Source organism: Klenkia brasiliensis, assembly GCF_900100695.1.
In the GTDB taxonomy this organism is placed as follows: domain Bacteria; phylum Actinomycetota; class Actinomycetes; order Mycobacteriales; family Geodermatophilaceae; genus Klenkia; species Klenkia brasiliensis.
In genome coordinates, this window is record NZ_FNCF01000006.1 from 1 (window position 1) to 114,340 (window position 114,340).

The following is a 114,340-nucleotide window of genomic DNA, read 5'->3' on the forward strand; positions in this document are numbered from 1 at the left end:
GACGCCCGCAACATCTCCACCTCGATCGTGCGCGACGGCGACGACTACGTCATCAACGGCCGCAAGTGGTGGATCACCGGCTCGGCCGACGAGCGCTGCCAGGTCTTCATCGTCATGGGCAAGACCGACCCCGACGGCCCGCCGCACCGGCAGCAGTCGATGATCCTGGTCCCCCGCGACACCCCCGGCCTGGAGATCGTCCGGCACCTGCCCGTCTTCGGCTACCAGGACCAGCACGGGCACTCCGAGCTGCGGTTCACCGACGTCCGGGTGCCGGCGCGCAACATGCTGGCCGGCGAGGGCGACGGGTTCATGATCGCCCAGGCGCGGCTGGGCCCCGGCCGCATCCACCACTGCATGCGGGCGATCGGCATGGCCGAGCGGGCGCTCGCGCTGATGGTGCGGCGCACGCAGGAGCGGGTGGCCTTCGGCCGCCCGCTGGCCGAGCAGGGCACCGTGCGCGAGCAGATCGCGCTGTCGCGCATCGAGGTCGACCAGGCCCGGCTGCTGGTGCTCAAGACTGCCGACCTGATCGACAGGTACGGCGCCAAGGGCGCCCGCACCGAGATCGCCGCCATCAAGGTGGCCGCACCGAAGGTGTGCCTGGACGTCATCGACCGCGCCATCCAGGTGCACGGCGGCGCCGGGGTCAGCGACGACACCCCGCTGGCCGAGTTCTGGGCGCACGCCCGCACCCTGCGGATCGTCGACGGCCCCGACGCCGTGCACATCCGTTCGGTGGCCAAGGAGGAACTGGCGCGCGAGCGGCCCTACGCGGGCTGAGCGCTCACATCGTCATGTTGCCGCCGATGGCCCCGGCGGCGATGTGGCCCTGCAGGGTGGCCTGGTCCAGGCCCACCGCGGTCAGCGCGTCGGCGTCGCGCTGGGTGTCGATCGTGTCCGGCAGGTCGGCCGCGGCCAGGGCGTCGGCGGTGTCGTTGTCGCCCTGCCCGTGCAGCAGCTGCACCAGGTCCTGCTTCGCCAGCTCCACGCCGTGCCTCCCGTCGCCGCGGGGGCCCGTCGCCCCCGTCGGCGCAGGTGGTGCCCGTCACACCGAGGGGTAAACCGCGCTTACCCGCGGGCGCGGCGCACCAGGAACCCGCCGATGGCCGCCAGCAGCACCGCGACGACGATCTGCGCGACCGCCACCGCCGTCTGGTCCCGGGTGAACCAGGTGGGGCTGGAGAACAGCAGCACCACCGCGATGCCGAGCAGGAGCAGCCCCACCAGGCGTTCGCGGCGGGCTGGTGCAGGTCCACGGCGGGTGCGGGGCTCGGCCATGCGTGCAGCCTAGGAGCCCCGCACCCGAGCGGTCAGCGGACGCCGAGGAGGTGGTCCATGGCCAGCTGGTCCAGCCGCTCGAACGCGCAGCCCCGGGCCGCGAGCGCCTCGACGTCGAAGCTCTCCTCGCGCACGGTCGCCAGCGTCTCGCCGGCGGCCAGGGTGGGCTGGGAGAGCTCGGCGACCTTGGCGGTCTCGAGCGCCTCGGCCACCTCGGGGTCGGCCCGGAACGCCGCGGCCTTCTCCTTGAGCACCAGGTAGTTGGCCATGCACGCCCGCGCCGACTCCCAGACGCCCTCGACGTCCTCGGTGCGCGGCGGCTTGTAGTCGAAGTGCAGGTAGCCGTCGTAGCCCTGGGTCTCCAGGGTGTCCACGGTCCAGAACGCCCCGCGCAGGTTGCCGGCGCCGAAGCGCAGGTCCTGGTCGAAGCGCGGGCCGTGCTGGCCGTTGAGGTCGACGTGGAACAGCTTGCCGTGCCACAGCGCCTGGGCGATGCCGGCGGCGAAGTTCAGCCCGGCCATCTCCTCGTGCCCGACCTCGGGGTTCAGCCCGACCATCTCGGAGTGCTCCAGCTCGCTGATCAGCGCGAGGGCGTGGCCGATCGTGGGCAGCAGGATGTCCCCGCGGGGCTCGTTCGGCTTGGGCTCGATGGCGAACCGCAGGTCGTAGCCCTGCTCCTGGACGTAGGCGCAGAGGGTGTCCAGGCCCTCCTTGTAGCGCTCCAGCGCCGCACCGATGTCCTTGGCCGCGCCGGACTCGGCGCCCTCGCGACCGCCCCAGAACACGTAGGTGGTCGCGCCCAGCTCGGCAGCCAGGTCGATGTTGCGGGCGGCCTTGGCCAGGGCGTACCGGCGGACGTCGCGGTCGTTGGCGGTGAACGCGCCGTCCTTGAACACCGCGGCGCCGAACAGGTTGGTGGTGGCCATCTCCACGCCCATGCCGGTCTCGGTCAGGGCGTCCCTGAACCGGGCCAGGGTGGCGTCGCGGGTGGCGTCGTCGGGCACCAGGTCGTCGTCGTGGAAGGTCACGGCGGCGGCACCGAGCTCGGCGAGGCGGTGCACGGCCTCGACCGGGTCCATCGGCTCGCGGACGGGCCCGCCGAACACGTCGACGCCCTGCCAGCCGACGGTCCACAGGCCGAAGGAGAAGCGGTCGGCGGGGGTGGGGGTGCGGGTCATGCGGAGGCCTCCAGGGGCACGATCGTCGGGTTGTCGAACACCGGCTGCAGCGCGACGTGCGCGCCACCCCGGACGGCTGCGGTGAAGCCGAGGGTGGACAGGGCCACCCGGTCGGCGTCCTCGACCCGGGCCGCGAGTGCGGCGCGCAGCGGGTCGAGCAGGAACTCGCCGACCACGGCGAAGTACCCGCCGAGGACGACGACGGCGGGGTCGAACAGGGCCACCAGGACGGCGGCGCCCACGCCCAGGCCGGTGCCGATGCCGGCGAGGGCCTCCAGCGTGCGGGCGTCACCGGCGCGGGCCCGGGCCACCACCTCACCGAGGCGGTCCTCCAGGTCGCGGCCGGGGTCGCGCAGCGGGTCGTCGGGGTCGGCGGCGGCGCGCAGCAGCGCGCCCAGGCCCACGACGGTCTCCCAGCAGCCGCGGCGGCCGCAGCCGCAGGGGGCGTCGCCGGGGGTGAGCGCGAGGTGGCCGACCTCGCCGCCCAGGCCGGTGCTGCCGCGCAGCAGCTGCCCGCCGGTCACCACTCCCCCGCCGACGCCGACCTCACCGGTCAGGTAGACCAGGTCGGGCACGCCGGCGTGCGGTCCGGCCGACACCTCGGCCAGCGCGGACAGGTCGGCGTCGTTGCCCACGGTGACCGGCAGGCCGAGGCCGGCGAGGCCGGCCGCGACGTCCGTCCCGACCCAGCCGGGCAGGTTGGGCGCGGTGCGGACGACGGAGCCCTGCACCCCGCCCGGCACGGCGACGGTGACCCCCACGGCGGCCGCGGCCTGGTTCGCCCGCGCCTCGGACACCAGCGCCGATGCGCGCGCCAGCACCTCGACCGGACGCAGGCCCGGGACGTCGAGGGCCGTCCGGGACTCCCAGCGGACCTGCCCGGCGAGGTCGAGGGCGAGCACCGCCAGGTAGTCCACGTTGACCTCGACGCCGATGCCGCAGACGCCCCCGGCCAGCCCGACCAGCGTGCCGGGGCGGCCCACGGAGCCGGGCCGGTGCACGGCGCCCTCGGCGACCAGACCGCGCTCGACGAGCTCGGTGACCAGGCTGGAGACCGTGGCCTTGGTCAGCCCGGTGTCGGTGGCCAGCCGGGCACGGCTGCGCGGACCGCCGTCGCGCAGGCAGGCGAGCGCGGCAGCGAGGTTCGCGCTGCGCACCTGCCCCTGCGTCTGCACCGGCCACTCCCATTCGTTCGGTCCCTGCACTATTGTCTGGGTCACGTCGCCCCGTCAACTGCGCCGCTCCCGCCCCACCACCCAGGAGGACCCGTGCCGCTCGTCGCCGGTGTGGACAGCTCGACCCAGGCCTGCAAGGTCGTCGTCCGCGACGCCGACTCCGGCGAGCTGGTGCGCGAGGGCCGGGCGCGCCACCCCGAGGGCACCGAGGTGCACCCCGACGCCTGGGAGGCCGCGCTCACCGAGGCGCTGGCCGCCGCGGGCGGGCTGGACGACGTCGCGGCGCTGTCGGTGGGCGGCCAGCAGCACGGCATGGTCTGCCTGGACGACGCCGGCGAGGTGGTCCGCCCGGCGCTGCTGTGGAACGACACCCGCTCCGCCGACGCCGCCGCCGACCTGGTCGCCGAGCTGGGTGGCGGGCAGGCCTGGGCCGACGCGGTGGGCGTCGTGCCGGTCGCCTCCTTCACCGGCGCCAAGCTGCGCTGGCTGGCCGACGCCGAGCCCGGCAACGCCGACCGCACCGCCGCGGTCTGCCTGCCGCACGACTGGCTGACCTGGCGGTTGCCCGGCGCGCAGGGCCTGGACACCCTGGTGACGGACCGGTCCGACGCCAGCGGCACGGCCTACTGGTCGGCCCGCACCGGGGAGTACCGCCGCGACCTGCTGGAGCTGGCGCTGCGCGGCCGCTCCCCCGCCGTCCCGCGGGTGGCCGGGCCGGCCGAGGTGGTCGGCCGGCACGGGCAGGTCGTCCTCGGCCCCGGCGCCGGGGACAACGCGGCCGCCGCCCTCGGGCTGGGCGCGGGCCCGGGCGACGTCGTCGTCTCGATCGGCACGTCGGGGGTGGTGACGGCGGTGTCCGACGTCCCGGCCGCCGACCCCACGGGCACCGTGGCCGGGTTCGCCGACGCCACCGGGCGGCACCTGCCGCTGGTCTGCACGCTGAACGCCGCCCGGGTGCTCGACGCCGCCGCGGCGATGCTGCGGGTGTCCCTGGACGAGCTCGCCGAGCTGGCGCTCGCCGCCCCGGCCGGCGCCGACGGGCTGGTGCTGGTGCCCTACCTGGAGGGCGAGCGGACGCCGGACCTGCCGCGCGCCACCGGCTCGGTGCACGGGCTGACGCTGCGCACCTCCACCCCGGCGCACTGGGCCCGGGCCGCCGTCGAGGGCCTGCTGTGCGGGCTGGCCGACGGCATCGACGCACTGGTGGCGCAGGGGGCCTCGGTGGAGCGGGTGCTGCTGGTCGGCGGGGGAGCGCGGTCGGCGGCGGTGCAGCAGATCGCCCCCGCGGTGCTCGGCCGGCCGGTCGTCGTCCCCGCGCCCGGCGAGGCGGTGGCCGACGGCGCGGCCCGGCAGGCGGCGTGGGTGCTGACCGGCGAGCTGCCGGGCTGGGCCGGGTCGGCCACCCGCACCGTGGAGGCCGACCCGACGCCGTCGGTGCGCGAGCGCTACGCCGAGGTGCAGCCCCGCACCGACCGCTGACCCCGGCTCACCCCCGGCTCTCAGATGGCCGCGGGGTAGCGGGAGTGCTCGGGGAAGTTGCCGTACAGCAGCTCGCCCTCGGGGCCCTGGGTGACCGCCTGCACCAGCAGCTCGCCGCCCACGAAGCAGCCCAGCCAGGAGGCGCCGCGGCCGCCGAAGGGCTCGGCCCGGTCGCCGCGGGAGCGGGGCTTGTTGATGCCGACCTTGAACGCCTGCACCTCGCGGGCCAGCCGGTGCGCCTTCTCCTCGTCGTCGCAGGCCAGCGAGGCGACCAGCGCGCCGTTGGAGGCGTTCATCTGGGCCAGCAGCTCGGCCTCGCTGTCGACCACGACGATGGTGTCGACCGGCCCGAACGGCTCGGAGTGCATGAGCGCCGAGGCGCCGCCGGGGGAGAGCAGGGCGGCGGGCGCGACGTAGGCGGAGGTGTCCTGGCCGGCGATGAACCGGCCGTCGGCCAGCGACCCGCGCCAGAGCGGCACGGCGCCGCGGTGCATGGCGTCCGACACCCGCTCGCGCAGCTCGGTGGCCTTGCCCGCGCTGATCACCGGCCCGAAGTCCAGCACCGGCAGCTCGTCGTCGTCGTGCTCCACGGCCAGCGGGTGACCGAAGCGCAGCGACTGCACCACGGGCAGGTAGGTGGCCAGGAACTGGTCGACGAGCTCGCGCTGCACGACGTAGCGCGGGTAGGCGGTGCAGCGCTGCTTGCCGTACTCGAAGCCCTTCTTCAGGTGCGCGGCCAGGCCGTCCCAGTCGGAGAACTCCCAGATGCCCCAGGCGTTGAGGCCCTCCTGCTCGAGCATGTGCCGCTTGCCGGTGTCCAGCAGCCCGGCGGCGACCTTGCCGCCGTTGGAGCGCCCGCCGACGAAGGCCAGCGCGCCGACCTCGGGGGAGCGGACCAGCACGCTGGACAGCTCCGCCCCACCACCCGACAGCAGCGTCACCGGCAGGCCCTCGCGGGCCATCAGCGCGTGCGCCAGGGTCAGGCAGGTCGCCCCGCCCTGGGAGGGGGTCTTGGCGACGACGGCGTTGCCGGCCAGGAGCTGCACCAGCTCGGCGTGCACCAGCACCGACATCGGGTAGTTCCAGCTGGCGATGTTGGAGACCGGCCCGTCCAGCGGCGTCCGGTCCCCGAGCATCCCGTCGATCTCCTCGACGTACCAGCGCACGCCGTCCAGGGCGCGGTCGACGTCGGCGCAGGCCAGCCGCCACGGCTTGCCGATCTCCCAGGCCAGCAGCAGCGCCAGGTCGTCGCGGGCGTCGGCCATCGCCTCGACCGCCGCGCTCACCCGCGCCTTGCGCTCGGCGACCGGGGTGGTCGCCCACTCCCGGTGCGCGGCGGCCGCAGCCAGCACGGCGTGCTGCGCCTCCCCGGCGGACACCTTGGGCAGCCCGGTCAGCTTCGAGCCGTCGACGGGGGAGACGAGGGTCTCGGGGTCGCCGATCGGCCGCCAGGACCCGTCGACCAGGTTGTGCAGCCGATCGGTGCCGAAGGCCTCCGGTGCCCGGTCCGCGGCCCGGCCGAGGACGGCGGCCCACTCGGTGCCGGGCTTCAGGTGCAACGACGTCGCTGTCATGTCGGCACCCTGCCAGAACGCTGCCCGCCGCGTGGGTGACCGCGATCACGGTTGAGAAGAGCGTCACACCTGCCGACGACAGGGGAGAATGAGAGTTCATCCACCAGCGAGGAGCCTGAGTTCCACCATGCCCACCATCGAGGGAACCGCCGTCCGCAAGCTCGTCATCGCCTGCGATGCCGGCATGGCCAGCAGCGTGCTGATGAGCGTCCAGCTGCGCAAGCACCTCGGTGACGTCGTGGTCGAGCACAGCCCGCTGGACGCGCTGCCCGAGGACGCCGACGTCGTCCTGACCCACGGCAAGCTGGCCGACCGGGTCCGTGCCGCCGCCGGCGACCGCCCGGTCATCGCCTACACCGCCGTCGTCGGCGACCCCGCCGTGGCCGGCCTGGTCGCCGCGATCCGCGCCGGCGAGCCCATCTCCGGCTGACCGCTCGTCAGCCCCGCGACGGGGGTTCGCCGGCCTCCAGGGCCGCGCGCGCCGCGGCCGGGTCGTAGGCGCAGGCGTCGGTGACGTCGGTGACCGCCCCGGCCACCGGCGCGGGGGTCGCCGACACCTCCGAGGTCGGGGCCGCGGACGTCGTCGGCGCGGCCGAGGTGGTCGGTGCCGGGACGGGTGCGGTGCCCAGGGCCTGCTGCACCAGCGCGCGCATGCGGTCGTAGTCCGGGTAGGCCGGGTCGATCGCCGAGTTGTCGAACACGACGCTGCGGATGTCGGCGTCCTTGACCAGGAAGGCCAGGTCGACGAAGTCGTCGAGGACCGACTGGGGGACGTCGGTGGAGACGATGTCCGACGTCGTGGCGGCCAGCTGCTGGTAGCGGGTCAGCAGGGTGACCGGGTCGGCCGCGTCGACGATCGCGTCGAGCACGCAGCGCTGGCGGTCCATCCGCAGGTAGTCGGTGAGGCCGAAGCGGCCGCGGGCGAAGTCCAGCGCCGTGGTGCCGTCCATCTCCTGGTCCGGGCCGGGGGCGATGTAGCGGTCGGGCAGGGTGCCGGTGGCCTGGTCGCCGTTCACGGGGACGTAGTAGTTGACGTTGACCGTGATGCCGCCGAGGGCGTCGACCAGCTGGCTGAACCCGTCCAGGTTGACCAGCACGTAGTAGTCGATGGGCAGGCCCAGGGCGGTGCCGACCCCCAGCTTGAGCCAGTCGGCACCCGGGTTGTCGCTGGGGGTGCCGAGCGCGTCGGGGTACAGCGCGGGTCCGTTGCGGTAGACCGCGTTGAGCAGGCCCTCGCTCTCGGAGTCGGCCTCGAACCCGTCGGGGAACAGCTGCGCGAGCTCCGAGCCGGGCGGGAACGGCAGGTTCTCCAGGTTGCGCGGCAGGCTGAACAGCGTCGTGTCGCCGGTGTCGGTGTCGATGCTGGCCACGATCACGGTGTCGGTGCGCACGCCGTCGCGGCCCGCGCCGCCGTCGCCCCCGAGCAGCAGGACGTTGACCCGCTCCTGGTCCCCGAACGGGTTGACCGGGTCGGCCGGCTCCTGCACGGTCGCGCTCTGCCCGTCGGCGAAGACGGTGTCGACCAGCCCGCGCTGCGCGCCGGCCACCCGGACGGCGGTGACCGCGGGGACGGCGACCGCGGCGACCAGCAGCGCCACCAGCACGGCACCGGCGCCCTGCTGCAGGCGGGAGGTGCGGCGGGGGAGCAGCAGCCGGTACCCGGTGACCACCACCGCGATCCAGAGCACGGCCAGCACGCCCACCCCGACCATCACGCCGAGCAGCACCTGGGGGTCGACCGCGGCCCGGACGGCGGTGCGCTGACCGGCGGTGGCCAGCCAGACCGCGCCGCCGAGCAGCAGGAGGAACACCGCCAGGACCACGGCACCGGTGCGGCGCCACCCGGCGGCGAGCAGGCCGGCGCCCGGCACGACGGCGCCGAGCACGGTCAGCGCAGCGGCGCGCCCGAAGCTGCGGGCGGGGCGGACGGACCGGTCCTGCTCCTCTGGCACGCGGTCGGTCTCGCCGTCGGGGTCGGGGTGGTACCCCGGGACGGAGGAGGCCACGGCCATCGGGGGCAGGCCGGCGGCGGCCCGGGCCTGCGCGGCGAGCTCGGGGTCGGTGCCGCCCTCGGCGCGGCGCCGGCCGGCGGTCGTCGGCCCCGGGACGGGCGGTGGCCGGTCGCCGGGGGACCGGTCACCGGGGGACTGCGCGCCGGGGGGCTGCGCGCCGGAGGGGTGGGTGCCGGGCACCGGCGGCCGTGCGGCGCGCAGGTCGCGGCGGGGGATGCGGGTGGTGCGGTCGACCGGGTCGGTCGGGTCGGTCGGGTCGGTCACGCCCTCACCCGCACGCCTCTCCCCCGCTCGTCGGCCGTCCGCATCCGCCCATGATCGCACCGGTGGGACGGGCGGGTCGTCCTGGGCGAGCAGGGTCACCCGTCGGCGGGACCCCTCACCAGCGCACCGGCAGCGCGTCCAGACCGAACACGATCGACCGCTGACGGAACGTCAGGGCGGCGGGGTCGGCGTCCACCGCCAGCCCGGGGAAGCGCCGCAGCAGCGCCGGGAACGCGATCTGCAGCTCCAGCCGGGCCAGCGGGGCACCCAGGCAGTGGTGGATGCCGTGCCCGAAGGCGACGTGCTGGGTGGGGGAGCGGCGCAGGTCGAGCCGGTCGGGGTCGGCGAGCAGCCGTGGGTCGCGGTCGGCGCCGGCCAGCGAGCACAGCACGAGGTCCCCGGCGGCCACCTGCTGCCCGGCGAGCTCGACGTCGGCACGGGCGAACCGGGGGAAGGCCACCTGCACGACGCTGAGGTGGCGCAGCAGCTCCTCGACGACGCCGGGCACCGCAGCCGGCTCGTCCCGCACCAGGGCGGCGTGCGCCGGGTCGCGCAGCAGGAGCAGGGTGCCCAGCGCCAGCATGCTGGCCGTCGTCTCGTGCCCGCCGACCAGCAGGCCGTCGACCAGGCCGGCCAGCTCGACGTCGTCCACGTCGTGGCCGTGGGTGCGCACCAGCTCGCCGAGCAGGCCCGGGCCGGGCTGCGCGCGCTCGCGGGCGACCAGGTCGCGCAGGTGGGCCAGGCCGTCGGCCGCGGAGTCCAGCGGGGCCAGGACCGAGGCCAGCAGGTCGAACCGGCCGGTCGCGATGGAGGCGAAGGCCTCCTGGTCGGCGCGGGACACCCCGAGCAGCTCGCCGATCACCATCGCCGGCACCGGGGTGGCGAACTCGGCGACCAGGTCGGCGCCGGGCCCGGCCGCGGCGAGGGCGTCCAGCCGCTCGTGCACCACCCGCTCCACCGCCGGGGCCAGGGCGGCCAGCCGGCGGGCGGTGAACGCCGGGGCCAGCATGCGGCGCAGCCGGGTGTGGTCGGGCGGGTCGCGGAAGCCCAGGCCGCCGGGGTCGGCCAGCCCGAGGTCGCCGTCGTCGTCCCCGCCGGCCGCCGCGAGGTGCGCGAAGTCGTTGCTGAAGGCGGCGGTGTCGGCGAGCACGGCCCGCACGTCGGCGTGCCGCGTGACCAGCCAGACCGGGTTGCCGAACAGGTCCAGCCGGGTGACGGGCCCCTCCTCGCGCCGCTGCGCCAGCCAGCCGACGGGGTCGACGTCGTCCCGGGTGAGCGGGGCGAAGACGTCGTCGATCGCGAGCTCGGTCACGGGGGCTCAGTCGTCGGCGGGCCGCCCGGGGTTCCCGAGCAGGGCCGTGGTGTCCAGCTCGAAGTGCACCGTCTGCAGCAGCTCGCCGGGCACCCGCTCGTCGAGGACCTCCACCACGGGCAGCGACCGCCAGAACGCCTCGGCCCCGGGGACGGCGGTGTCGGTGTGCAGGCACAGCGTGCGGTAGCCGCCCTCGGTGACCGCCCACCGCGCCGCCGCGGTGACCAGGGCGCGGGCCACACCGCGGCGGCGGTGCTCGGCGAGCACCCACACCCGCACCAGCTGGGCGACCGGCCGGTCGGCGTAGCGCTCGACCAGTGCCTGCGGGCTGCGCGGGCCGCCGGTGCGCACCGCGGTGGTGCCCATCAGCACGCCGTCGTCGTCGCGGGCGAGCAGGAGCACCTGACCGGGGGTGCGCAGGTAGGCCGTGGCCGGGTCGGCCACGTCGGCGTGCCACTCGGGGCGGAACCCGTAGCCGAGGTCCTCCTCCAGGACCCGCAGCATGAGCGCCCGCGCGGGGGCGACGTCGTCGGGTCCGGCCGGCTGCACGTGCACCCTTGTTGCAAGCATCAGGCAACAGCGTGCCACAGCCCGGGGCCGAGTAGCGTCCCCCCCGTCGGCCCCACCCTGGAGGTGCACGGTGTCCCGGACCCCCGCCACGACGGCGCTGCTGACCGAGCTCGAGCCGGTCGTCGAGGAGAACCTGAACCGGCACGAGAAGATGGCGCAGGAGTGGCACCCGCACGACTACGTGCCGTGGTCGCAGGGCCGCGACTTCGCCTTCCTGGGCGGCGAGGACTGGGCGCCCGAGCAGTCCCGGCTGGACGCCACCGCCAAGGCGGCGATGATCACCAACCTGCTCACCGAGGACAACCTGCCGAGCTACCACCGGGAGATCGCCACCCGGTTCAGCCGGGACGGCGCCTGGGGCACCTGGGTGGGCCGCTGGACGGCCGAGGAGAACCGGCACGGCATCGCCATCCGCGACTACCTCGTGGTCACCCGCGGTGTCGACCCGGTCGAGCTCGAGCGCGCCCGGATGGACTACATGACCTCGGGCTACGACTCCGGGGACAAGACCCCGCTCGAGGCGGTGGCCTACGTGTCCTTCCAGGAGCTGGCCACCCGGGTGAGCCACCGCAACACCGGCAAGGCGACCAACGACCCGATCGCCGACCAGATGCTCGCCCGGATCGCCAAGGACGAGAACCTGCACATGGTCTTCTACCGGAACATCGTCGCGGCGGCGCTGGACATCGCCCCCGACGAGACGATGCGCGCCATCGCCGACGAGGTCATCGGTTTCGAGATGCCCGGCGCCACGATGGCCGGGTTCCGGAAGAACTCCACGATCATCGCCAAGGCCGGGATCTACGACCTGCGGCTGCACCACGACGACGTCGTCGCGCCGATCCTGCGGCACTGGAAGGTCTTCGAGCGCACCGGCTTCGGGCCCGAGGGGGAGAAGGCGCGCGAGGAGCTGGCCGCGTTCATGTCCGGCCTGGACGCGCAGGCGACGAAGTTCGTGGAGTCCCGGCAGCGGATGCGCGACCGACTGCAGGCCAAGCAGGACGCCGAGATCGCCCCCCTCTCCCAGGCCTGAGGCACCCGCCCGCCTGCCGGGGCGAGGGATCCCCTCCACCACGGATCGCCGCTGTGCGTGGTGCAGGGGATCCCCTGCCTCGGCGGGTCGGCTGCGTCGTCCCTAGGGTCGACCCGTGCGCCTGGCGACCTGGAACGTGAACTCCGTCCGGACCCGGGTCGACCGGGTCACCGCGTTCCTGGAGCGCAGCGGCGTCGACGTCCTGGCCATCCAGGAGACCAAGTGCCGGGACGACCAGTTCCCGCACCTGCCCTTCGAGGCCATCGGCTACGAGGTCGCCCACGTCGGGCACTCGCAGTGGAACGGCGTCGCCGTGGTGTCCCGGGTCGGGATCGAAGACGTGCAGGTCGGCTTCGACGGCATGCCGTCCTGGTCGTCGAAGGAGGGCGTGGAGCCCGCCCCCGAGGCCCGGGCCATCGGGGCGACCTGCGGCGGCGTCCGGATGTGGTCGCTCTACGTGCCCAACGGCCGGCAGCTGGGCGACCCGCACCTGACCTACAAGCTGGAGTGGCTGGCGGCGCTGCGCACGACGGCCGCGGGCTGGCTGGCCGCCGACGGCGACGCGCAGATCGCGCTGACCGGCGACTGGAACATCGCCCCGCAGGACGACGACGTCTGGGACATGGCGGTGTTCAGCCACTCCACGCACGTCAGCCCGCCCGAGCGGGCGGCGTTCGCCGCGGTGGTGGACGCCGGCTACGCCGACGTGGTGCGCCCGCACACGCCGGGGGAGTTCACCTACTGGGACTACACCCAGCTCCGCTTCCCACGCCGTGAGGGGATGCGGATCGACTTCCAGCTGTGCTCACCGGCCTTGGCCGCCCGGGTGACCGGCGCGTCGATCGACCGGCAGGAGCGCAAGGGCAAGGGCGCCTCCGACCACGCCCCGGTCCTGGTGGACCTGGCCGACTAGCGCACGATCCCCGTCGGGCCGCCGGGCCCGCCGGAGGGCCGGACGTCGCCGAGGCGGTCCAGCGCGCGCCGCCAGCGCGGGGTGCGCCGCTGCTCGAGCTGGGCGATCCGGGCCTCGAGCTCGTCGACCCGGCCGACCGGGCGCACCGGCGGCGGCGGGGGGACGGCCAGCTCCGCGAGCTGGGTGGTCAGCGCCTGCACCACCTCGGCGGCGTCGGCGGGGGACAGGTGCACGGTGCCCACGCAGACGCTCTCGCGCCACACGCTGAGGTTGATGGCGTGCAGGTCGGGGTGCCGGGTGATCCGCACACCCCGGCCCTGACCGCGCCGGTCGAGCACCCACGAACCCATCCGTGACACCGCCGGCACCGTCATGGCACGACGGTCCTGGTCGGGGCCCGGTTCGTCAACCGGGAAGCAGATGGCACCCCGCCCAGTTGCATGAAGCAACAACCAATGCAGGAAGAGGGCACGGACATGGCGCAGTTCGAAGGCAAGGTCGCGATCGTCACCGGGGGTGGCAGCGGCATCGGTGAGGCGGTGGTCAAGGAGCTGGCCGCCGAGGGCGCCCGGGTCGTGGTGACCGACGTGCAGCTGGCGGCCGCCCAGCGCGTCGTCGACGAGGTCGAGCGGGCCGGCGGCACGGCGGTGGCGGTCGAGGCCGACTCGTCGGTCGCCGGGGACAACGAGCGCGCCGTGCAGGTGGCGGTGGACACCTTCGGCGGCCTGCACCTGGCGGTGAACAACGCCGGCATCGGGGCGCCGCCGCAGCCGATCGGCGAGTACGACGTCGCCGCGTGGGACCGCGTGCGGAGCGTCGACCTGGACGGCGTCTTCTACGCCCTGCGGTACGAGATCCCCGCGATGCTCGCCTCCGGCGGCGGCGCCATCGTCAACATGGGCTCCGTGCTCGGCTCGGTCGGCATCGCGCACAACGCCGCCTACGTCGCGTCCAAGCACGCGCTGGTGGGCCTCACCAAGGTCGCCGCGCTGGAGTACACCGCCCAGGGCGTCCGCACGAACGCCGTCGGCCCCGGCTTCATCGACACGCCCCTGGTGCGCGCCTCGCTGTCGCCCGAGGCCCTGGCCGCCCTGGAGGCCGAGCACGCCGCCCAGCGGCTGGGCACCGACGCCGAGGTGTCGGCGCTCGTGCTGTTCCTGCTCAGCGACCGGGCCTCCTTCATCAGCGGCAGCTACCACCTCGTCGACGGCGGCTACAGCGCGCACTGACACCGGCACCGGCGGGGAAGCGGACCCCCGGGTCCCGGTGTTCTCCCCGGTGATGACCACTGCAGCCCCCACCCGCGTGTGGACCCCGTCCCGCGTGCTGGTGACCGCGTCCGCCGCCGCCCTCCCGTACGGGCAGGCCGTCCTCGACCGCGTGCAGGCCGCCGGCGTCCCCGACGTCCGCGTGCTGCCCGGCGACCGGCTGCCCAACCTGCGGGGGGACGGCGACCGGGCCGCCTTCATGGCCGCCAAGGACACCCTCGCCGTGGTGGTGGGCGCGCCCTCGAAACGGAAGCTGCAGCCGATCCCGCCGTCCGCGGACTGGCGGTTCGACCTGGCCGAGGGCTGCCCCGCGCACTGCCAGTACTGCTACCTCGCCGGGTCGCTGTCCGGGCCGCCGGTCACCCGGGTGTTCGCCGACCTGCCCGACGTCCTCACCTCCCTCGACGGCTACGTCGGGCGCGGCGCGGTCACCTCGGGCACCGCGGAGCGCGGCCACGAGGGGACGACGTTCGAGGCGTCCTGCTACACCGACCCGCTGGCCATCGAGCACCTGACCGGCGGGCTGGCCACCGCCATCACGCACTTCGGGACGCACGCCTGGCCCGGGCCGGTGCAGCTGCGGGCGACCACCAAGTTCGACGACGTCGAGCCGCTGCTGGACCTGCCGCACCGCGGGCGCACCCGGCTGCGCTTCTCGGTCAACGCCGCCACCGTCGGCCGGCGGTTCGAGGGCGCGACCTCGCCGGTGCCCGCCCGGGTGGCCGCGCTGGGCCGGGTGGCCGAGGCCGGCTACCCGGTCGGGCTGACGATCGCGCCGATCATGCCGGTGGAGGACTGGCGCACCGAGTACGGCGAGCTGCTGGACTCCGTGGCCGCCGTGCTGCCCGCCGGGGCCGACCTGACGGTCGAGTGCATCACGCACCGGTTCACGCCGGGCAGCAAGGCCACGCTGCTGGACTGGTACCCGCGCACCAAGCTGGAGATGGACGAGGACCTGCGGGCGCAGAAGCGCGGCAAGTTCGGCGCGGTCAAGCACGTCTACCCGAAGCCCGTGATGGCGGAGCTGCGCGGCTGGTTCACCGACGCGGTCGACCAGAGGCTGCCGGGCGCTCGCTTCCTCTACTGGACATGACCGTTCAGTAATGTGCGCCGGGTGGAGCCCGCCGAGTTCGCCCGCCAGTTCTCCCGGTTCATGAGCTGGGCCCACGAGGCCGGCGACGGGCAGGCCGACGGCCCGGTCACCAGCGCCCTGCGCGAGCACCTGGGTGCCGACGCCGCCGACCTGCCGGTGGTGGCCCGGGAGCTGGCCCCCTTCGAGCAGGTCAACCTGCAGATCGCGCTGGAGCGGTGGGTGGCCGACCGCGACGTGCAGGTGGTCGGCTACTCGGTGCCGCCGCACCACATGCACCCCGAGCTGGCCCAGCTGCTGTCCGGCGAGGGCCTGCCCCGGCTGCGCCGCACCGCCCCGCCGCTGGCCGACCTGCCCTCGGGCCCGGGCCGGACGACGGCGGTCTGGCGGACGGCGCTGCTGCTGGTCCGCGACGACCGCGGCGCCTCCGTGCTGCTGGTCCGTGGCCCCGAGCGGCACCAGCAGCCCACGCTGACCGTCGAGGTGGCCGGTCTCCCCGGCGCGCAGGCGCAGGAGGTCCTCGCCGAGCTGGACGCCCTCCGCGCCCGGCACAACGTCTACCGCGGCCAGGTGCTCGAGCTGCGGCAGAGCAACAGCGGCGTCGACGTCCTGTTCCCGGTGCTGCCGCGCACCGAGCGGGCCGACGTCGTCCTGCCCGAGGAGGTGCTCGCCCGGGTCGAGCGGCACAGCATCGGCATCGCCGAGCAGCGGGACGCGCTGCGCGCGGCCGGCCAGCACCTCAAGCGCGGCCTGCTGCTGTTCGGCCCGCCCGGCACCGGCAAGACGCACACCACCCGGTACGTGGTGCAGCACGTCCCCGGCGCCACCGTGCTGCTGCTCTCGGGCCGGTCGCTGCACCTGGTGGGCGAGGTGACCCAGTTGGCCCGCGACCTGGAGCCCGCCGTCGTCGTCCTGGAGGACGTCGACCTGGTGGCCGAGGACCGCGGCCACTCCCACGGGCCGCAGCCGGTGCTGTTCGAGCTGCTGGACGCCATGGACGGCGCGGCAAGCGACGCCGACCTGCTGTTCGTGCTGACCACCAACCGGGCCGAGGCGCTGGAGCACGCGCTGGCCGCCCGGCCGGGCCGGGTGGACGTCGCGGTGGAGATCGGCCTGCCCGACGCCGACGCCCGGCGCCGGCTGCTGGAGGTCTACGGGCGGGGGAGCGGTCTGGCCGTCGGTCCGGACGACGTCGAGCACGTCGTCGGCGCCACCGCGGGCGTCACGGCGTCGTTCATCAAGGAGCTGGTGCGCCGGGCGGTGCTGGAGTCGCTGCTGGCCGGGGCCACCGACGGCACGGTGACGGGGGAGCACCTGCGCCGCGCGCTGGACGACCTGCTCGACAGCACGCAGGAGGTCACCCGCGCCCTGCTGGGGGTGCCGGGGCAGCCGTAACCTGGCTCCCCGTGCTCGTCCTGCTGCCGCCCTCGGAGACCAAGCACGCCGGAGGGTCGGGCGCGCCGCTGGACCTCGCCGCGCTGACCGCCGCCGACGAGCTGACCGCCACGCGGTCGCAGCTGGTCGACGCGTTGGTCGCGCTGGCCGACGACGTGCCGGCGTCCCGCACGGCGCTCGGGCTCTCGCCGACGCAGGACGACGAGGTCGAGCGCAACGCCGCACTGCGGACCGCGCCCACGATGCCGGCGGTGCAGCGCTACACCGGGGTGCTCTACGACGCCCTCGACGTCGGCACGCTCACGAAGGTGCAGCGGGCGAAGGCGGACGCGCGGCTGGCGGTGGGGTCGGCGCTGTTCGGCGTCGTCCGGGCCGGGGACCCGATCCCGGCCTACCGGCTGTCGGCCCACTCCCACCTGCCTGGCCTCCCCAACCTGCGGGCGGTGTGGAAGCCGGTGCTCGCGCCCGTGCTCGCCGCGACGGGGGGGCTCGTCGTCGACCTGCGGTCGGGCAGCTACCAGGCGCTGGCCCCGGTGCCGGGCGCGGTGACGGTCGACGTGGTCAGCGAGCGCGCCGACGGGTCGCGCGCGGTCATCAGCCACTTCAACAAGGCGCACAAGGGCCGGGTCGCCCGGCTGCTGGTCACCAGCCGCGCCGAGCCCGGTGACGCCACGGCGCTGGTGGCGCTGCTGCGGCGCGGCGGGTTCCACGTGGAACGGGCCCGCGGCGGCACGGCGCTGACCCTCGTCGTCCCGGCCTGAGCTGTCGCAGATCGAGACAGCTGCCCGGGCGCGGACCGGGCGGGCTCGGGCCAGACTGGCGGCATGATCTTCATCTGCGTCCGATTCCCGGTGAAGCCCGAGCACGCCGACCAGTGGCCCGAGATCTCGCGGGAGTTCACCGAGGCCACCCGTGCCGAGCCCGGCAACCTGTTCTTCGAGTGGGCCCGCAACGTCGAGGACCCCAACGAGTACATCGTCATCGAGGGCTTCCAGGACGACGCCGCCGAGGCGCACGTGACCGCCGACCACTTCAAGAAGGCCCAGGCGGAGCTGCCGCAGTACCTCGTGCGCACGCCGAAGGTCCGCAACATGCAGATCCCGGGCGAGCACTGGGACGACCTCGGCGAGTTCACCGTCTCCTGACGCACGCGTGCCCCCGACCCGGTCGGGTCGGGGGCACGCGGGGGTCCGTCAGAGCTTGGCGATGTCGATCACGAAGCGGTAGCGGACGTCGGAGGCGACGACCCGCTCGTAGGCCTCGTCGATCTGGTCGCCGCCGATGACCTCGATCTCGGCCCCCAGGCCGTGCTCGGCGCAGAAGTCCAGCATCTCCTGGGTCTCGCGGATGCCGCCGATCTTCGACCCGGCCAGCGAGCGCCGGTTCTGGATGAGGGAGAACGCGGCCTCCTTCATCGGCTCCTCGGGGGCGCCGACCTCGACCAGCGTCCCGTTGACCCGCAGCAGGCCCAGGTAGGCGTCCAGGTCGAGGGTGGCCGAGACGGTGTTGACGATCAGGTCGAACTGGCCGGCCAGCTGCTCGAAGGTCTCCGGGTCGCTGGTGGCGTAGTAGTGCTGGGCACCCAGGCGCAGGCCGTCCTCCTGCTTCTTCAGCGACTGCGACAGCACGGTGACCTCGGCGCCCAGGGCGGCGGCGATCTTCACGCCCATGTGGCCGAGCCCGCCGAGGCCGACGATGGCGACCTTCTTGCCCGGGCCGGCACCCCAGTGCTTGAGCGGGGAGTACAGCGTGATGCCGGCGCACAGCAGCGGTGCGGCCGCGTCGAGCTCGATGCCCTCGGGGATGCCGAGCACGTAGTTCTCGTCCACGACGATCTGCTCGGAGTAGCCGCCGTCGGTGGGCTTGCCGTCCTGCATGCCGCCGTAGGTGCCGGTCTCGCCCTTGAGGCAGTACTGCTCCTCGCCGACCTTGCAGTTCTCGCACTCGCGGCAGGAGTCGACGAAGCAGCCGACGCCGACCCGGTCGCCCACCTTGTACTTGGTCACCTCGGAGCCGACCTCGGCGACGGTGCCGGCGATCTCGTGGCCGGGCACCAGCGGGTAGTTGGCGGCACCCCACTCGTCGCGGGCGGTGTGGATGTCGGAGTGGCAGATGCCGGCGTAGGCGATCTCGATGCGGACGTCGTGCGGACGGACGTCCCGGCGCTCGATGGTGGTGCGCTCGAAGCTGCCACCGGCGCTGGCGGTGGCCCGGGCGGTCACGGTCGTGGGCACAGGTGTCTCCTCGGATCGGGTTCGGGGGGGGTGCGCCGCAGAGCAGCGCCACCCACGCCTACCCATGCGCATTGCGCACAATGCATGTGGGACCGGGGTCACAGGTTCTTCTGCCACCACGCGACGTCGACCCAGCGCCCGAACTTGCGGCCCACCTCGCTGATCGTGGCCACGTGGGTGAAGCCGAAGGACCGGTGCAGCGCCTCGGACACCGGGTTGGGCTGCGCGACGACCGCGAGGACCCGGTGCACGTCCTCGCCGGCCAGCGCCTCGAGGAGCCTCGCGTAGAGGGCCCGGCCCAGGCCCTGCCCGGTGGCGTCGGGGGCGAGGTAGACGCTGGTCTCCACCGTGGCGTCGTAGGCCGGGCGGGGGCGGAACGGGCCGCTGGCGGCGAAGCCGACCACCGCGCCGTCCCGCTCGGCCACCAGCACCCGGTGCCGGCCGCCGGGGTGGGCGGCCAGCCATGCGGCGCGCTCGGCCTCGGTGGGGCGGTCCAGGTCGAAGGTGGCCACGGTGTGCTCGACGTGGTGGCCGTAGACGGCGGTGATCGCGGGGACGTCGTCCGGGGTCGCGGGGCGCACGGTCATCGGATCAGTCTGACCCCCGGAGATGCCTCACCGCTGAGGTACTTCTCGCGCTACGGTCCCCGGGTGACCGACGAGCTGTGCACCCGCCCCGCCACCGAGCTGGCCGACCTCGTCCGCCGCCGGGAGGTCAGCGCCCGCGAGCTGCTCGAGGCGCACCTGGCCCGGATCGACCGGTTCGACGGCGGTGTCAACGCGATCGTCACCCGGGACGACGACGCCGCCCGGGCCGCCGCCGACGAGGCCGACGCCCGGCTGGCCCGCGGCGAGGTGGTCGGCCCGCTGCACGGCGTCCCGGTCGCGCACAAGGACACCCACCAGACCGGCGGCATGCGGACCACCTGGGGCTCGCCGCTGCACCGCGACACCGTGCCCGCCCGCGACGAGCTCGTCGTCGCCCGGCTGCGCGAGGCCGGGGCGGTCCGGGTCGGCAAGACCAACGTCCCGGAGTTCGCCGCCGGCTCGCACACCTTCAACACCCTCTTCGGTGCCACGCACAACCCCTACCGGCACGGCCTGTCCGCCGGTGGGTCCTCGGGCGGGGCCGCCGCCGCGCTGGCCGCCGGCTTCGTGCCGCTGGCCGAGGGCAGCGACATGGGCGGCTCGCTGCGCAACCCGGCCGCGTTCTGCAACGTCGTCGGGCTGCGGCCCACCCCCGGCCGGGTGCCCTCGCACCCCACGTCGATCGGCTGGTCGCAGCTGTCGGTGCAGGGCCCGATGGCGCGCACCGTCTCCGACGTCGCCCTCGGCCTGTCCGTGCTGGCCGGACCCGACCCGCGGGTGCCCATCTCGCTGTCGGACCCGGGGTCGGCGTTCGCCGCGCCGCTGCCCACCGAGCTGACCGGGCTGCGCATCGCCTGGACGCCGGACCTCGGCGGCCGGGTTCCGGTCGACCCGGCGATCACCGAGGTGCTGACCGCACAGCTGCAGGTGTTCAGCGACCTCGGGGCCGTCGTCGAGGAGGACTGCCCCGATCTGACCGGCGCCGACGAGGCGTTCGGCACCCTGCGCGCGTGGCTGTTCGAGGCCTCCTTCGGCGACGCCGTCCGACGCTCGCCGGAGCTGGTCAAGGAGACGATCCGCTGGAACGCCGCGGTGGGTGCGTCCCTGACCGGCGCCGACGTCGGCCGGGCCGAGGTCGCGCACACGAAGCTGTACGAGCGCGTCGTCGAGTTCTTCACCCGCTACGACGTGCTGCTGGCCCCGGTCACCCAGGTGCTGCCCTTCCCCGTCGAGCAGGAGTACCCGACGTCGGTGGCGGGGGTGGAGTTCGAGGACTACCTGGGCTGGATGCGCTCCTGCACGCTGATCAGCGCCACCGGCTGCCCCGCGCTCAGCGTGCCCGGCGGGTTCACCCCCGACGGGCTGCCGGTGGGCCTGCAGATCATCGCCGCGCCGCGGGCCGACCGGCGGGTGCTCGAGGTGGGCCACGCGTTCGAGCAGGCCACCCGGTACGGGGAGCGCCGCCCGGTCCTGGGGTGATTCCGGGCCCCAGCGTTGATCGGGGGAGTTGATCCAACTCCGTCCTGGTGCACGAGATCTGGTGAACCAGGACGGACTTCGATCAACCTCCCTGATCAACGCTGACGGCGCCGGGCAGGCAGGATGGCGGCGGTGACCTCCCCGACCCCGCCGTGGTGGACCTCCGCCGTCGTCTACCAGGTCTACCCCCGCTCCTTCGCCGACTCCGACGGCGACGGGGTCGGCGACATCAACGGCATCCGCGGGAAGCTGGACCACCTGGCCGACCTCGGCGTCGACGTCGTCTGGCTGTCCCCGGTCTACCGCTCGCCGCAGGACGACAACGGCTACGACATCAGCGACTACCGCGACGTCGACCCGGTGTTCGGCACCCTGGCCGACCTGGACGCACTGGTCGCCGAGGCGCACGAGCGGGGCATCAAGGTCGTGATGGACCTGGTGGTCAACCACACCAGCGACGAGCACCCCTGGTTCGTGGAGAGCCGGTCGAGCACGACCAACCCCAAGCGCGACTGGTACTGGTGGCGCGACCCCCGCGACGGCGCGGAGCCCACCGGCTGGCGGTCCTTCTTCTCCGGCCCCGCCTGGGAGCTCGACGAGACCACCGGCCAGTACTACCTGCACCTGTTCAGCCGCAAGCAGCCCGACCTCAACTGGGAGAACCCCGAGGTCCGGGCGGCGGTGTACGAGATGATGCGCTGGTGGCTCGACCGCGGGGTCGACGGCTTCCGGATGGACGTCATCAACATGATCAGCAAGGACCCCGCCCTGCCGGAGGGCACCGACGGCTGGCTGTTCGGGCCGCGGCTGCACGAGTTCCTCGCCGAGATGCACCGCGAGGTCTTCGCCGGCCGGGACGCCGACCTGATCACCGTCGGGGAGATGCCCGGCGTCACCGTCGACCAGGCCCGCGAGGTGACCGACCCCGCCCGTGCCGAGCTGGACATGGTGTTCCAGTTCGAGCACGTCGGCCTCGACCACGGCGACTCCAAGTGGGATGCCCGCCCGCTGCGGCTGACCGACCTCAAGGAGTCCTTCGGTCGCTGGCAGGCCGGGCTGGCCGACGTCGGCTGGAACTCCCTCTACTGGGACAACCACGACCAGCCGCGCGCGGTGTCCCGCTTCGGCGACGACTCGCCCCGGTACCGCCGCGACTCCGCCACCTGCCTGGCCACCCTGCTGCACGGCCACCGCGGGACGCCCTACGTCTACCAGGGGGAGGAGATCGGCATGGCCAACTCCACCTGGGGCGGCGTCCGCGACTTCCGGGACATCGAGACGCTCAACCACGTCGCCGAGGCCGTCGCCGGCGGGCAGGACCTCGACGAGGTGCTCGACGCGGTGCGCCCGGCCAGCCGGGACAACGCCCGCACCCCGGTGCAGTGGGACGCCTCCGCGCACGCCGGCTTCACCACCGGCGAGCCGTGGATCGCGGTCAACCCCGACCACGTCGAGTGGAACGTCGCCGCCCAGCGCGACGACCCGCACTCCGTGCTGGCCCACCACCGCGCGCTGATCGCGCTGCGGCACGCCAACCGGACCGTGCAGCTGGGGGCGTTCGCGATGCTGCTGCCCGACCACCAGGACGTCTACGCCTACACCCGGACGTCGGACGACGAGACCCTGCTCGTGGTGTGCAACGTGTCGGCCACCCCGCACGAGCTGGCCGGGCTGCTGCCCGAGGCGGTCGGCGCGGAGGTGGTGCTGAGCAACCGCGACCACCTGCCCGACCACGACCCCGCCGTCCTGGGCCCCTGGGACGCCCGCATCCTCCGCCTGCCCCGCTGAGGCTCAGGCCCGGCGCAGCCCCCGCAGGGTGCGGACGGCGACCACAAGCTCGGCCAGCTCGTGCGACTCCCCGGCGGCCAGCTCGGCCAGCTGGGCGGCGGCCCGGCGCTGGCCGGTGTCCCAGCGGTCGGCCCAGCGGGTGACCAGGGCGCTCGGGTCGTCGTCGTCGCCCGAGCGCCCGCGCAGCACCTCGGTGGTCAGCGCGGCCTGCTCGGCGGTGAGGTCGTCGCGCAGCGCCGCCCGGGCCATCGCCGGCCAGCGCCGGTCGCGCGGCAGGCCGGTGATCAGCTCGCGCAGCGGCACCAGGTCCAGCCGGGCCGCGAGGGCCTCCCAGACCCGGCCGGCCAGCGGCACCGGCGCCCCGGTGACCTCGGCGACGACGGCCAGGTCGAGGGCCCCCGGCAGCAGGGGGGCGACCGCCACCGCGGCGGCGAGGTCCGCGGGGACCCCGGCCGACCGGAGCCCGGCGGCGCGCTCGGCGTAGGCCTCCGCGTCGGCGCCGAGCAGCCACTCGGGCTGGCCGGCGACCACGGTGGCCACCGGCCCGGCGAACCGGGCGGTCAGCGTGGCGATCGACGGTGCGGGCTCGGCGGACAGCTCGGGCTGGCGCAGCAGCCAGCGGGTCGCCCGCTCGGCCAGCCGGGTGGCCTCGGTCCGCAGCTGCACCTGCACCGCGGCGGGCACCCGGTTGTCCAGCGGGCGGGCGGCGTCCCACAGCCGGTCGACGTCGAACACCGCGCGGGCCACCGCGTGCGCCCGCACCACGGCCACCAGGGGCGCGCCGGTCTCCTCGCCGAGCCGGAACAGCCCGGTCACCCCGGCGACGTTGACCGCCCGGTTGACCAGGGCGGTCGCGATGATCTCCCGGCGTAGCGGGTGCCGGTCGACCGCGTCGGGGAACCGCTCCCGCAGCGCCGCCGGCACGTAGTCGGTGAGCAGCCGGCCCAGCGCGGGGTCGTCGGGCAGCGTCGAGTGCAGCACCGCGTCGTCGGCCTCGAGCTTGGCGTAGGCCAGCAGCACCGAGAGCTCCGGCGAGGTGAGCGCCTGGCCGTCGCGGCGCCGCTCGGACAGCGCCCGCCCGTCGGGGAGCGCCTCGACCGCGCGGTCCAGCCGGCCCGAGCGCTCCAGCGACCGCATGAACCGGGTGTGCGCGTCGAGCAGGCTGCGCGCGGACGTGACCTCGGCGGCCAGGGTGGCGTTCTGCGCGTAGTTGTCGGTGAGCACCTGGTCGGCGACCTCGGTGGTCATCGACGCCAGCAGCTGCGCGCGCTCGTCGGGGGACAGCTGGACCGCGTTGAGCGCGATCTTGATGTTGACCTCGTGGTCGGAGGTGTCCACGCCGGCGGAGTTGTCGATGGCGTCGGTGTTCACCCGCCCGCCGGCCAGGGCGTACTCCACCCGGCCGCGCTGGGTCAGGCCCAGGTTGCCGCCCTCGCCGACCACCCGGACCCGCAGCTGCTCGCCGTTGACCCGCACCGCGTCGTTGGCCTTGTCCCCGACGTCGAGGTGGCTCTCGGTCGTCGCCTTCACGTAGGTGCCGATGCCGCCGTTGAACAGCAGGTCCACCGGGGCGAGCAGCACCGCGCGGACCAGCTCCGCCGGGGTCAGGTGCTCGACGCCCTCCGGCAGGCCGAGCGCGACCCGCATCGGCTCGCTGACCGGCACCGACTTCGCCGTCCGCGGCCACACGCCGCCGCCGGCGCTGATCAGCCCCGGGTCGTAGTCGGCCCAGCTCGAGCGGGGGAGGGCGAACAGCCGCTGCCGCTCGGCGAAGCCGGTGGCGGCGTCGGGGGTGGGGTCGACGAACACGTGCCGGTGGTCGAAGGCGGCCACCAGCCGCAGGTGCTCCGACAGCAGCATGCCGTTGCCGAACACGTCGCCGCTCATGTCGCCGACGCCGACGACGGTGATCTCCTGGCTCTGGGTGTCGATGCCCAGCTCCCGGAAGTGCCGGGTGACCGACTCCCAGGCGCCGCGGGCGGTGATGCCCATGGCCTTGTGGTCGTAGCCGACCGACCCGCCCGAGGCGAAGGCGTCGCCCAGCCAGAACCCGCGCTCGACCGCGACCGAGTTGGCCAGGTCGGAGAAGGTCGCCGTCCCCTTGTCGGCCGCGACCACGAGGTAGGTGTCCACGGCGTCGTGCCGCACGACGCCCTCGGCGGGCACGACCTCGCCGTCGACCAGGTCGTCGGTCAGCGAGAGCAGCGCGCCGATGAACAGCTGGTAGCAGGCCCGGCCCTCGGCCAGCCACGCATCGCGGTCGGCCGGCGGGCGCAGCAGCACGAACCCGCCCTTGGCACCGGTGGGCACGATGACGGTGTTCTTCACGGTCTGGGCCTTGACCAGGCCGAGGATCTCGGTGCGCAGGTCCTCGCGCCGGTCGCTCCAGCGCAGCCCGCCGCGCGCGACCGCGCCGAAGCGCAGGTGCACCCCGAGGACCCGGGGCGAGGACACCCACACCTCCCGGGCCGGGCGCGGCTCGGGCAGGTCGGGGACGGCGTGCGGGTCGAGCTTGATGGCCAGCGGCGTGCCGTCGGTGAAGGCGGTCGCGGTGTAGGCGGTGGTCCGCTGGGTGGCCCGGACGGCGGCCAACAGCGCGGTGAGCACCCGGTCGGCGTCCAGGGAGTCGACCGCGCCGATCCGCTGGGTCAGCCGGTCGACCAGCTCGCGCTGCTGCGCCTCGCGGTCGCCGTGCTGCCGCGGGTCGAACCGGACGGTGAACAGGTCGACGACGCCGGAGACGACGTCGGGGTGCCCGGCGAGCACGGACTCCACGTAGCCGGCGGAGAAGGGCAGCCCGCCCTGCCGCAACCACTGCACGTAGGCCCGCACGACGGCGACCTGCTGCCAGGTCAGCCCGGCCACCAGCACCAGCGCGCCCAGGCCGTCGTCCTCGGCGTCGCCGCGCCAGACCGCGGTGATCGCGTCGGTGAACCGGCGGGGCAGGGAGTCCAGCGCCGGCAGGTCGGCGGTCGGGGTGGACAGGCCGAAGTCGTACACCCAGGCCAGCGGCGAGCCGATCCGGTCGATCTCGTAGGGCCGCTCGTCGACGACGTCCACGCCCAGGTGCTGCAGCACCGGCAGCACCTGGCTCAGCAGCAGCCGCTCGCCGACCCGGAAGACGGTCAGCCGGCGCTCGCCGGGGGCGGCGTCGCGGGGGGTCCACAGCCGCAGCGACAGCTCGCCGGCCTCGAGGGAGTCCAGCCGGTCGAGGTCGGCGACGGCGGTGGAGGCCGGGAAGTCGGCCTGGTAGGCCGGGGGGAACGCGTCGGCGACCTGGGCGAGCCGCCGCTCGGCGTCCGCCCCGTACTCGGCGGTGAGGACGTCGGTCAGGTCGTCGGTCCAGCTGCGGGCCGCGGCGGCCAGCTGGCGCTCGAGCTCGGGGACGTCGACGTCGGGCAGCGCCGCGACGCCGCGGCCGGTCTGCACGCGGACGACGAAGTGCAGCCGGGCGAGCACCGACTCGGTGGAGCGGGCGGTGTACTCGATGGAGGAGCCGCCCAGGCTGGACAGCAGGATCCGCTGCATCGCCAGCCGGACCTCGGTGGTGTACCGGTCGCGGGGCAGGTAGACCAGCGCGGAGAAGAACCGGCCGAAGGGGTCCCGGCGCAGGAACAGCCGGGTCTGCCGGCGCTCGCGCAGGTGCAGCACGGCCAGCGCGACGGGCAGCAGCTCGTCGACGTCGACCTGCAGCAGCTCGTCGCGGGGGTAGGTCTCCAGGACGTCGAGCAGCTCCTTGCCGGTGTGGCTGTCGGGCTCGACGCCCGAGCGCTCGAGCACCTGCGCCGCGGTCCGCCGGACGAGGGGGACGTCGGTGACGCTGGCGGTGTAGGCGCCGGTGGGGAACAGCCCGACGATGCGGTGCTGGCGGCCGCGGGTGCCCTGCGGGCCGGGCAGGGTGACCGCGACGACGTCCAGCCAGGCGGGGCGGTGCACGGTGGAGCGGACGTCGGCCTTGGTCACCACGACCCGGCGGCCCACCACGTCGCGGGCGGCGGCGCCGACCGGCACGACCGGGGTGCTCATGTCGGTGTCGCTGCGCAGCACGCCCAGCCCGGTGCCGGGGACCGCGGCGGTGGCCGGGGTGCCGTGCTCGTCGACGAGGTCGACGTCGCGGGCGCCGAGGAAGACGAAGTTGCCCTCGGTCATCCAGCGCAGCAGGGCGGCGGCCTCGTGCGGGTCGCCGAGGGCGGCGTCGGCCGGGTCGGCCGGGTCCCAGGGCTCCTCGTCGAGGAAGTGGGCCAGGTCCAGGGCGCGGTCGCGCAGCTTGCCGGCGTCCTCGTGCACGCCGCGGACGTCGGCGAGCACCGTGCGCAGGCCCCGCACCAGGTCGTCGGCGGCCTCGTCGTCGATGGTCCCGGCGAGGACGACGGCGATCCAGGACTCCGCGATGGCGTCGGGCTGGTCGGCGGCGCCGTCCGTGCCGTCGCAGAACTGCAGCAGCCTCCCGGTGACGTCGCGGCGCACGGTGACCACGGGGTGCACGACGTGGTCCAGGACCACCTTCTGCCGCACGACCTCGGCGGTGACCGAGTCGACCAGGAACGGCATGTCGTCGGTGACCACCCGCAGCACCGAGGAGCCGCCCTGCGTGCGGTCCACGGCGACCAGCGCGGAGCCCTGCGGGCGGGTGGCGGCCAGCGCGAGGTGGTCCAGGGCCAGCCGGGCCAGCGAGCCGGGGTCGTGGCCGACGACCTCGGCGGCGGGCTCGCCGCGGAAGTAGGAGTGCACGACGGCGGGGACGTCGTCGTCGGTGAGGCCGGCCGGGAGGTCGGGCACCTCGTCGTCGGTGAGCGACTCCCCGGCCCGGTCGAGCAGCTGGGCCTTCTCGGTGCGGGCGGCCTCGAGGGCGGCCATGTCGGCCGGGCGGACGGTGTCGGGCTCCGGGGTCCTCTCCGGGGTCGCGACGGGTGGGTGGACGCTCCCGGGCCGTGCCATGACCCCGACGCTAGCGGGCAGACGTCCTGGACGTCATCCGCGGTCGCCGGTGTGTCAGGCCTTGACCTTCAGCGGCAGCAGCAGCTCGGCGACCCAGCTGAACACGGCGATGAGGAAGCCGCCGACGACCGCCGTCCAGAAGCCGTCGACCTGCAGCCGGTCGCTGATCGCGGCGGTGATGCCGAGCAGCGCGGCGTTCACCACGAGCAGGAACAACCCGAGCGTGAGGACGACGAAGGGCAGCGACAGCAGCCGCACCACCGGCCCGACGATCGTGTTGACGATCGCGAACAGCAGGGCGACCCAGAGGTAGGTGCCGGCCTCCCCGAACGTGCCCTGGGTGTTGCCGACGACGGTGATGCCGCTGACCAGCTGGGTGACCACGTAGATGATCACGGCCAGGACGACGACGCGGAGCGCGAACCTCACGACGGTGGACACGGCTGCACCCTAGGTCCGCCCACCCGCATCGGCCCTTCTACACCTGTCTAGCGGCTGCCGTAGACACCCCGATGGTGCCCGATGCGCGCGGGCCACGGGCTCGGCACGCTTCCTGGGCCTTCCCGCCCGGGAATGCCCAGGGCGCACGCCAGGCCGACGGCTGGCCGGGTCAGACGGACAGGACGGCGAGCACCAGCGCGGTCGCGACCGGGCTGAGCACCAGCAGGTCCAACCACCGCTCCGGGGCCGGCGACTGCCGGTCCGCCCAAGTCGCCACCCGGCGGGGGAGGAGCAGCCCCAGCCGGGTTCCCGGCAGCACGAGCACCACGACGAGCGCGACGACGACGGGTGCGCCCGGCGGGACACCCACCGCGAGGCCGACGAGCACCGGGGTGAGCAGGGCGGCGACCCTGCCTCGACGAACCCGAGCACCGCCGCGACCGTGGCGACCCCGGGTCGACGGGGGAACGGGTCCGGCCGGAGCACCGGTTCCATCGCGCCGGGCCAGCCCGTGGGGGCGGGCCGGGCCCGGGCGGAGTCCGGGTGGGTCACGCGGCGCTCCTCGGTCGGTCCGCACCACCCTCCCCGAGCCCCGGGACCCGGAGAAGGCGCCCTCACCCGGCCGGGGGACGGCCGGTTCCACGTGGAACCGCTGATCAGTGCCAGACTAGCCTCCCGGCTGTGACGACGCACACCGACGGCCACCTCTCGACCGGGCAGCACCGGCAGACCTGGACGCCGGACGGCGACGTCGTCGGGGTCGTCGTCCTGGTGCACGGGCTGCACGAGCACGCCGGCCGGTACGCGCACGTCGCGGAGCGGCTGGCCCGGTCCGGGTACGCCACCTGGGCGCCCGACCACCCCGGCCACGGCCGGTCCCCGGGCAGCCGTGGCAACATCGGTTCCCTGGCCACCACCGTCGCCGGTGTCGACGAGACCGCGCAGCAGGCCGCGGCGGCCCACCCCGGCGTCCCGCTGTTCGTCTACGGGCACAGCATGGGCGGCCTGGTCGCCGCGCAGTACCTGACCGGGACGCCGTCGGTGCCGGTGCGGGGCGCCGTGCTGTCGGCCGCCGCCCTCGACCTGGCCTCGGCCAACCCGGTGCAGCAGAAGGTCGCCCCGCTGCTGGGCCGGCTGCTGCCCGACCTGGGCGTGCTGACCCTCGACGCCGACGCGGTCAGCCGCGACCCCGCCGTGGTGGCCGCCTACCGCGCCGACCCGCTGAACCGGATGGGCAAGGTCCGCGCCCGCACCGGCGCGGAGATGATCACCGCGGTGGCCGCGATGCCCGCCCGGCTGCGCCGGCTCACCCTGCCGCTGCTGGTCGTCCACGGCGGCGCCGACCGACTGGTGCCCCCGGCGGCCAGCGAACTGGTCGCCACCGGCACCGCGTCGTCCGACGTCACCCACACCGTCTACCCGGGGCTGTTCCACGAGCCGCACAACGAGCCCGAGCGCGAGCAGGTCCTCGACGACGTCGTGGGCTGGCTGGACGCCCACCGCTGAGACCGGTCAGGCCCCGCGGACCCGCCACACCACGTCGCCCACCGCGCTGGTCTCGACGTGGTCCACGACGAAGCCCTCGCGCTCGTAGAACGCGGCGGCCCGCTCGTTGGCCGCGAAGTGCTCCAGCAGCACCCGGCCGCCGTCCAGCCCGCGGGTGACCTCGGCCAGCAACCGCGGCCCGAGCCCGGCACCCCGCTGGTCCGGGTGGACGTAGAGCTTCCACACCACGTCGTCCGCACCCCACCGCCCGCGCTGCGCCATCCCGACCAGCGCGCCGTCGTCCTCGGCGAGCACGACCTGGCCGGCGGCCACCGCCTCGGCGAGCTGCTCGGGGCGCCACCAGTCGCGGACCTGCGCCCGCGCGGCCGCCTCGCCGATCAGCGGGGCGTAGTGGGCGGGGACGACCTGCTCCCCGAACCGCACCAGCGCGGGGACGTCGTCCGGCCCGGCCGACCGCAGCAGCACCCCGTCCATGCCGGCATCCTGCCCGGTCACGGCCCGAGCAGGGCGGCGACCACCAGCAGGACGGGGATCGACCCGGCGGTGGTCACGGTGACCGTCTGCTGCGCCAGCCGCTCGCCGGTGCCGTAGGCGACCGCGTAGGTGTAGACGTTCTGCGCCGTCGGCAGCGCCGAGAGGACGACGACGACGAACAGCTCGGCGCCGCCGATGCCCACCGCCGCGGCCAGCGCCCAGGCCAGGCCCGGCATCACGAGCAGCTTCAGCGCGCTGAGCACGAGCACGGCGCGGCGCTCGGGCCCGCGGCCGGGCACCGGGGCACCGCGCAGCGAGATGCCGTAGGCCAGCAGCACCGCCGGGACGGCGAGGGAGGCCAGCAGCTGCAGCGGGTCGAGCACCAGGTCGGGCACCCGCCACCCCGCCGCGCTCACCACCAGGCCGGCCACCGAGGCGAGCAGCACGGGGTTGCGGAACGGCGCGGTGAGCCGCACCCAGCGGGGGGTGCCGTCCGCGGATCCGGACAGGTCCAGCGCCACCACCGCGGCCGGCACCAGCACGACCAGCTGGAACAGCAGCAGCGGCGCGACCAGGGTGGCGTCGCCGAGCACGTGGACGGCGATCGGGATGCCGAGGTTGGCCGAGTTGACCATGCCGGCGGAGATGGCGGCGATCGTCGTCCGGCCGGTGCCCCAGCGGCGCACCACCCCGGCGACCACGACCACACCGGCGACGGCGAGCGCCGCGGCGGAGGTGACCCAGAGCGTGCCGGAGAAGACCTGGCCGAGGTCGGCGGCGGCGAGGGTGACGAACAGCAGCGCCGGGGTGGCGACCCGGAAGGAGGTCTGCGCCAGGACCAGCTGGGCGCCCGGGGGCAGGACGTCGCGGCGGGCGGCCAGGTAGCCGACGGCGATCACCACGCCGATGACCACGAACCCGGTCAGCACCCCCGCCACCGCTGCAGTCTGCGTGCCGCCCCCGGACCCCGCGCCACCGCCGTCGCGTTTCCCCGGGGACACCACCGCGTTTCCGCGGAAACGCTTCGCGAGGCCGCCGCGTCTCCGCGGGAACACCTCCCGGGCGCCGAGCGCGCACCGAGCGCCCCGGGGACTCCGCCGCGGGGCCGTGGCTGCACGGTCAGGGCGCGGGGACGACGATCCGCGCCTCGGTGTTGCCGCCGCACTCCGCGGTGCCGTCGACCCGCACGTACTCCGGCCGCACGGTCACCTCGGCGACCACGGCCCCGTTCTGCCGCACCCGGGCCGTCACCTCCTCGGGCCGCTCCGCGAACAGGCCCAGCTGCGCGCGGCCGTCGTCGCCCAGCTCGAGCACCGGGTCGCCCGGCGCGGGGGTGGGGGTCGTGGGCGGTGGCACGGCCGGGGTGCCCGGCGTGCCCGGGAGCGGGGCACGGGTGGGGGCGTCGAGCAGCTCGACCGGCGGCGGGCAGGCCGGGTCGCAGTCCAGCTCGACCGTGCGGCCGGACCCGGCCGGCCACTCCTGGGCGAGGTCGACCACCAGCACGCTGCCGTAGCCGATCGCGGGGCAGACGGTGTCACCGACGCCGCACCCCGCCGTGCCGAGCACACCGGCGGCCAGCAGGGCGGCGCGGACCCGACGGGCGCGGGCCCGACGGGACGCCGGAGCAGGCCGGTCGCGGACCTCCGCCACCAGCTGCCTGGCCGTCACGACCGACGCCGGCTCGGTCACCGGTACCCCGTCGACGTCTCGCACCGGTCGAGGTCGGCCCAGAACGCGTCCACGCCCTCCCCCGTCAGCAACCCGTCGAAGCCGAGGGACCCGTCGACCGACACGCTCACCCCCCAGCCGGCAGCGACCATGCACCGCTGGATCAGCGGGCCGTAGGACGGGTCGCTGGGCAACTGCGAGGACTCCACCCGGGTCCAGGCGGACGGCCCGAAGGGACGGGAGGAGTCGAAGCTGTCGACCCACCGCGCCGGGACCTCGCCCGCAGCACTCGTGGCGGTGATGCCCGGGGCGGCCGCCGCTCCGGCCGGCGGCAGCTCGACCTCCGCCTGCACGACCCCACCGGCCGACGGCAGGTCCTCGAAGCCGGACGTGTCAGCGGTGAACAGGCTGGTCACCGCCGGGCTGTAGCGGACCTGGTCCTCCGGCCGGGCGACCACCACCAGGTAGCCGACGCCTCCCGCGACGTCGAGCAGGCCGAGCGGGGCGGCGGCGGTGGTCCGGGTGGGCACCCCGGCCAGCTGCAGCGTCAGCCCGTCGGCAGGGTCGGTGTCCACGAACCATGCGTAGGCGAGCTGACCGCTGGTGCGGCCGATGACCAGCGCCCAGACCTGGCCACCTCGGACCTCGCCGACGAAGGCCACGTGCCGGTTGTCCGGGGCGGGGTCGAGGATCTGGCCCGCGCTGATGCCCGCGATGCCGGTCTCCCAGCTCGCCGAAGCAGCGACGGCCACGGCGTCGGCGTCGTCGGCCAGGGAGCCCCGGGTGGGGGCGTCGAACAGGCTGGACACCTCCGCCGACCCGCCGGCGGCGACCGCGCTGGCCTCGGTGGGCCCGGACCGGTCGACCAGCGCGGGCACGGCGGCCACCACCACGGCGATCGCCGCGGCCACCCCGGCCCAGCGCAGCCGCCGGCGGTCCTGGGCGCGGTGCAGGTCGACGACCAGGTCGGCGGTCTCCTCGCCGCGGCCGCGGGGGGCGTCGGCGGCCAGGTCGTGCAGCAGGGTGCGGACGTCGGTGCTCACGAGGTCCTCCGGGCGTAGATCGAGGTGTCGGGGTCGGCGGCGGACGTCGCGTCCAGGTGCCGCCGCAGGGTGGCCAGCCCGCGGGCCGCGTGGGTGCTGACCGTGCTGGTCGAGCAGCCGAGCACCCGGGCGGTCTCGGCCTCGGTCAGGTCCTCGAACCACCGCAGGACGACGACCGCGCGGGCCTTGGGCGACAGCTCCCGCAGCGCGGCGCGGACGAGGTCGGTGGTGGCCAGCCGCTCCTGCAGGTCGTCGCCGGGCCGGTCGGGGACGGTCTCGATGACCTGCTCGGACGTCGACATCCGGCGCCGCCAGCTGACGTGCGAGGTGACGAGGATCCGCCGCACGTAGGCCAGCCGGGAGTCCGCGCGCTGCACCTTCGCCCAGTGCCGGTGCGCCTTGACCAGCGTGGTCTGCACCAGGTCCTCGGCGTGGCCGTGGTCGCCGGTGAGCAGGTACGCCGTCCGCAGCAACGGCCCCTCCACCTCGACGACGAAGTCCGTGAACCCGTCGTCGCTCACCCGCTGCCCCCCGCCGTGGTCGTCACACCCGGAAGACGCCGCGACCGGTCCGGACACCCGACACCAGCGAGGTCACGATCCGGTCACGGAGGCACCGGGCCCGCCGTCGATCGACGCTCGCCGACCATTCCGCAGCCGGAGTGGCCGATCACCGTCGATCGACGGTCCGGCGGCACCCGGGAGACTGGGCGGCGTGGCGCGGGTCAGCACGGGCGAGGCGGTGCGTGCAGCGGTCCTCGTGGCGATCCTGGCCGCCGGCGCCGTCGTCGCGCTGACCACCGACCTGCCCACGGTCGACCAGCTGCGCAGCCGGGTCGCCGACGCCGGCCTGCTGGGGTGGGCCGCCATCGCCGGCGGCACCGCGGTCGCCGTCCTCGCGCCCATCCCGCGGACCGCGCTGGCCCTGCTCACCGGGATCCTGCTCGGCTTCTGGCCGGGCCTGCTGGTCACCGTGGTCGGCGCGCTGCTCGGCGCGCTCATGGGCTTCGGCCTCGGCCGGGCACTGGGCCGGGGCACGCTGCTGCGGCTGGCCGGGCCCCGGCTGCACAAGGCCGACCAGCTGGCCATGGAGCGGGGGTTCACCGCCGTCCTGCTGGCCCGGCTGACCCCGGTGCTGCCGTTCTTCCTGGTCAACTACGCCGGCGGGCTGTCCGGCGTCCGGCTGCCGGTGTACCTGGCCGCGACCTTCGTCGGGCTGCTGCCCGGCGCGGTGTTCAACGTCGCGGTCGGCTCGGTGGCCGGCGGGCTGGGGGAGTGGGGCCTGGCGATCACGATCGGGCCGGCGGCGGTCGTGCTGGCCGTGCTCGGCGTGCGGTGGTGGCGGCGTCGAGGTCGCTCTACCCCGGTCTCGGCTGAACGCTAGACAGCCGTAGACGACCCGATCGTCGTGGTCACCCGGACGACGGAGGGCGTCGGCGGCACCGAGCCGAACCCGAACCGCACGGGTGGGTCCACCCGCGCCAGGCCGCCGAGGTCGGCGCCGTCCCAGCCGGCGGAGGCCGAGCGCAGCAGGTGCAGGTCCTGCACGCCGTACCACTCGGTGCGCCCGTTCCCGGCGCTCCCGCGGGTGCGCATGCCGGCCAGCCGGGCGAGCGGGTCGAGCAGCCCCACCCAGGCCGGGGTACGGGCCAGCGGTGACGGAACGGTCCGCAGCAGCCAGCCCAGGGCCGGACGGCGGCCGGTGGTCACGCGCAGCGCGAGCGGCCCGGCGTGCACGACCCACTGGTCGCCGGCCCGGCCCACGTCGACCGACACGACCCGGACCTCGTCGAAGGTGTAGGTGCCGGCCACGAACTCCGCCAGCTCCTGCGTCTGGGCCAGCAGCAGCCGGTGGCCGTCGGGCCGCTCGACCATGACGTCGGAGACCGGGCCGAGCGGGGACCGGGGCCAGTGCCCGACCACCAGCCGGGTCCCCGACGTCGTCCCGGCGCCCAGGATCCAGCCGTCGTACCGCACCCGCATGCGACACGCGCTACCCCGTTCTACGTGCTTCTACGTCCCGGGCTAGAGAGCGGAATACGGTGCCCGACATGGATCCCGTGCGGAACCCCTACGCCCCCGGCGCGGGCCAGCGCCCGCCGGAGCTCGCCGGCCGGGACGCCGAGCTGGGCGCCTTCGACGTGGTGCTGGAGCGGATCGCGCACGGCCGCCCGGAGCGGTCACTGGTGCTCACCGGGCTGCGCGGGGTGGGCAAGACGGTGCTGCTCAACCACCTGCGCTCGGCGGCGATCGCCCGCGGGTGGGGCACGGGCAAGATCGAGGCCCGGCCGGACCAGTCGCTGCGCCGGCCGGTGGCCAGCGCGCTGCACATGGCGCTGCGGGAGCTGGGGCCGCGGCACGGCAACGCCGAGGCGGTGGCCGACGTCCTCGGGGTGGTCAAGGCGTTCGCCCAGTTCCAGCCGGCCGACGCCAAGCTGCGCGACCGCTGGCAGCCCGGCATCGACGCCCCCGCCGCCACCGGCCGGGCCGACACCGGCGACATGGAGATCGACCTGGTCGAGCTGCTGTCCGACGCGGCCGGGGTCGCCGCCGACACCGGCAAGGGCATCGCGCTGTTCATCGACGAGATGCAGGACGTGCAGCCCGACGACGTCAGCGCCATCTGCGCGGCCTGCCACGAGCTGTCCCAGCAGGGTGCGCCGCTGATCGTCGTGGGCGCCGGGCTGCCGCACCTGCCCGCCGTCCTGTCGGCGTCGAAGTCCTACTCCGAGCGGCTGTTCCGCTACCTGCGGATCGACCGGCTGGACCGGGCCGCGGCCGACCGGGCGCTGGTCGGCCCGGCCGAGCGGGAGGACGTCGAGTACACGGCCGAGGCGCTGGACGCCCTGTACGCCGCCGCCGACGGCTACCCCTACTTCGTGCAGGCCTACGGCAAGGTCACCTGGGACCTGGCCGCCACCACCCCCATCACCGCGGACGACGTCGCGGTGGCGGCGCCGGCCGCGGAGGCCGAGCTCGCGGTGGGCTTCTTCGGCTCCCGCTACGACCGGGCCACGCCCGCCGAGCGGGAGTACATGCACGCCATGGCCGACCTGGGCGGGCCGGCCGGCGCCGCGGTGAGCACCAGCGACGTCGCCGTCTCGCTGGGCCGCAAGCCCGCGTCGCTCTCCCCGGCGCGGGACTCGCTGATCAAGAAGGGCCTGGTCTACAGCGCCGAGCGCGGGCAGATCGCCTTCACCGTGCCGCACTTCGGCCGCTACCTGCTGCGCCAGCCCGACTGAAAGTGCGGTGCGTGTCCCGGACAGAGGGGGGCGTGGAGGAGTTCGAGGCGGTGGCGCGGGCCGTCGTGGAGCCGGTGCGCCGGTACCTGCACCGCCGCACCGACGCCGCGACCGCCGACGACGCGCTCGGCGAGGTGCTGCTGGTGCTGTGGCGGCGGGCGGCCGACGTCCCCGCCGACCCGGTGCCGTGGGCGATCGGGGTGGCCCGGCTGTGCCTGGCCAACGCCGAGCGCAGCCGCTGGCGCCAGCACCGGCTGGCCGCCCGGATCGGTCCCGCCGGCCCGGAGCCCGACCCGGCCGAGGACGTCGCCGGCGCGCTGGACGACGCCGCCCGGGTCCGCGCCGCGCTGACCCAGCTGACGGACGCCGACGCCGAGCTGCTGCGGCTGTCCGCCTGGGACGGGCTCACCACCGGCCAGCTGGCCCAGCTGCTGGGCATCACGCCCAACGCGGTGGCCATCCGGCTGCACCGGGCCCGCGGGCGGCTGCGGGAGGCAGTGCAAAGGCAGGACCCCGAGCCGGACAGGACGGGACGAGGGAAGGGGAGGGCATGACCGACGAACCGGCCGACGCGACGCTGGACGCCCGGCTGCGGGCCGCCGACCCCCTCCCCGACCTGCCCCCGCTCGCCCCCGAGCGGCTCGACCAGCTCCTGGAGGACACCGTGACCAGCACCGCCGCACCGACCCGCCGCCCCCGCGCCCTGCTGCTGGCCGCCGCGGCGGCCGCCGTCGTCGTGGTCGGCGGGGGAGCGCTGGCCCTGACCGGCCAGGACGGCGGGACGACGACGCTCGCTCTCGCCGCCCCCGACGTCTCCGCCAGCTGCGCCGCCCTGACCCCGGAGCTGCTGGCCGGCAGCGACGTCGCCTTCGCCGGCCGGGTCACCGCGATCTCGGGCGGCGTCGTGGTGCTGGAGACGGTGCAGCGCTTCGCCGGCGAGGTCGGGGACACCGTCGAGGTCACCCAGGGCGAGGGCAGCGTGGTGGACGGCGCCCCGATCACCTTCGAGCAGGGGCAGGTCTACCTGCTGTCCGCCGACGGCGGCACGATCGGCTCCTGCAGCGGCAGCGGTCCGGACTCCCCCGAGCTGCGCACCCTGTTCGAGCAGGCCTTCGGCGGCTGACCTACCGGCCGCCCGCCTCGATCCGGGGCGGGCGGCGCAGGTGCTCGTAGACCACGCTGGTGCGCACGTCGGCCACCTCGGGCCGCTGGGTGAGCCGGTCGATGACGAAGGCGTAGAGCGCCTCGTTGTCGGCGACGGCCACGTGCACCAGGAAGTCCTCGGTGCCGGTGGTGACGAACAGGCCGATGGTCTCGGGCAGGCCCTGCACCCAGTCCCGGAAGGCCTCGATGGCCCGCCGCGACGGCGGCCGCACCCGGATCGCGATGAGCGCCTGCACCGGCCGGCCGATCGCGGCCAGGTCGACGTCCAGGGTCGCCCCGCGGATCACGCCCCGGTCGCGCAGCGCCCGGGTGCGCTCCAGCGCCGTGGACGGTGCGACGCCCACGTCGGCCGCGACGTCGCGGTTGCTGCGCCGCGCATCGGACTGGAGGGAGCGCAGGATCGCCGCATCGAGTTCGTCCACCCGGCCATCCTGGCGCACGTCGCCGAACGAAGTTCGGGATTGGCCTGCTGCGTCCGTGGATGTGCCTAGCGTGGCGGCATGACGACGCACGACGTACCCGCCTTCACCGCCGACGAGGTCGTGACGGCCGAACCCACACGCAACGCCCGGCTCAAGTGGGTGGTGGTCGTCGACGCCGAGGTGCCGGCCGGGGAGATGGTCAACGCCGTCGCCTGCACCGCCGCCGCCACCGGCGCGGCCGTCGACCACCTGCTGGCCCACGGCGGGCCCGACGCCGACGGCGCCCACCACCCGGGGCTGCCGTGGGCGGGGTGCAGCGTGCTGACCGCCTCGTCGCAGGAGCTGGCCGCCGTCCGGGCCAAGGCGGTCGGCTCGCCCGGCGTGCTGGTCGTGGACATGCCGCGGGCCGCGCAGACGCACCGGGTCTACGACGAGTACCTCGCCGAGCTGGCCGGCACCGCGGCCGAGGACCTGGCCTGCCGGGCGGTCAGCATCGTCGGCCCGCGCAACCGGGTGGCCGCCCTCACCAAGCGGCTGGGCCTGCTCACCGGTTGAGCGGCGGCCCGGCCGGGCAGGAGCGGCCCGGCGTCCAGACCCCGGCGCCGTCCGACGACGACGAGCGGGGTGGGTGGCCGTGCCGACGTGGCTGGAGGCCGGGCTGTGGGGGCTGCTGGGCGGCGGGGCGCTGGTCCTGGGTGCGCTGGTGGCCTGGTTCCTCCGCGTGCCGCAGGTCGTGGTCGCCTCGGTGATGGCCTTCGGGTCCGGGGTGCTCATCTCGGCGGTCGCCTTCGACCTGATGGCCGAGGCCGCGGAGACCGGTGGGCTGGTGCCCACCGCGCTGGGCTTCCTCGGCGGGGCGGTCACCTACCTGGGTGCCAACGCGCTGCTGGCCCGCCGCGGGGCGCGGCACCGCAAGCGGTCGGGGGACCAGCAGCCCTCGGAGGACCAGCAGCAGGGCAGCGGCGCGGCGATCGCGGTCGGCGCGCTGCTGGACGGCGTCCCGGAGTCCGTCGTCCTGGGGGTGGGGCTGCTCGGCGGCGGGGCGGTGAGCCTGCCGGTGCTGGCGGCGGTGTTCATCTCCAACGTGCCCGAGGGCCTGTCCAGCGCGGCCGGGATGAAGCGCAGCGGCCGCTCCGCCGGCTACGTCTTCGGCGTGTGGGGCGGCATCGCGGTGCTCTCGGGCCTGTCCGCGCTGGTCGGCTACGTCGCCCTGGGCAGCGCGCCGCCCGAGGCCATCGCCGTCATCACCGCGGTGGCGGCCGGGGCGATCCTGACGATGATCGCCGACACGATGATCCCCGAGGCCTTCGAGCGCACCCGGACCTGGACCGGCCTGATCACCGCGCTGGGCTTCCTGCTCGCCTTCGCCATCGAGCTCGCCTGACCGGGTTCCACGTGGAACGGGGACGCACCCGGCCCCACGGGGGGAGGGCCGGGTGCGTCCGGTCGGGGAGGGTCAGCGCTGCGGGCCGATGCCCTGCGCGTTGAGCCCCTCGATGATCCGGCTGGTCTCCTCGAACCCGATCACCAGGATCGCGTCGGGGTTGAACTCGACCATCTGGGAGACCTCGCTGTCGAAGTTCGCCGCCGTCGGGTCGTAGACCAGCGAACGGATCGAGTCCTCCGACAACCCGTCGGCGACCAGGTCGGCGGCGGTGTTGTCGGCCAGCCCGGTGCCGTAGGGGTCGTTGAGCGCCAGGATGCCGACGGTGTTGTTGCCGTCGCCGCCGATCAGGTCGGCCAGCGCCCGGGCCTGCAGGGTGTCCGGGGGCACGGTGCGGAAGAACAGGCCCTGGTCGGGGTAGTCGGTCAGCCGGTCGGAGGTGCTGGCCGGGCTGATCATCGCCACGCCGGCGCCGGTGATCGCGTCGATCACGGTCAGCGTCACGCCCGAGGACGACGCCCCGATGATCACGTTCGCCCCCGACTGCAGCAGCCGGTCGGCGGTCTGGGTCGCGGTGTCGGTGCTCGCGTCGCCGGAGTCCCCGGTGTCGAGCTGCACCGGGTTGCCCAGCACCCCGCCCGCGGCGTTGACGTCGCCCACGGCCAGGTTCAGCGCCGCGATCTGCTGCGGGCCCTGGTAGGACAGGCTGCCGGTCAGCGGGGTGAGGCTGCCGATCACCAGCGGTGCCCCGGTCGTGCCCGGTGCGGCCGGCGCCGGGCCCTCGTCGGTCGCGGCGTCCGCCAGGTCACCGGCCTGCACGAACTGCCGGGCGTCCAGGTCGATCTGGTCGTCCTCGGTGAAGCTCTCGATGGCGAAGCTCGCCACCGACGGCTCCCCGGGCTCGGTGAACGCCAGCGGGCCGTTGACGCCGTCGTAGTCGGGGTTCCCGCCGGCCTGGATGATCGCGGTGCAGGACGCGTAGTCGGTGCAGGTCTCCCCGCCGAAGGTCACCCCGTTGACGTAGGGCGCCCAGACCGTGGCCTGGTTGCTCCCGGCCAGCTGCGCGGCGAGCGAGGCGATGACCACGGCGTCGTAGGTCTCGGCCGCGGTGTTGAAGTTGGTCAGCGACGGGTCGAGGGCCAGCAGCCGGTCGCGGAAGTCCTGCCCGACGTCGGTGAGCAGCACGGTGCCGCGCATGCCGGCCAGCGCGCCGGGGGAGGATGCGAAGTCCTCGCCCAGGCCGTTGTTCATGTTGCCGTCGGCGCCGTAGACGTTGACCTGCTTCGCGCCGTCGGAGGCGGCCGCGCTGCCTGCCCCGGCGTCGCCGTCGTCCGGGCCGCCGCCGCAGGCGCCCAGCGCCAGCAGGGTCGCGGCGGCGAGCGCACCGGCGCGGAGGTGGGTGGTGCGCATCTGTTCTCCTTCGTGGGGGTGGGTGGGGGAGCGGGGTCGGTCAGCGCATGGCCGAGCCGCCGGCGATGACCACGGTCTCGCCGGTGACGTAGCCCGGTTCCAGCAGCCGCTGGACCCAGACGGCGATCTCGTCGGGGTCGGCGACCCGGCCCAGCGGGATGCCGGCGGCGGCCTCGGCCATCCGGCCGGTGGCGGCGTTGCCGGGGGTGTCGACCCAGCCCGGCGCGACGGCGTTCACCACCACCTGGTCGGGCGCGAGCTCGATGGCCAACGACTTCGTCAGCGACAGCACCGCTGCCTTGGAGGCGCTGTAGAGCAGCTGGCCGGGGGAGACGGCGAAGGCGTCGACGGAGGCGAAGTTGACCACCGCGCCACCGCCGGCCGCCCGCAGGTGCGGGACCGCGGCCGCGGTGACCACCAGCGTGCCGAGCACGTTGACGTCGAACACCGCGCGGTAGGTCTCGTCGGTGAAGTCCTCGAGCCGGGTGGGCGGGTAGATGCCGGCGCAGTTGACCACGCCGGTCAGCCGCTGCCCGGCGACGAGGCGGTCCACCGCGGCGGTGACGCCGGCGCGGTCGGTGACGTCGACGGGCACCGGCACCAGCTGCTCGCCGAGCTCGTCGGCCAGCGCGGCGAGGGGGTCGGCGGCCCGGTCCAGGGCGAGCACCCGCCAGCCGGCGGCGACCAGCCGCTGCACCAGCGCCCGGCCCATGCCGCTGGCGGCGCCGGTGACCAGCACGGTGTCGCTCACCGGGCCACCTCCTGCGCCGCGCGGGCGGGGGCGGTCGGCACGACGGCGTCCAGCGCGGCGTGCGAGCGGGCCATCCACTGCGTCCACACCGGGCGCAGCACGTCGACCCGGTCGGTCGGGCCGCCGGCGGGCAGCAGCAGCTCGGCCAGCGGCCGGTCGGTGCGGCCCTCGAGGCCGAGCAGCCGGACGGCGAGGGCCGACTGCGCGCTGAACACCGGGAACTGCGCGCCCCGCGGGCTGGCCAGCCCGACGGTGTAGAGCCGCGAGGTCCCGACCGGGACGACCATGCCGCCGACCCGCAGCGGCGCCCCGGCCGACCAGGTCAGCTGGTCGGGTGCCAGGAACGGCAGGCTGACCCGGAAGCCGGTGGCCCACAGCACGGTGTCGAAGTCGGCGCTGGTGCCGTCGGCGAAGGAGACCGTGCGGCCCTCCGTGCCCACCACGCCGGTGCGGGCGGTGATCCGGCCGTGCTGCAGCCAGTACAGGAGCAGGTCGTTGACCACCGGCAGCTGCTCGTTGAGGTTGCGGGTCACCGGCGGCTGCAGGCCCGGGTAGTCCGCGTGCGTGCCCACCGACACCCGGACCAGGGCCCGCTGCACCCGCTCGGCGGCCCACGGCGGCAGCGTGGCCAGGAAGGGCAGCTGGTTGCGACCGCGGCCGAAGAAGGTCTTGGGCTGGAACACCTGGCCGTGCCGCATGGCGATGGAGACGTCCAGCCGGGCGTTGGCGGCGTCGACGGCGAGGTCGCAGCCGCTGTTCCCGGCACCCACCACGAGCACGCGGTGACCCTCGACGTCGGCCACCGACCGGTACTGCGAGGAGTGCAGCGACCGGCCGGTGAAGCCCTCGGCGACCGCCGGCAGCTTCGGGTCCCAGTGGTGGCCGTTGGCGACCACCACGGCGTCGAAGCGCTCGGTCGTGCCGCCGGCGGTGACGTCCCAGCCGGAGACGCCGTCGTCCGGGCTGGTCACGGCGGTGACCTCGGTGCCGAACCGGACGTGGTCGAGCAGGCCGTGGTCGGCGGCGAAGGCGTCGAGGTAGGCCACCACCTGCTCCCGGCTGGGGAACAGCGGGTAGGTGGCGGGCATCGGTACGCCGTCGAAGCAGGACACGTCCCGCGGCGTGATCAGGTGCAGCGCCTCGTAGTCGGTGTGCCAGTGCCCGCCGGCCCGGTCGCCGCGCTCGTACGCGACCACGTCGTGCCCGGCGTCCCGGAACACCCGGACCGCCTCCAGACCGGCCGCCCCGGCGCCGATCACGCAGACGCGCTGTGCGGTGCTGCTCGCCACGGCGTCCTCCCCCCTCGCCGGCCCGTGCGGCCGGTCCTGGAGCGAGTCTCGGGGGCCCCGAGCGCGCTGTGAACGGCCAGTTCGCGACGCCAGCTCAAGGCTCAGCCTCTGGCCGGGCCGCCGTCCGCCGCCTGCTGCAGGGCCCGGATGTGGGTGTGCGCCAGGTCCATGAACACCCGGGTGGCCGGGCTGAGCGTGCCGCCGGCCCGGGTGATGAAGGCGAACCGCTCGACGACGGGCGGGTCCAGCGGCGCCCAGTGCAGCCGGCCGGGGTAGCCCGACCAGCGGGTGACCAGGTAGCTGACCAGCGAGTCGCCGAGCCCGTGGGCGGCCAGCTCGACCGCGGCGGTCTGGAACTCGACCTCGATCTGCGGCTGCAGGACCAGCCCGGCCGCGGCCGCCCGCTCGGTGAGCACCCGGCGCAGCGGGTCCTCGGCGCCCCACCGGGCCTCGGACAGGATCAGCGGCGCGGCGGCCAGCTGCTGCACGGTCACCGGTGCCCGCGCCCGGTCGCCGTCGGTGCTGACGTAGACCACGGAGTCCACCAGCACCGGCGGGCCGACGTCGAGCCCGCGCTCGTCGATCGGCAGCTGCACCAGGCCGGCCTCGAGCTCCCCGCGCCGGACCTGGGCGGCGACCTCCGAGCTGTTCAGCCCGACCACCCGGGTGACCACCCCGGGGTAGCGGGAGCGGAAGTCGCCGATCAGCGCGGTCAGCAGGTAGAGGTGCGCGCTGGAGAAGGTGCCGAAGCTGACCGTGCCGCCGGCCAGCTCGCGCACGCCCCGGGCGCTGTCGGCCAGCGCCTGCGCGTCGGCCAGCGTGCGCCGGGCCCCGGGCAGCAGCGCCCGGCCGGCCTCGGTGAGCTGCAGCCGCCGGTTGGTGCGCACGAAGAGGGTGACGCCGAGGGTGTGCTCGAGCCGGCGCACCTGCTCGGAGAGGCTGGGCTGGGCGACGTGGGTGGCCTCGGCGGCGGCGACGAAGGAGCCGTGCTCGACCGCGGCGACGAAGTACGCCAGCTGCTGCAGGGTCGGCAGCCGGGCCACGCCCCGGGACGCTACCGGTCACCGGGCCCGCACAGCACGACGCCCGCACCTCGTCGAGGAGGTGCGGGCGTCGGCGTCCCGGGCCGGGGTCAGCGGGTGGTGGCTGCCCCGGCGAACTCGCGGCGCTGGTCGCCGGCGTCCTCGACGGCGGGGTCGGCGTGGCCGTCGTCGAGCATCGTGGTCTCGTCGAAGGGACGCTCGCCCGCCAGCACGGCCTTCATCTGCTCGCGGTCCAGCTCCTTGGTCCAGGTCGCCACCAGCATGCAGGCGATGGCGTTGCCGGAGAAGTTGGTGACCGCGCGGGCCTCGCTCATGAACCGGTCGATGCCGACGATGAGGCCGACGCCGTCCAGCAGCTCGGGGCGGTGCGAGGAGAGGCCGCCGGCCAGCGTCGCCAGACCGGCACCGGAGACGCCGGCCGCGCCCTTCGAGGCGATGATCATGAAGACCAGCAGGCCGATCTGCTCGCCCACGCTCAGCGGGTCACCGAGGGCCTCGGCGATGAACAGCGAGGCCATCGTCAGGTAGATCGCGGTGCCGTCGAGGTTGAAGGAGTACCCGGTCGGCACGACGATGCCGGCGACGGGCTTGCTGACGCCGATGTGCTCCATCTTGGCGATCAGGCGGGGCAGTGCGGTCTCCGAGGAGGACGAGGAGACGATCAGCAGGTACTCGCGGCCCAGGTACTTCAGGAACGAGAACACGTTGATGCCGACGACCGCCCGCAGGATGGCGCCGAGGAAGACGAGGACGAAGACCGCGCAGGTGACGTAGAAGCCGAGCATGAGGATGCCCAGGCTCTTCAGCGCGTCGATGCCCGTGGCGCCGACGACCGCGGCGATGGCGCCGAAGGCACCGATCGGGGCCACCCACATGATCATCGCGAGGATGCGGAAGACCAGCTTCTGGATGTGCCCGATGCCGACGAGGATCGGGGCCCCGGCGCGGCCCATGGCCTGCAGCGCGAAGCCGACCAGCAGCGCGACCAGCAGCGCCTGCAGCACCGAGCCCGCGGTCAGGGACGACAGCAGGGTGGTCGGGATGAGCGACAGGATGAACCCGGTGGTGCCCTCGGGGGCGGTCTCGGCCCCGGTCGCCACGAGCTCGGCCCCCGCGCCGCGGACCTCGTCGGTCAGCTGCAGGCCCTCACCCGGGTGCAGCACGTTGCCGACCAGCAGGCCGATGAACAGCGCCACCGTCGACATCGCGATGAAGTAGCCCAGGGCCAGGCCACCGATCCGACCGACCTGGGCGGCCTGCCGGATGGCGCCGATGCCCAGCACGATCGTGCAGAAGATGACCGGGGCGATGATCATCTTGATCAGCGCGACGAACACGGTGCCCAGCCACTTCAGCTCCGTCCCGAACTCCGGGAACACCAACCCGACCACGATGCCGGCGAGCACCGCGACGATCACCGCGATGTAGAGCCAGTGGGTCTTGTCGCGCTTCTGCTTCTGCACCGGCGCACTGCCGGCTGCGGGGGTGGTCGAGGCCATGACTGCTCCTGTGGAGTCTGGCGGAGCTCCGGGCTCCGGACTGCGGCCGCCTGGTCCGGCGACGACATCACCGTGGCCGACCGCGTGACCCGGGTCACCGTTGCGTTCATTGCGTGCACACTTCCCCCGTGCGCATCCCCGCCGTGCTGGCCCGCAGCCGCCGCGAGCGCGGCAGCCTGGCCCGCCAGCTGCTGGGCCTGCAGGCGCTGGTGCTGGTGGTCGTCGTGCTCACCCTGGGCTGGACGGCGGTCGTCGACGCCCGCCACGCGGTCGAGGACCGGGCCACCAACCAGGCCCGCAGCATCGCCGAGACGATCGCGGACTCCCCGCTGGTGCGCGAGGCCGTGGTGGAGCCCGACCCGACCGCCGTCCTGCAGCCCTACGTGGAGCAGGTCCGGGCCGACACCGCGACGTCCTTCATCACCGTGATGGCCCCCGACCGCACCCGGTTCACCCACCCCGACCCCGCCCAGATCGGCAAGCCGTTCCGGGGCAACATCGACCAGGCGCTGCGGGGCACCACCTTCACCGAGACCTACACCGGCACGCTGGGTCCCTCGGTCCGCGCGGTGGCGCCGATCTTCGCCGTCGGCAGCAGCACCGACGTCGTCGCGCTGGTCAGCGTGGGCATCACCGTCACCGCCATCGGCGCCGACGTCGCCACCGCGCTGCCCGGCGTGCTCGGGGTCGCGGCCGCCGTGCTCGCGGTCGGCGCGCTGGGCAGCTGGCTGATCAGCCGCCGGCTGCGCCGGCAGACCCACGGCCTGGGTGCGCAGCCGCTGGCCCGGATGCTCGAGTACTACGACGCGGTGCTGCACGCCGTCCGCGAGGGCCTGCTGCTGCTGGACGGCGACCGGCGGGTGCAGCTGGTCAACGACGAGGCCCGCCGGCTGCTCGGGCTGGACGCCGACGTCACCGGCCGGCACGTCACCGAGCTGGGCCTCTCGCCCGAGCTGGCCACCACCCTCTCCCAGCAGCGGCTGGCCGTGGACGAGGTGCACGTCAGCGGCGACCGGGTGCTGGTGGTCAGCCAGATGCCGGCCACCCCGCAGGGCCGCTCGGTCGGTGCCGTGGTGACCCTGCGCGACCACACCGACCTGCAGGCGCTGACCGGCGAGCTGGACAGCGTGCGCGCGTTCGCCGAGTCGCTGCGCTCCCAGGCCCACGAGGCGGCCAACCGGCTGCACACCACGGTGTCGCTGGTGGAGCTGGGCCGCACCGAGGAGGCCGTGGAGTTCGCCACCGCCGAGCTCGCGGTGGCCCAGCGGCTCACCGACCGGGTGGTCGAGGCCGTCGAGGAACCGGTGCTGGCCGCGCTGCTGCTGGGCAAGGCGGCCACCGCGCACGAGCGGGGCGTGACCCTGGAGATCGACCCCGCCACCTCGGTGGGCGCCACCGGCATCCCGGGCGGGGACCTGGTGACCATCGTGGGCAACCTGCTGGACAACGCCATCGACGCCGCCCTCGCCGGCGACCCCCCGCGGGAGGTGCAGCTGGCGCTGTGGCAGGCCGAGGGCCGCCTCGAGCTGCGGGTGGAGGACACCGGCCCCGGCGTCGACGACCCCGACCAGGTGTTCCGCCGCGGCTGGACCACCAAGGCCACCGGCCAGGGCCTGGGCCTGGCGCTCGTCGCGCAGGCGGTGAAGCGCAACGGCGGGACGGTGTCGGTGCGGCCGGGTCCGGGCGCGGAGTTCTCCGTCTCGCTGCCGGTGCGCGCGGCGGTGTCGTCGTGACCGAGCTGGCGGTGCTGGTCGTCGAGGACGAACCGGTCGCGGCGGAGGCGCACCGCGCGCACGTCGACCGGGCCCCCGGGTTCCGCTGCGTGGGGGTGGCCGGCACCGGCCGGGCGGCGTGGGACGCGCTCGGGCGCACCGCCGTGGACCTGGTGCTGCTGGACATGAACCTGCCCGACACCCACGGCACCGAGCTGCTGCGCCGGCTGCGCGCGGCCGGCCGGGACGTCGACGTGCTGGCCGTGACCTCGGCGCGGGAGCTGGCCACGGTCCGGGCGGCGGCCGCGCACGGGGTGGTCGGCTACCTGCTCAAGCCGTTCACCGGGTCGGCGCTGCGCGACCGGCTGTCCGCCTACGCCGAGCACCGCGCCGTGCTGCGCGCCGAGGGCGACGTGGCCGGCCAGGACGCCGTCGACCGCGCGCTGGACCACGTCCGCCCGGCCCGCCCGGCCGCGCTGCCCAAGGGCATGGGCCGGGAGACCCTCGACGCGGTGGTCGCCGTCGTCCGGTCGCGGGACGGGGTGAGCGCCGGGGAGGCGGCCGAGGCCATCGGCGCTTCGCGGATCACCGCCCGCCGCTACCTCGAGCACCTGGCCGACACCGGCCTGGTCACCCGCCAGCCGCGGTACGGCGGCGCCGGCCGCCCCGAGCTCGAGTACCGCTGGCAGGCCTAGCCGCGGGCCAGGGCGGGCTCGGGGTGCGGCTCCGACGGGGGTTCCGCCTTCGCCAGCGCGCTGGGCCACCAGACCCTCCGGCCGAGCAGCAGCACCGCGGCCGGGACCAGCAGCGAGCGGACGACGAAGGTGTCCAGCAGGACGCCGAAGGCGACCAGGAACGCGATCTGCAGCAGGAAGAGGATCGGCAGCACGCCCAGCGCGGCGAAGGTCGCGGCCAGCACGATGCCCGCGCTGGTGATGACGCCGCCGGTGACCGACAGGCCGGTGAGCACCCCGGCCCGGGTGCCCCGGTGCAGCGACTCCTCGCGCACCCGGGTCATCAGGAAGATCGAGTAGTCGATCCCCAGCGCGACCAGGAACACGAAGGCGTACAGCGGCACCGTCGGGTCGCCGCCGGGCAGGTCGAGCACGTGGTCGAAGACGAGCGCGGCCGCGCCCAGGGTGGCCGCGAAGGACAGCACGTTGCAGACCAGCAGCAGCAGCGGGGCGACCAGCGAGCGCAGCAGCAGGGCCAGCACCACGAAGACCACCAGCAGGATCACCGGGATGATCCGGTCGCGGTCGGCGGTGGAGATGTCCCTGACGTCCAGCGCCTGCGCCGTCGTCCCACCGACCAGGACGTCCGGCGAGACGGCGTCCAGGTCGGTGCGGAGCGCCGCGACGGCGTCCTCGGCGGCCGGGGAGTCGGCCGGGTCGTCGAGGGTGACCTGCAGCTGCACCAGGCCGCCTACCACCCGCGGCCGGCCGGTGGCCTGGTCGACGGTGGGCTGCACCGCCGAGACGCCGCCGGCGGCCTGCACCGCGCTGGTCACCGCGGCCAGGTCGGCCTGCGGCGCCACGACCAGGGTGGGCGAGCCCGACCCGGCCGGGAAGTGCCGGGCCAGCGCCTCGCCGCCGACGACGGACTCCACCCGGTCCAGGAAGGTGTCGCTCTGCGGGACGCCGTCGCTGGGCAGGGTGGGGGCGAAGGCGGCCAGCACCAGCAGGGCCAGCGCGCTGAGCACGCCGACCGCGACCGGACGGCGACCGACCAGCCGGGAGGCCCTCGCCCACGCGCCGGTCGACTCCGGGCCCCGCGAGCCCACGTGCGGCACCGCGGGCCAGAACACCCAGCGGCCGTGCTCGCCCGACGACGTCCGGCCGGGGAGCACGAGCAGGGCGGGCAGGAAGGTCAGCGCGGCCAGCACCGCGGCGACGATGCCGACCGCGGTGACCGGCCCGAGGCCGCGGGTGGGGCCGATGTCGGCCAGCAGCAGGCAGAGCAGCCCGAGGACGACGGTGGCCGCGCTGGCCAGCACCGGCTCGAGCGTCTGGCGCCAGGCCCGGCGCATGGCGTCGTAGCGGTCGTCGTGCCGGCGCAGCTCCTCGCGGTAGCGGGCGACCAGCAGCAGCGAGTAGTCGGTGGCCGCACCGACCACCAGGATCGAGAGGATGCCCTGGCCCTGGCCGTCCAGGGTGACCACGCCGGCGTCGGCGAGCAGGTAGACCACCAGGCTGGCGGTGGTGAGCGCGAACCCGGCGGTGAGCAGCACGAAGAACGGCAGCACCGGCGACCGGTAGACCACCAGCAGGATGACCAGGACGGCGATGCCGGCGACCAGCAGCAGGGTGCCGTCGATGCCGCCGAACGCGCTGACCAGGTCGGCGGTGGTGGCGGCGGGCCCGGCGACGTACACGGTGGCGCCGGCGAGGTCGGGCTCGGCGGCGCGGATCTGCTGCACGGCCACCGTGATCGGGCTCTCGCCGTCGGGCAGCTGGGCCGACAGCTCACCGGCGTCGAAGGAGACCAGCGCCAGCGCGGCCCGGCCGTCCTCGCTGGGGATGACCGGGATCGGCCCGGGCACCAGGAAGTCACCGACCGTGCGGCCGTCGGCGACCTCGACGCCGGGTACCGACTGCGCGAACGTGCCGAACGCGGCGAGCTGGTCCTGGGTGAGCGCGCTGCCGGACTCCACCAGCAGGAAGGCCGGGAAGGAGTCGGAGTCGCCGAAGCCGGCCGACAGCTCCGCCACCCGCTGGGACTCCGCGGAGCCGGGCAGGAACGCGCTCTGGTCGTTGGACTGGACCTCCGAGAGCTTGCCGCTGTACGGGCCGGCGACGCCGGACAGGGCCAGCCAGCCGACCACGAGGAGGGCGGGCAGCAGCCACCGCAGCGGGCGGCGGGGAGGGGTCTTCTCGGGCACGGCGCACTCCTGGGGGCCACAATGATCAGCCTGCTGAGCGAACGGTAGATGATGCTCAGCTTGCTGACCATTCGACGGGGGAGATAGCGCGTGCCGCAGTCGTCCGACCTGTCCGGCTGGGCCACCGGCCGGCTGCTGTCCACCGCCGCCCGGCTGGCCGAGCACGCCTGGGACTCCCACCTCGCGCAGTGGGACCTCAACCACGCCAGCTTCGCCGTGCTGCACCTGCTGTCGACGGCCCCGCGCTCGCAGCGCGAGCTGGCCCAGGCCATGCAGGTCGAGGACCAGACGATGAGCCGCGTGCTCGAGCGCCTGGAGCGGCAGGGCCACGTGGCCCGCGAGCGCTCGACCACCGACCGCCGCCGGGTCGAGGTCAGCGCCACCGGGTCCGGGCGCACCGCCCTGGCCGAGGCCGGCGCCGGCGACGCCGCCGAGCGGGTGCTGGGCGAGGCGGTCGAGGACCTGCCGCGGCTGCGCGCCGAGCTCGCCACCCTGGTCGGGCGGCTGTCCGCCCGGCGCTGGTCGCCCCCGTCCTGAGCTGGGCTGCGATGCTGCTCCGGTGCCTGCCGTCGACGCCGTCCTCGCCGACCTCCCCGCGCACCGGCGCGAGCTGTTCACCGCCCGCGTCGACCGGTGGCTGCCCGACCTGCTGGCCGGCCTGACCCCCCTCTACCCCGACCCCGCCGCGGTCGCCGACCGGCTGCTGCTGGCCGCGGCGCAGGCCTTCGCCGCCCGCGAGGACGAGCTGCACGCCCTGGACCTGCGCCGCTCGCTGGCCCCCGACTGGTTCCAGCGGCCCGACGTGCTGGGCTACGCCGCCTACGCCGACCGGTTCGCCGGCGACCTGGCCGCGGTCGCCGCCCGGGTGCCCTACCTGGAGTCCCTCGGCGTCCGGTACCTGCACCTCATGCCGCTGCTCACCCCCGGGCCGCCGCCCGACGACGGCGGCTACGCGGTGGCCGACTACGGCTCGGTCCGGCCCGACCTCGGCACGATGGAGGACCTGGCCGCCCTCACCCGCGAGCTGCGCGGCCGGGGGATGAGCCTGTGCCTGGACCTGGTGCTCAACCACGTCGCCGACACCCACGCGTGGGCGCTGGCGGCCAAGGCCGGCGACCCGGTGAAGCGGGCCTACTTCCACGTCTTCGCCGACCGCACCCAGCCCGACGCGTACGAGGCCACCCTGCCCGAGGTCTTCCCCGACCTGGCGCCGGGCAACTTCACCTGGGACGACGACCTGGACGGCTGGGTCTGGACGACGTTCAACAGCTACCAGTGGGACGTCGACTTCGCGAACCCCGACGTGCTGTGCGAGTACGCCCACGTCGTGCTGGACCTGGCCAACCGCGGCGTGGAGGTGCTGCGGCTGGACGCCATCGCCTTCACCTGGAAGCGGCTGGGCACCGACTGCCAGAACCAGCCGGAGGTGCACGCGCTGACCCAGGCGCTGCGCACGGTCGCCCGGATCGCCTGCCCCGCGCTGCTGTTCAAGGCCGAGGCCATCGTCGGCCCGCGCGACCTGATGCCCTACCTCGGCACCGGCGAGCACTGGGGCAAGGTCAGCGACCTGGCCTACCACAACGGGCTCATGGTGCAGGTCTGGTCGATGCTCGCCAGCCGGGACGCCGTGCTGGCCTCGCACGCCCTGCAGCAGCTGCCGGCGCCGCCCTCGACCACCGCGTGGGTCACCTACGTGCGCTGCCACGACGACATCGGCTGGGCCATCGACGACGGCGACGCCGCGGCGGTCGGCATCGACGGGTACGAGCACCGCCGCTTCCTGTCCGACTGGTACTCGGGGCAGTTCTGGCAGTCCTGGGCGCAGGGCCTGGTGTTCGGGGAGAACCCGGCCACCGGCGACCGGCGCATCTCCGGGACGGCGGCCTCGCTGGCCGGCGCGGGTGCCTGGGACCCGCAGGCGGCGGCCCGGGTGCTGCTGGCGCACGCCGTGGTGCTGGGCTTCGGCGGCATCCCGGTGCTGTGGTCCGGCGACGAGCTGGGCCTGCAGAACGACCCGCGGTGGGCCGAGGAACCCGGGCACGCCGACGACAACCGCTGGGCGCACCGGCCCCGGCTGACCTGGGGTCCCGACGACCGGCCGGTGCCCGACTCGCCGGCGATCGCCGAGGGCATCGCCGCACTGGTCCGGGCGCGCACCACGCTGCCCCAGCTCCACGCCTCGGTGCCGGCCACGGTGCTGGACCCGCGCGACCCCGCCGTCCTGCTGGTGGCCCGGCACCACCCGCTGGGCACGGTGCTCGGCGCCTACAACGTCGCGCCCGGCCCCCGGCACGTGCCGCTGGACCTGCTGCGGGAGCTGGGCCTGGACCCGGCGACCGTGGTCGACCACCTCACCGGCGCCGGCCCGCGGATCGCCGACGGCGCGGTGCAGCTGGCGCCCTACCAGGCCGTCTGGCTGCGCTGAGCGGTCAGCCGGGCACCGGCGACTGCACCACCCCGCTGCCCAGGTCCTTGACGTAGAGGTCGCGCAGCCGGTTGGTGTCGGCGGGCAGCAGCGCCTGCGACGTGGTGAGCACGACCAGGTCACCGGTCACCGCGACCGGGCGGCCGTACTCGGTCGGCGCCACCGCACCGGTCGGACCGCTCACCGGGCGGCCGTCGGCGTCGGCGGTCACCAGGGTGAGCGTGCCGGTGACCAGGTCCCGCCGGAACGTGTCGGTGTGGCCGTTGGTGTCGCCGGTGGGCGCCGCGGCGGTGGTGAAGAACGCGTACCGGCCGGTCGGGTCCAGCGCCAGCTGGTGCTCCCACGCGCCGGTCTGGCCGTCACCGAGGGCGGCCACCGCGCCGGTGACGGTGTCCTTGCGGTAGGCCAGCTGGGTCGACCACGAGCTGGTCGGCGCCGTCGGCTTGGCCGAGGTGGAGAACACCACGTACCGGCCGTCGTCGGAGATGTCCACGTCCCCGGTGTCCCGGGCGACCGCGACCGGGGTGCTGCCGACGGTGCTGACCACGACCGGGTCGGCGCCGCCGGTCAGGGTGGCCCGGTAGAGCACGACGGGGCCGCCGGAGCCGGTGGCCGGGAAGAGGGTGTACCGGCCGTCGGGGGTGATGGCCAGCGCCGGGCCGGCGACCTGGCGGGTCAGCTCCCCGCCCGAGGCGGTGGCCGAGACGCGGGTGACCGCGCCGGTGGACAGCCGCTTGGCGTAGAGGTCGACCACGCCGTTGCCGTCGACCGGGCCGAGGTCGTTGCGGGCGGAGTAGAAGAGCACCAGGTCGCCGTCGCCGCTGATCACCACGGCCGGGCTGGTCGCGTAGACCGCGGACGCCGTCTGCAGCACCGTGCCGGCCACGGAGGCGTTGACCCGGCCGCCGGCCGGGACGCTGACCAGCGCCCAGGTACCGGTGACCGTGTCCAGCCGGTAGACGTCGGCCCGGCCGTTGGTGTCGGCGGGGACCAGCGCCGCGGTCGTGGCCAGCGCGACGTACCGCCCGTCGTCGCTGATCGCCGGGGCCGCGGAGTTCGTGGCGTCGGCGGCGGTGGCCGAGGCCGGCAGCGGGGCGATGCGGGTGGCGGTGCCGGCGACCCGGTCGATCCGGTACAGCTCGTAGGCGGTGTTGGTGTCCGAGGCCTCCAGCCGGGCCCGGGTGCCGGTGACGACGTACCGGCCGTCGGAGCTGACCGCGAGCGCCCCGGTGTCGCCCGACCCCGCTGCGGGCACCGTGCCGACGACGGGGACGACGACGACCGTGGCCGACACCGGGGAGACGTTGCCGCTGGGGTCGACCGCCTGGACGGTGTAGGCGTAGGAGGTCCCGTTGACCAGCCCGCCGTCGGTGGCCGAGGTCCCGGTGACGGTCGCGACCTGCACGCCGTCGCGGAGGACCCGGTAGGTGAGCGGGTCGACGTCGGCGGGCGCGGTCCAGGTGAGGGTGACCGCGGTGTTGCCCGGGCGGGCGGCCAGGGCGGTCGGCGCGGCCGGGGCGGTGCTGTCGTAGGGCGTGGCGGTGACGGTGGCCGAGACCGGGGAGACGTTGCCGTGCCCGTCGACGGCGACGACCTGCAGGTCCACCGCGGTGCCCGGGGCCAGGCCGGTCACCGTGGCGGAGGCGCCGGTGGTGGCGGCCACGACCGCACCGCCGCGCAGCACGCGGTAGCCCACGACGTCGGTGTCGGCCGGCGCGGTCCAGGTGACGGTGACGGTGCGCTCGCCGGCGGTGGCCGTCGGCGCGGTCGGGGCGGCCGGCGGGGTCAGGTCGGTGGGGGTGGCGGTGACCGTGGCCTGCGCCGAGCGGTTGCCGTGCCCGTCGACGGCGACGACGGCGTACCGGTAGGCGGTGTCGTTGGTCAGCCCGGTGTCGGTGAACGACGTCCCGGTGACCGTGCCGACCTGCACGCCGTCCCGGAGCACGGCGTAGGACGCGAGGTCGGGCTCGGTGCCCGCGGCCCAGCTGAGCACCACCTGCCCGTCCCCGCGCTGCGCGGTCAGCGCGGCGGGGGCGGCCGGGGCGGTGAGGTCGGTGGGGGTGCCGTCCACGCCGGCCGAGGGCCCGGACGCGTTGCCGTGCCCGTCGACGGCCACCACGGAGTACCGGTGGACGGTGTCGTTGGTCAGGCCGGTGTCGGTGTAGGTGGTCCCGGTGACGGTGGCGACCTGCACCCCGTCGCGCAGCACCCGGTAGCCGACCACGTCGGGCTCGGGGCTCGGGGCCCAGCTGAGGGTGACCTGCCCGTCGCCGCGGTCGGTGGCGACACCGGTGGGTGCGCCGGGGGCGGTGAGGTCGGTGGGGGTGGCGCCGACCGGCGCCGAGGCGGCCGACCGGTTGCCGTGGGTGTCGACCGCGACGAGGGCGAACGACGTCGCCCGGTCGTTGGTCAGCCCGGTGGCGGTGTAGGTGGTGCCGGTGACCGTGGCGATCTCCGTGCCGTCGCGCAGCACCCGGTAGGACGCGAGGTCCGGCTCGGTGTTGGCGGTCCAGGTCAGCACCACCTGGCCGTCACCTCGTGTGGCCGCGAGCCCGGTGGGCACGGCCGGCGGGGTCAGGTCGGTCGGGGTGGCGGGCACCGCGGCGGTGGCCACCCCGACGTTGCCGTGGCCGTCGACCGCGGCCAGCCGGTAGGCGTAGGTGACGTCGTTGGTCACCGCGGTGTCGGTCCAGGAGGTGCCGCTGACGGTGGCGAGCAGGACGCCGTCGCGGAACAGCCGGTACCCGACGACGTCGGTCTCGGGGTTGGCGGTCCAGGTCAGGTCCACCCGGCCGTCGCCCCGGACGGCGGTGAACCCGGTGGGCGTACCCGGTGCGGTCAGGTCGGTCGGGGTGGCCGACACCGCGGTCGAGGGCGCGGACCGGTTGCCGTGGGTGTCCACGGCGACCAGCCGGTAGGTGTAGGCGGTGTCGTTGACCACCGCGGTGTCGGTCCAACTGGTCGCGCCGGTGACGGTCGCGACCTCGGTGCCGTCGCGCAGCACCCGGTAGGAGGCCAGGTCCGGCTCGGGGTTCGCGGTCCAGGACAGCGTGACCCGGCCGTCGCCGCGGGCCGCGGCCAGCCCGGTGGGCGCGGCGGGGGGCGTGAAGTCGGTCGGGGTGGCGGTGACGGTGGGGTCGGAGGCGGCCGACCGGTTGCCGTGGGTGTCCACGGCGACGACCCGGTAGGCGTAGCTGCGGTCGTTGACCAACCCGGTGTCGGTGTAGGACGTCCCGGTGACCGTGGCGACCTCGGTGCTATCGCGCAGCACCCGGTAGGTGGCGACGTCGGTCTCCGGGTTCGCCGTCCAGGTCAGGGCCACCTGGCCGTCGCCGCGGACGGCGACCAGCCCGGTGGGCGCGGACGGCGGGGTGAGGTCGGTGGGGGTGGCCGACACCGCCGCCGAGGGCACCGACCGGTTGCCGTGGGTGTCCACGGCGACGACCCGGTAGGCGTAGCTGCGGTCGTTGACGAGGCCGGTGTCGGTGTACGACGTCCCGGTGACCGTGGCGACCTCGGTGCCGTCGCGCAGCACCCGGTAGGTGGCCAGGTCCGCCTCGGAGTTCGCCGTCCAGGTCAGGGCCACCTGGCCGTCGCCGCGGACGGCGGCCAGACCCGTCGGCGGGGCCGGCGGGGTGAGGTCCGTCGGGGTCGCGGTCACCGCGGCGCTGGGCGCCGAGCGGTTGGCGTGGGTGTCGACGGCGGCGAGCCGGTAGGCGTAGCTGCGGTCGTTGACCAGCCCGGTGTCGGCGTAGGAGGTGGTCCCCGCGGCGATCACCGCCACCTCCTGGCCGTCGCGCAGCAGCCGGTAGCTGGCCAGGTCGGGCTCGGGGTTCGCCGTCCAGGTCAGGTCGACCCGGCCGTCGCCGCGGGTCGCGGTCAGCCCGGTCGGGGCCGAGGGCGCCGTCAGGTCGGTCGGGGTGGCGTTGACGCTGCTCGTGGGGGCGGAGCGGTTGCCGTGGGTGTCGACGGCGAGCACCGCGTACTGGTAGGTCGTGTCGTTGGTCAGCCCGGTGTCGGTCCACGCCTGCGTCCCGGCGGGCACGATGCCCACCTCGACGCCGTTGCGCAGCACGCGGTAGCCGGCCAGGTCGGGCTCGGTGTTCGCGGCCCAGGACAGCGTCACCTGGCTGTCGCCCCGCTCGGCGAGGAAGCCGGTCGGGGTGGCCGGCGGGGTCAGGTCGGTGGGGGTGGCGGCCACGGCCGGGGAGGACGACGCCGACCACTGCCGGGACACGTCGACCGCCTGCACCGTGTAGCGGTAGGTGGTGTCGTTGACCAGCCCGGTGTCGGTGTAGGTGCGGGCGGTGAGGGTGCCGCTGACCGGCGTCCCGTCCCGCAGCACCCGGTAGCCGGCCAGGTCAGACTCGGTGTTCGCCGCCCACGAGACGGTGACCCGACCGTCGCCGCGCACCGCGGTCACCCCGGTCGGCGCGGCCGGGGCCACGCCGTCCCGGGGGTAGCTGGTGGCGGTCGCCGGGACGGTGCCGGTCGCGCTCGCCAGGTTGAGGAAGCCGTAGCTGGTCCGGGTGTAGACCTCGACGGTGTAGTCGGTGCCGTTCGTCAGCCCGGTGATGGCGGCGGTCGTGGAGGTCCCGGTGACGGTGGTCTGGTAGGAGCCCAGCCTCACTACGTAGCCGCTGCGGTTGGGCTCGGTCGACGCCGTCCAGCTGACCCGGGTGAACTCCCCGTTGCCGGGGGTGATGACCACGTTGGTCGGCGGCAGCGGGTCGCTGTCGCTGGCCTCGACGAGCACCGGCCGTCCGAGGGGCGTCGACGGGCCGGGCGCCAGGGCGACGAACGCGCCGCCGAGGAGCACGAGCAGCAGGGCGCCGCGCACCCACCGGCGCAGCACCTGTGCTCGCTCCACGTGGAACATCCCCCGTCCGGGACCCGGGCGGCGGGTCCACGCACCATTTCGGCACGGCGGCGTGAAGTATTGCGTCCTATCGAGTTTCGTTCACCACGACGAGGGGGGCGGGACAATGCTTGAAGACTCAAGCACATCGGCGTACGGTCCCGGCCATGACCTCGATCTTCGATCCCCGGGTGCCGGCCGGCGCCTTCGACGAGTTCCTCGTCGACGCGCTCCCCGCGGCCCGCGAGCAGCGCACCTGGAGCGACGGCGACGGGGCCCTGCCCAGCCTCTACCTCAGCCACGGCGCGCCCCCGCTGTTCGACGACGGCCCCTGGATGCGCGAGCTGCACACCTGGGCGCTCTCGATGCCCAAGCCCAAGGACGTGCTCATCGTGAGCGCGCACTGGGAGTCCGCGCCGCTGTCGATCTCCTCGTCGGCCGCCGCGACCCCGCTGGTCTACGACTTCGGCGGGTTCGCCCGCCGGTACTACGAGATGACCTACGAGACGCCCGACGCCTCCGACCTGGCCCGCCGGGTGGCCGCGGCGATGCCCGACCGCGAGACGGTGCACGAGCACCGCAGCCGCGGCCTGGACCACGGAGCCTGGGTCCCGCTCAAGGTCATGTACCCCCTCGGCGACGTCCCGGTGCTGCAGCTGAGCCTGCCCACCCACGACCCGCACCGGCTGCTCGACCTCGGCCGGCGCATCCGCGAACTGCGCGCCGAGGGCACGCTGGTGATCGGCTCGGGCTTCATGACCCACGGGCTGCCGTTCCTGACCCGGGAGTCGATCGCCTCGGGCACCGTCCCGGGCTGGTCGCGCGACTTCGACGCCTGGGCCGCCGAGCTGCTGGCCGCCGGCGACGTCGAGGGCCTGGCCCGCTACGCCGCCGACGCCCCCGGGCTGCCCTACGCCCACCCGACGGTCGAGCACCTCAGCCCGCTGTTCGTCACCCTCGGTGCCGCCGACGACCCCGAGACCCCGGCCACCACCACGGTCGAGGGCTGGATGATGGGGCTGTCCCGCCGCTCCTTCCAGGTCTGAGGCGGCTCAGGTCCGGAAGGTCGCCACGGTCGCCCGCAGCTCCCCGGCCATCCGGGCCAGCTCGTCGACGGCGAGCTGGCTCTGGCCCAGGGCCTGCGTCGTGGAGCGCGCGGCACCGGAGACGCCGTCGATGTTGGCGGTGATCTGCGCGGTGCCGGTCGCCGCACCCGCGACCGAGCGGGTCATCTCCGCGGTCGTCGCGGTCTGCTCCTCCACCGCGCTGGCGATGGTCAGCTGGTAGTCGTTGATCTGCTCGATGACCGCGCCGATCCGGCCGATCGCCTCGACCGCGCCGCCGGTGTCGGACTGGATGGCCTCGACCCGCCGGGTGATCTCCTCGGTGGCGCGGGCCGTCTCCTGCGCCAGCTGCTTGACCTCGTCGGCGACCACCGCGAAGCCCTTGCCGGCCTCGCCGGCCCGCGCGGCCTCGATGGTGGCGTTGAGCGCGAGCAGGTTGGTCTGCCCGGCGATGGCCGAGATCAGCTTGACCACGTCGCCGATCTCCTGGGACGACGCACCCAGCCGGGCGATCGTCTCGTTGGTGGCGGCGGCCTCGCTGACCGCGCCCGCGGCGACGCGCGCGGCCTCGTTGGCGTTCTGCGCGATCTCCCGGATCGAGGCGCCCATCTGCTCGGCGCCGGCGGACACCGTGGCCACCGAGCGGGACACCTCCTCCGCGGCCGAGCTCGCCGCGCCGGACTGGCCCGAGGTCTGCTCGGCCGACGCGGAGATCTGCGCCGCCGAGGCCGCCAGCTCGGAGCTGGCGGCGGCGACCGCCGCGGCCGAGGTGACCACCGAGCCGATGACCTCCCGCAGCGAGGTCTGCGCGCGCTGCAGGGTGCGGCCCATCTGGCCGATCTCGTCGGTGCCGCGGACCCCGAGGTCGGCGGTGAGGTCGCCGTCGGCCAGCGCCTCGAGGCCCCGCTTGAGCCGGCCGACCGGGCGCACGACCGACAGGTAGGTCGCCTTGCCCACCCGGGCCACGACGGCCAGGCCGAGCAGGGCCACCAGTGGGCCCACCCAGGTGGTCACCAGCAGCGTGCGGTCCAGGGCGGCCTGCGCGGTGGCCTGGTCGGCGCTGAGTGCGTCGGCGGCCTCGGCGACCGCCTTGCCCGCGGTGTCCTCGGCGGCCTGCACCTCGGTCCACCGCGGCCGGGCGGCGTCCTGGTCGGCGACCGCGTCGTCGACGAAGGCCACCACGGTGCGCGCGTAGTCGGTGACGGTGCCGGCCAGGCCCTCGGCCAGCGGCCGGGCCGCGGAGTCGGCCGGGACGGCGGTCAGCTGCGCCACCAGGTCCTCGACCTGGCCCGCCAGCCCGGCCACCTGGTCGCGCTGGCTCTGCGGGTCGGCCCGGACCAGCGCCTCGTAGGCCTCGACCTGCAGGTCGCTGGTGCGGTTGCCGAGCTCCAGGACGGCGGTCCGGGCCGACGTCAGCGCCTCCAGCCGGCTCGACGACGCCCCGATGGCGGCGTTGCCGACGACCAGCGCGGCCAGCAGCCCGCCGACCGCGGCCAGCACCACCCCGCCCAGGAACAGCCCCTTGTACCGCAGCGACCGGTACGCGAGCCCCCGCTTGCGCCGGACCTGCCGGCCGCCCTCGACCACCGTCTCGGTCACCACGTGAACGTGCCCACCGTCGTCCGCAGCTCCCCGGCCATCCGGGCCAGCTCGTCGACGGCCACCCGGGTCTGCCCGAGCGCCTGCGTCGTCGTCCCCGCCGCGGCCGAGACGCCGGTGATGGTCGCGGCGATCTCGGTGCTGCCACCGGCGGCCTCGGCCACGCTGCGGGACATCTCGTTCGTGGTGGCCGTCTGCTCCTCCACGGCGCTGGCGATGGTCAGCTGGTAGTCGTTGATCTGCCCGATGACCTCACCGATCCGCCCGATCGCGGCCACCGCACCACCGGTGTCGGCCTGGATCGCCTCCACCCGCCGGGCGATGTCCTCCGTCGCCCGCGCCGTCTCCTGCGCCAGCTCCTTGACCTCGTTGGCCACCACGGCGAAGCCCTTGCCCGCCTCACCGGCCCGCGCCGCCTCGATGGTGGCGTTCAGCGCCAGCAGGTTGGTCTGCTCCGCGATCGACGTGATCACCTTCACCACGTCGCCGATCTCCTTGGACGACAGGCCCAGCTTCTGGATGGTCTGGTTGGTCTCCTCGGCCTCGGTGACGGCCTCCGCGGCCACCCGGGCGGCCTCGTTGGCGTTCTGCGCGATCTCCCGGATCGACGCGCTCATCTCCTCGGCACCGGCCGCGACCGTGGCGACCGAGCGGGAGACCTCGTCGGCCGAGCCGGAGACCACGCCGGACTGCACGCTGGTCTGCTCGGCCGAGGCGGCGATCTGGGCGGCCGAGGCCGACAGCTCCTCGCTCGAGGCGGCCACCGCGTCGGCCGACCCGACCACCGAGGCCATCAGCGAGCGCAGGTTGGTCTGCGCGGTCCCCAGGGCCCCGGCCATCCGGCCCAGCTCGTCGCCGGAGTACACGGTCGGGGCGACGGTGAGGTCACCGCGCTCGAGGGCCTCCAGCGAGCCCTGCACGGAGCGGACCGACCGCCGGATGCCCCGGACCACGGCCCAGGCCAGGCCCGACCCGAGGGCCACCATGAGCACCAGCCCGGCGACGAGCATCCACACCGCGCGGCCGGCTGCCGCGTCGGTCTCGACGATCTGCCCGGCGGCCTCGGTGCTGGAGCGCTCGGACTCGGCGGAGAAGTCGTCCATCACCGCGTCCACGGCCGACTGCAGCGACCCGGTCAGCACGATCGCGACACCGGCCTCGTTGCCCGAGTCGGCCGCGCCGACCAGCTGCTGGTCGGCGATCGTGTAGTAGGTCTGCAGGTCCGAGCGGAACTGCGCCCAGGCCGACGGGTCGATCGCGAGCTGCCCGTAGTCCTCGATCTTGGCGTCGATGTCGGTGCGCCGCTCGGCCAGCTCGGCCTTCATGTCCACCCGGTCGGCCTCGCTGAGCAGGGCGTAGCCGGCGTAGCGGGCGCGGTCGCCCTGGTAGGCGCGCTGCAGCTCGCCGAGGGCGACCAGCTGGACGATGTGGCCGTGGTACAGGTCGTTGGCCTCGGCCCGCAGGTAGGACAGGCGCGAGAGGGCCAGCCCGCTGAGGGCGGCCGCCATCAGGCAGACGACGGCGACGATCGCGCCGATCTTGACGGACACGGACCGGTCGGTGAACCAGCGCACGGCGGACTCCAGGGCGACGTGCCGGCCTCGTGCCGGTCACAGGCGTCACAACGGTCACACCGGTCACACCTTGAGCCGCTGCGGGGCGATGTCACCGAACCGCATCCCGACCTGCGGGTCACCGCCCCGCGGCGGTCGACACGTCGACGGCCCGGTCAGCCCTCCCGGGGCGGGCTCTTGACCCCCAGCACCGGGCACTCGACGTCGAGCAGGATGCGCTGGGCGGCCGACCCCATGAGCAGCTTGCCCACCGCGGAGCGCCGCTTCAGGCCGATGACCAGCAGTTCTGCGCCGGTCTCGGTGCAGACGGCCGACAGCTCCTCGGCGACGTCGCGGCCCCGGACGGGCTGGCGGACCTCGGTGCGCAGCCCGCTGGCGGCCAGCTCGTCGTGCAGCGCGCGCAGCTGGTCACCCCGGAGGAACTCCTCGTCCACGAGCGCGTCGCCGCGCGAGGAGTTGACCACCACGAGCAGGGCGTCGCGGCGGTGCGCCTCCGCGACGGCGTGCTCCAGTGCGGCCCGGCCACGGGGGTTGGGCACGTAGCCCACGACGACGACGCTCATGCCCCCCACCCTTCCCGGTTCGCGGCCTTCTGCACCTCGCGGTCCTCCTCCTGCTCCCGGGCGACCTCCTCCGGGGTGGCCCGCCGGCCCCGGACCGCGCGCAGCACGACGGGGACGACCAGCGCGAGCAGGGCCAGCAGCAGCACGACCCGGCTGAACCACGTGTCCACCAGCACGCCCAGGTCGCCGTCGCTGATCGCCAGCGCCCGGCGCAGGTTGGTCTCGGCGATGGGCCCCAGGATCAGCCCGATGACCGCCGGGGCCACCGGCCAGCCGAAGCGGCGCATGGCGAACCCGAGCAGGCCCAGCACCAGCAGGATGACCAGGTCCAGCGGGTCGGCGTTCACCGCGAAGGAGCCCAGCGAGGCGAACAGCAGGATCCCGGCGTAGAGGTAGGGCCGGGGGATCTTGAGCAGCTTCACCCACAGCCCCACCAGCGGCAGGTTCAGCACGATGAGCATGACGTTGCCGATGAACAGCGACGCGATCAGCGCCCAGACCAGCGGGCCCTCGGTGGTCAGCAGGGTGGGGCCGGGCTGGATGCCGTAGCCCTGGAACGCGGCCAGGATGATCGCCGCGGTCGCCGAGGTCGGGATGCCCAGCGTCAGCAGCGGCACCAGCACGCCCGCCGCCGAGGCGTTGTTGGCCGCCTCGGGCCCGGCGACGCCCTCGATGGCGCCCTTGCCGAACTCCTCGGGGTGCCTGGTCAGCTTCTTCTCGGTCGCGTAGGACAGGAAGGTCGGGATCTCCGCTCCGCCGGCGGGCATGACGCCGAACGGGAAGCCCAGCGCCGTCCCCCGCAGCCAGGGCTTCCAGGACCGCCGCAGGTCCTCCCGGGTCATCCAGCTGCCCTTGTGGTCGATGACCTGCACCGACCCCTTCCGCAGCCGGCTGGCCACGTAGAGGGACTCCCCGACCGCGAACAGCGCCACGGCGACCACGACGACGTCGATGCCGTCGGACAGCTGCGGCACGCCGAGGGTGAACCGCTCCTGCCCGGTGAGCACGTCGGTGCCGACCAGGCCGAGGTAGAGGCCCAGGCACAGCGACGCCAGCCCGCGCAGCGGCGAGGACCCCAGCACCGTGGCCACCGCCACGAAGGCCAGCACGGCGAGGGCGAAGTAGTCGGCGGTGGTCACCCCGATGGCCAGGTCGACCAGGGTGGGCGCGACCAGCGCGAGCAGCAGCGTGGCGATGGTGCCGGCGACGAAGGACCCGATCGCCGCGGTGGCCAGCGCGGCGGACCCGCGGCCGGCCTTGGCCATCTTGTTGCCCTCGAGCGCGGTCATGATCGACGCGGACTCGCCGGGGGTGTTGAGCAGGATCGACGTGGTCGACCCGCCGTACATTCCGCCGTAGTAGATGCCGGCGAACATGATCAGCGCGGCGGTGGGCTCCAGCACGAACGTGGCCGGCAGGAGCAGCGCCACCGTCATCGACGGGCCGATGCCCGGCAGCACGCCGACCGCGGTGCCCAGCACCACGCCCAGCAGCGCGAAGAACAGGTTGACCGGGGTGATGGCGTCGGCGAACCCGCCGAGCAGGTCGGAGATCGCCATCAGAACCAGCTCGTCAGGAACTCGAGGACGACCCCGCCGGGCAGCGCCACGCTCAGCGCCTTGACGAAGACGATCCACACCACGCAGCCGACGACCAGCCCGACCAGGAACGGCCGCACGACGCCGACCGCCCCGAGGGCCCAGGCCACCGCGGCGAACATCAGCGCCACCGCCAGCGGCCAGCCCACCACGTTGATCAGCAGCGCGTGCGCGGCGAAGGCGACGGCGATGACCGCCACCGCCCGCCAGTCGGTGGGCGCGGTGAGGTCGACGTCCTCGCTGTCGTCGGCCGGGCCGCGGTCACCGCGCAGCACCCGGATGGCCAGCAGTGCGCCGGTGGCCAGGGTCAGCCCGCCCACCGCGTAGGGGAAGAACCGCGGACCGATCGTGTTCGAGCTGTTCGGGATGGCGATGGCCCCGGCGTCGACCAGCAGGTAGACGCCCAGCGCGGCCAGCAGCACCGCGCCGACCAGCTCGCCGGGGAAGCCCGTGCGGGGCTGCGGAGCCACCTCCGCGGCGACCGACTCCTCGCTCTCGTTCACTGGATCAGCCCGATCTCGGTGAGGACCTGGCGCACGCGGGTCTCCTCCTCGGCGAGGAACTCGCCGTACTCGTCGCCGGTCTGGAAGGTGTCCAGCCACCCGTTGGCGTCCAGCGCCTGGGCCCACTCGTCGGTGTCGTGCGCCTCGGCGACCAGCGCGATGAGGTCCTCGCGGGCGCCGTCGGACATGCCCGGCCGGGCCATCAGCCCGCGCCAGTTGGTGACCTCGACGTCCAGGCCCTGCTCGATGATCGTGGGCACGTCGGGCACCGCGCTGGACCGGTCGGCGGTGGAGACCGCGATGCCCTTGAGGTCGCCGGAGGCCACCTGCGGGCCGTAGTCGGCGGTGCCGGAGATGCCGGCGGCGACCTGGTTGCCCAGCAGCGCCGCCAGGGACTCCCCGCCGCCGGAGTAGGCGATGTAGTTGATCTCGCGGGGGTCGATGCCGGCCGCCTGGGCCAGCAGCCCCGCCAGGATCTGGTCGGTGCCGCCGGCCGAGCCACCGGCGATCGGGGTGCCGCGCGGGTCGGCCGCCCAGCCGGCGACGAAGTCCTCGAGCGTGTCGTAGGGCGACTCGGCGGGGACCACGACCAGCTCGGTCTCCGCGATCAGCTGCGCGATCGGGGTGACGTCGTCCAGCCGGGTGGTGGAGTCGTTGGTGTCGATGGCGCCCACCATGACCAGGCCCATCATCATCAGCAGCGCGTCGTCGTCCTCGCGGGCGAGCTGGCCGATGCCGATGGTGCCGCCGGCCCCCTCGACGTTGAACACCTGCACGTTGCGGGCGATGCCGGTCTGCTGGATCACCCGCTGCAGCGTGCGGGCGGTGGTGTCCCACCCGCCGCCCGGGCTGGCCGGCACCATCATCCGCAGCCGGGAGAGGTCCCCGGGTTGCACGACGGTGCCCGCGCACGCGGCGAGGGTGGACACGGCCGGGAGCGCGAGCGCGCCGGCGAGGAAGCCGCGGCGGGTCAGCGGCACGGGAGCCGCCCGGGATGGTTGCCGATCACCCCCAGAACCTAGGTGAGGACCAGCTGTGCGTCACCTGTCCGTCGTGGACGACGGGTCAGGCCCCGAGCGCGTCGGCGAGGGAGGTCAGCAGTTCCCGGACGCCGTCCAGGTCGGCCACCCGCAGCTGGGCGGCCGTGTCGCCGTCCCCGACCTTGACCGTCACCGCCCCGGTGCGGGGGGCCAGCGCGGTGAAGGCGTCCTCGTCGGTGACGTCGTCGCCCAGGTAGAGCACGCCGTCGGCGCCGAGCTGCTCGGCCAGCCGGAGCACCGCCGTCCCCTTGTCGGCGTCGGTGACGGCGAGCTCAAGGACGTCCTTGCCGGGCTTGGCGGTGTGGTGCGGGCCGGCGGCCGCGGCGGCCCGCTCCAGCAGCGCGGTGGCGGCGGCGCGGTCGGCGACGGTGCGCACGTGCACGGCGACCGCGGCCGGCTTGACCTCCAGCCGGGCGCCCTCGACCGCCTCGACCAGCGGGGTGAGCGCGTCGACCAGCAGGTCGCGCTCGGCGGCGACGGCGGGGTCGAGCCCGTCGTCGTGCTCGGCGCCGTGGCTGCCGATGAACCGGAACGGCTCGGCCAGCCCCGAGGTCGCGCGCAGGTCCTGGACCCCGCGGCCGCTGACCAGGGCGACGACGACGTCCTGCGCCCCGGCCAGCCGGCGCAGCAGGTCCGGGGCCCACTCCTCGGGCACGGCCTCGCCGGGCACGTCGCGCAGCCGGGCGAGCACGCCGTCGTAGTCGGTGGCCACCAGCAGCGGCCGGCGGCCGGCCAGCCGGGCCACGACCTCGGTGCCGGCGGTCACTGCGCCTCCGCCTGCAGCGCGGCGAAGAACGAGCCGGCCCAGTGCTCGAGGTCGTGCCTGGCCAGGTAGCGGCGCATCGCCTTCATGGCCTTGGCCGCCTCGGCGGGGTCGGCCCGCAGTGCCCGCATGAGCTGCTTCTTGACGCCGTCCTTGTCGTGCGGGTTGACCAGGTAGGCCTGCTTGAGCTCGGCGGCGGCGCCGGCGAACTCGCTGAGCACCAGCGTGCCGCCGTTGTCGCTGCGGGCCGCGACGTACTCCTTGGCCACCAGGTTCATGCCGTCGCGGTAGGGCGTCACGAGCATGACGTCGGCGGCGCGGTAGAGGGCGGCGAGCTCCTCGCGCGGCATCGACTGGTTGAAGTAGTGCACCGCGGGCCCGGAGGTGGAGCCGAAGACGCCGTTGATGTGGCCGACCTGCTGCTCGATGGTCTCGCGCATCGTCACGTAGTGCTCGACCCGCTCGCGGCTGGGCGTGGCCACCTGCACGAACACCGTGGACGGCGCCTCGACCAGCTCGTCCTCCAGCAGCTCCAGGAAGACCTCGAGCCGGACGGCGATGCCCTTGGTGTAGTCCAGCCGGTCGACGCCGAGGATGACCTTCTCCGGGTTGCCCAGCTCCTGCCGGATCTCCGCCGCCCGGGCCACGACCTCGGGCCGGCGGGCGAGGGACTCGAAGTCGGCGACGTCGATGGAGATCGGGAACGCCTTGGCGGTGACCGTGCGCCCGTCGTAGGAGATCGTGCTGCCCTTGGTCGGCAGGTCGTGCAGCCGGCGGGCCAGCTGCACGAAGTTCGCCGCCCCGGCGGGCATCTGGAAGCCGATGAGGTCGGCACCGAGCAGGCCCTCGACGATGGCGTAGCGCCAGGGCAGCTGGGTGAACAGCTCGTAGGGCGGGAACGGGATGTGCAGGAAGAACCCGATGGTCAGGTCGGGGCGCAGCTGCCGCAGCATCGCCGGGACCAGCTGCAGCTGGTAGTCGTGCACCCAGACGATGGCGTCCTGCGCGGCGACCTCGGCGGCCTTCTCGGCGAACCGGCGGTTGACCTGCACGTAGGCGTTCCACCAGGTGCGGTGGTACTCGGGCTTCTCGACCACGTCGTGGTACAGCGGCCACAGCGAGGCGTTGGAGAAGCCCTCGTAGTAGAGGTCGACCTCGTCGTCGGACAGGCCCACCGGCACCAGGTGCATGCCGCCGGACTCGAAGGGCTCGGGGGCGTCCCCGGCCTTGCCCGACCAGCCCACCCAGGCACCGCCGCGGCCGGCCACGAAGGGCTCCAGCGCGGTGACCAGGCCGCCGGGGCTGCGGGTCCAGCTGAGCGACCCGTCGGCGGCGACCACCTGGTCCACCGGCAACCGGTTCGCGACCACGACGACGGGGCTCTCGGACCTCTGCTTGTCAGCCATACCGCACCCGACCCTACTGAGCACCCGGGGCGGCCGCAGGTCAGCGGAGGGCCGCGTACCCGACCGCCGCGGCGGCCAGGCCGAGCACCAGCGACCCGCCGAGGTAGCCCAGCGCCCGGCCGACCCGGCGCTCCTCGACCAGCCGCACGACGTCGTACCCGAACGTCGAGAAGGTGGTCAGCGTGCCGCAGAACCCGGTGCCGACCAGCGCCACCACGGCCGGGTCGAGGTCCCGGGCGCCGAGCACCGCGCCCAGCACCAGGCTGCCCGCGACGTTGACCGCGAGGATGCCCACCACGGTGCCGGTGCCCCGCCACCGCGCGGCCGCCCGGTCGGCGGCCAGCCGCAGCGGCGCACCCACCAGCGCGCCCAGGGCCACCCACAGCGCGGTCACCGGACCACCCGCCGTCCGGCGGCCAGGCCCACGACCACCGCGAGCAGCCCGCCCAGCGCGCTGACCAGCACGTAGGCGGCCGCGACGGGCCAGCGGCCGGCCTCGACCAGCTGCGCGGCGTCGACGGCGAAGGTGGAGAACGTGGTGTACCCGCCGAGCACCCCGGTGGCCAGGAAGGGCCGCAGCCAGGGGTGGCCGGGGGAGCGGGCGAGCAGCACCGCCAGCAGCAGGCCGATGGCCAGGCAGCCGGTCAGGTTGACCGTGACCGTCGCCCACGGCCAGCTGCCGGGGGTGTGCGGCAGCCCGAGGGAGACCGCCCAGCGGGCCAGCGCCCCCAGCACCCCGCCGCAGGCCACCACGAGGTAGGTCCGCACGGTGCGGCAGCATGCCACCCGCCGTCCCCCTGGTATCGGAAGCTCGACCAGGCCTGTCCGGCCCGACGGGGGGTGCAAAGCTTCCGATACCGCCGCGGGGCAGGGTGGGGGAGCGACGACGAGAGGCGGCAGCGTGGCCGGACCCTTGCAGGGCGTGCGGGTGGTGGAGTTCGCGGGGCTGGGGCCGGGGCCCTTCTGCGGCATGCTCCTGGCCGACCTCGGCGCGGACGTCGTCCGGGTCGACCGGCGGGCCCGCGCCGGCGGGCTGGTCGGCTCGCTGGGCGCGACGTCGCTGCTGGACCGCGGCAAGCGCTCGATCGCCCTGGACCTCAAGGACGACGGCGACCTGGCCGTCGTCCGGGCGCTGGTGGGCCGGGCCGACGTGCTGCTCGAGGGCTTCCGCCCCGGGGTGATGGAGCGCCTGGGCCTGGGCCCGGAGCAGGCGCACGCGGCCAACCCCGCCCTGGTCTACGGCCGGATGACCGGCTGGGGGCAGACCGGCCCGCTGGCGCACAGCGCCGGCCACGACATCGGCTACGTCGCGCTCACCGGGGCGCTCGGGGCGACCGGGCGGCCGGGCGAGCGGCCGGCGCCGCCGATCAACCTGCTCGGTGACTTCGGCGGCGGCGGGGTGTTCCTGGCGCTGGGCGTGGTGGCCGGCCTGCTGCACGCCCGCACCGCGGGGGAGGGGCAGGTCGTCGACGCAGCGATCGTCGACGGGACCGCCGTCCTCACCACGATGATCCACGGGATGCTCGACGCGGGCGCCTGGACCGACGAGCGCGGGGTGAACCTGCTCGACACCGGCGCCCCGTTCTACGACGTCTACGCCTGCGCCGACGGCACGTTCCTGGCCGTGGGCGCGCTGGAGGAGCAGTTCTACGCGGCCCTGCTCGACGGCCTGGGGCTGGCCGGCGACCCCACGCTCCCCGACCGCCGGGACCGCTCGGCGTGGCCGGCGCTGCGGGAGCGGTTCGCCGAGGTCCTCGCGAGCCGCACCCGCGCGGAGTGGTGGCAGGTGTTCGCCGGCACCGACGCCTGCGTGGCACCGGCCTGGTCGCTGCTGGAGGCCACCACCGACGAGCACAACCGCGAGCGCGGGGTCTTCGTCGAGGTGGACGGCGTGGTGCAGCCCGGCGTCGCGCCGCGCTTCTCGGCCACACCGGGCGCGGTGGGCCGCGTGCCGGCCGTCGGCGAGCACGACGCGGAGATCCGGGCCGAGCTCGGGCTCTGAGGCCCCGGGGGGACCCGGCCGGGCGGGGAGTGGCCACCGCCCGGCCGGGTCACCGCGTCAGGACGGCGACAGCGCGGCGAGCGCCTTGTCGGCGTGCTTGGCGAACTTGAACTCGCTCTTGATGACGTCGCGCACCCGGCCGTCGGTGCCGATCACGATCGTGTGCCGCTTGACCGGGGCGGCCTTCCACCCCCGGTGGGTGCCGTAGGCGGTGCACACCGCACCGTCGGCGTCGGACAGCAGCGGGTAGTCGAAGCCGTTCCCGTCCGCGAACGCCTTCTGCTTCTCGACGCTGTCCTCGCTGATGCCCACGCGCTGGGCCCCGACGGCGGCGAAGCGGGCGGCCTCGTCGCGGACGGTGCACATCTCGGTGGTGCACCCACCGGAGGAGGCCAGCGGGTAGAAGAAGAGGACGACGGGTCCGTCCTGCAGCATCGTGGACAGCCGCCGGGGACGGCCGTCCTGGTCCGGCAGCTCGAAATCGGGAGCGACGTCTCCGGTCTTCATGCCTCTCCTTCGTCCTGGGTGACCCGGACGGTTCATGCCGGGCGCGCGGGGCTCCCCCCACCCGCCCCGTGGCCGGGTGGGGGGAGCGGTGCGGTCAGCCGGCGCGCAGCGCCGCGACGGCGGCGACGACGTCGACCAGGCCGGCGCCCTTGTCGAAGGACGTCGTCCGGTCGCCGACCGTCTGGTAGGCCGCGCCGTCGGTGTAGCGGTGGGCCGTGCCCACCAGGGCCGCCTCGACCTCGGCCGGGGTCGCGGTCGGGTCGGCCTGGAACAGCTGGGCGACGATGCCGGCGATGTGCGGGGCCGCCATCGAGGTGCCGCTGATGGTGTTGAAGGTGCCGACGTCGAGCAGGCCGGGGCCGTTCTGCGGGGCCAGGCCGGTCGCGCAGATCGGCAGGTAGAGCCGGCAGGAGGACGTGATGTCCTCACCGGGCGCCGACAGGTCGGGCCAGGTCGAGGAGTCGGTCGCCGCACCGCGCGAGGAGTACTCGCTCACCACGCCGTCACGGGTGCCGGTCGCCTCGTCGTAGTAGGAGGCGACGGAGAGGATGCCGCCGGTCGGGTCCTGGCCGGGCGGGTTGGTCAGCGAGGTCGAGCCGTCGCCGCCGTCGTTGCCGGCCGCCCACACGGTCACGACACCCTCCTCGACGAGGGCCCGCTGCAGCTTCACGGTGGCCGAGTTCGGGTCGAACGCGCCGCCGCCGGTGGGGCCGTAGGAGTTGTTGGTGACCTTGATCGGCGGGCAGACCTCGGCGCTGACGCCGGGGCCGCAGGGCGCGTCGTGGTTCTCCAGCACCCAGTTCAGCGCGGAGTCCGCGCCGACGATGAGCAGCACCGCGCCGGTGGAGATGGACACCAGGGAGGCGCCGGGGGCCGCGCCCTGCAGCTGGGTGCCGTCGGTGAGCGTGGTGGGCCGACCGGCGACGATGCCGTTGACGTGCGTGCCGTGCCCGCCGCCGGAGATCGTGTCGGTGTCGACCAGGTCGGGCACCGGCACGACGCAGTCGGTCGTGGTGGTCGACTCGTCCAGGCAGATGCTCTTCAGGTTGGCCACGACGGCGTCGGTGCCGTCGGCGTCCTGCAGGTAGGGGTGGGTGGGGTCGACACCGGAGTCGATGACCGCGACCGAGACCCCGCTGCCGTCCAGCGGCAGGCCGTCGGCCCCGGTGAGGGTGTCGACGGCCTCCGCGCCACGGGTGGCGATGTTGGACGTGGAGTCGGCGAACTCGATCGGGGCGTTGCCCTCGAGGTAGGTGACGCCGGGCTGGGTGCGCGCCGCCTCGACCTGGTCGGCGGTGCCGCGGGCGACCACCACGCCGATCTTCTCGAACTCGGTGACGGTGTCCATGCCGGTGGCGGCGACGGCGGCCCGGGCGGCCGCGGCGTCGGTGCCGTGCACGAGGACGGTGGTGGGCAACCCGGCGGCGAGCGTGCCGAGCTGGTCGGCCAGGAAGGCCTGGACGGGGGCCGCTGCGGTGCTGGCGGGTGCGGCGGAGGCGGGGCTGCTGGCGAACAGGGCGCCGGCGACGAGCGCGGCACCCCCGACCAGTCCGACGGTTCGGCGGTACCTGTGCACGGGCTCTCCTCGACGGCGGGTGGCGCGGCGACTGCGCCGCGCCGCTGTGCGTGCGCTGTGCCGGGAGAACGAGCCGGGCGGCATTCGGTTACCCGAGGACACGACCTCGGCGTGTCGCCCCCCGCCGGTCGCCGCCGGCACGCTGGGAGGATGGCCGCGTGAACACCCCCCTCGTGGCCCTGGCCAGCGTCGTCGCGCTGGTGCTGGCCGCCCTCGGCGGGCTGTCCACGGCGCTGCGCCGGCGCACCGGCCTGGCGCACCTGGTCGCCGCCGGGGCGCTGGAGGCGGTGCTCCTGGTCCAGCTGGCGCTCGTGGCCGTCGCGATGGCCGGTGGGCAGCGCCCGCCGGAGACCGCCACGTTCCTGGCCTACCTGATCAGCGTGGTGCTGGTCCCGGTCGCCGGCGTGCTGTGGGCGCGCTCCGAACCCACGCGCTGGGCCGGCACGGTGCTGGCCGTCGCCGCGCTGGTCGTCTCCGTGATGGTCTGGCGCCTGCTGCAGCTGTGGGAGGCCACCGGTGCCTGACCGCTTCGGGGCCCCGGCCGCCGAGCCCTCCGACGCCGCCGGCAGCGCCCGCGGCCCGGGCCGGGTGCTGGTCGCCGTCTACGGCACCTTCGCCCTCGCGGCGGGTGCCCGGGCCGCGGTGCAGCTGGCCACCCGGTTCGACGAGGCGCCGGTCGCCTACCTGCTCTCGGCGTTCTCCGCGGTGGTCTACGTGGTGGCCACAGTCGGCCTGGCGCGCGGCGGGCGCGGCGGGCGGCGCACCGCCGTGGTGGCGTGCCTGGTCGAGCTGGTCGGCGTGCTCGTCGTGGGCACGCTGTCGCTGGCCGACCGCGCCGCGTTCCCCGACGCCACCGTGTGGTCGGTGTACGGGCAGGGCTACGGGTTCATCCCGCTCGCCCTGCCCGTCCTCGGCCTGCTGTGGCTGCGCCACCTCGGCGAGGTGGAGCGGGACGCGGCCGATCAGAAGTCGCCGCCACCACCGAAGTCGCCGAAGTCCCCGCCGCCGAAGTCGCCACCGGCGTCGGCACCGGGGTCCCCGCCGCCGCCGTCCTCGTAGCCCTGCGCGTAGGCCTCCTCGTCGCCCCCGCCGAACAGGCCGCCGTCGCCGACCCCGGTGTCGAAGAGGGCGTCGGCCACCGCGGTGCCGACGACGACGCCGGCGACCGTGCCCAGCAGCGAGGCGCCGACCATCGACCCGAAGCCCGGGCCGCCGCGCCCGCCCATGCCGCCGCCGCCGAAGGAGCGCTCGAGGGTGCCGGGCTGGCGGACCTCGGCCCGGGTGGCCGCGCGGGCCAGCTGCTGCGGGTCGTCGGAGGTGGGCCGTTCACCGGGCGGGACGGCGTCGCCGAGCTGGGTGAGCACCTGCTGGCGCTGCTCGGGGGTGAGCTTCGCGAAGGCCTCGGCGTGCGCGGCCTCGACCTGGTCCGGCGGGGCGGTGCGCAGCAGGTACCGGTAGCGCTCGACCGCCTGCTCGTCGGCCGACCGCGGCGGGCCGGCGGGCGGCGCGGCCGGGGGTGCGGTGGGGCGGGGGGCGGGTTCGCGCCCCAGGAGGCGGTCCAGGAAGCCCATCGTCGTCGTCCTCTCGTCGGGAGCTGCACCCGCCTCACGAGCGGGCCGGCGCATCCGTTCCCCCGATCGGCGGACCGGTCACCCCGGGCCGCCCCCGGTACCATCGCCCCGTGCCACCGGCCCCCGAGCCCGCCGGCCCCGACGCCGCGGACGTACCTCCCGAGGCCGCAGCCGTCGTGGCGGACGCCGCCGCCGGTGCCGCCACCGGTGCCGGGCAGGACCGCGGCCGCGAGCAGCAGGCCGGTGCGGTGGGTGCCGCGGCCGCCGTGGTGTCGCAGTCCGGCGGCGGCGCCCGCTCGGCCCTGCCCGGGGTGCTCGCCGACGTCCCGGTGGCCGTGCTGGTCATCGACCAGCACGCCGGCACCGTGGTCTACGCCAACACCGCCGCCATCGAGCTGGCCGGTGACGTCCGGCTGCCGCTGCCCATCGACGAGTGGGGCACCAGCGCCGGGCTGACCGACCTGGGCGGGGAGCCGCTGGCCAGCTCGGGCAGCCCGCTGTCGCTGGTCGCCGAGGGCACCCCGGTGTCCGGCGAGGCGGTCCGGCTCAGCCCGGCCGACGGGTCGCCCGGCCGGACGCTCTGGGTCACCGGGTTCCCGCTGTCCCCCGTGCCCGACGCCGAGCAGCTGGCGCTGGTGGTGTTCCTGCAGATCGACGCCGACCGCGTCGACGACGAGACGCAGCTGCAGGCGCTGCGGGAGCGGGCGGTGCTGGCCACCGACATCTGCTTCACCATCACCGACCCGCGCCGCGAGGACGACCCGCTGGTGTGGGTCAACCCCTCCTTCACCCGGGTGACCGGCTACACCTACGAGGAGTCCGTCGGCGCCAACTGCCGGTTCCTGCAGGGGCCGGCCACCGACCGCGCCGTCGTGGCCCGCATCCGGGCGGGTCTGGACGCGCGCCGGCCGGTGACCGAGACCCTGCTCAACTTCCGCAAGGACGGCACCGCGTTCTGGAACCAGGTGTCGATCAGCCCGGTCTTCGACGGCGCCGGCGAGCTGGTCAGCTTCGTCGGGGTGCAGACCGACGTCACCGAGCGGGTGCGGGTCGAGCGCGAGCGCGAGGCCGCCTTCGCCGCCGAGCAGGCCGCCCGCCGGGAGGCCGAGCTGGCCCAGGCCGTGGCCGAGCAGGCCCGGGCCGACGCCGAGGAGGCCCGCGAGGAGGCCGAGCTGGCGCAGGAGCGGCTGGGCCTGATGGCCGAGACGACCAGCTCGCTCAGCGCGACGCTGGACATGACCGAGCTGCTGGACCGGCTGGCCGACCTGTGCGTGCCGCTGCTGGCCGACTGGGTGTTCGTCACCGTCGTCGACCCGCACGGCGACGTGCAGGAGACCGCCGCACGGCACCGCCGGGGCCTGCCCGACGAGCTGCGCGCCATCAGCACCGAGCACGCGCTGCACCTGACGCCGGGCTCACCGAGCCGGCAGGCGATGGAGACCCGCCAGCCGGTGCTGATGGCCGAGGTCACCGACGCGGAGCTGGACGAGGTGTTCGCGCGGGAGAGCACCCGCGAGGCCTTCCACCGCCTGGGTGGCCGCTCGGTGCTGGCGGTGCCGATGATCGCCCGCCGCCGGGTGCTGGGGGCGGTGGCGCTGGTGCGGCAGTCCGAGGAGCGCCCCTTCGACGACCACGACGTCGACCTGGTGCAGGACCTCGCCCGCCGGGCCGCGCTGGCGCTGGACAACGTGCGCCTCTACCAGGCCGAGCACCAGGTCGCGGAGACCCTGCAGCGGTCGCTGCTGCCGACGCTCCCCGACATCCCCGGGGTCGCCGCGGCGGCGCACTACGTCAGCGCGTCGACCGCCGCGGACGTGGGCGGCGACTTCTACGACCTGCTGCAGCTGCCCGACGGCGCGGTCGGGGTGGCCATCGGCGACGTCGTCGGCCACGACGTCGCCGCGGCCGCCGCGATGGGTCACCTGCGCGGCCTGCTGCGGGCCTGCATGTGGGACGCCGCCGACCCCGACCCCGGTTCCGTGCTGGGCCGGGTCGACCGGCTGGTGCAGGGCCTGCACGTCGCGTCGATGGCGACCATGGCCTACGTGCGGGCCGAGCCGCCGGTGGGCGAGGGCCGGCCGTGGCGGCTGCTGGTGGCCAGCGCCGGTCACCCGCCCCTGCTGCTTCGCCTGCCCGACGGCGAGGTCCGGGTGCTCAGCGAGGCCGCCGGCCTGCTGGTCGGCGTGGACGCCGACACCCGCCGGTCCACGGTGGTGCTGGAGGTGCCGGCCGGCACCGTGCTGATCGGCTACACCGACGGGCTGGTCGAGCACCCCGGCGCCGACCTGGACGACGGCATCGCCGGGCTGGTGCAGCGGCTGGGCGACGCCCCCGCCGGGGCGGGCCCGGCCGAGCTGATCGAGCGGGCCGTGGCGACCGACCTGGACCGGCGCGACGACGTGGCCCTCATCGCCGTCTGCTTCAGCTAGACCAGCCCCCGCCCCGCCCCCGCCGTCGATCGACGGTCACCGACCACTCCGCAGCCGGAGTGGTCGACCAGCGTCGATCGACGGCCTCGCCCGGCCGGGGTCAGGCGCCCGGCGGGGGGACGACGGCGGCCTGCAGGCCGTAGGCGCCGCGGTGGAAGACCAGCGGGGTGCGCGCGGCGGTGGCGCCCAGGTCGAGCACCCGGCCGACGACGATGGTGTGGTCACCGCCGTCGTGCTCGGCGTGCAGCTCGCAGTCGATCCAGGCCACCACGCCGTCGAGCACCGGCGAGCCGTGGGCGCTGGGCGTCCAGCCGACCCCGGCGAACTTGTCGGTGCCCGAGCGGGAGAACTGGGTGGACAGCCCGTCCTGGTCGTCGGCCAGCACGTTGACGCAGAACCGGCCGATGGCCCGCAGCCGCGGCCAGGTGGTCGAGCTGCGGGCCGGCGCGAAGCTGACCAGGGGCGGGTCCAGGGACAACGAGCTGAACGACTGGCAGGTGAACCCGATCGGGCCGGACTCCTCCACCGCCGTCACCACCGTGATGCCGGAGGCGAAGTGGCCCAGCACGTCCCGCATCACGCGGGGGTCGACGATCTCCTGCGGCTCGGTCATGCCGCGATCTTGCCCCGCCTCACCCCTGGCCGCCGATGTTGAACATCCACGGGGTGCCGAAGCGGTCGGTGCAGGCGCCGTACTCGTCGCCCCACATCTGCACGGCCAGCGGCACCGACACGTCGGCGCCGTCGGAGAGCTGGCCCCACCAGTCGCGCAGCTTCTCGGTGTCGGTGCCGCTGATGCACACCGTCGTCCCGGCCGCCTTCTCGAAGCCCATCCCCGGGCCGGTGTCCGAGCCCATGAGCAGGATGCCGTCGGGGGTCTCGAGCTGGCCGTGCATCACCTTGTCGGCGTCGGGGCCGTCCATGCCGAACTCGCCGAACGTGTTGATGGTCAGGGTGCCGCCGAGGATGCGCTGGTAGGTCTCCATCGCCTCCCGGGCGGTGCCGTCGAAGGACAGGTAGGGGCACAGGTTCGCGGTCATGCCAGCAGGACGGTCGGGGGCCGGGGAACTCATCGGCCGCCGAGGAACTGGCCCAGCGCGCCGCCGAACCCGCCCTCGCCGGACTGCTGACCCGCGCCCTGCCCGCCGATCGCGCTGACCGGGGGCTCCTCGGAGGCCTGGACGACGACGAAGCCCTGGCCGTGGAAGGAGAGGGTGAACCGCTCGCCGGTGGTGCGGCCGATGAGGGTGCCCAGGCCGAAGGAGTCGTTGGACTGCAGGCCGGTCTGCAGCGAGGAGGACCAGGCGACGGCGGCCTGCGGGTCGGCGTAGGTGGGCTGGTTGACCGCGAGCACGACCGGCTGGCCCTTGGTGGTGATCGCGATCCGGCCGACGCCGGTGAACACGCAGTTGAACAGGCCCGCGTTGCCGCCCATGCCGGCACCGGACACCCGCCGGATGTCGTAGGACAGCGTGGGGTCGAAGGCCAGCACGTTGGCACCGTTGATGGTCAGCCCGTCGGAGCCGTCGAGGTCGACGACGTGCACGTCCTGCGCGGCGTCGGCGAGGAACAGGTCGCCGCGGCCGCGGACCTTCATCAGCGGCACGCCCTCGCCGGTCAGCTTCTGCTTGAGGAACCCGCCGATGCCGCCGGAGCCCATCGCGTCGAACTGCAGGTCGCCCTGGTAGGCCACCATCGAGCCGGCCCGGGCGAAGACCTCGCCGTCCAGCCCGACGCGGCACATCTTGCCGCCCTGCTTCTGGATGCCGGCGGCCTGCTGCTCGGCGTACTCGGGGGCGAACAACTCGCTGCGCATGCGTGGTCTCCTCTGCCGGTGGGCCCCGTGCCGGCGGTCATCCTGCCGCGTACCGGCACCCCTGGCTACGGTCGATCGGTGACCTCCCCCGAGACGCCGGAGCTCGACCAGCTGCTCACCACCGCCGCGGGCGCGGCGGACCCCGCCGGCGGCTTCGGGTACCTCGACGAGCACGGCCGGCGCACGCCGGGGAAGGTCCCCGAGACCTGGATCGGCGCCCGGATGACCCACGTGTTCGGCTTGGCCGCCGCCTGGGGCCGGCCCGGGGCCGCCGAGCTGGCCGAGCACGGGCGGCGGGCCCTGACCGGGCTGCTGCACGACGACGAGCACGGCGGCTGGGGGTCCGACGCGCACGCGACCGGCCCGAAGCAGGCCTACGTGCACGCCTTCGTCGTGCTGGCCGGCGCCACCCTCAGCCGGGTCGGGCGGCCCGGCGGCACCGAGCTGCTGCACGACGCGCTCGCGGTGTGGGACGAGCACTTCTGGGACGACGACGCCGGCGCCGCGGTCGAGGAGTGGGACGCCGCCTGGACCACCTGCGCCGACTACCGGGGCGCCAACGCCAACATGCACGGCGTCGAGGCCCACCTGGCCGCCGCCGACGCCCTGGCCGCGCTGGGCGACCACGACCGGGCGGCGCAGCTGCGGCAGCGCTGCGTGCGCACCGCGGAGCGCGTCGTGGGCGAGGCCCGGGCCCGCGACTGGCGGCTGCCCGAGCACTTCGACGCGACCTGGACCGCGCAGCCCGAGTACAACCGGGACGCCCCGGCCGACCCGTTCCGGCCCTACGGCGTCACCGTCGGGCACCAGTTCGAGTGGGCCCGGCTGGTCGCGCACCTCGGCACCGTCGTCGAGCTGCCGGCCGACCTCGCGGAGGCACCGGGGGCGCTGTACCGGGTGGCCGTCGAGCGCGGGGAGAGCCCCGACGGGCACCCCGGCTTCGTCTACACCCTGGACTGGGACGACCGGCCCGTCGTGCCCGCCCGCATGCACTGGGTGATGGCCGAGGCGCTGGCCGCGGCCGCGGTCCTCGGGGCGCTGACCGGCGACCCGCGGTACGGCGCGGACCACGAGCGCTGGTCGGCCCTGGTCGAGCTCCTGGTGCGCGACCCGCGCACCGGCAACTGGCACCACGAGCTGATGCCCGACGGTCAGCTCGGGCACACCACCTGGACCGGCCAGCCCGACGCCTACCACGTGGCCCAGGCCCTGCTGCTGCCCCGGCTGCCGGTGACCAGCAGCGTCGCGGAGTCCGTCGTCCGGGCGGTCGGGCAGGCCGTTCCACGTGGAACGGCCTAGCCGACCGCCACCGCGTGGAACTCGACCTCGGCGGCCAGGACCGCGGCGTACCACCGGTCCAGGTCCGCGTCGGGCACCTCGGGCCCGATCCGGTCGACGTCGTCGCGCAGCGCGTCGACCTGGGCGAGGAAGGCCGGCTCGGCGTGCAGCCGGACCCAGGCCTGCAGGTCCGGCTGCCGGGGCGCGTCGACGGCCGCCGCCGCGGTGCACCACCGGGCGTACATGGTCTCGGCGGCGTACATGCCGACCACCGCCGCGGCCCGGCCCCCCTCCGCCACCTGGGCCAGCACCACGTCGGCCAGCACCGCAGCGCGGGCGAGCACGCCGTCCACCTCGGCGGGCTCGACCGGGGAGCGCCCGCGCAGCCCGGCGAAGTACTCCCGCTGGTCGGTGACCAGGTTGGTCAGCGACCGGGCGTGCGGCAGCAGCTCGTCCCAGGTCGCGGACTCCCAGACCACCCGGCCGAGCACCCGGGAGGCGGTGAGCACGAAGGCCTCCTCCACCAGCAGGTAGCGGGCGAGGGCGGCGTCGGTGAGCGTGCCGTCGGTGACCTGCTGGACGAACGGGATCGCGCAGGCGGCGGCGAGCACCCCCTGCTGGCGCTCGAGCAGCCCGGCGGACCGGCTCAGCTGCGGGTCAGCCAACGGACCAGTCCGTCCCACAGGTCGGTGTAGCCCGGCCACTGCTCGCAGAACTCCGGCGGGGCCCAGTGCGGCGAGCAGTCGGAGGTGAAGACCCCGGCCCGGCCCGAGCCGTACTCGTCCAGGGCGACCAGCGGGTCGTCGCCGACCAGGGCGGGGACGACCGCACCGGCCCGGGCGACCACCCGGTTGTAGCCCAGCAGCAGCGGCCACTGCTCGCCGGCGCCGCCGAGGGCGGGGTGGTCGGCGTCGGTGACCGTGGGCGAGATGCCGGCCGGCGCCTCGACCCGGTCGTCCTCGGCCAGCATCTCCACCGGCAGCACCTCGGCGATCGCGGTCTGCCGGAACGCCGCCCGGGCCTGGAACCCGGAGAAGGACAGGTAGCCACCGACCATCAGCAGGGCACCGCCGGCCCCGACCCAGTCGCGCAGCGCGGCCAGCCGGTCCGCGCCGGGGGTGAACCGCTCGAAGACGCCGGGGGCGAGCTGGATGGAGTTGGCGCCGATGTCGGACAGCACCACCAGGTCGTAGGCCGACAGGTCCGCGGCGTCGTCCGGGAAACCGGTGGGCACCAGGTGCGCGGGCAGGTGCACGACCTCGTGGCCGCGGGCGGTCAGCGCGTCGCGCAGCGGACCGACGCCCTCCACGTAGGAGTGCACCGAGAACTCGTCCACCCCCTTCACGTGCGTCGAGGTGGTCATCCAGCTCTCGCCGGCGATCAGGATCCGGGCCACGTCAGCGTCCTCTCGGTGCGCGCTCGAACAGCGCGCGGGGGTTGGCGGTCATCAGGGCGGTCACCGCGTCGTCGTCCAGCCCGCTGCGGCGCAGCCGGTCGGCGAAGACGACGGGGACGTAGGCCAGCCCGTTGCCGCCGTGGCGGGCGAGCATGGCCTTGAGGAACAGGTCGTGGGAGAGCAGCACCCGGTCGCCGTGCCCGGCCGCGACCAGCGCCGCCACGGCGGCGGCGCTCTCGGTGGGCGACGGCGACTGGCCCTCGCCGGGGTAGTCGAAGGGCATCCCGACCATGTCGAACTCCAGCACCGCGCCGCGGTCGGCGACGGCGAGCTGGTAGTCGCGGTCGGCGCCCGAGGGGTCCATGTGGCAGAGCACGACGGCGCCGGGGTCCACGCCCTCGGAGCCCACGACCACGTCGAGCACCTCGTGGGCGCAGCGCTGCCAGCCGGGCAGGTGCACGAACAGGGGGACGCCGACCTCGCGCTGGGCCCGGCAGGCCGCGCGCAGCGCCGTCCGCTCGTCGTCGGTGAAGGCCGGGGAGACCCCGATCTCGCCGATGACGCCGGGGCGGACGTCGTGGCCGGAGGTGAACTCGGCGACGAGCTCGGCGGCCAGCCGGTCGGCGGTGGAGGTGGCCAGGTGCGGCGGGTGGGTGGCCTGCAGGTACCAGCCCGAGCCCATCACCACCTGCACCCCCGTCGCCTCCGACAGCGCCCGCAGCCGGCCCGGCGCGCGGCCGATGCCCGGCGGGGTCAGGTCGACCACCGTGCGGCCGCCGACGCCGGCGAACCGGTGCAGGTCGGCGGCCATCGCGGCGTCGTCGTCCAGCCGGCAGTTGTCGGCGTTCTCGTACGGGTGGTCGGCCAGCAGCCAGGCCAGGTCGGCGCTGACCGGCGCGTCCAGCAGGTCGCGCAGCCGCGGGTCGGGGGAGGGCCGGAAGGCCACGCTGACGTCGTTGGCCAGGTGCTCGTGCGGCAGCACCAGGCCCAGGTCGGCTGAGTCGACGTCGCCGGTGACGGTGCGGACGGCGGTCATGCGCGGCGGGTCAGCCGCTGCACGAACCAGGCCAGGTCGCGCCCGCGCAGGTTGACCCACACGACCAGCACCAGCACCGCGCCGGTGATGATCGGCGTGAGGTACGGGCTGACCGACAGCAGGGTGAGCCCGTTGGCGATGATCTGGGTCAGCAGCGCGCCGATCAGGGTGCCGACGATGGTGCCGCGGCCGCCCAGCAGGCTGGTGCCGCCCAGCACGACCGCGGCGATCACGGTCAGCTCGAAGCCCTGCGCGCTGTTGGCCGACCCCGACCCCAGCCGGGCGGCGATGAGCAGGCCGGCCAGGCCCGCCGCCAGGCCGGAGAACCCGAGCGCGGCCATCGTCACCAGCTTCACGTTCACCCCCGCCCGGCGGACGGACTCCGCCGCGGCGCCGATGCCGATGACGTACTGGCCGAACCGGGTGGCGTGCAGCAGCACCAGGCCGAGGACGACGACGGCCAGCGCGATCCAGGCGGTGGCGGAGAAGCCCAGCCAGCGCGCCGTCCCGAGCTTCGCCACGAAGGTGGTGGAGGCGATCGGCACCGAGAAGCCCTCGGTCTGGAACAGGGCCAGGCCCCGGACGACCGACAGCGTGGCCAGCGTGACGATGAAGGCGGGGATGCCCTGGTAGGCGGTGAACCAGCCGTTGACCAGGCCCCAGCCCAGGCCCATGAGCAGCGCGGCGACCATGACCAGCGAGGAGTCCCAGCCGGCGACCAGCAGCTGGGCCGAGATGGCCGCGACGAAGGCGACGATCGAGCCCACCGACAGGTCGATCTGCCCGGCCGTGATCACGAAGGTCATGGCCACGCCGACGATGAGCACCGGGCCGACCTGGGTGGCCAGGTTGGACAGGTTGGCGAAGGTCAGGAAGGCGCTGTCGGCGGCGGCGAAGAAGACGAACACCGCCAGGGTGACCCCGGCCATGACCAGGGTGGCCTTGTTGGTGCGCTCCCACAGCGACCGCTGCCGGGCCAGCCGCTGCACGCTCGGCCCGGCCGGCGCCTCCGGCGGGGTCTGGGTGGTGCTCATGCCCGGCTCCCTTCGGTGCGGGTCGGCTGCGGGGTGCGGGTGATGAGGCCGACCAGCTTCTCGATGTCGAGGTCGGCGATGGCGGCGTCGTCGACGCTCTGGCCCTCGTACATCACCGTGATCCGGTCGCAGACCCGGAACAGGTCCTGCAGGCGGTGGGTGATGAGGATGACGCCGACGCCCTGCGCCGCGACGTCGCCGATGAGCTTGAGCACCGACTCGACCTCCGCGACGGCGAGCGCGGCGGTCGGCTCGTCGAGGATGAGGACGTCGGGGGCGAAGGACACCGCCCGGGCGATGGCGACGGTCTGCCGCTGCCCGCCGGACAGCGTGCCGATCTCCTGGTGGGTGCTGGTGACCTTCACGTGCAGGTCCGCGAGGATCCGGGCGGCCTGCTCGTGCATGGCCCTGCGGTCGATGAACGCGCCGCGCTTGGGCTCCCGGCCCAGGAACAGGTTGCTGGCCACGTCGAGGGTGTCGCACAGCGCCAGGTCCTGGTAGACGATGCCGATCTTCTCGGCCTGGGCGTCGGAGGGGGTGCTGAAGCGCACCGGCTCGCCGTGCACCCGGATCTCGCCGTCGTCGTGCTGCACGGCGCCGGCCAGCACCTTCATCAAGGTGGACTTCCCGGCGCCGTTGTCCCCCACGAGACCGAGGACCTCGCCGCGGCGCAGGGTCAGGTCGACGCCGCGCAGCGACTTCACCGGCCCGTAGGACTTGGTGATCCCGGACAGCTCGACGAGCAGGTCGCCGGGGAGGGCCGTGCCCGGTCCCGTGGGGGCCATCGGTCAGTCCTCCAGGTAGAAGGTGTAGTCGTCGACGTTGTCGGGCGTGACGATCTCGGTGGGCACGGGCTGGTCACGCTCGACCGGGTTGCCGCAGGCCAGGTCGATCGCCGCGGCCATCGCGCGGTAGCCGAACTCGAAGGTCTGCTGCTGCACGACGCCGGTGATCCAGCCGTCGCGCAGGCCGTCGACGGCCGGGTCGGAGAGGTCCCAGCCGACGACGTCGACCCGGTCCTGAGCGCCCTGGCCGCGCACCGCGGCGGCGACGCCGATGAGCGCGGGCTCGCCGGTGGCGTAGACGTACTGCAGGTCCGGGTTGCCGGTGAGCAGGTTCTCCGCGGCCGACTGGGCGGTCTCCTGCACGTTCTTGCCGTCCACCACGGTGCCCACGGTCATCCCGCCGGCGGTGACGGCGTCGGTGAAGCCCTGCTGGCGCTCGAGCTGGATGGTGGAGTTGAGCGCGCCGACGATGCCGACCTCGCCCTCGCCGCCGGACTGGTCCAGCAGCGCCTGGCCGATCTGCGCGCCGCCCTCGGAGTTGGCGGTGCCGACCTGGGCGTCGATGCTGGCGTCGTCGACGATCGCGTCGACGGCCACCACCGGGATGCCGGCGGCGTCGGCGGCCTGCACGGAGGGCTTGATGCCCTCGGTGTCGATGGCGTCGACGATGATCGCGTCCACCCCGCCGGCGACCAGGGTGTCGATGGCGTTGGCCTGGGTCACCGAGTCGTCGTTGCCGCTGATGATCTGCAGGTCCACGCCCTGGTCGTCGGCCATGGCCTGGGCGGCGGCGTTGATCTGGTTGAAGAACAGCGCCTGCAGGTTGATGGTGACCAGCCCGACCTTGAAGGGCCCGTCGGCGGGCTGCTCGCAGCCGGTGGGCTGCACGCTGGGGGCCGGCAGCGAGGACGGCGCCTGGCTACCGGGCGCCGCGGAGTCGGCGGCGGGCGAGCCGCTGTCGCACGCGGCGAGGGCGAGCAGGCAGGCGCCTGCGGCGAGGGCGAGGGGGCGGCGCTTCACGGGTTCTCCTCGGGACGGGGTGGGCGGTGCGGGGGCGGTCAGGCGGTGCGGGCGAGCTGGTCCAGGGCGGCGGTGACCTGGTCGGGGGCCGGGGCGGCGCGGGCGCCCTCCCGGGTGCAGGACAGGCTGGCGGCGACACCGGCCCGGGTGGCGGCGGCGACCGGCGGCAGACCGGCGGCCAGACCCGCGAGGTGGGTGCCGACGAAGCAGTCCCCGGCACCGGTGTCGTCCACGACGTCCACCGGCAGGGCCGGTCCCGACGCCGCCCCGTCGGGGCCGGCGAGCTCCCAGCCGGCCGCGCCGTCGGTGACGACCAGCGTGGTGCGCGGGCCCCGGTCGGCGGCGGAGAGCCCGAGCAGACCGGTCAGCCGGGTGCGGCCCACGACGACGTGGTCGGCGGCGGCCAGCGCCGCCCGGGCCACCCCGGTGTCCTCGCAGCCGTCCAGGTCCACGGCCAGCACCACGCCCGGGCGGGCCGCGGCCGGCAGCTGCGCGGCGCGGTACCCGTCGAGGTAGAGCACCCCGCCGCCGGCCCCGGCCAGCCGGTCGGCGACCCGGGCCACGTGCGCGGCACCCAGGGCGTCGTCCTGGCTCACGACCGACCGCCGGCCGTCGCCGTCCACCAGCACGATGGCGGTGGACAGGTAGCCGGACCGGTCCGTCCAGGCGGTGTCCACGCCCTCGTCGTCCAGCTGGGCGAGGAACAGGTCGCTGGGCAGGTCCGACCCCACCACGCCGGCGAACGCGGCACGGGCCCCGGCCCGGGCGGCGGCGACCGCGGCGTTGGCCCCCATCCCACCGGGCAGCTGGTCGATGGCGGTGGCGTGCACCCGCTCGTCCGGGGCGGGGAAGCGGGGGACCCGGCCGACCACGTCCAGGTTGGCGTAGCCGCAGAAGACCACGGGCGCGCCGGGCGTCACCGGCCGGCCGCCCGGGCCACGTCGCGCACCTTCGCCGGGTCGACCCGGCCCCACCAGCGGCCGTTCTCCTTGGCCGCGGAGGCCACGATCGCGCCGTCGCACTCGGCGAGCAGGGCCGCGGCGTTGGTGGGGTCGACCCCGCTGCCGATGATGACCGGCAGCTGGGTGTGGTCCCGGATGCCGACGACCTCGGAGACGCTGGTGGCGTGGCCGGTGCGCGAGCCGGTGGCGATGAGCACGTCGGCGTCGAAGAACTCGGCGTCCTCGGTCTGCTCGGCCAGCGTGCGGTCGGCCACGATGGCGTGCGCCCCGTGCTTGACGTGCACGTCGGCGAAGACCTTGACCGGGTCGGCGCCGATGCCGTGCCGGTAGCGGGTGGTGCGGGCCGCCTGGCCCTCGATGAAGCCCTCGTTGGCCACGTAGGCGTTGACCCACTGGTTGACCCGCACCCAGCCCGCGCCGGCGGCCCAGGCGCTGGCGACCGAGCACTCACCGGCGTTGGACAGCACGCTCACGCCGACCTTCGGGCCCAGCTCGGCGACCACCGCGGCGGTGATGACGCCCATCGACGCGGCCACCTCGTAGCCGTGCTCGCCGGGCTTGAGGAAGGGCAGGTCCCAGTGGTTCTCCACGATCACCGAGTCGAACCCGTTGCCGGTGTAGGCCCGGGCCTCCTCGACGGCGTAGCGCACGACCTCGGCGACCGGCTGGCCCCGGTAGGCCGGGCTGCCGGGCAGGGCGGGCAGGTGCACGGCGCCGATCAGGGCGGTGCCCTCCCCGAACAGCTCGGCCACGGCCGAGGGCTTGCGGGGGTAGACCCCGAGGGGTGCGGACACCGTCGTCACCATCCGTGTAATCGATTGCCAAGGCGTGACCGACGCTACAGCGCGGGCCCTGCCCGCCGTCAAGAGGCAATCGTTTACATTCGTGTTGCAGCTGGTCAGCGCGATGACACGCAATCGACACGGGCGGAACAGGACGCGGTCGTGCAGGATGGGACGGCCCCCGTTCCAGGGGTCGGGACGGGGGGGCCGTGGGCCGGGTGACCATCCGGGACGTCGCCGAGCGCGCCGGCGTCTCGACCGCCACCGTCTCGCGGGCGCTGTCCGGCGCCCGGCCGGTGTCGCCGTCGGTGCTCGAGACGGTCACCCGGGCCGCCGACGACCTGGGCTACTCCGGCAACGGCATCGCCAGCGCGCTGCGCCGCAGCCGCACCGACACCGTCGGCATGGTCGTGCCCAGCATCGCCAACCCGTTCTTCACCGCCCTGGTCGAGGGCGTCGAGCACGCCCTCCAGCAGGCGGGCCGGCAGCTGTTCCTGTGCTCGTCGCGCTCGGACCCCGACCTGGAGGCCCAGCGGCTGCGCAGCCTGGTCGCCCGGCAGGTCGACGGCATCGTGATCAGCCCGGTGCACGGCATCCGCAGCCGCGAGGCGCTGGCCTGGGCCACCGACCAGCTGCCGCTGGTGCAGGTCGACCGCTACGTCGCCGGGGTCGACAGCGACTGGGTCGGGGTGGACGACGACCTGGCCCTCCGGCTCGTCGTCGACCACCTGGCCGACAGCGGGGTGACCAGCGCGGCGTTCATCAGCTCGACGCTGACCAACTCCTCCACCGAGCTGCGCGTCGCCGGGTTCACCGAGCACACCGCGCGCCGCGGGGTGGCGGTCCGGGACGTGCTGCTCGGCGAGTACTCCATCGCCTGGGGCCGCGAGGCCATGCAGCGCCTGGTGGCTGCCGGCCCGCTCCCCGACGCCGTCGTCTGCGCCGACGACCTGATCGCGCTGGGCGTGCTGCAGGCCTGCGCGGCGGCCGGCGTCGCCGTCCCCGCGGACGTGCTGGTCACCGGGTTCGACGACATCCCCTACGCCGCGCTGTCCGACCCCCCGCTGACCACCGTCCGGCAGCCCCAGGACGACATCGCCGAGGAGGCGGTCCGGCTGCTGTCGGCCGCGCTCGGCCCGCACCGGGCGCCGCCGGCCCGGTCCGCGCTCGCGCCGTCCCTGGTCGTGCGGGCCAGCACCGGCGTCAGCGCCAGCGGCTGACCACCTCGCCGAACACCCGCACCGCCTGCTCGAGCTCGGCCACCTCGACGTACTCGTCGCGGGCGTGCATGACCGCCGGGGTGCCGGGCCCCCAGACCACCACGGGCGCCCCGGCGGCGAGCGGCCCCAGCACCGAGCCGTCGGTGAAGTAGGTCGCCGGCTCCGCGCGCACCCGCGCCGGGAGGGCCCGCACCCAGGGGTCGTCGGCGTCGGTGCGCAGCGGCGGCAGGTCGACCCGGACCTCCACCTCGGACACCTCGGGCTGGCCACGCCACCAGGCCTGCAGCGCCGCACCGTCGCCGACGGTGCGCATGTCGACCACCACCTCGGCGGCGTCGGGCACCACGTTGGGCACGGTGCCGCCGGCGATGACCCCCGGGTTCCAGGTCTCGGTGCCCAAGAACGGCTCGGTGGCCAGCGGCAGCCCTGCGCCGCCCGGGGCGCCGGCCCGGGCGAGCACGGCGACCAGGTCGAGGACGGCGTTGTGGCCCAGGTGCGGGGTGCTGCCGTGCGCCGCCCGGCCGGCCGCGCGCACGGCCAGCCACAGGGCGCCGCGGTGGCCGAGCACCACCTCGTTGCCGGTGGCCTCGGGGACGACCACCGCACCGGTGGGCGTGCCGGCCAGCGCCTGCGCCGCCACTGCCGCGCCGTGCGAGCCGATCTCCTCGTCGCTGGTCAGCAGCAGGCCCACCGGGACCTCGGGGTCGGCGGCGGCCACCGCGGCGGCCGCGGCCACCAGGCCGGCCTTCATGTCCGAGCCGCCCCGGCCCCAGACCCGGCCGTCCTCGGCGTCGGCGCCGAACGGGTCGCGCTGCCAGTGCGCGGCGTCGGCGGCCGGCACCGTGTCCACGTGGCAGGCGAACAGCAACCGCGGCCGGGCCGGGTCGGTGGGCGTGGCCAGCAGCGTCCAGGGGTGGTCGCGGTCCTCGCCGTCGGTGCGCCGCAGGTGCGGGGCCTGCGCGCCCACCACCTCGGTCAGGACGCCGATGAGGTCCCGCTGCGGCCGGGGGTCACCGGACACGGTGGGCCGACGCACCAGCTCGCGGACCAGGTCGACCGGGTCGATCGTCATGCCCCCACCCTGCCCGTTCCACGTGGAACGGGCACGCCTCACCAGGCGGGTGGGGCCGCCTGCGGCTCGGGCTGCGGCGGGCCGCCGCGGCCGCGCACGTGGTCGACCCAGCCACCGACCACCGGCAGCACGCCGAGGACGGCGGACACCGCCGGGACGGGCAGCAGGAAGACCACCAGCAGCGCCTGCCCGAAGGAGGACCCGTAGGACGACGCCGCGCTCAGCACCGCCTGCAGCAGCACCGCCAGCGCCAGGGCCACCCCGCCGCTGACCAGCACCCAGCGGTCACGGCCGGCCAGCAGCCGGGTGCCGCCGAGCACCAGCGCGGCACCGGCGGGGATGCCGACCACGAGGCCGAGCCAGCTGCTGGTGCCGCCGTCCGACCCGGCCAGCAGCACGACCGCGACCAGCCCCCAGAGCAGGGCGATGCCGCCGGCGACGAAGCCCAGCGTCGCGGCCGCGGTGGCCTGCGGCGGGCGACCGGGTCCGCGCGGCCACGCCGGCGGTGGCGGGGGTGGTGGGGTCCAGCCCCACGGCTGCCCCCAGGACCGGTCCCCTGCCGGCGCCCCCCACTGCTGCTGGCCCCATGCCTGCTGACCCCATGCCTGCTGGTCCCACGCCTGCTGACCCCATGCCTGCTGCGGCGGGTAGGGCGGGAGCGGACCGGCCGGCCAGCCGGGGTGGGGCTGCGAGGGCGGCGGGCCCGTGTACGGCTCGTGCTCGGGCGCGTCGGCGCCGTCCCGGGGTGCGCTCACCCCTGCAGTGTGGCCGACCGCGCCGCCGTCCCCGGTCAGGTCAGTCGCCGGGTGCCTCGTGGCGCCCGTGCCCGGTGCCCGCCGCGGCCGGCTCGCGCGGACCGGCGCCGGCGGCACCGTGCGCGCCGTGGTGGCCCGGGCCGTCGAGCTTGGCGCCCTCCACGTCCAGGTCGGGCAGCACCTTCTCCGCCCACCGCGGCAGCCACCAGGCCGAGCGGCCCATCAGCACCAGGACGGCGGGCACCAGGGTCATGCGCACCAGGAAGGCGTCGATGAGCACACCCACCGCCAGCCCGAAGGCGATGGACTTGACCACCGGCTCGTCGATCGTGAGGAAGCTGGCGAACACCGAGAACATGATCAGCGCCGCGGCGGTGACCACCCGGGCCGCGTGCCGCATGCCCTCCAGCACGGCCTCGCGCGGGGACGCCCCGTGCACGTAGGCCTCCCGCATGCGCGAGACCAGGAAGACCTCGTAGTCCATCGCCAGCCCGAACAGCACCGCGATGAGGATGATCGGCATCAGGCTGACCACCGGGCCGGCGCTGGCCACCCCGAACAGGTCGATCAGCCAGCCCCACTGGAAGACCGCCACCACCGCACCGAAGGACGCCACCACCGACAGCAGGAACCCCAGCGCGGCCTTGACCGGCACCAGCACCGAGCGGAAGACCAGCAGCAGCAGGACCACCGACAGGCCGACGACCACCAGGGCGAAGGGCACCAGCGCGGCACCCAGGGTGCTGGAGACGTCGATCGCCACCGCGGTCTGCCCGGTCACCGCGATCGTGCCGCCGGTCTGCTGCTCCAGCTGCGGGGCCAGGTCGCGGATGTCGCCCACCAGCCGGGTGGTCGCCTCCTCCTGCGGGCCGCTCTCGGGGATGACCTGGATCAGCCAGGTGGTCTCGCCGATCTGCTGCGGCACGGCGGCCAGGACGTCGTCCAGCCCGCCCGTCGTGGTGCCGGGCACCAGCCCCGGCGTGCCGCCGATCGCCTCCGCGACCGCCTGCGCACCGGCCTGCCCGCCGGCGGCGTCGACGCCGTCGAGCAGCACGACCAGCGGGCCGTTCAGCCCGGGGCCGAAGTACTCGGCGACCGCGTCGTAGGTGGCCCGCTGCGAGCTGCCCTCGGCGGCGGTGCCGTTGTCGGGCAGGGCGAGCTCCAGCTCGGTGGTCGGCAGCGCGACCACCACCAGCCCGGCGACGACGAGCAGTGCGGTCAGCCACGGCACCCGGGTGACCAGCGCGGCCCAGCGGACACCGAGCGACCGCCCGCCCGAGGCGCTGGCCTCCTCCAGCCGGGCGGTGCGGCTGCCCGGCCGCGGCGTCAGCCGGGCACCGGCGAAGCCCATCAGCGCCGGCACGAGGGTCAGCGCGACGGCGACGGCGACCAGCACGGTGCCGGCCGCGCCCAGGCCCATGACGGTCAGGAACGGGATGCCGACCACCGAGAGGCCGGCGAGCGCGACCACGACGGTGAGCCCGGCGAACACCACCGCGGAGCCCGCGGTGCCCACGGCGCGGCCGGCCGAGTGCTCGGGGTCGGCGCCGGCGGCGAGCTGGCTGCGGTGCCGGGACAGGATGAACAGGGTGTAGTCGATGCCGACCGCCAGGCCGATCATCAGGGCCAGCGTCGGGGCCGAGGACGACAGCGTGGTGAAGCTGCCGATCGCCAGGAACCCGAGCAGCCCGACGGCGACGCCGACCAGTGCGGTGAGCAGGTTCATCCCGGCGGCCAGCAGCGAGCCGAGGGCGATCGCGAGGACGACGACGGCGACGGCCACGCCGACGAACTCCAGCGGCCCCACGGTCACCGCCGTGGTCTGGAAGGCGTTCCCGCCCACGTCGACGGTGAGCCCGGCGTCCGAGGCGGCCGACGTGGCGTCCTGCAGCTGCTCGAGGGCGTCGTCGGCCAGCAGCGTGTTGTTGACCGTGTACTGCACGTTCGCCAGCGCGGCCCGGCCGTCCAGGCTGATGGCCTGCGACTGGAACGGGTCGACGACCGCCCCGACGTCGGCGACCTGGCCCATCGCCTGCACGGCCTGCTCGATGGCCTGCTGGGCGGCCGGGTCGGCGACGCTCGACCCGTCCGGTGCGATGAACACGACCTGCGCGCTGGCGCCGGCCGCGGCCGGGGAGACCTCGGTGAGCCGGTCGAGGGCCTGCTGGGACTCCGAGCCGGGGATGGTGAACCGGTCGTCGAAGGACAGCCCGCGCACCAGCACGGCGGCCGCGACGCCGGCGAGGACCAGCACCCAGACGGCGACGACGGCCCACCGGTTGCGGAACGAGGCGCGGCCGAGCCGCTGCAGCAGGGTGGACACGGGGTGCTCCTACGGGGTGGGGGCGGTGACGCCCCGGACGAGGGCGAGGAAGGCGGTGCGCTCGATCGCGCCCGCGGGGGTGCCGGGTGTGCTGGCCGAGGCGAGGGCCAGGCCGTGGTGCAGGGCGAGGAAGGCGTGCGCGACGTCGGCCGCCGGCGCGGTGAGGGTGATGCCCAGGGTGTCCGCCGCGCGGACGAGCACCTCGGCGACCTGGGCGGCCATGCCGGCGGAGAAGCGGTCCAGCAGCCTGGCTGCGTCGGCGTCGCGGGCGGCGAGCAGCTGGTACTCGGTGAGCACGAGGGTCCAGGTGCGGCTGGCGTTGAGCAGGCCGGCCACCCGGTCGACGGCGGCGACCAGCGGGTCGGCGGCGCCGGACACCTCGGCGACCAGCTGCTCGGCGGCGGCCAGGTCCCGGGCGGTCTCCCGGGTCATCAGGGCCGCGAAGAGCTCGTGCTTGGTGGTGAAGCTGGAGTAGAAGGCGCCGCGGGTGAAGCCGCCGCGGCGGCAGATGTCCTCGACGCTGGCTGCGGCGAAGCCGGTGTCGGCGAAGGTCTCGAGGGCGGCGTCGAGCAGCCGTTCGACGGTGACCGCGCGGCGGCGGGTCGTCGGGGCACTCACGATGCAGGACTGTATTGGATACAGCCCTGCATCGCAGCGCCGGTCAGATGGTGGGCAGCACCTTCTTCATCTGCTCCTCGGTGTCCGTGCCGAGCTTCTCGAGGGCCGGCTTGAGCAGCGGCCCGGCGACCGACGCGACGCCGTGGAAGTCGAAGTCGACGTGGTAGGTGATCTCCGTGGTGCGGGGGTCCACCGCGCGCAGGGAGATGTCGTCGGTCGAGGTGACCGTCTTGTTCTCCCCGACCAGCGTCAGGTGGTCGGGCTCCCACCGCTCGAGGCGGTACTCGAGCTCCGTCTCCCGGCCCATGAACTCGCTGACGTTGTGCCAGCGCGAGCCCACCTGGACCGGCTGGCCGTCCAGCGGGGTGCAGGTCTTCGTGCCCGGGTCCCAGGCCTCGGCGTGGGCGAAGTCGGCGAGGTAGGGCCCCACCTTCTCGATGGGGGCGTTGACGGTGAAGGTGCGCTCGACGGTCGGCATGCCCGCCGTCCTTCCCGCTCCCCGAGGAACTGAACCGCTTGTTCCGCAGGTCAGCGAACCGGACCGTCCACACGCGAGGACGACGGGCGGGGCCCGAGGGACGAGTGGCCCCGCCCCGAGGACGAGCAGGACGGCTCAGCACAGCCGCCGTGGGCACCTGGCCGCGGTTGGAGGCCGCAGGCCGACCATCTACACGAGCGCGCGCCCCACCGCGACGCGGCGGATCTCGGGGGCGGCGATCCGGGCGGCGTCGGCCTCCTGGTCGTTGCTCTCGGTCTGCGACCGGCGCTCGGCCTCGACGCGGGCCTGGTAGGCGGCCACCTCGTTGGCGATGCGCTCCTCGTCCCAGCCCAGGACGCCGGCCACGGCGCGGGCCACCGGCTCGGCGGACTCGGTGCCGCGGTGCGGGGTCTCGATCGAGATCCGGGTGCGCCGGGCGAGCAGGTCGTCCAGGTGCAGCGCACCCTCGTGCGCGGCGCCCCAGACCATCTCGACCAGCAGGTACTCCTCGGCGCCGGGCACGGGCTGCAGCAGGTCGCGGTCCTCGGCGGCCAGGGCCAGCACGTCGGGGGTCATCGAGCCGAACCGGTTGAGCAGGTGCTCGGCGCGGTAGCGGCCGATGCCCCACTGGTCGGCCAGCCGGTCCAGGGAGTTGACCATCGCGTGGTAGCCCTCGGCGCCCAGCAGCGGGATGTCCTCGGTGACGCTGGCCGGGATGCTGCGGGTGACGTCCTCGGCGACGGCGTCCACGGCGTCGGCGGCCATCGGCCGGTAGGTCGTGTACTTGCCGCCGGCCACGGAGATGACGCCGGGCGAGGGCCGGGCGACGGCGTGCTCGCGGGAGAGCTGGCTGGTGTCCTCGGACTCCCCGGACAGCAGCGGGCGCAGCCCGGCGTAGACGCCGGAGATGTCGTCGTGGCTGAGCGGGGTGGTGAGCACGGCGTTGACGTGCTCGAGGATGTAGTCGATGTCGGCCTTGGACGCCGCCGGGTGGGCCTTGTCCAGGTCCCAGTCGGTGTCGGTGGTGCCGACGATCCAGTGCGAGCCCCACGGGATGACGAACAGGACCGACTTCTCGGTCTTGAGGATCAGCCCGGTCTCGCCGTTGATCCGGTCGCGCGGGACGACGATGTGCACGCCCTTCGAGGCGCGCACGTGGAACCGGCCGCGGCCGCCGACCAGGGTCTGCAGGTCGTCGGTCCACACGCCGGTGGCGTTGACCACGACCTCGCTCCGGACGTCGACCTCCTGGCCGGTCTCCACGTCGCGCACCCGGGCGCCGACGACGCGGCCGCCCACGCGGGTGAAGGAGACGACCTCGGCGGAGTTGAGCACGGTGGCGCCGTACTTGGCCGCGGTGAGGGCGACGGTGAGGGTGTGCCGGGCGTCGTCGGCCTGCGCGTCGTAGTAGCGCACGGCGCCGACCAGGGCGTCGGGCCGCAGCGCCGGGAAGAGCTTGCGCGCGCCGGTGCGGGTGAGGTGCTTCTGCGCGGGCATCGGCTCGCTGAGCGCACCGAACCGGGCCAGGCCGTCGTAGAGGGCGAGACCGGCGGTGACGTAGGGCCGCTCCCACACCCGGTGGGTGAGCGGGTAGAGGAACTGCAGCGGCTTGACCAGGTGCGGGCTGATCCGGTTGACCGCGAGGTCGCGCTCGTGCAGCGCCTCGCGGACCAGGCCGAAGTCGAACTGCTCCAGGTAGCGCAGCCCGCCGTGGAAGAGCTTGGAGGACCGCGAGGAGGTGCCCGACGCGAAGTCGCGCGCCTCGACCATGGCGGTCTTGAGGCCGCGGGTGGCGGCGTCCAGCGCGACGCCGGCGCCGGTGACACCGCCCCCGACGACGAGGACCTCGAACTCCTCGGCGGCCAGCGCGGCCCACGCGGCGGCACGCTGCTCGGGACCCAGGACGGGGACGGCGGACATGGCGAACTCCTCGCGACGTCGAGTCCGGCGCGGCTCTGCTCCGGACGCTCGACCGCCACGGTAGGACCGGGGCACGGGCCCGGCGACGCGAGCCGTACGACGATGTCGTACAGCTGCGGGTCAGTCGGCGCCCCACGCGATCGACAGCCGGACCGCCTTCTCCCAGGTCGGGTACTCCGCGGCCAGCTGCGCCGCGCGCCTCGGCACGGGGCTCCACTGCGCCGACCGGTGCCAGTTGCGCCGCAGCGCCTCGACGTCGGCCCACAGCCCGACGGCCAGGCCCGCGGCGTAGGCCGCGCCCAGCGAGACGGTCTCCCCGACCATCGGCCGCACGACGGGGGTGTCCAGCACGTCGGCGACGAACTGCATGAGCAGGTTGTTGGTGGTCATCCCGCCGTCCACCCGGAGCGAGGGCAGCTGCAGCCCGGAGTCCGCGGCCATCGCCAGCACCACGTCGCGGGTCTGCCAGCCGGTCGCCTCCAGCACCGCCCGCGCCAGGTGCCCCTTGGTCACGTAGGAGGTCAGCCCGGCCACCAGCCCGCGCGCCTCGCCGCGCCAGTGCGGGGCGAGCAGCCCGGAGAAGGCGGGGACGACGTAGCAGCCGCCGTTGTCGGCCACGGTGCGGGCCAGCGTCTCGATCTCCGGGGCGGTGGCGATCAGCCCGAGCCCGTCGCGCAGCCACTGCACCAGCGCGCCGGCGACCGCGACCGACCCCTCCAGCGCGTAGTGCACCGGCTCCCCGGCCAGCTGGTAGGCCACCGTGGAGATCGACCCGGACCGGGTCCGCACCAGCTCGGTGCCGGTGTTCTGCAGCAGGAAGCTGCCGGTCCCGTAGGTGCACTTGGCCTCGCCCGGGGTGAAGCAGGCCTGCCCGAACAGCGCCGCCTGCTGGTCGCCGAGGGTGCCGGTGATCGGGATGGGCGACCCGAGCGCGGTCGCCGTCCCCAGCTGCCCGACCGAGGGCCTGATCTCGGGCAGCAGCGCGGCCGGGATGCCGAAGAAGTCCAGCAGGACGGGGTCCCAGGTGCAGCTGCGGCAGTCCATCAGCGACGTCCGGCTGGCGTTGGTCACGTCTGTGACGTGCACGCCGCCGTCCGGGCCCCCCGTGAGGTTCCAGACCAGCCAGGTCTCCATCGTGCCGAACAGCAGCTCCCCGGCCTCGGCCCGCTCCCGGGCGCGCGGCACGTGGTCGAGCACCCAGCGCAGCCGTGGGCCGGCGAAGTAGCCCGCGATGTCCATCCCGCTGCGCTCGCGGACCACCGCGGCGTCGGGCCGGGACGAGAGCCGGGCGACCAGGTCGGCGGTCCGGGTGTCCTGCCAGACGATGGCCCGGGTGACCGGCCGGCCGGTCGCCCGCTCCCACACCACCGTCGTCTCGCGCTGGTTGGCGATGCCCAGCGCCACCACCTCGCCCGCGGACGACGCCGCGTCGCGCAGCGCCTGGGCCGCCGTCCGCTGGGTGTTGGCCCAGATCTCCATCGGGTCGTGCTCGACCCAGCCCGGGCGGGGGAAGAACTGCCGGTGCTCCCGCTGGCGCACCGACACCAGCCGGCCGCCGCGGTCGAACACGATCGAGCGGGTCGACGTCGTGCCCTGGTCCACGGCGAGGACGACGCGGTCAGCCATGCCAGCCCAGCTCCCGGGAGATGGCCTGCGCCGACTCGACCACCATCGACACCAGCAGCGGCCGCGGCTGGTGCTGGCGGTCCAGCACCGACTCCGCCGGCCCGCTGATGCCCAGCGCGGCGACCACCAGGCCGGTCGAGCCCCGCACCGGTGCGGCCAGCCCCGCCGTCCCCGCCTCGTGGCCGCCGTCCTCGGCCGCCCAGCCACGGGCCCGGACGGCGGCGACGTCGGCCCGGCGGGCGTCGACGGTGCCCCGGACCGAGCGGTGCGGGGCGAAGGCCAGCAGCACCTTGCCCAGCGCGGTGCGGTCGGCGGGGAGCACGCTGCCGACGTCGAGTACCTGGGCGGAGTCGTCGGGGCGGAACACGTGGTGCACCACGCGGACCTGCTCGCGCTCGAGGATGGCCAGCCGGACGGCGTGGCCGCTGCGGGAGGCCAGTGCGTCGGTCCAGTTCGACGCCCGGGAGCGCAGCTCGTTCACGTCGAGGTGGCCGGCGCCCAGCCGCAGCAGGCCGGGGCCCAGCGCGTAGCGGCCCTCGCGGTCCTGCTCGACGAACCGCACCCCGAGCAGGGTGCGGAGCAGGCTGTGCGCGGTGGTCTTGGGCAGCCCGACGGCCGCGGCGATGTCGGTGACGCCGAGGGTGCCACCGCTGCCGGCGACCACCTGCAGGATCGCGGCGGCCCGCTCGAGGGACTGCACGGATCCGGGCACACCGCGGAACCTAGGCCATCCGGCACCCGGTGGTCCTGTCCGACCATGTCGTACGGCGGCGCTTCCGCGCGGTGATCGGGCCCACCTAGCGTCCCCCCGACAGCGCCGGAGGGTGATCGGGGACACAGGCGGCACCCCTCGGCGTCACACCGGCCCGCACCGCCGCGGGCCCAGTGGACAGGAGCACCATCCATGGACCAGGTCAGTCTGCTGACCGTCTTCGGCAGCGAGGTCATCGGCACCGGGATCCTCATCCTGCTCGGCGTGGGCGTCGTCGCCAACGTCCTGCTCGCCAAGTCCGGCGCCCTCGGCGGCGGCTACATCGTGATCATCTTCGGCTGGGGTCTGGCCGTCTTCGCCGGCGTGTACGCCGCGGCCAAGTCCGGCGCCCACCTGAACCCGGCCGTCACCGTCGGGTTGTGGGCCAGCGGCGCCTCGGAGTACGCGCCGGGCGTCCCGATCACGATCAGCTCGACCCTGGTGTACTTCGCCGGCGAGCTCGTCGGCGCGTTCCTCGGTGCGGTCGTGGCCTGGGTGGCCTTCCAGAAGCACTACCAGGAGGAGACCGACCCGGGCACCATCCGGGGCACGTTCTGCACCTCGCCGGCCATCCCGAGCCCGGTCAACAACGTGCTCACCGAGCTGATCGGCACCTTCGTGCTGATCTACATCATCCTGCGCTTCGGGGACACCCCGACCGAGATCGGCCCGCTGGCCGTCGCCCTGCTGGTCGTCGGCATCGGCGCCTCGCTCGGCGGCCCGACCGGGTACGCCATCAACCCCGCCCGCGACCTCGGCCCCCGCATCGCCCACGCCGTGCTGCCCATCAGGAACAAGGGCGACAACGGGTGGGGCTACTCCTGGGTGCCGATCGTCGGTCCGGTCCTCGGCGCGCTGCTGGCCGGCGGTCTCGTCAACATCACCAGCTGAACCCCTCGCCCCCTCACCGACCTCAGAGCAGAGGAGACACCCCCATGGCAGGCAAGTACGTCGCCGCGATCGACCAGGGCACGACCAGCACCCGCTGCATCCTGTTCGACCACGACGGGAAGATCGTGGCCACCGGCCAGAAGGAGCACGAGCAGATCTTCCCGCGCGCCGGCTGGGTCGAGCACGACCCGATGGAGATCTGGGGCAACACCCGCGAGGTCGTCGGCCAGGCCCTGGCCCGCGGCAACGCCTCGACCTCCGACATCGTCGCGGTCGGCATCACCAACCAGCGCGAGACCACCGTGGTGTGGGACCGGACCACCGGGCAGCCGGTCTACAACGCGATCGTCTGGCAGGACACCCGCACCGGGAAGATCTGCGACTCCCTCGCCGCGCTCGGCGGCGGGGACGAGCGCTACAAGGACCGGGTCGGCCTGCCGCTGGCGACCTACTTCGCCGGGCCCAAGGTCCGCTGGATCCTGGACAACGTCGACGGCGCCCGCGAGCGGGCCGAGGCCGGTGACCTGGTCATGGGCACCATCGACTCCTGGCTGATCTGGAACATGACCGGCGGGACCGACGGCGGCAAGCACCTCACCGACGTCTCCAACGCCAGCCGCACCATGCTGATGGACTACCGCACCCTGGAGTGGCTGCCCGACATCGCCGAGGAGATGGGCATCCCGATGTCCATGCTCCCGGAGATCCGGAGCAACTCCGAGGTCTACGGCGAGGGCCGGGCGGCCGGGTTCCTGGCCGGCGTGCCGATCTCGGGGTCGCTGGGCGACCAGCAGGCAGCCACCTTCGGGCAGGTCTGCTTCGAGCGCGGCATGGCCAAGAACACCTACGGCACCGGCAACTTCATGCTGCTCAACACCGGCGAGGAGGCCGTCCCGTCGGAGAACGGCCTGCTCACCACGCTCTGCTACAAGCTGGGCGACGCCAAGCCGGTGTACGCGCTGGAGGGCTCCATCGCCGTCACCGGGTCGCTGGTGCAGTGGCTGCGCGACAACCTGGGCATGATCAAGGACGCCCCGGAGATCGAGACCCTGGCCGCCGGCGTCGAGGACAACGGCGGGGCCTACATCGTGCCGGCGTTCTCCGGCCTGTTCGCCCCGCACTGGCGCTCCGACGCCCGCGGCGCGCTGGTCGGCCTGACCCGCTACGTCAACAAGGGCCACATCGCCCGCGCCGTGCTGGAGGCCACCGCCTTCCAGACCCGCGAGGTGCTCGACGCGATGAACGCCGACTCCGGCGTCGACCTGACCGAGTTGCGGGTGGACGGCGGCATGGTCGGCAACGAGCTGCTCATGCAGTTCCAGGCCGACGTGCTCGACGTGCCGGTGATCCGCCCGGAGATCGTGGAGACCACCGCGCTGGGTGCGGCCTACGCGGCGGGCCTGGCGGTCGGTTTCTGGTCCGACCTCGACGAGCTCACCGCCAAGTGGGCCGAGGACAAGCGCTGGGAGCCGGCGATGGACGCCGGCGAGCGCGACCGGCAGTACCGCAACTGGCAGAAGGCCGTCACCAAGACCCTGGACTGGGTCGACGACGACGTCTCCTGACGCCGGGTGAGCACGGTCCGGCCCCCTGCACCCGGTGCGGTGCAGGGGGCCGGACCGTCGGGCGGTCAGCCCGGTGGGCCGGCCGACCAGCTGCGGACCGTGGGCAGGGCGGCGAACACGGCGGTGGTCACCGGGAGCACGAGGGCGACGACGGTGAACCCGGTGATGCCGTAGCGCTCGTCGGCGGAGAGCCGGGCCAGGCCGATCACCAGCGACAGCAGCAGGACCCCGACGGCGGCCAGCGTGCCGACCAGCAGCACCGGGCCCGGACGGCGCTGCAGCACCCGCACCCCGCCCCAGACCATGGCCGCGGCGCACGGGAGGCCGAGGATGAGGACCCGGCTGGACACGTCGTCGCTGCCGGTCAGCACCCCGACCAGGAAGGCCAGCGACCCGACGGCGGTGAGCCCGCCGGTGACGAACCCGAGCACGGCGGCCGTGGTGGCGACCCCGGGCCGGCGCGGCGGCTGCGGGCCGTGGCCGGGCGGGCCGTACCCCGTAGGGCCGTACCCGGGCGGCCCGTAGCCCGGAGGCGGGCCGTACCCGGGCGGCCCGTACCCCGGAGGCGGGCCGTACCCGGGCGGCCCGTACCCCGGCGGCGGCCCGTACCCCGGAGGTCCGTAGCCCGGAGGCGGCCCGTACCCCGGCGGCGGCCCATAGCCCGGGGGCGACCCGTAGCCCGGAGGCGAGCCGTGGCCCGGATCGCCGTGGTCGGGCTGGGGGCCCGGCACGGGCGGCGGTGGGTGGTGGCCCGGCCGCGAGCTGTAGCCGGACGCACCGGGGTCGGGCGAGGTCACGACCCCAGGGCCGCGGAGACCACGGCGCGGGCCTCCTCCTGGACCTGGGCCAGGTGGTCGGGCCCGCGGAAGGACTCCGCGTAGATCTTGTAGACGTCCTCGGTGCCCGACGGGCGTGCGGCGAACCAGGCGTTCTCGGTCGTCACCTTGAGCCCGCCGACCTTCGCGCCGTTGCCGGGGGCCTCGGTGAGCTTGCCGGTGATCGGCTCGCCGGCCAGCTCGGTGGCGGAGACGTCGGCGGGGGAGAGCTTGCCGAGCTTCGCCTTCTCCTCGCGGCTGGCCGCGGCGTCGACCCGGGCGTAGGCGGACTCGCCGAACCTCTCGGTCAGCCCGCGGTGCAGCTCGCTCGGCGAGGACCCGGTGACCGCCTGGATCTCCGACGCCAGCAGGGCCAGCAGGATGCCGTCCTTGTCCGTCGTCCACACCCCGCCGTCGCGGCGCAGGAACGACGCCCCGGCCGATTCCTCGCCGCCGAAGCCGACCGACCCGTCGATGAGCCCGGGCACGAACCACTTGAAGCCGACCGGCACCTCGCGCAGCTCGCGGCCCAGGTCGGCCACCACCCGGTCGATGAGGGAGGAGGACACCAGCGTCTTGCCCACCGCGGTGGACGGTGCCCAGTCGGGCCGGTGGGCGAACAGGTAGGAGATGGCGACGGCCAGGTAGTGGTTGGGGTTCATCAGCCCGCCGTCGGGGGTGACGATGCCGTGCCGGTCGGCGTCGGCGTCGTTGCCGGTGGCGACCTGGAACCGGTCCTTCTGCTCGATGAGCGAGGCCATGGCGGACGGCGAGGAGCAGTCCATCCGGATCTTGCCGTCCCAGTCCAGCGTCATGAACCGCCACGTGGCGTCGACCAGCGGGTTCACCACGGTGAGGTCGAGACCGTGCACCTCGGCGATGCGGCCCCAGTAGTCGACGCTGGCCCCGCCCAGCGGGTCGGCGCCGATGCGCACCCCGGCCGCGCGCACGGCGTCCAGGTCGAGCACGTGCGGCAGGTCGGCGACGTAGTCGCCGGTGAAGTCGTGGCCCCGCGCGGCGGCGCGGGCCTTCGCGAAGGGCACCCGCCGGACGCCGTCGAGCCCGGCGCGCAGCAGCTCGTTGGCGCGGTCGGCGATCCAGCCGGTGGCGTCGGAGTCGGCCGGGCCGCCGTGCGGCGGGTTGTACTTGAAGCCGCCGTCGCGGGGCGGGTTGTGGCTGGGCGTGACCACGATGCCGTCGGCCAGCCCGGAGCTCTTGCCGCGGTTGGCCCGCAGGATGGCGTGGCTGACCGCGGGCGTGGGGGTGTACCGGTCGGCGTCGTCGACCAGCACGGTGACGTCGTTGGCGACCAGCACCTCCAGCGCGCTGGCCCACGCCGGCTCGGAGAGGCCGTGGGTGTCGCGGCCGACGAACAACGGGCCGTCGAAGCCCTGGCCGCGCCGGTACTCCACGATCGCCTGCGTGGTGGCCAGGATGTGCGCCTCGTTGAACGCACCGTCGAGGCTGGACCCGCGGTGGCCGCTGGTGCCGAACACGACCTGCTGGCCCGGGTCCTCGGGGTCGGGCTGCACGGTGTAGTAGGCGGTGACCAGGTGCGCCAGGTCGACCAGGTCCGAGGGCTGGGCCGGGGTGCCGGCGCGGTCGTCGCTCATGCCGGTGATCCTCGCCCGTGCCGCCCCCCGCTGGCGAGTCGTCGTCCACAGGTCACGGTGCTGTCCACAGATCGCGGCGGCGCGCCCGGGATGTCGGTGGCCGTGGCTACCGTCGTGGACGTGACCGCAGCGCTCTCCCTCCCCCTGGACGAGGAGTTCCTCGCGTCCTGCTTCGGGGACGCGGTGACCTTCCGCGGCCGGGCCTGCCTGCGCGAGCGCAAGGTCCGCTCGGTCACCGTGCAGTCCGGCGACCACGTCTCCGGCGTCGTCGCCGGGTCGCGCGGCGAGGTCTACCAGGTGGCCGCGTTCGCCGACGTCGAGGAGTGGGTCAGCCGCTGCACCTGCCCGGTCGGGCAGGCCTGCAAGCACGCGGTCGCGGTGCTGCTCAGCCTGGGCCCCGACGGCCAGGGGGCGGCGGTCGACCAGGCCGGGGCGCTGGTCGAGGCGTGGCCCGCCGCCGCTCCCCGGGTGGCCACGCCCAAGCCCGCCTGGCAGACCGCGCTGGCCGACCTCACCCCGAACGCCGCCGGCACCGACCTGGTGCCGATCGGCCTGCAGTTCGAGCTGAACGCCGCGACGGGGCGCTCCGGGCAGCGGGTGCCGGTCCAGGTCCGGCTGCGGCCGGTGGTGCCCGGTCGGGCCGGCCGGTGGGTGCGCACCGGCATCTCCTGGCGCGACCTGCCCTTCGAGTACGGCCCGCTGCGCCGGGTGCCCGAGCACCGCGACGTGCTCGTCGAGCTGTACCGGGCCGCGCAGAGCGCCGGCAGCACCGGCTTCTACGGCACCACCGACGCGGTGTTCCTCGACGACGTCGGCCCGCAGCTGTGGCGGCTGCTGGCCGAGGCGCACCGCGCCGGGGTCACCTTCGTGACGGCGAAGACCCAGGCCGAGCGGGTGGTGCTGGAGCCGCCGGCGCCGCTGCGCATGGAGGCCACCCGCGACCGCGACCTGCTGCTCGAGGCGGTCGTGGGCCGGGCGTCGGGGCCGTCCCCGGTGGCCGGGCTGACCCTGGTCGGCACCCCGGTGCACGGGGCGTTCGAGGTCGCCGACGACGCACTGCGCCTGGTCCCGTTCGCCGGCCGGGTGCCGGTGGAGCTGTCCCGGATGATCTCCCGCTTCCCCCGGCTGGAGGTCCCCGCCGCCGACGTCGAGCGGGTCCGCGCCGAGCTGGTGCCCGCCCTGCAGCGCATGGTCGAGTTGGTCTCGCCCGACGGGTCGGTCGAGCTGCCCTCGGTCGAGCCCCCGGTGCTGGCGCTGACCGTCAGCCACGCCGAGGGTGCCCGGCTGACCCTGGAGTGGGCGCTGATCTACCCGGCCGGCCCGGTCGAGGGCGACGGCGTCCCCGAGGGCCGGCGGGTCCCGCTGGGCGGCGCGGGCAGCGACCCGGGCCGCGACGACCGCGCCGAGCGGGCACTGCTCACCGGCCTGGTGCTGCCCGACGGCCGGTTCCCGCAGCTGCGGCAGGCCACCGTGCAGCGCGGGCTGGTGCCCACCGTCGAGCTGCGCGAGCTCGACGCCGCGGTGTTCTGCGAGGGCGTGCTGCCCTCGCTGCGCGCCCAGGGGGTGAAGGTCACCGAGCTGGGCGACGCCCCCGACTACCGGGCCGCCACCTCCGCGCCGGTGGTCAGCGTGTCGGTCACCGACCCCGCCGCCGACGGCTCCGACTGGTTCGACCTGGGCATCACGGTCACCGTCGAGGGCCAGGAGGTGCCCTTCGCGCACCTGTTCCGGGCGCTGGCCACCAAGCAGACCCACCTGTTCCTGCCCAGCGGCACCTACTTCCCCCTCGACGGGCCCGAGTTCGCCGTGCTGGCCCAGCTCATCGCGGAGGCCGCCGGCATGGCCGACCCCCGCAAACCGCCGACGCGGATCAACCGGTGGCAGGCCGGGCTGTGGGGCGACCTGCGCCAGCTGGGCGTGGTCGCCGAGCAGAGCGCCCGCTGGGAGCGCAGCACCGCCGCCCTGCTCGCCCTCGACGAGGTGCCCACCCCGCCGGTCCCGGCCGGGATCACCGCGCAGCTGCGGCCCTACCAGCTCGAGGGCTACCGCTGGCTGTCCCTGCTGTGGGACCACGACCTCGGCGGCGTGCTCGCCGACGACATGGGCCTGGGCAAGACCCTGCAGGCCCTCGCTCTGCTGCAGCGGGCCAAGGACGCCGGCCAGCTGACCGCGCCGGTGCTGGTGGTCGCCCCCACCAGCGTGGTGGGCAACTGGGTGTCCGAGGCGGCCCGGTTCGCCCCCGGCCTGGCCGTCACCGCGGTCGAGGAGACCTCGGCCAAGGCCGGCCGGCCGCTGGCGGAGCGGATCGCCGGCGCCGACCTGGTGGTCACCTCCTACACGCTGCTGCGCCTGGACGAGGCCGAGTACGCGCGGGCCGCCTGGCGCGGGATGCTGCTGGACGAGGCCCAGTTCGTGAAGAACCGGCAGGCCAAGGCCTACCGCGCGGCCCGCACCGTCGACGCCCCGTTCAAGCTGGCCATCACGGGCACGCCGATGGAGAACAGCCTGATGGACCTGTGGTCCCTGCTGTCCATCTGCGCGCCCGGGTTGTTCCCCGACCCCGAGGCGTTCAACGAGCTCTGGCGCCGACCGATCGAGCGGGGCACCGACCCGGGCCGGCTGGGCACCCTGCGCCGCCGGTTGCGGCCGCTGATGCTGCGCCGCACCAAGGAGCTGGTGGCCGCCGACCTGCCGGCCAAGCAGGAGCAGGTGCTCGAGGTCCGGCTCACCGGCCGGCACGAGACGCTCTACCGCACCGCGCTGCAGCGTGAACGCCGCAAGGTGCTGCGGCTGGTCGAGGACATGGACGCGCACCGCTTCGAGATCCTGCGGTCATTGACGCTGCTGCGGCAGCTGGCGCTGGACCCGGCGCTGGCCGACCCCGAGCACGACGCGGTCCGCTCGGACAAGACCGAGGCGTTCCTGGAGCACCTGCGCGAGGTCCTGGCCGAGGGCCACCGGGTGCTGGTGTTCAGCCAGTTCACCGGCTACCTGGCCCGCATCCGCGCCCAGCTGGACGCCGAGGGCATCGGCTACGCCTACCTCGACGGCAGCACCCGGCAGCGGCCCGCGGTCATCCAGAGCTTCACCGACGGCGTCGTCCCGGTGTTCCTGATCAGCCTCAAGGCCGGCGGGTTCGGGCTCAACCTCACCGCCGCCGACTACGTGTTCGTGCTCGACCCGTGGTGGAACCCGGCGGCGGAGGCCCAGGCGGTCGACCGGGCACACCGCATCGGGCAGACCCGCAACGTGATGGTCTACCGGCTGGTCGCCAAGGACACCATCGAGGAGAAGGTGATGGCGCTCAAGGCCCGCAAGCAGGCCGTCTTCGACCAGGTCGTCGACGACGACGGCACGCTGTCCGCGCCGCTGACCGCCGAGGACATCCGCGGCCTGTTCGACTAGCCCCGACGGTGCGCCCGACCGGGGCCGGTCCCTACCGTCGCTCGACCGCCTCGAGGAAGCGGCGGACGGTCTCGGTGAAGACCTCGGGGGCCTCCGAGTGCACCCAGTGCCCGGCGTTCTTCACCCGCACCAGCCGCACCCGCGGGAACAGCTCCTCCATCCGCGGCCGGTCCGCGTCCAGCACGTAGGACGAGTGCGCGCCGGCGATCCACAGCACCGGGCCGTCGAACACCGCGCCGGCCGGCGGGTCGGGGAACTCCCGCAGCACCGCGAGGTCCCGGGCCAGCACCGGCAGGTTGAGCCGCCACCGCCACGCTGCTCGTCCACCCGCCCCGCCACCCCCGGCCGTCCCGTCGCGCACGAGGGACTGCAGCAGGAACCCGCGGACCATGTCGCTGGGCACCGCGGCGGCCAGCGCCGCGTCGGCCTCCTCCCGCCGGGTCAGCGCGGTCAGGTCCACGGCCTGCATCGCCTCGATGAACTCGGCGAACGGGGAGGCCTCCTCGTCCGGGTCGTCGGTCCGGCCACCGGTCAGCGGGTAGACCGACGGCGAGATGTCGACGACGACCAGCCCGCGCAGCAGCTCCGGGTGCCGGAGCGCCAGCTGCATCGCGACCTTGCCGCCCATCGAGTGCCCGACCAGGGTCACCGGCTCGCCGAACCCGGTCAGCAGCGCGGCGACCAGCTCGGCCATCTCGACGTAGTCCAGCCGGTCGGTCCACGGCGAGTGCCCGTGGTTGGGCAGGTCCACCAGGGTGACCCGGTGGCCGTCCTCGGCCAGCTGCTTGCCCACCGTCGTCCAGTTGCGGCCCTGGCCGAACAGGCCGTGCACGAAGACGACCCGGGGGCCGTCGTCGCCGAGGGTCCGGGTGGCCAGGTCGAGGTCGGCGCTCACCCCGACATCCGACCAGACGCCGGCGACCGGCGGGGCAGGAGCCACCCTGCGGGGACGGCGGGACCGGTGTGGCGACCGGGGCGGTCCCCGTCCCGTGTCGTCACCGGGCGACGGGCGGGCCGACCCCCAGGGTGGTCCGGTGATCACCGGCGAGGCAGTGGTGTGGGCAGGCAGCGGCACCCTGTGGCCCGGCACGGGCTGGGGGGACCCGCTGGCCGAGCAGCTGGCCGCGCTGGGCTGGCGGGTCTCGCTGGTGCCGTGGGGTGACCCGGCCTTCGAGCACCGCGGCCGTCCCGACGTGCTGCACGTGTTCAGCGGCGGCCTCGAGGCCGTCGGGTCCGGCACCACGGCGATGGCCGAGCGGCTCGACGCCGTCCGGTCCGCCCTGGCCGTGGCCGACGAGGGCCGCGCCGCGGTGGTCGGCATCTGCCTGGGCGCGCAGATGGTCGCGGCGGTCGCCACGGGGACGGCACCCCAGCCGGTCGCCGCCGGCGGCGAGGTCGGGGTCACCACCGTGCACGGGCACGGCGTCCCCGACCTGACCGTGCCGACCGCCCACGTGCAGGAGGTGCCCCCCGCGGTGCTGCACCGGCCGGGCGTCCGGTTGCTGTGGAGCAACACGGTCAGCACCGTGCAGGGCTTCGCCGTGGGCCGGGCCGCGGTCGGCGTGCAGTTCCACCCCGAGCTCACCGTGCCGGAGTCCCGGTGGGCGTCGGCGTCGTTCCGGTCGCTGCTCGACGTGCCCGACGCACCGCCGGCCACCGGCGCCGTCGACCCGGCCGGCAGCCTCTCGACGGTGCTGGCCGCAGCCGGCGCGCACCACCGGGTCGGCGCGCTCGCCGCCTGACCCGGCGCGGGCCCGCCGGCACGTAGCGTCGGACGCCGTGCCCGGACGACGCAGGACCACCCGCACGGCCACGCCGCGCACGGCCGCCCCCCGCAAGGCCGCCCCCCGCAAGGCCGCCGCCCGCACAGCCGCGCCGCGCAAGGCTGCCCCGCGCACGGCCGCTCCCGGCAAGGCCGCCCCGCGCACGGCGGCGACCGCGCCTCCGCGGGCGGTCGCCGGCGCGGGGGAGCGGGTGTGGGTGCTCGCCGTCCCGTTCCGCGCCCCGGCGCCCGGCGCCGTGTGGGACAAGGAGCTGCAGGCCCACGTCTGGGTCGGCGCCACCCCGCCGCCGGAGCTGGCCCCCTACGTCCCCGGCCCGCACACCGTGGAGCGGTTCCTGGAGGACGAGCTCAACCCCGACCCCCGCCCGGTGCCCGCCGGTGACCGGATGACCCCGCGCGCCGAGCAGGTCACCGGGGCGGCCGCGGTCGCCGCCGCCGAGGCCGCCGGTGCCCGGATGTTCCTGCTCGGCGACGACCCCGGCGTGGGCAAGACCGGCACCGCCGTCCTGGCCGTGCAGCAGATCGCCGCCCGCCGCGGCGCGCGGACCGTGCTCGTCGTCGCCGACCGCCCCGCGGCCATCACCATCCCGCACTGGACGCGCTCCATCAGCGCCTTCGGCGCCGGTGACCTGCGCTGGTGCGTCACCACCTGGGACCGGCTGGGCAAGGTGCGGGACCTGCGGTTCGACGTCGTGGTGGCCGACGAGGCGCACATGGTCCGGCACACCACCACCCAGCGGTGGAAGCACTGGAAGGCCGTCTCCGGCGGCGGCCGGGTGAAGGACGCGCCCTTCGTGCTGCTGACGACGGCGACACCGGCGCACTCGCCGCTGGAGCTGCCCTACCTGGCGCCGCACTTCGCGACGCTGCACGGCGAACCGCTGCGTGCCTGGGCCGACCTGCCCGCCCGGCTGACCGAGCACGGGTTCCACGTGGAACGTGGCCGCTACGGCAGCACGTGGACCGAGGACCCCGACGAGCGGCGCGCCGACCTCGCCCGGCTGCGCGGCTGGCTGACCGACACCGACCCGCCGACCACCCTGCACCGGGCCGCTCCATGGGGCGACGTGCAGGTCACCGGCACCCCGGTCGCGCTGACCCCCGCCGAGCGCGCGCAGTACGACAGCGACTGGCAGGAGTTCCGGGCCGAGATGCAGCTGGCGAGGAGGTCCCGGCAGACCGCCCGGGGCCGGGCCGCGCTGCTGCGGTTCCGGCAGAAGGCCGGGCTCATCCGGGTGCCCGCGACCGTGGACTGGGTGCGGGCGCAGGTGGAGGCCGACCGGCAGGTGGCGGTCTCGGTCGAGTTCGTGGAGACCGCCGCCGACTCGATCCGCGAGGCCCTGCTGGCCGCCGGGGTGCCGGTGTCGGGCATCTACGGCCGGGACCGCTTCGACGTGGAGGCCGAGCGACTGCGGTTCCAGCGCGGGGAGTCCCGGGTCTGCGTGTTCACCGTGACCGCCTCGATCAGCCTGCACGCCGGCGAGCAGCTGCCCGGCGGCACCGCCGCCTCGACCACCCCGCGGGTGGGCCTGTTCCACCAGCCCCGGTTCTCCGGCATCGCCGCACGCCAGGTCACCGGTCGCACCCACCGCGACCACCAGGTCTCGCCGTGGCGGATCGCCTACGCCGAGGACACCGTCGAGGAGCAGGTGGCCAGGGTGATGGTCGAGCGGCTGGCGGTCACCGGCTCGACCGCGGGCGGCGACACCGCCGGCCTGCAGCAGATCGCCGAGCTGCTGGACGCCGACTGGCTGCCCCAGGCCTCGCTCACCGGCGCGGACTGAGGCCGCGCCGCGTGGTGATCATGGGGTTCTCGCCCGGGGACACGCCGGCCCCGGGCGCGTCCCCGTCACCGACCCCATGATCACGGGCAGGACGGGCGGGCCTCAGGCGGGCGCGACCATCCGCATGGGCAGGTGGGGGATGCCGTCCTCCAGGTAGTCGTCGCCCGATCGCCGGAAGCCGAACCGGCCGTACCAGCCCTCCAGGTAGGCCTGGGCACCGATGTCGACCGTGCGGCCGGCGCACAGCTCCAGCCCGCGCCGGACCAGCTGCGCCGAGAGCCCCCGGCCGCGGGCGGACCCCGCCGTCGCCACCCGGCCGATGGCCCGGTCCGCGCCGTTCTCCAGCACCCGGATGCAGGACAGCACCTCGCCGTCCTCCCCGGGCACCCAGACGTGCAGCGTGCCCGGCTCGGCGTCCCGGCCGTCGAGCTCGGGGTAGGGGCAGGACTGCTCCACCACGAACACGTCGACCCGCAGCCTGAGCAGGCCGTACAGCTCGGCGGCGGACAGGTCGGCGAACCGCTTCTCGACGATCACGCCGACCATCCTCGCCCCCGGCTCAGCCGTGGTGGCCGTCGACCTGACCGTCGACGGGCACCTGCTGGGCCGGGCCGACTCCCATCCGGTCGGCGGCGGCCCCGGACAGCCGCTCGAGCAGCTTCTGCACGTCCAGCCCGGTGAGGTCGCCGGACAGCTGCAGCCCCTGGGCGACGTTCGAGGCCACCGACCTCGACAACGACCCCGGGCCGTCGGCGCTGATCACGGTCATCTTCTCCACGCTGGACAGCGGGGCGGCCGCGGCGGAGACGACCTCGGGCAGCACCTTGACCAGCAGGTCCAGGATCGCCGCCTCGCCGTAGGTGCTGAAGGCCTGCGAGCGGGCGTCCATCGACTCGGCCTCGGCCTTGCCCTTGGCCAGGATCGCCGCGGCCTCGGCCGCGCCCTCGCGCTCCACCGCGTCGGCGATGGCCTGCCGGCGCAGCTTCTCGGCCTCACCGCGCTTGGCGCCCTCGATGGCCTCGGCCTCGGCCAGCGCCGAGCGGCGGGCCCGCTCGCCCTCACCGGAGAGCTTGGCCTGCTCGGCCGCGGCCTGGGCGGCGGCGATGGTGGCCTGCCGGTCGGCCTCCGCGGTGAGGATCTTCGAGTTCTTGCGGCCCTCGGCCTCCTGCTCCACCCGGTACCGCTCGGCGTCTGCCGGCCGGCGGACCTTGGTGTCCAGCTGGGCCTGGGTCAGCGAGGCGTTCCGCGCGGCGACCTTCTCCTGTTCGGCGAGCACCTGCTGGTCCTGCGCGGCCTGCGCCAGCGGACCGGCCGCGGCGGCCTTGGCCTTGGCGGCGTCGATCTCGGCGTTGATCTCGGCCTGCTTGAGGGCCAGCTGCCGCTGGGACACCGCGATGGCCTCGTCGGCGAGCAGCTGCTCCTGCTGGGCGGCCTGGCGGGCGCGGGCCTCGGCGATGGAGGCCTCCTTGAGCACCCGGGCGGCCTCGGGCCGGCCCAGGTCGGCCAGGTAGGTGCCCTCGGCCTGGATGTCCTGCAGCTGGAAGGTGTCCAGCACCAGGCCCTGGCCGGTGAGCGAGGACTCGGCCTCCTCGGCCACGGCGGAGGCGAAGGCGGCGCGGTCGCGGATGATCTCCTCGATCGTCAGCCGGCCCACGATGGAGCGCAGCGCACCGGCGAGCACCTCCGAGGTGAAGGTGTCGATGCCCTGCTGCTGCTGCAGGAACCGCTGCGCGGCGGCGCGGATGGAGGACTCGTTCCCGCCGACCTTGACGATGGCCACGCCCTCGAGGTCGCACTTGACGCCCTGCTTGCTCACCGCGCCCCGGATGCCGACCGGGATGCGCCGGCTGGACAGGTCGAGGGTGTGCAGCTTCTGCACCACCGGCAGCACGAAGACGCTGGCGCCCATGACGACCTTCTGGCCGGACATGTCGCGGCTGACCGTGCCGTCGGCCCCGGTGACCGACCGGCCCTGCCGGCCGGTGACCAGGAAGGCCTGGTTGGGCCCGGCCACCTTGATCCGGGAGAGCACCAGCAGCACGAGCAGGATCACGAGGACGGCGATGCCGCCGATCGCGTAGAGCAGGGTCACGGGGTGGTGCCTCCTGACGGGTCCGGGGCGGTCGAGACGACCTCCACCGAGGTCGGCGACGGGGTGTCGACGACGTAGACGGGGGTGCCGGTCGGCAGCGGGACCTCGCTGCGGGCGGCGTACTTGAGCTGCTGGCCGTGCAGGGACAGCCGCACCTCGCCGAACCCGCCGGCCGGGACGGCGGAGACCACCACGCCCTGCGCACCGAGGACGTCGCCGCCGGTGAGCGTGGGCGTGGTCGGCATGTCCCGCAGCGCGGACGCGAGCTTGACCGCACCGGCGGCCAGCGGCAGCGCCACCACGACGCCGACCAGCAGGCAGAGCAGCACGGTGACGGCGCCGGGGAGCGCCGGCAGCAGTGCCGAGGCCGCTGCCCCGCCGAAACCGACCCCGCCGACGAACGCGGCGATCGCCGGCAGCGAGAACGGGCCGTCGGCGTCGGGGTGGCCGAGACCGGCGAGCTCCCCGCCCAGCAGCGCGACCAGCAGGACCAGCACACCGACACCACCCACGGCGAGGAACGCGATCGCGGTGGCGTCCAACGTGCTCCTCGTCGACGGCGGGCGGGTGGGCCGACAGCCTCACAGGCCCGACGGGTTCCGATCAAGCCCCGATCAGGATCTGTGGACCCGGCTCACCCCTGTGGACGAGCTGCGGTGCCGGGGTGCCAGGATCGGCGATGACACGGGGTGCCCCGCCAGGGGGCTGAGATGACACCCGTCGAACCTGCTCCAGCTCGTACTGGCGAAGGGATGTCGACATGAGCCGTTCCACCACGGCGTCGCTGATGGCGGCCCGGGCCGCCCTCACCGAGGTGCGCCCATTGGTGCACTGCCTGACCAACACCGTCGTGCAGGCCTTCACCGCGAACGCGCTGCTGGCGGTCGGCGCCTCGCCGGCCATGGTGGACGCCCCCGAGGAGGCCGCCGAGTTCGCCGCGGTCGCGTCGGCGGTGCTGGTCAACGTGGGCACCCTGAACGCGCGCACGGCCGAGGCGATGCGGGCCGCCGCCGCGCGGGCCGCGGACGACGCGAAGCCCTGGGTGCTCGACCCGGTCGCGGTCGGCGCGCTCGGCTTCCGCACCCGACTGGCCGCCGAGCTGCTCGAGCACCGGCCCGACGTCATCCGCGGCAACGCCTCCGAGGTCATCGCGCTGGCCGGCGCCGGGGCCGGCGGGCGGGGCACCGACAGCACCGCGGGGGTCGACAGCGCCGCGTCGGCGGCCGCCGACCTGGCCCGCCGCACCGGTGGCGTCGTCGCGGTGAGCGGCGAGGTCGACCTGGTCACCGACGGCGAGCGCACCCTCCGGGTCGGGGGCGGGCACGTCCTGCTGACCCGCACCACGGGGGCCGGCTGCGCCCTCGGCGCGCTGACGGCCGCGTACGTGGCCGCGACCGGGTCGGTCCTCTGGGGCGCCGTGGCCGCCCACGCGCACGTGGCCCTGGCCGCGGAGCGCGCGGCGGCGGTGTGCGGCGGCCCGGGGTCGTTCGCGATCGCCTGGCTGGACGCCCTCGACGCGATCGGCCCCGACGAGCTGGCCGACGCCGACGTCCGGGACCAGGCGTGAGGCTCGACCCGACGCTGTACCTGGTCACCGACACCGCGCTCTGCGCGCCGCGCTCGGTGCCCGAGGTGGTGGCGGCCGCGGTCGCCGGCGGGGTCACCGCCGTCCAGGTGCGGGACAAGACCGCCTCCCGGCGCGAGCTGCTCGCGCTGACCCGGGCCGTGCAGGCCGTGCTCGCCGACCGGCGGGACGTCGCGGTCGTGGTCGACGACGCCCTGGACGTCGCCCTGCTGGCTGACGCGGACGGCGTGCACGTCGGCCAGTCCGACCTCCCGGTCGCCGAGGTCCGGGCGCATGCCCCGCACCTGCACCTCGGCCTGTCGGTGGGCACGGACGACGAGCTGGTCGCGGCCCGGGCGCTGCCGGCGGGCACGGTCGACCTGCTGGGCATCGGTCCGGTCTGGGCCACGGCCACCAAGACCGACGCGGGCCCGGCGCTGGGGCCGGCGGGCGTGTCGCGGCTGGTGGCCGGCGCCGGTGGACTGACCACGGTGGCCATCGGTGGCGTCCGTGCCGACCGGGTCGCCGAGCTGGCCGCGACCGGCGTCGACGGCGTCTGCGTGGTCTCCGACGTCTGCGCCGCACCCGACCCCCGCGCGGCCGCGGCGGCCCTGCGGGCGGCAGGGCGATGAGCGCGCGGGTGGCGCTCACCGTCGCCGGCTCCGACCCCAGCGGCGGTGCGGGCATCCAGGCCGACCTGGCCACCTTCGCCGGGCTGGCCACCTACGGCACCGCGGTGCTGACCGGCCTCACCGCGCAGAACACCCACGGCGTCACCGGGGTGCACCCGGTCCCGGCCGCCTTCGTCACCCAGCAGCTCGACACCCTGCTCGACGACGTGGCGGTGCACGCCGCCAAGACCGGGATGCTCGGCTCGGCGGCCGTGGTGCACGCCGTCGTCGACGTGCTCGCCCGGCGACCGGTCGGCCCGCTCGTGGTCGACCCGGTGATGGTGGCGACCAGCGGGGATGCACTGATCGACGACGACGCGGTCGACGCGGTCCGGACGGCGCTGCTGCCGATCGCCGACCTGGTCACCCCGAACGTCCCCGAGGCAGCGCGGCTGCTCGGCACGGAACCGGCCCGGACCGTCGACGACCTGCGCGACCAGGCGGTGGCCCTGCTCGCCCTCGGCCCGGGCGCGGTGCTGGTCAAGGGCGGTCACCTGGCCCGGGAGCTGGGGGAGGGCACCGACGTCCTCGCCGTCCGGCAGGCCGACGGGACGACGGCGGTGCACCTGAGCCGTCGTCCGCTGGTCGACACCTCGAACACCCACGGCACCGGCTGCACGCTGTCGGCCGCGCTCGCCGCCGAGGCCACGACGGCCGGGGTGACCGGCGCGGCCCCGGACTGGCCGGTGCTCGTCGAGACGGCGCGGGACGTGCTGCAGGCCGCCCTGCTCCACGCCGACCGGCTGCACGTCGGGTCGGGCAACGGGCCGGTGTCCCACGGCGCGCACGCCTGGGGGGAGCTGTGAGCTTCTCCGACGAGGCCTGGGCCGGCACCGAGGTCGTGCGCGCCGAGATCGACGCGCTGGAGTTCCTCGCCGAGCTGGCCGACGGCAGCCTGGACGACGCCGCCTTCCGGTTCTACCTCGAGCAGGACGCCCTCTACCTGGCCGGGTACGCCAAGGCGCTGGCCCTCCTGGCCGCCCGCGCGCCCGACCCGCGGGCCGGGGCGTTCTGGGCGAGCGCGGCGCACACCGCCGCGGTGGTCGAGACCGCGCTGCACGGCGACCTGCTGGCGCTGCTCGGCGGCGGCCCGCGCACCGACGAGCACAGCCCGACCTGCCGGGCCTACGTCTCCTACCTGGTCGCGACGGCGGCGACCGAGCCGTACGCGGTGGCCTGTGCGGCCGTGCTGCCCTGCTTCTGGGTGTACGCGCACACCGGCGCCCGGTTGGCCCCCGCCGCCCGGGCCGTGCCCGACCACCCGTACCTGCGCTGGGTGACCACCTACGACGACCCGGCGTTCCAGGAGTCGACCCGGCGGGCCCGGGAGCTCACCGACGCCGCCGCGACCCCCGACCTGGAGCCGGCCATGCTGCGGGCGTTCGCCGTCGCCACGGCCTACGAACGGGACTTCTGGTCCTCGGTGCCCCGCCAGTCCGGCGGCTCGGCCGGGACCAGCGCGGGGTCGTCGACGGCGTAGGTGCGCACCGGGCCGGGCGGGGTCAGCGGTCCCTCGAACCGGACGGTGACCCGGCCCAGGCCGCTGCCCCACACCCACCCGCTGCCCATCTCGGCGTGGGCGACGTCCTGCCCGGGGTGCCACGAGCGCGACTGCGGCGCCGGGGTCTCCTCCTCGTCCTCCTCGGTGTCGATGACGACCGGGGCCTCGTCGGGGGCGAACAGGTCGCCCTGCACGTAGGTGGCCAGGGCCGAGACGCCGACGCCGAGCAGCCGGACCCCGCCGGTGCGGTCGATGCCGGCCAGCAGCCGGGTGGCGACGTCGGTGACGGTGCGGGCGTCGTCCACCGGCTGGGGCAGGGTCTGCGAGCGGGTGAGGGTGGTGAAGTCGTAGCGGCGGAACTTCAGCGTCACCGTGCGGCCCGCCGTCCCCTCCTTCTGCAGCCGGGCGACCACCCGGTCGGCCAGCCAGCGGATCTCGCTCTGCAGCCGGCCCAGGTCGGTCAGGTCGGTGGCGTAGGTGCGCTCGGCGGAGACGCTCTTGGCCTCCCGGTCGGGGACGACGGGCCGGTCGTCCAGCGCCCGGGCCAGCCGGAACAGGCCGGTGCCGTGCGCCTGGCCGACCAGGGCGACCAGGTCGGTCAGCGACCGCTCGTGCAGGTCGCCGACGGTGCGGACCCCGACCGCGGACAGCCGGTCGCCGGTCGCCGGCCCCACCCCGGGCAGCGAGCGCACCGGCAGCGGGTGCAGCACGTCCAGCTCCGACCCCGCGGGGACGACGAGCAGGCCGTCGGGCTTGTCCAGCTCGCTGCCGATCTTGGTCATCGTCTTGGACGACCCGATGCCGACCG

At 75.1% G+C, this 114,340-nt stretch carries 106 protein-coding genes and 1 riboswitch (1 of these 107 cut by a window edge); of the genes, 39 read left to right on the forward strand and 67 right to left on the reverse strand.

Annotated features, from left to right (window positions below):
* Nucleotides 1–783 (forward strand): acyl-CoA dehydrogenase family protein (locus tag BLT39_RS16975; RefSeq protein ID WP_207508095.1); only part of this gene is annotated, 783 nt, incomplete at its 5' end.
* 4 nt (nucleotides 784–787) lie between these two features.
* Here BLT39_RS16975 and BLT39_RS16980 read toward each other — a convergent pair.
* From BLT39_RS16980 to BLT39_RS16995, 4 genes are all read right to left on the reverse strand, one after another.
* A complete protein-coding gene (locus tag BLT39_RS16980) occupies nucleotides 788–991 on the reverse strand; it encodes a hypothetical protein (protein ID WP_091066393.1) in 204 nt (67 codons plus the stop codon).
* An 80-nt stretch (nucleotides 992–1,071) separates the two neighbouring features.
* Nucleotides 1,072–1,281 carry a hypothetical protein gene (locus BLT39_RS16985; protein WP_091066396.1) on the reverse strand — a complete coding sequence of 70 codons (210 nt, stop codon included), beginning with the start codon at nucleotides 1,279–1,281 and terminating at the stop codon, nucleotides 1,072–1,074.
* 32 nt (nucleotides 1,282–1,313) lie between these two features.
* Entirely contained in the window at nucleotides 1,314–2,459 is a 1,146-nt protein-coding gene (gene xylA, locus BLT39_RS16990) for a xylose isomerase (RefSeq protein ID WP_091066400.1), read from the reverse strand.
* Nucleotides 2,456–3,634 carry an ROK family protein gene (locus BLT39_RS16995; RefSeq protein ID WP_242658502.1) on the reverse strand — a complete coding sequence of 393 codons (1,179 nt, stop codon included), beginning with the start codon at nucleotides 3,632–3,634 and terminating at the stop codon, nucleotides 2,456–2,458. The genes xylA and BLT39_RS16995 overlap by 4 nt, the downstream gene beginning before the upstream one ends.
* A 93-nt stretch (nucleotides 3,635–3,727) precedes the next feature.
* Here BLT39_RS16995 and xylB point away from each other — a divergent pair, with 93 nt between their 5' ends.
* Entirely contained in the window at nucleotides 3,728–5,113 is a 1,386-nt protein-coding gene (xylB, locus tag BLT39_RS17000) for a xylulokinase (RefSeq protein ID WP_091066404.1), read from the forward strand.
* 20 nt (nucleotides 5,114–5,133) lie between these two features.
* Here xylB and BLT39_RS17005 read toward each other — a convergent pair whose 3' ends face one another.
* The gene (locus tag BLT39_RS17005) at nucleotides 5,134–6,687 is read right to left on the reverse strand and encodes an aldehyde dehydrogenase family protein (protein WP_091066407.1); all 1,554 of its coding nucleotides are present in this window, start codon (nucleotides 6,685–6,687) and stop codon (nucleotides 5,134–5,136) included.
* A gap of 127 nt (nucleotides 6,688–6,814) precedes the next feature.
* On the opposite strand from BLT39_RS17005, the gene BLT39_RS17010 reads away from it, so the two are divergent.
* Nucleotides 6,815–7,117, forward strand: a complete 303-nt coding sequence (locus BLT39_RS17010) for a PTS lactose transporter subunit IIB (protein ID WP_091066410.1) — start codon at nucleotides 6,815–6,817, stop codon at nucleotides 7,115–7,117.
* 7 nt (nucleotides 7,118–7,124) lie between these two features.
* On the opposite strand, the gene BLT39_RS17015 is transcribed toward BLT39_RS17010, so the two are convergent.
* From BLT39_RS17015 to BLT39_RS17025, 3 genes are all read right to left on the reverse strand, one after another.
* Nucleotides 7,125–8,963 carry an LCP family protein gene (locus BLT39_RS17015; RefSeq protein ID WP_242658503.1) on the reverse strand — a complete coding sequence of 613 codons (1,839 nt, stop codon included), beginning with the start codon at nucleotides 8,961–8,963 and terminating at the stop codon, nucleotides 7,125–7,127.
* A gap of 115 nt (nucleotides 8,964–9,078) precedes the next feature.
* Nucleotides 9,079–10,275, reverse strand: coding sequence for a cytochrome P450 (locus BLT39_RS17020; protein WP_242658504.1), 1,197 nt, complete (start codon nucleotides 10,273–10,275; stop codon nucleotides 9,079–9,081).
* A 6-nt stretch (nucleotides 10,276–10,281) separates the two neighbouring features.
* Nucleotides 10,282–10,845, reverse strand: coding sequence for a GNAT family N-acetyltransferase (locus BLT39_RS17025; protein WP_091067273.1), 564 nt, complete (start codon nucleotides 10,843–10,845; stop codon nucleotides 10,282–10,284).
* 70 nt (nucleotides 10,846–10,915) lie between these two features.
* On the opposite strand from BLT39_RS17025, the gene BLT39_RS17030 reads away from it, so the two are divergent.
* Both BLT39_RS17030 and BLT39_RS17035 read left to right on the forward strand, forming a co-directional pair.
* Nucleotides 10,916–11,878 (forward strand): acyl-ACP desaturase, encoded by a 963-nt coding sequence (locus tag BLT39_RS17030; protein ID WP_242658505.1) that lies wholly within the window; start codon nucleotides 10,916–10,918, stop codon nucleotides 11,876–11,878.
* A 115-nt stretch (nucleotides 11,879–11,993) separates the two neighbouring features.
* Complete coding sequence (locus tag BLT39_RS17035; RefSeq protein ID WP_091066417.1) at nucleotides 11,994–12,791, forward strand: exodeoxyribonuclease III; 798 nt, start codon at nucleotides 11,994–11,996, stop codon at nucleotides 12,789–12,791.
* Here BLT39_RS17035 and BLT39_RS17040 read toward each other — a convergent pair.
* Nucleotides 12,788–13,141 carry a hypothetical protein gene (locus BLT39_RS17040; RefSeq protein WP_091066421.1) on the reverse strand — a complete coding sequence of 118 codons (354 nt, stop codon included), beginning with the start codon at nucleotides 13,139–13,141 and terminating at the stop codon, nucleotides 12,788–12,790. The two genes, BLT39_RS17035 and BLT39_RS17040, sit on opposite strands and share 4 nt — an antisense overlap.
* A gap of 126 nt (nucleotides 13,142–13,267) precedes the next feature.
* Between BLT39_RS17040 and BLT39_RS17045 the strand changes: the two genes are divergently transcribed.
* From BLT39_RS17045 to BLT39_RS17065, 5 genes are all read left to right on the forward strand, one after another.
* The gene (locus tag BLT39_RS17045) at nucleotides 13,268–14,020 is read left to right on the forward strand and encodes an SDR family NAD(P)-dependent oxidoreductase (protein ID WP_091066424.1); all 753 of its coding nucleotides are present in this window, start codon (nucleotides 13,268–13,270) and stop codon (nucleotides 14,018–14,020) included.
* A gap of 52 nt (nucleotides 14,021–14,072) precedes the next feature.
* Nucleotides 14,073–15,152, forward strand: coding sequence for an SPL family radical SAM protein (locus tag BLT39_RS17050; protein WP_091067277.1), 1,080 nt, complete (start codon nucleotides 14,073–14,075; stop codon nucleotides 15,150–15,152).
* A gap of 21 nt (nucleotides 15,153–15,173) precedes the next feature.
* Nucleotides 15,174–16,544 (forward strand): AAA family ATPase, encoded by a 1,371-nt coding sequence (locus tag BLT39_RS17055; protein WP_091066428.1) that lies wholly within the window; start codon nucleotides 15,174–15,176, stop codon nucleotides 16,542–16,544.
* A gap of 11 nt (nucleotides 16,545–16,555) precedes the next feature.
* Nucleotides 16,556–17,305, forward strand: a complete 750-nt coding sequence (gene yaaA / locus BLT39_RS17060) for a peroxide stress protein YaaA (protein ID WP_091066431.1) — start codon at nucleotides 16,556–16,558, stop codon at nucleotides 17,303–17,305.
* Nucleotides 17,306–17,368: 63 nt separating this feature from the next.
* A complete protein-coding gene (locus BLT39_RS17065) occupies nucleotides 17,369–17,689 on the forward strand; it encodes a putative quinol monooxygenase (RefSeq protein WP_091066435.1) in 321 nt (106 codons plus the stop codon).
* A gap of 48 nt (nucleotides 17,690–17,737) precedes the next feature.
* On the opposite strand, the gene BLT39_RS17070 is transcribed toward BLT39_RS17065, so the two are convergent.
* Nucleotides 17,738–18,778 (reverse strand): NAD(P)-dependent alcohol dehydrogenase, encoded by a 1,041-nt coding sequence (locus tag BLT39_RS17070; RefSeq protein WP_278247006.1) that lies wholly within the window; start codon nucleotides 18,776–18,778, stop codon nucleotides 17,738–17,740.
* Between the two features lie 98 nt (nucleotides 18,779–18,876).
* Complete coding sequence (locus tag BLT39_RS17075) at nucleotides 18,877–19,365, reverse strand: GNAT family N-acetyltransferase (protein ID WP_091066438.1); 489 nt, start codon at nucleotides 19,363–19,365, stop codon at nucleotides 18,877–18,879.
* A 63-nt stretch (nucleotides 19,366–19,428) separates the two neighbouring features.
* Here BLT39_RS17075 and BLT39_RS17080 point away from each other — a divergent pair, with 63 nt between their 5' ends.
* Nucleotides 19,429–20,844 carry an amidase gene (locus BLT39_RS17080; RefSeq protein ID WP_091066441.1) on the forward strand — a complete coding sequence of 472 codons (1,416 nt, stop codon included), beginning with the start codon at nucleotides 19,429–19,431 and terminating at the stop codon, nucleotides 20,842–20,844.
* Nucleotides 20,845–20,976: 132 nt separating this feature from the next.
* On the forward strand, nucleotides 20,977–22,632 hold the full coding sequence (locus BLT39_RS17085) for a glycoside hydrolase family 13 protein (RefSeq protein ID WP_242658506.1): 1,656 nt from the start codon (nucleotides 20,977–20,979) through the stop codon (nucleotides 22,630–22,632).
* Nucleotides 22,633–22,635: 3 nt separating this feature from the next.
* On the opposite strand, the gene BLT39_RS17090 is transcribed toward BLT39_RS17085, so the two are convergent.
* The 3 genes from BLT39_RS17090 to BLT39_RS17100 all read right to left on the reverse strand — a co-directional run bounded on the left by BLT39_RS17090 (nucleotide 22,636) and on the right by BLT39_RS17100 (nucleotide 28,399).
* A complete protein-coding gene (locus BLT39_RS17090; protein ID WP_091066447.1) occupies nucleotides 22,636–27,570 on the reverse strand; it encodes an NAD-glutamate dehydrogenase in 4,935 nt (1,644 codons plus the stop codon).
* Nucleotides 27,571–27,624: 54 nt separating this feature from the next.
* Nucleotides 27,625–28,011, reverse strand: coding sequence for a phage holin family protein (locus BLT39_RS17095; protein ID WP_207508098.1), 387 nt, complete (start codon nucleotides 28,009–28,011; stop codon nucleotides 27,625–27,627).
* 169 nt (nucleotides 28,012–28,180) lie between these two features.
* Nucleotides 28,181–28,399, reverse strand: coding sequence for a hypothetical protein (locus BLT39_RS17100; RefSeq protein ID WP_091066452.1), 219 nt, complete (start codon nucleotides 28,397–28,399; stop codon nucleotides 28,181–28,183).
* Nucleotides 28,400–28,692: 293 nt separating this feature from the next.
* On the opposite strand from BLT39_RS17100, the gene BLT39_RS17105 reads away from it, so the two are divergent.
* Nucleotides 28,693–29,517, forward strand: a complete 825-nt coding sequence (locus BLT39_RS17105) for an alpha/beta hydrolase (protein ID WP_091066456.1) — start codon at nucleotides 28,693–28,695, stop codon at nucleotides 29,515–29,517.
* A 6-nt stretch (nucleotides 29,518–29,523) separates the two neighbouring features.
* Here the strand turns inward: BLT39_RS17105 and BLT39_RS17110 are convergent, their stop codons facing one another.
* The 5 genes from BLT39_RS17110 to BLT39_RS17130 all read right to left on the reverse strand — a co-directional run bounded on the left by BLT39_RS17110 (nucleotide 29,524) and on the right by BLT39_RS17130 (nucleotide 33,223).
* Nucleotides 29,524–29,991 carry a GNAT family N-acetyltransferase gene (locus tag BLT39_RS17110; RefSeq protein WP_091066460.1) on the reverse strand — a complete coding sequence of 156 codons (468 nt, stop codon included), beginning with the start codon at nucleotides 29,989–29,991 and terminating at the stop codon, nucleotides 29,524–29,526.
* Between the two features lie 17 nt (nucleotides 29,992–30,008).
* Nucleotides 30,009–30,929: an AEC family transporter gene (locus BLT39_RS17115; RefSeq protein ID WP_091066463.1), complete on the reverse strand. Its 921-nt coding sequence runs from the start codon at nucleotides 30,927–30,929 to the stop codon at nucleotides 30,009–30,011.
* 181 nt (nucleotides 30,930–31,110) lie between these two features.
* The gene (locus BLT39_RS22540; RefSeq protein WP_207508100.1) at nucleotides 31,111–31,659 is read right to left on the reverse strand and encodes a hypothetical protein; all 549 of its coding nucleotides are present in this window, start codon (nucleotides 31,657–31,659) and stop codon (nucleotides 31,111–31,113) included.
* A 17-nt stretch (nucleotides 31,660–31,676) separates the two neighbouring features.
* On the reverse strand, nucleotides 31,677–32,702 hold the full coding sequence (locus BLT39_RS22545; protein ID WP_091066468.1) for a hypothetical protein: 1,026 nt from the start codon (nucleotides 32,700–32,702) through the stop codon (nucleotides 31,677–31,679).
* Nucleotides 32,699–33,223, reverse strand: coding sequence for a SigE family RNA polymerase sigma factor (locus BLT39_RS17130; protein WP_091066471.1), 525 nt, complete (start codon nucleotides 33,221–33,223; stop codon nucleotides 32,699–32,701). Before BLT39_RS17130 ends, BLT39_RS22545 begins: the two co-directional genes overlap by 4 nt.
* Nucleotides 33,224–33,416: 193 nt before the next feature.
* Between BLT39_RS17130 and BLT39_RS17135 the strand changes: the two genes are divergently transcribed.
* Entirely contained in the window at nucleotides 33,417–34,085 is a 669-nt protein-coding gene (locus BLT39_RS17135) for a TVP38/TMEM64 family protein (RefSeq protein WP_165640300.1), read from the forward strand.
* Here BLT39_RS17135 and BLT39_RS17140 read toward each other — a convergent pair.
* Nucleotides 34,082–34,684, reverse strand: a complete 603-nt coding sequence (locus BLT39_RS17140) for a hypothetical protein (protein WP_091066477.1) — start codon at nucleotides 34,682–34,684, stop codon at nucleotides 34,082–34,084. The two genes, BLT39_RS17135 and BLT39_RS17140, sit on opposite strands and share 4 nt — an antisense overlap.
* 68 nt (nucleotides 34,685–34,752) lie before the next feature.
* Between BLT39_RS17140 and BLT39_RS17145 the strand changes: the two genes are divergently transcribed.
* The 3 genes from BLT39_RS17145 to BLT39_RS17155 are packed head-to-tail and all read left to right on the forward strand — an operon-like array spanning nucleotide 34,753 to nucleotide 37,066.
* Nucleotides 34,753–35,943, forward strand: coding sequence for an ATP-binding protein (locus tag BLT39_RS17145; protein WP_091066481.1), 1,191 nt, complete (start codon nucleotides 34,753–34,755; stop codon nucleotides 35,941–35,943).
* A gap of 32 nt (nucleotides 35,944–35,975) precedes the next feature.
* Nucleotides 35,976–36,497: an RNA polymerase sigma factor gene (locus BLT39_RS17150; RefSeq protein WP_091066484.1), complete on the forward strand. Its 522-nt coding sequence runs from the start codon at nucleotides 35,976–35,978 to the stop codon at nucleotides 36,495–36,497.
* Entirely contained in the window at nucleotides 36,494–37,066 is a 573-nt protein-coding gene (locus BLT39_RS17155) for a hypothetical protein (protein ID WP_091066487.1), read from the forward strand. The genes BLT39_RS17150 and BLT39_RS17155 overlap by 4 nt, the downstream gene beginning before the upstream one ends.
* A gap of 1 nt (nucleotide 37,067) precedes the next feature.
* On the opposite strand, the gene BLT39_RS17160 is transcribed toward BLT39_RS17155, so the two are convergent.
* On the reverse strand, nucleotides 37,068–37,529 hold the full coding sequence (locus BLT39_RS17160; protein ID WP_091066490.1) for an Lrp/AsnC family transcriptional regulator: 462 nt from the start codon (nucleotides 37,527–37,529) through the stop codon (nucleotides 37,068–37,070).
* A gap of 78 nt (nucleotides 37,530–37,607) precedes the next feature.
* Between BLT39_RS17160 and BLT39_RS17165 the strand changes: the two genes are divergently transcribed.
* Both BLT39_RS17165 and BLT39_RS17170 read left to right on the forward strand, forming a co-directional pair.
* Nucleotides 37,608–38,084 (forward strand): DUF2000 domain-containing protein, encoded by a 477-nt coding sequence (locus BLT39_RS17165; protein ID WP_091066494.1) that lies wholly within the window; start codon nucleotides 37,608–37,610, stop codon nucleotides 38,082–38,084.
* A 79-nt stretch (nucleotides 38,085–38,163) separates the two neighbouring features.
* Nucleotides 38,164–38,913: a ZIP family metal transporter gene (locus tag BLT39_RS17170; RefSeq protein ID WP_091067287.1), complete on the forward strand. Its 750-nt coding sequence runs from the start codon at nucleotides 38,164–38,166 to the stop codon at nucleotides 38,911–38,913.
* A 72-nt stretch (nucleotides 38,914–38,985) separates the two neighbouring features.
* On the opposite strand, the gene BLT39_RS17175 is transcribed toward BLT39_RS17170, so the two are convergent.
* From BLT39_RS17175 to BLT39_RS17195, 5 genes are all read right to left on the reverse strand, one after another.
* Nucleotides 38,986–40,323 (reverse strand): ABC transporter substrate-binding protein, encoded by a 1,338-nt coding sequence (locus BLT39_RS17175; protein WP_091066496.1) that lies wholly within the window; start codon nucleotides 40,321–40,323, stop codon nucleotides 38,986–38,988.
* Nucleotides 40,324–40,363: 40 nt separating this feature from the next.
* Nucleotides 40,364–41,074: an SDR family NAD(P)-dependent oxidoreductase gene (locus BLT39_RS17180; protein WP_207508104.1), complete on the reverse strand. Its 711-nt coding sequence runs from the start codon at nucleotides 41,072–41,074 to the stop codon at nucleotides 40,364–40,366.
* Complete coding sequence (locus tag BLT39_RS17185; protein ID WP_091066499.1) at nucleotides 41,071–42,363, reverse strand: flavin-containing monooxygenase; 1,293 nt, start codon at nucleotides 42,361–42,363, stop codon at nucleotides 41,071–41,073. Before BLT39_RS17185 ends, BLT39_RS17180 begins: the two co-directional genes overlap by 4 nt.
* Nucleotides 42,364–42,464: 101 nt before the next feature.
* A complete protein-coding gene (locus BLT39_RS17190) occupies nucleotides 42,465–43,406 on the reverse strand; it encodes a LysR family transcriptional regulator (protein WP_207508105.1) in 942 nt (313 codons plus the stop codon).
* Between the two features lie 89 nt (nucleotides 43,407–43,495).
* A complete protein-coding gene (locus tag BLT39_RS17195) occupies nucleotides 43,496–44,905 on the reverse strand; it encodes a cation:dicarboxylate symporter family transporter (RefSeq protein ID WP_091066501.1) in 1,410 nt (469 codons plus the stop codon).
* A 128-nt stretch (nucleotides 44,906–45,033) separates the two neighbouring features.
* On the opposite strand from BLT39_RS17195, the gene BLT39_RS17200 reads away from it, so the two are divergent.
* Nucleotides 45,034–46,638, forward strand: coding sequence for a sensor histidine kinase (locus BLT39_RS17200; RefSeq protein WP_207508106.1), 1,605 nt, complete (start codon nucleotides 45,034–45,036; stop codon nucleotides 46,636–46,638).
* On the forward strand, nucleotides 46,635–47,312 hold the full coding sequence (locus BLT39_RS17205) for a response regulator (protein WP_091066504.1): 678 nt from the start codon (nucleotides 46,635–46,637) through the stop codon (nucleotides 47,310–47,312). Before BLT39_RS17200 ends, BLT39_RS17205 begins: the two co-directional genes overlap by 4 nt.
* Here the strand turns inward: BLT39_RS17205 and BLT39_RS17210 are convergent.
* Nucleotides 47,309–49,498, reverse strand: a complete 2,190-nt coding sequence (locus BLT39_RS17210) for an MMPL family transporter (protein WP_242658507.1) — start codon at nucleotides 49,496–49,498, stop codon at nucleotides 47,309–47,311. The genes BLT39_RS17205 and BLT39_RS17210 overlap by 4 nt on opposite strands.
* Before the next feature lie 90 nt (nucleotides 49,499–49,588).
* On the opposite strand from BLT39_RS17210, the gene BLT39_RS17215 reads away from it, so the two are divergent.
* Nucleotides 49,589–50,035 (forward strand): MarR family winged helix-turn-helix transcriptional regulator, encoded by a 447-nt coding sequence (locus BLT39_RS17215; protein WP_091066509.1) that lies wholly within the window; start codon nucleotides 49,589–49,591, stop codon nucleotides 50,033–50,035.
* A gap of 22 nt (nucleotides 50,036–50,057) precedes the next feature.
* Nucleotides 50,058–51,923, forward strand: coding sequence for an alpha-amylase family protein (locus BLT39_RS17220; protein ID WP_207508107.1), 1,866 nt, complete (start codon nucleotides 50,058–50,060; stop codon nucleotides 51,921–51,923).
* Between the two features lie 4 nt (nucleotides 51,924–51,927).
* Here BLT39_RS17220 and BLT39_RS22550 read toward each other — a convergent pair whose 3' ends face one another.
* Nucleotides 51,928–56,793, reverse strand: a complete 4,866-nt coding sequence (locus tag BLT39_RS22550; protein WP_165640302.1) for a fibronectin type III domain-containing protein — start codon at nucleotides 56,791–56,793, stop codon at nucleotides 51,928–51,930.
* Nucleotides 56,794–56,948: 155 nt separating this feature from the next.
* On the opposite strand from BLT39_RS22550, the gene BLT39_RS17230 reads away from it, so the two are divergent.
* A complete protein-coding gene (locus BLT39_RS17230; protein ID WP_091066518.1) occupies nucleotides 56,949–57,827 on the forward strand; it encodes a dioxygenase family protein in 879 nt (292 codons plus the stop codon).
* Nucleotides 57,828–57,833: 6 nt separating this feature from the next.
* Here the strand turns inward: BLT39_RS17230 and BLT39_RS17235 are convergent, their stop codons facing one another.
* From BLT39_RS17235 to crcB, 10 genes are all read right to left on the reverse strand, one after another.
* A complete protein-coding gene (locus BLT39_RS17235) occupies nucleotides 57,834–59,444 on the reverse strand; it encodes a methyl-accepting chemotaxis protein (protein ID WP_242658508.1) in 1,611 nt (536 codons plus the stop codon).
* Complete coding sequence (locus BLT39_RS17240) at nucleotides 59,441–60,994, reverse strand: methyl-accepting chemotaxis protein (protein ID WP_278247008.1); 1,554 nt, start codon at nucleotides 60,992–60,994, stop codon at nucleotides 59,441–59,443. Before BLT39_RS17240 ends, BLT39_RS17235 begins: the two co-directional genes overlap by 4 nt.
* Nucleotides 60,995–61,173: 179 nt before the next feature.
* Nucleotides 61,174–61,581 carry a universal stress protein gene (locus tag BLT39_RS17245; RefSeq protein WP_091067309.1) on the reverse strand — a complete coding sequence of 136 codons (408 nt, stop codon included), beginning with the start codon at nucleotides 61,579–61,581 and terminating at the stop codon, nucleotides 61,174–61,176.
* Complete coding sequence (locus tag BLT39_RS17250) at nucleotides 61,578–63,140, reverse strand: tripartite tricarboxylate transporter permease (protein ID WP_242658509.1); 1,563 nt, start codon at nucleotides 63,138–63,140, stop codon at nucleotides 61,578–61,580. Before BLT39_RS17250 ends, BLT39_RS17245 begins: the two co-directional genes overlap by 4 nt.
* Nucleotides 63,140–63,682, reverse strand: a complete 543-nt coding sequence (locus BLT39_RS17255; RefSeq protein ID WP_165640303.1) for a tripartite tricarboxylate transporter TctB family protein — start codon at nucleotides 63,680–63,682, stop codon at nucleotides 63,140–63,142. The genes BLT39_RS17250 and BLT39_RS17255 overlap by 1 nt, the downstream gene beginning before the upstream one ends.
* Nucleotides 63,679–64,662 carry a Bug family tripartite tricarboxylate transporter substrate binding protein gene (locus BLT39_RS17260; RefSeq protein ID WP_091066527.1) on the reverse strand — a complete coding sequence of 328 codons (984 nt, stop codon included), beginning with the start codon at nucleotides 64,660–64,662 and terminating at the stop codon, nucleotides 63,679–63,681. The genes BLT39_RS17255 and BLT39_RS17260 overlap by 4 nt, the downstream gene beginning before the upstream one ends.
* Before the next feature lie 85 nt (nucleotides 64,663–64,747).
* Nucleotides 64,748–65,488 carry a trehalose-phosphatase gene (gene otsB, locus BLT39_RS17265; RefSeq protein WP_091066532.1) on the reverse strand — a complete coding sequence of 247 codons (741 nt, stop codon included), beginning with the start codon at nucleotides 65,486–65,488 and terminating at the stop codon, nucleotides 64,748–64,750.
* Nucleotides 65,485–66,891, reverse strand: a complete 1,407-nt coding sequence (locus tag BLT39_RS17270; protein WP_091066535.1) for an alpha,alpha-trehalose-phosphate synthase (UDP-forming) — start codon at nucleotides 66,889–66,891, stop codon at nucleotides 65,485–65,487. The genes otsB and BLT39_RS17270 overlap by 4 nt, the downstream gene beginning before the upstream one ends.
* 40 nt (nucleotides 66,892–66,931) lie before the next feature.
* Nucleotides 66,932–67,285, reverse strand: coding sequence for a fluoride efflux transporter FluC (locus BLT39_RS17275; protein WP_091066539.1), 354 nt, complete (start codon nucleotides 67,283–67,285; stop codon nucleotides 66,932–66,934).
* On the reverse strand, nucleotides 67,282–67,659 hold the full coding sequence (gene crcB / locus BLT39_RS23100) for a fluoride efflux transporter CrcB (RefSeq protein WP_242658510.1): 378 nt from the start codon (nucleotides 67,657–67,659) through the stop codon (nucleotides 67,282–67,284). The genes BLT39_RS17275 and crcB overlap by 4 nt, the downstream gene beginning before the upstream one ends.
* 133 nt (nucleotides 67,660–67,792) lie before the next feature.
* On the opposite strand from crcB, the gene BLT39_RS17285 reads away from it, so the two are divergent.
* Nucleotides 67,793–68,893, forward strand: a complete 1,101-nt coding sequence (locus BLT39_RS17285; protein ID WP_091066543.1) for a CaiB/BaiF CoA transferase family protein — start codon at nucleotides 67,793–67,795, stop codon at nucleotides 68,891–68,893.
* Nucleotides 68,894–68,950: 57 nt separating this feature from the next.
* On the opposite strand, the gene BLT39_RS17290 is transcribed toward BLT39_RS17285, so the two are convergent.
* Together BLT39_RS17290 and BLT39_RS17295 are read right to left on the reverse strand one after the other, a co-directional pair.
* Nucleotides 68,951–69,400 carry a peroxiredoxin gene (locus BLT39_RS17290; RefSeq protein WP_091066546.1) on the reverse strand — a complete coding sequence of 150 codons (450 nt, stop codon included), beginning with the start codon at nucleotides 69,398–69,400 and terminating at the stop codon, nucleotides 68,951–68,953.
* Nucleotides 69,401–69,494: 94 nt separating this feature from the next.
* On the reverse strand, nucleotides 69,495–70,976 hold the full coding sequence (locus BLT39_RS17295) for a S8 family serine peptidase (RefSeq protein WP_242658511.1): 1,482 nt from the start codon (nucleotides 70,974–70,976) through the stop codon (nucleotides 69,495–69,497).
* A 158-nt stretch (nucleotides 70,977–71,134) separates the two neighbouring features.
* On the opposite strand from BLT39_RS17295, the gene BLT39_RS17300 reads away from it, so the two are divergent.
* Nucleotides 71,135–71,500 (forward strand): hypothetical protein, encoded by a 366-nt coding sequence (locus BLT39_RS17300; protein WP_091066552.1) that lies wholly within the window; start codon nucleotides 71,135–71,137, stop codon nucleotides 71,498–71,500.
* Nucleotides 71,493–72,035 carry a hypothetical protein gene (locus BLT39_RS23380; RefSeq protein ID WP_278247009.1) on the forward strand — a complete coding sequence of 181 codons (543 nt, stop codon included), beginning with the start codon at nucleotides 71,493–71,495 and terminating at the stop codon, nucleotides 72,033–72,035. Before BLT39_RS17300 ends, BLT39_RS23380 begins: the two co-directional genes overlap by 8 nt.
* Here BLT39_RS23380 and BLT39_RS23385 read toward each other — a convergent pair.
* Nucleotides 71,939–72,547: a hypothetical protein gene (locus BLT39_RS23385; protein ID WP_091066555.1), complete on the reverse strand. Its 609-nt coding sequence runs from the start codon at nucleotides 72,545–72,547 to the stop codon at nucleotides 71,939–71,941. The two genes, BLT39_RS23380 and BLT39_RS23385, sit on opposite strands and share 97 nt — an antisense overlap.
* 110 nt (nucleotides 72,548–72,657) lie before the next feature.
* Here BLT39_RS23385 and BLT39_RS17315 point away from each other — a divergent pair, with 110 nt between their 5' ends.
* On the forward strand, nucleotides 72,658–74,976 hold the full coding sequence (locus BLT39_RS17315; RefSeq protein ID WP_242658512.1) for a SpoIIE family protein phosphatase: 2,319 nt from the start codon (nucleotides 72,658–72,660) through the stop codon (nucleotides 74,974–74,976).
* Nucleotides 74,977–75,076: 100 nt separating this feature from the next.
* Here BLT39_RS17315 and BLT39_RS17320 read toward each other — a convergent pair whose 3' ends face one another.
* Genes BLT39_RS17320 through BLT39_RS17330 form a run of 3 tightly spaced genes read right to left on the reverse strand, consistent with a single transcriptional unit; the run spans nucleotide 75,077 to nucleotide 76,792 of the window.
* Nucleotides 75,077–75,589 (reverse strand): flavin reductase family protein, encoded by a 513-nt coding sequence (locus BLT39_RS17320; RefSeq protein ID WP_091066561.1) that lies wholly within the window; start codon nucleotides 75,587–75,589, stop codon nucleotides 75,077–75,079.
* A 19-nt stretch (nucleotides 75,590–75,608) separates the two neighbouring features.
* The gene (locus BLT39_RS17325) at nucleotides 75,609–76,016 is read right to left on the reverse strand and encodes a VOC family protein (RefSeq protein ID WP_091066564.1); all 408 of its coding nucleotides are present in this window, start codon (nucleotides 76,014–76,016) and stop codon (nucleotides 75,609–75,611) included.
* A 29-nt stretch (nucleotides 76,017–76,045) separates the two neighbouring features.
* Nucleotides 76,046–76,792 (reverse strand): AIM24 family protein, encoded by a 747-nt coding sequence (locus BLT39_RS17330; RefSeq protein WP_091066566.1) that lies wholly within the window; start codon nucleotides 76,790–76,792, stop codon nucleotides 76,046–76,048.
* A 78-nt stretch (nucleotides 76,793–76,870) separates the two neighbouring features.
* Between BLT39_RS17330 and BLT39_RS17335 the strand changes: the two genes are divergently transcribed.
* Entirely contained in the window at nucleotides 76,871–78,091 is a 1,221-nt protein-coding gene (locus BLT39_RS17335) for an AGE family epimerase/isomerase (protein ID WP_091067318.1), read from the forward strand.
* Here the strand turns inward: BLT39_RS17335 and BLT39_RS17340 are convergent.
* The 8 genes from BLT39_RS17340 to BLT39_RS17375 are packed head-to-tail and all read right to left on the reverse strand — an operon-like array spanning nucleotide 78,088 to nucleotide 85,097.
* On the reverse strand, nucleotides 78,088–78,735 hold the full coding sequence (locus BLT39_RS17340) for a TenA family protein (RefSeq protein ID WP_207508108.1): 648 nt from the start codon (nucleotides 78,733–78,735) through the stop codon (nucleotides 78,088–78,090). The genes BLT39_RS17335 and BLT39_RS17340 overlap by 4 nt on opposite strands.
* Nucleotides 78,717–79,466 carry a glutamine amidotransferase gene (locus BLT39_RS17345; RefSeq protein WP_091066570.1) on the reverse strand — a complete coding sequence of 250 codons (750 nt, stop codon included), beginning with the start codon at nucleotides 79,464–79,466 and terminating at the stop codon, nucleotides 78,717–78,719. Before BLT39_RS17345 ends, BLT39_RS17340 begins: the two co-directional genes overlap by 19 nt.
* A gap of 1 nt (nucleotide 79,467) precedes the next feature.
* A complete protein-coding gene (locus BLT39_RS17350) occupies nucleotides 79,468–80,502 on the reverse strand; it encodes a phosphotriesterase family protein (protein WP_091066573.1) in 1,035 nt (344 codons plus the stop codon).
* Nucleotides 80,499–81,536, reverse strand: coding sequence for an ABC transporter permease (locus BLT39_RS17355; protein WP_091066576.1), 1,038 nt, complete (start codon nucleotides 81,534–81,536; stop codon nucleotides 80,499–80,501). The genes BLT39_RS17350 and BLT39_RS17355 overlap by 4 nt, the downstream gene beginning before the upstream one ends.
* Nucleotides 81,533–82,321 (reverse strand): ATP-binding cassette domain-containing protein, encoded by a 789-nt coding sequence (locus tag BLT39_RS17360; protein WP_091066579.1) that lies wholly within the window; start codon nucleotides 82,319–82,321, stop codon nucleotides 81,533–81,535. Before BLT39_RS17360 ends, BLT39_RS17355 begins: the two co-directional genes overlap by 4 nt.
* A 3-nt stretch (nucleotides 82,322–82,324) precedes the next feature.
* Nucleotides 82,325–83,341 (reverse strand): substrate-binding domain-containing protein, encoded by a 1,017-nt coding sequence (locus BLT39_RS17365; RefSeq protein WP_091066582.1) that lies wholly within the window; start codon nucleotides 83,339–83,341, stop codon nucleotides 82,325–82,327.
* 38 nt (nucleotides 83,342–83,379) lie between these two features.
* A complete protein-coding gene (locus BLT39_RS17370) occupies nucleotides 83,380–84,261 on the reverse strand; it encodes a carbohydrate kinase family protein (RefSeq protein WP_165640304.1) in 882 nt (293 codons plus the stop codon).
* The gene (locus BLT39_RS17375) at nucleotides 84,258–85,097 is read right to left on the reverse strand and encodes a BtpA/SgcQ family protein (protein WP_242658513.1); all 840 of its coding nucleotides are present in this window, start codon (nucleotides 85,095–85,097) and stop codon (nucleotides 84,258–84,260) included. The genes BLT39_RS17370 and BLT39_RS17375 overlap by 4 nt, the downstream gene beginning before the upstream one ends.
* Nucleotides 85,098–85,303: 206 nt before the next feature.
* Between BLT39_RS17375 and BLT39_RS17380 the strand changes: the two genes are divergently transcribed.
* On the forward strand, nucleotides 85,304–86,305 hold the full coding sequence (locus BLT39_RS17380; protein WP_242658514.1) for a LacI family DNA-binding transcriptional regulator: 1,002 nt from the start codon (nucleotides 85,304–85,306) through the stop codon (nucleotides 86,303–86,305).
* Here the strand turns inward: BLT39_RS17380 and BLT39_RS17385 are convergent.
* From BLT39_RS17385 to BLT39_RS17420, 8 genes are all read right to left on the reverse strand, one after another.
* On the reverse strand, nucleotides 86,289–87,377 hold the full coding sequence (locus BLT39_RS17385) for a M20 family metallopeptidase (protein WP_207508109.1): 1,089 nt from the start codon (nucleotides 87,375–87,377) through the stop codon (nucleotides 86,289–86,291). The two genes, BLT39_RS17380 and BLT39_RS17385, sit on opposite strands and share 17 nt — an antisense overlap.
* A 38-nt stretch (nucleotides 87,378–87,415) precedes the next feature.
* On the reverse strand, nucleotides 87,416–88,132 hold the full coding sequence (locus BLT39_RS17390) for a hypothetical protein (protein ID WP_131801505.1): 717 nt from the start codon (nucleotides 88,130–88,132) through the stop codon (nucleotides 87,416–87,418).
* Nucleotides 88,133–88,172: 40 nt separating this feature from the next.
* The gene (locus BLT39_RS17395) at nucleotides 88,173–90,455 is read right to left on the reverse strand and encodes an MMPL family transporter (protein ID WP_091066596.1); all 2,283 of its coding nucleotides are present in this window, start codon (nucleotides 90,453–90,455) and stop codon (nucleotides 88,173–88,175) included.
* A 9-nt stretch (nucleotides 90,456–90,464) separates the two neighbouring features.
* Entirely contained in the window at nucleotides 90,465–91,073 is a 609-nt protein-coding gene (locus BLT39_RS17400; RefSeq protein WP_165640305.1) for a TetR/AcrR family transcriptional regulator, read from the reverse strand.
* Between the two features lie 43 nt (nucleotides 91,074–91,116).
* A complete protein-coding gene (locus tag BLT39_RS17405) occupies nucleotides 91,117–91,551 on the reverse strand; it encodes an SRPBCC family protein (RefSeq protein ID WP_091066602.1) in 435 nt (144 codons plus the stop codon).
* 189 nt (nucleotides 91,552–91,740) lie between these two features.
* A complete protein-coding gene (locus BLT39_RS17410) occupies nucleotides 91,741–93,471 on the reverse strand; it encodes a glycerol-3-phosphate dehydrogenase/oxidase (RefSeq protein WP_091066606.1) in 1,731 nt (576 codons plus the stop codon).
* 120 nt (nucleotides 93,472–93,591) lie between these two features.
* The gene (gene glpK, locus BLT39_RS17415) at nucleotides 93,592–95,097 is read right to left on the reverse strand and encodes a glycerol kinase GlpK (protein WP_091066610.1); all 1,506 of its coding nucleotides are present in this window, start codon (nucleotides 95,095–95,097) and stop codon (nucleotides 93,592–93,594) included.
* Nucleotides 95,090–95,809: an IclR family transcriptional regulator gene (locus BLT39_RS17420; protein ID WP_091066613.1), complete on the reverse strand. Its 720-nt coding sequence runs from the start codon at nucleotides 95,807–95,809 to the stop codon at nucleotides 95,090–95,092. Before BLT39_RS17420 ends, glpK (BLT39_RS17415) begins: the two co-directional genes overlap by 8 nt.
* Nucleotides 95,810–96,001: 192 nt before the next feature.
* Between BLT39_RS17420 and BLT39_RS17425 the strand changes: the two genes are divergently transcribed.
* Both BLT39_RS17425 and glpK (BLT39_RS17430) read left to right on the forward strand, forming a co-directional pair.
* Nucleotides 96,002–96,739, forward strand: coding sequence for an MIP/aquaporin family protein (locus BLT39_RS17425; RefSeq protein ID WP_207508110.1), 738 nt, complete (start codon nucleotides 96,002–96,004; stop codon nucleotides 96,737–96,739).
* Between the two features lie 44 nt (nucleotides 96,740–96,783).
* The gene (gene glpK / locus BLT39_RS17430) at nucleotides 96,784–98,304 is read left to right on the forward strand and encodes a glycerol kinase GlpK (RefSeq protein ID WP_091066617.1); all 1,521 of its coding nucleotides are present in this window, start codon (nucleotides 96,784–96,786) and stop codon (nucleotides 98,302–98,304) included.
* Nucleotides 98,305–98,369: 65 nt separating this feature from the next.
* On the opposite strand, the gene BLT39_RS22555 is transcribed toward glpK (BLT39_RS17430), so the two are convergent.
* Nucleotides 98,370–98,735 (reverse strand): hypothetical protein, encoded by a 366-nt coding sequence (locus BLT39_RS22555; RefSeq protein WP_165640299.1) that lies wholly within the window; start codon nucleotides 98,733–98,735, stop codon nucleotides 98,370–98,372.
* Nucleotides 98,736–99,097: 362 nt separating this feature from the next.
* Complete coding sequence (gene pgm / locus BLT39_RS17440) at nucleotides 99,098–100,732, reverse strand: phosphoglucomutase (alpha-D-glucose-1,6-bisphosphate-dependent) (RefSeq protein WP_091066621.1); 1,635 nt, start codon at nucleotides 100,730–100,732, stop codon at nucleotides 99,098–99,100.
* Between the two features lie 120 nt (nucleotides 100,733–100,852).
* Here pgm and BLT39_RS17445 point away from each other — a divergent pair, with 120 nt between their 5' ends.
* Entirely contained in the window at nucleotides 100,853–104,137 is a 3,285-nt protein-coding gene (locus BLT39_RS17445; protein WP_165640306.1) for a DEAD/DEAH box helicase, read from the forward strand.
* Nucleotides 104,138–104,168: 31 nt separating this feature from the next.
* Here BLT39_RS17445 and BLT39_RS17450 read toward each other — a convergent pair whose 3' ends face one another.
* A complete protein-coding gene (locus BLT39_RS17450; RefSeq protein ID WP_165640307.1) occupies nucleotides 104,169–105,032 on the reverse strand; it encodes an alpha/beta fold hydrolase in 864 nt (287 codons plus the stop codon).
* Nucleotides 105,033–105,171: 139 nt separating this feature from the next.
* On the opposite strand from BLT39_RS17450, the gene BLT39_RS17455 reads away from it, so the two are divergent.
* Nucleotides 105,172–105,879 (forward strand): glutamine amidotransferase-related protein, encoded by a 708-nt coding sequence (locus BLT39_RS17455; protein ID WP_165640308.1) that lies wholly within the window; start codon nucleotides 105,172–105,174, stop codon nucleotides 105,877–105,879.
* Between the two features lie 37 nt (nucleotides 105,880–105,916).
* Nucleotides 105,917–107,704: a DEAD/DEAH box helicase gene (locus tag BLT39_RS17460; RefSeq protein WP_091066634.1), complete on the forward strand. Its 1,788-nt coding sequence runs from the start codon at nucleotides 105,917–105,919 to the stop codon at nucleotides 107,702–107,704.
* 102 nt (nucleotides 107,705–107,806) lie between these two features.
* On the opposite strand, the gene BLT39_RS17465 is transcribed toward BLT39_RS17460, so the two are convergent.
* The 3 genes from BLT39_RS17465 to BLT39_RS17475 are packed head-to-tail and all read right to left on the reverse strand — an operon-like array spanning nucleotide 107,807 to nucleotide 110,338.
* Nucleotides 107,807–108,241, reverse strand: coding sequence for a GNAT family N-acetyltransferase (locus BLT39_RS17465; RefSeq protein WP_207508111.1), 435 nt, complete (start codon nucleotides 108,239–108,241; stop codon nucleotides 107,807–107,809).
* Nucleotides 108,242–108,263: 22 nt separating this feature from the next.
* Nucleotides 108,264–109,796, reverse strand: coding sequence for a flotillin family protein (locus BLT39_RS17470; RefSeq protein ID WP_242658515.1), 1,533 nt, complete (start codon nucleotides 109,794–109,796; stop codon nucleotides 108,264–108,266).
* A complete protein-coding gene (locus tag BLT39_RS17475; protein ID WP_091066642.1) occupies nucleotides 109,793–110,338 on the reverse strand; it encodes a hypothetical protein in 546 nt (181 codons plus the stop codon). Before BLT39_RS17475 ends, BLT39_RS17470 begins: the two co-directional genes overlap by 4 nt.
* A gap of 133 nt (nucleotides 110,339–110,471) precedes the next feature.
* A riboswitch (TPP riboswitch) is annotated at nucleotides 110,472–110,566 on the forward strand.
* Between BLT39_RS17475 and thiM the strand changes: the two genes are divergently transcribed.
* From thiM to BLT39_RS17495, 4 genes are all read left to right on the forward strand, one after another.
* On the forward strand, nucleotides 110,557–111,363 hold the full coding sequence (gene thiM / locus BLT39_RS17480; RefSeq protein WP_091066645.1) for a hydroxyethylthiazole kinase: 807 nt from the start codon (nucleotides 110,557–110,559) through the stop codon (nucleotides 111,361–111,363). (Overlaps the previous riboswitch by 10 nt.)
* A complete protein-coding gene (thiE, locus tag BLT39_RS17485; RefSeq protein ID WP_091066648.1) occupies nucleotides 111,360–111,992 on the forward strand; it encodes a thiamine phosphate synthase in 633 nt (210 codons plus the stop codon). Before thiM ends, thiE begins: the two co-directional genes overlap by 4 nt.
* Nucleotides 111,989–112,837 (forward strand): bifunctional hydroxymethylpyrimidine kinase/phosphomethylpyrimidine kinase, encoded by an 849-nt coding sequence (gene thiD, locus BLT39_RS17490; RefSeq protein WP_091066651.1) that lies wholly within the window; start codon nucleotides 111,989–111,991, stop codon nucleotides 112,835–112,837. Before thiE ends, thiD begins: the two co-directional genes overlap by 4 nt.
* On the forward strand, nucleotides 112,834–113,511 hold the full coding sequence (locus BLT39_RS17495) for a TenA family protein (protein WP_091066654.1): 678 nt from the start codon (nucleotides 112,834–112,836) through the stop codon (nucleotides 113,509–113,511). Before thiD ends, BLT39_RS17495 begins: the two co-directional genes overlap by 4 nt.
* On the opposite strand, the gene BLT39_RS17500 is transcribed toward BLT39_RS17495, so the two are convergent.
* A protein-coding gene (locus BLT39_RS17500) for a DNA polymerase IV (protein ID WP_091066658.1) crosses the window boundary here: on the reverse strand, nucleotides 113,430–114,340 show its 3' portion. The gene runs 433 nt beyond the window's last position; 911 of the gene's 1,344 nt are visible here — the last part of the coding sequence; the start codon falls outside the window, past its right edge; the stop codon is at nucleotides 113,430–113,432. The genes BLT39_RS17495 and BLT39_RS17500 overlap by 82 nt on opposite strands.

Excerpts from the sequence above, each read along its gene's own strand:
- BLT39_RS16985 (WP_091066396.1), bottom strand. The coding sequence starts at position 1,281 with ATGGCCGAGCCCCGCACCCGCCGTGGACCTGCACCAGCCCGCCGCGAA.
- xylA (WP_091066400.1), bottom strand. The coding sequence starts at position 2,459 with ATGACCCGCACCCCCACCCCCGCCGACCGCTTCTCCTTCGGCCTGTGG.
- BLT39_RS17005 (WP_091066407.1), bottom strand. The coding sequence starts at position 6,687 with ATGACAGCGACGTCGTTGCACCTGAAGCCCGGCACCGAGTGGGCCGCC.
- BLT39_RS17010 (WP_091066410.1), top strand. The coding sequence starts at position 6,815 with ATGCCCACCATCGAGGGAACCGCCGTCCGCAAGCTCGTCATCGCCTGC.
- BLT39_RS17025 (WP_091067273.1), bottom strand. The coding sequence starts at position 10,845 with ATGCTTGCAACAAGGGTGCACGTGCAGCCGGCCGGACCCGACGACGTC.
- BLT39_RS17040 (WP_091066421.1), bottom strand. The coding sequence starts at position 13,141 with ATGGGTTCGTGGGTGCTCGACCGGCGCGGTCAGGGCCGGGGTGTGCGG.
- BLT39_RS17045 (WP_091066424.1), top strand. The coding sequence starts at position 13,268 with ATGGCGCAGTTCGAAGGCAAGGTCGCGATCGTCACCGGGGGTGGCAGC.
- BLT39_RS17050 (WP_091067277.1), top strand. The coding sequence starts at position 14,073 with ATGACCACTGCAGCCCCCACCCGCGTGTGGACCCCGTCCCGCGTGCTG.
- BLT39_RS17065 (WP_091066435.1), top strand. The coding sequence starts at position 17,369 with ATGATCTTCATCTGCGTCCGATTCCCGGTGAAGCCCGAGCACGCCGAC.
- BLT39_RS17075 (WP_091066438.1), bottom strand. The coding sequence starts at position 19,365 with ATGACCGTGCGCCCCGCGACCCCGGACGACGTCCCCGCGATCACCGCC.
- BLT39_RS17090 (WP_091066447.1), bottom strand. The coding sequence starts at position 27,570 with ATGGCACGGCCCGGGAGCGTCCACCCACCCGTCGCGACCCCGGAGAGG.
- BLT39_RS17110 (WP_091066460.1), bottom strand. The coding sequence starts at position 29,991 with ATGGACGGGGTGCTGCTGCGGTCGGCCGGGCCGGACGACGTCCCCGCG.
- BLT39_RS17140 (WP_091066477.1), bottom strand. The coding sequence starts at position 34,684 with ATGCGGGTGCGGTACGACGGCTGGATCCTGGGCGCCGGGACGACGTCG.
- BLT39_RS17145 (WP_091066481.1), top strand. The coding sequence starts at position 34,753 with ATGGATCCCGTGCGGAACCCCTACGCCCCCGGCGCGGGCCAGCGCCCG.
- BLT39_RS17155 (WP_091066487.1), top strand. The coding sequence starts at position 36,494 with ATGACCGACGAACCGGCCGACGCGACGCTGGACGCCCGGCTGCGGGCC.
- BLT39_RS17165 (WP_091066494.1), top strand. The coding sequence starts at position 37,608 with ATGACGACGCACGACGTACCCGCCTTCACCGCCGACGAGGTCGTGACG.
- BLT39_RS17175 (WP_091066496.1), bottom strand. The coding sequence starts at position 40,323 with ATGCGCACCACCCACCTCCGCGCCGGTGCGCTCGCCGCCGCGACCCTG.
- BLT39_RS17195 (WP_091066501.1), bottom strand. The coding sequence starts at position 44,905 with ATGGCCTCGACCACCCCCGCAGCCGGCAGTGCGCCGGTGCAGAAGCAG.
- BLT39_RS17230 (WP_091066518.1), top strand. The coding sequence starts at position 56,949 with ATGACCTCGATCTTCGATCCCCGGGTGCCGGCCGGCGCCTTCGACGAG.
- BLT39_RS17245 (WP_091067309.1), bottom strand. The coding sequence starts at position 61,581 with ATGAGCGTCGTCGTCGTGGGCTACGTGCCCAACCCCCGTGGCCGGGCC.
- BLT39_RS17250 (WP_242658509.1), bottom strand. The coding sequence starts at position 63,140 with ATGGCGATCTCCGACCTGCTCGGCGGGTTCGCCGACGCCATCACCCCG.
- BLT39_RS17270 (WP_091066535.1), bottom strand. The coding sequence starts at position 66,891 with ATGGCTGACAAGCAGAGGTCCGAGAGCCCCGTCGTCGTGGTCGCGAAC.
- BLT39_RS17290 (WP_091066546.1), bottom strand. The coding sequence starts at position 69,400 with ATGAAGACCGGAGACGTCGCTCCCGATTTCGAGCTGCCGGACCAGGAC.
- BLT39_RS23385 (WP_091066555.1), bottom strand. The coding sequence starts at position 72,547 with ATGGGCTTCCTGGACCGCCTCCTGGGGCGCGAACCCGCCCCCCGCCCC.
- BLT39_RS17320 (WP_091066561.1), bottom strand. The coding sequence starts at position 75,589 with ATGACCGAGCCGCAGGAGATCGTCGACCCCCGCGTGATGCGGGACGTG.
- BLT39_RS17325 (WP_091066564.1), bottom strand. The coding sequence starts at position 76,016 with ATGACCGCGAACCTGTGCCCCTACCTGTCCTTCGACGGCACCGCCCGG.
- BLT39_RS17330 (WP_091066566.1), bottom strand. The coding sequence starts at position 76,792 with ATGCGCAGCGAGTTGTTCGCCCCCGAGTACGCCGAGCAGCAGGCCGCC.
- BLT39_RS17350 (WP_091066573.1), bottom strand. The coding sequence starts at position 80,502 with ATGACCGCCGTCCGCACCGTCACCGGCGACGTCGACTCAGCCGACCTG.
- BLT39_RS17355 (WP_091066576.1), bottom strand. The coding sequence starts at position 81,536 with ATGAGCACCACCCAGACCCCGCCGGAGGCGCCGGCCGGGCCGAGCGTG.
- BLT39_RS17360 (WP_091066579.1), bottom strand. The coding sequence starts at position 82,321 with ATGGCCCCCACGGGACCGGGCACGGCCCTCCCCGGCGACCTGCTCGTC.
- BLT39_RS17385 (WP_207508109.1), bottom strand. The coding sequence starts at position 87,377 with ATGACGATCGACCCGGTCGACCTGGTCCGCGAGCTGGTGCGTCGGCCC.
- BLT39_RS17405 (WP_091066602.1), bottom strand. The coding sequence starts at position 91,551 with ATGCCGACCGTCGAGCGCACCTTCACCGTCAACGCCCCCATCGAGAAG.
- BLT39_RS17410 (WP_091066606.1), bottom strand. The coding sequence starts at position 93,471 with ATGTCCGCCGTCCCCGTCCTGGGTCCCGAGCAGCGTGCCGCCGCGTGG.
- glpK (WP_091066610.1), bottom strand. The coding sequence starts at position 95,097 with ATGGCTGACCGCGTCGTCCTCGCCGTGGACCAGGGCACGACGTCGACC.
- BLT39_RS17425 (WP_207508110.1), top strand. The coding sequence starts at position 96,002 with ATGGACCAGGTCAGTCTGCTGACCGTCTTCGGCAGCGAGGTCATCGGC.
- glpK (WP_091066617.1), top strand. The coding sequence starts at position 96,784 with ATGGCAGGCAAGTACGTCGCCGCGATCGACCAGGGCACGACCAGCACC.
- pgm (WP_091066621.1), bottom strand. The coding sequence starts at position 100,732 with ATGAGCGACGACCGCGCCGGCACCCCGGCCCAGCCCTCGGACCTGGTC.
- thiM (WP_091066645.1), top strand. The coding sequence starts at position 110,557 with ATGAGCCGTTCCACCACGGCGTCGCTGATGGCGGCCCGGGCCGCCCTC.
- thiD (WP_091066651.1), top strand. The coding sequence starts at position 111,989 with ATGAGCGCGCGGGTGGCGCTCACCGTCGCCGGCTCCGACCCCAGCGGC.